The following is a 115,343-nucleotide window of genomic DNA, read 5'->3' as shown; positions in this document are numbered from 1 at the left end:
AATCATTGTCAAGTTCAAACAATTAAAAACGGACTTACATCAAAAAAACCGCTACAATGTAACGATTTTTTTTATCTCCAAAATTTTATGCGCTAATTTTAAAAATGGAGGAGGTAGAGGGATTCGAACCCCCGCGGGCTGTTACACCCCTGTCGGTTTTCAAGACCGATCCCTTCAGCCAGACTTGGGTATACCTCCGTGGCGACAAGATATAATATACCATGTTCTGAACATACTTGTCAATTCCTAATTACTATTTTTATTTACTAACATAGATCATATTTCTCAAAGATTGGCACAGCTTTATGCAAAGTTGTGCCAAAACCATGCTATACCTCTTTTACAACCGTACCTGCATACTTGTCATGCGGAAGTACAGATCCCGCTTCTCCTTCAAAGGAATGTCGGTTAATAATGTATTGTAAGTTACTTAACGTATCACGATAAGCCATTCGTTTAAAAAGTTTTGTCGGCGTCAACTCAAAATCTGTTTTGCTTCGTAATTCTAGTCCCATTAATTTATAACCCACCGTTTGTCTACACTGCTTTAGTTGTATGTACTCGAGCGACCACATGACAACGGTTGGGGTTACTACAGTATGAATAAACTCATTCTTTACTTTTTTCCGTAAAACGTATTCAACCCCAACAGTTACTGCGGTAGAAATTGCTACATCAATAAAAAGAGCCTTCATCCTTTGTTTGGTTAACGGCTTCATTTCATCCCCTCCTATGTTCGTCTAGCTGTTATACGGACCTCGGGCATGAAAGTTTCCTGAAAATGTGAAAAAAATTAATATCCTGCTTTAAATCGAATATTTAGCAGGGATAGAAGGCGCTGTAAAACTCTCACCTCAAGAAATTGGTAGGTGTCTAAGTGAAAATAACAGCTACTACATCCCCATTTCTTCTAGAAACTTTTAGATAATATCTTACATACTAAGAAAGTGGGGGATAAAAAAACCACCCACTAATTACCGCAACATCAACCAAAATTATTGCTCCGTTTTATGAAGAAATTCCTTCCTTACTCTGTCAAAAGCTGTTTCATCCGTTAACAATTTTAGCGCTGTAAATGCCGCTGCTTTCGCTCCAACAATTAATGCTTCATCTGCTTGCTTTGATTTGGCAGCTTCTCGAAACGAAACAGTATGACCAATTAAACTACTAGAGCCAATTTTAATATGCGGATGAATTGTTGGAACTACTTGGCTTATATTCCCTGCATCTGTCGAACCTAAAGCTTGCGAAGGACGTTCAAGTACTGTCTCTCCTAAATGCTCTATTTCCGTTTTAAAAATGTCGTCAAGACTCTCATTGATAATAAAATTATCTACCCCATTTTGAAATGAAGATACTTTTACTTTTGCTCCTGTTGTTAAAGCAGCTCCCTCTGCAATTGCTTTTACTCGGTCTGTAACTTGATTCAAACCTTTCCTTGTTGCCGCACGAATGAAAAATCGAGCTTTCGCATAACCAGGTACAACGTTAGGAGCGTCACCACCATCTGTAATAATGCCATGTATCCGTACATCGTTTGAAACATGTTGACGTAAAGCATTGATGCCATTAAACAATTGAATAACCCCATCTAACGCATTAATTCCTTGATCTGGATGCGCAGATGCATGAGCAGTTTTACCGAAAAATTCAAAGTCGAGCGGATCTACTGCCAATGTAGGAGCTGTCAGGCGTGTATCTGCACCGGGGTGAAGCATAAGGGCTGCATCAACGCTTTCTGTAATTTTAGCTTTAACAAAGCTCCCTTTTGCACTGCCATTCGGTCCACCTTCTTCAGCAGGCGTCCCAAAGACTACTACTTCACCACCTACTTCATCGATTACTTGACTTAAAGCAATAGCAGCACTAACACTTAACGTACCAATGATATTATGACCACATGCATGACCGATCTCTGGTAAAGCATCATATTCCGCTAAAAAGGCAATTCTCCTTCCGTCCAAAGCACTTTTCTTTCTAGCGATAAACGCAGTAGCATGCCCTGCCACATCCAATTGAACATCAAAGCCATATTCCACTAAAATATCAGTTAATATTTTAGCAGCATATGTTTCCTGATTCCCGATTTCAGGATGAGCATGGATATCATGACTAATTCGAATATATCTTTCCTTATTAGCTGCTATATTTTTTGCTATTTCCTGTTTCCAAATCGTTGTCGTTTCTGTAGTAAACGTCATTATGATCACCTCATTTTAAATTTAGTAGCCAATTTCACTTAATGGCACAAAAGTTGGAATAGAATTTCCATCACGTTCTCTTTCAATAAATTTAGCTACATCTTCGGTTTGATAAATCTCTGCCAGCTTCGTCAATACGTGGTCATCCTTATTCTTTTCCTGAACAGCAATAATGTTAATATAGGCTGTCGCTGTTTCATCCTCATGATATATAGCATCTTCCAATGGACTTAATCCTGCGTCTACGGCTATTCCATTGTTTATAATTGAACCATCCACATCAGGAAGGACTCTTGGCGTTTGCCCAGCAACAAGTAATTCAAATTGCAAATTTTTTGGGTTGTCAATGATTTTATCTAAAGCACCATTGCCATCGAAGTCTTCCGCTAATTTAATCAAACCTGCATTCTGTAATAATGATAACCCTCTTCCCATATTGGTAGCTTCTTTTGCTAAAGCAATCGTCCCTCCTTTAGGTATATGCTCCGGTGTACCATGTTTCTCCGAATATAACCCCATTGGAGCAATGACCGTCGTGGCAATTGGTGTTAAATCTAAATCATGTTCTTTTATAAACGCATCAAAATAAGAAACCGTTTGGAATGCATTTGCATCAATCTCTCCTTCTGCCAAAGCCAAATTAGGTTGCACATAATCGGAGAAACGAACAATTTCTACGTTTATCCCTTCCTCCTTAGCTTTTTCCGCTACATAATCCCAAATCGTCGTATCAGAACCGCTAATACCAACTTTTACTGTAGAAGTAGCTTCACTGCTAGAACAAGCGCTAATACTAATCAGTGTAATCAATAAAGAAAATAAAATGGCTAATCTTTTCATAAAAACTCTCCTCGTATATATTTTTAAGTGTTTTTTACTCATCCACCTGTTTTCATGCTTACTACGTATTCCTCTGAGCATATCCTACCACGTTCCCAGTCAATCCTTATTATCTTCGTCGCACTCGTCTGGCTAAGTAATTTCCGAGGGACTGTAATCCTTGTACCATAATAATAAGGATCCCTACAGTAAGGAGCATCACAACCGTATCAAAACGCTGGTAGCCATATGTTATAGCTAAATCACCAAGGCCACCACCACCAACTGCCCCAGCCATTGCAGAAGCTCCTACTAAACCAATCGTTGCAATCGTAATGCCTAATAATAAAGAACTTAATGCTTCTGGTAAAAGAAAACGAGTCATAATCTGCCATGGCGTTGCTCCCATTGCTTGTGCTGCTTCTATAACCCCTTGATCAACTTCTAGTAACGAGTTTTCGATTAATCTAGCAATATAAGGACCAGCAAATAATATCATTGGTACAATGGCAGCGGCAGTTCCAATCGAAGTACCAACAATCAGTCTTGTGAATGGGATAACGGCTACCATTAAAATAATGAAGGGGATAGAACGAAATATATTTATTCCTGCGTTTAATATAGTGAAAATAATTTGATTTTCCAAAAGGTGCCCCTTTCTCGTTACAACTAGTAACACACCTAATACCAATCCGATAAAAAAGGAGAAAATCAATGATACGCCAACCATGACGACCGTTTCCCATATAGCTTGTAAGAGTTGTTCCTGATTAACTAACATCTGCTAACACTTCCTTTACAGTAACCTTTTGTTGATGAATATGTAGCAAAGCACGTTTCATCTCCTTCTCCGCACCTGAAAATTGAACGATTAAATTGCCAAAAGGAATCCCCTGTAATTCTGTAATGCTGCCATACAGTATATTGACATCTACGGTATACGTTTTAGCAACTTGTGATAATAAAGGCTCGCCTGCACTATTACCGACAAACACAATGCGATATATATGCCGGTCTTCTCGCTGTTCACGAAGTAAAGCATAAATCGACTCTGGTATATGGTCATTCATCACAGAACGTACAAACTTAGCAGCAATCGCTGTTTTTGGTTTTGAAAATACTTGAAATACACTGCCCGACTCCACTATTTTTCCTTGATCTAAAACAGCAACCTGATCACAAATCTCTCGAATAGCACTCATCTCATGCGTAATCATTAAAATCGTCACTCCATATGCTTGATTTACCTGTTTTAACAGTTGAAGAATAGCTTTTGTTGTTTCTGGATCAAGTGCAGATGTTGCCTCATCACATAAAAGCACTTTCGGATTCGTCACTAAAGCACGGGCTATCCCTACGCGTTGCTTTTGCCCTCCAGATAGCTGATCGGGGTAACTGTTTGCTTTATCTTCTAAACCGACAAAAGCGAGTAACTCTAATACTCTTTTTCTCACTTCCTCTTTAGGGCGTTTTGCCACTAGTAGGGGCATCGCTACATTCGTAAACACTGTTTTTGAATGTAAAAGATTAAAATGTTGAAAAATCATACCGATATTTCGTTTTGCTTCACGTACTTCTTTTGCAGTTAATTGTAAGAGATTTTTCCCATCCACGATTACTCTTCCAGATGACGGGCGTTCTAAAGCATTTACACAGCGAATGAGCGAGCTTTTTCCTGCACCACTAAATCCAATCACGCCATATATTTCTCCTTTTTTCACCTGTAAATCCACGTTTTGTAATGCTTTTACAGAATGACCTTTTCCTTCATAAATTTTCGTTACCTGATCAAATATAATCATCGAACCAATCCCCCATTCTTTTTCACTTAAAATCGCTTTGTATGGCAATTGTTCCATGTGAAACAATTGCCATAAATCTAGCTTTGCCACAATTAATAAAGATGTTCTAATCATTTTGTATTGAAACTTGGTTTGTCGCCTAATTTCATGGCGAAAGGCGTAGTTTTTCTTATACTTTAAAACTCTTCATTTTTAGTATAAAAAATACCCCTTCCATTAAGAAGAGGTATTATTCATACATTTCCTCTTCTTATCTTACAAACTACTTGTTTGCTGGATTTGGCACAGTACTCATATGAGTCCGCTGCCGAGGCTTCTAAGGGCCAGTCCCTCCACCTCTCTTGATAAGAAGTATGTTATTTTTTTGCGGTAACACCATCGTTTTGCTTAAATTGTAAACTGAAAATTCTATCCTTTCCTATTGTGTAAAAAAAGAAATCCCTCCTTATACGAAATAAGAAGGGAATTCCAATCTATTGGTTTCCGCTTCTTATTTTTCAAGCATGTTTGCTTGTTGGATTTAGCACAGTACTACTTACGAGTCCGCTGCCGAGGCTTCTAAGGGCCAATTCCCTCCACCTCTCTGAATAAGAAGAATTATTATATTTATTTTTAAACAAGATATTGTGTTAAATCATACTATGGTTTCCTTTACATGTCAAACAGTTTTTTTAGAAAAGATTGGCTATCGCCATGCCTTTATTGCAATAAAACTCGTCGACATGAACCATTCCTCCAGTCATCGTCAATAAACTAAGAATACGACTTTGCTCTTCTTTTTACCATTTGGCTCACACGTAAATGGTTGCATTCACTTATTTGATGACCTCTTTTCCTCCCATATATGGACGCAATGCTTTTGGAATTATTACCGTCCCATCCTCTTGCTGATAATTTTCCAATATAGCTGCAACAGTTCGACCAATAGCCAATCCAGAACCGTTTAATGTATGCACAAATTCTGGTTTTGCTTTTGCTTCTCTACGAAAACGGATATTAGCCCGTCTAGCCTGGAAGTCTTCAAAATTAGAGCAAGAAGAAATTTCCCGATACGTATGCTGACTAGGAATCCATACTTCTATATCGTACTTCTTAGCAGCTGTAAAGCCTAAGTCTCCGGTACACATACTCATCACACGATAAGGAAGCTCTAGTAACTGTAATATTTTCTCTGCATGGTTTGTTAACACTTCCAATGTCTCATAGGACTCTTCCGGTTTAACAAAATGGACAAGCTCGACTTTATTAAATTGATGCTGACGAATTAGACCTCTTGTATCTCTGCCAGCAGACCCTGCTTCAGAACGAAAACAGCTACTAAATGCAGCGAACTTTTTCGGTAAATCATCTATCTTTAAAATATCATCACGATAATAATTTGTTACTGGCACTTCTGCAGTCGGAGCTAAATAATAATCCCATTCTTCTAGTTTAAAGGCGTCTTCAGCAAATTTAGGTAATTGCCCAGTCCCAGTCATACTAGTTCGATTCACAATTTGCGGTGGCAACATTTCTTCATAGCCATGTTCATCCACATGGAAATCTAACATTAGGTTCCATAATGCACGCTCTAATCTTGCACCAAGTCCTTTATAAAAAACAAACCTGCTCCCAGTCACTTTGCCAGCTCGTTCAAAGTCAACGATGTCTAAGTCTGATGCTACATCCCAGTGAGGCTTTGGCTCATAGGAAAATGGCGTCTTCTCTCCCCAACTCCGCACCTCGACATTATCGTCTTCATCTTCACCAATTGGTACACTTTCATGAGGAATATTAGGAATAGACAACATGATTTGTTCTAAATGTTCATTAATTTGCTTTAATTCGCTATCCAACTCAGCAATTTGGTCGCCTACTTCTCGCATTTCTTTAATCGCAAGCTCAGCATCTTGCTTTTCTCGTTTTAGTACAGAGATTTGTTTCGATACTTCATTTCGCTTCGCTTTTAACTGCTCTGTCTCGGAAATTAGTTGACGACGCTTTTCATCTAACTCGCCAAAATGATCTAATTCTGACAAATCCTCACCACGATGCGCTAATTTTTGTTTTACTTCTTGGAAATGGTGACGTAGAAATTTCATATCTAACATTTGAGTTCCTCCTTATATGATTAATATTAAAATGGATCCCTTATTTAAGTAGAAATTAGCTTGTCGCTAATTTCTTAGGCAAAAGAGTGCTAAATCGTTTTATACTATAACTCTTTCTTCTATAGGTTTAAAACACGTTTTAACAATGCAAGCCATTTTTAACCTATAACTTTTAGAAAAACTTGGCTTGTCGCCAAGTCCTTATGGCGAAAGGCGTAGTTTATCTTATACTATAAACCTTTAAACTTTTATACTTTCCTATAGTGTATATACAAAAAACTCCCGTCCCTATGAATAGGGACGGGAGTTTTACCCGCGTTGCCACCCTGATTGAAGAACGCATCAAAGCACTCTTCCAGCTTAAACGTGATAACGGCACGTGTCCGGGTTTATTTACTCTATCATTCGATAAACCAGCTCAAGGATGGATTCATAGTCGTTTTACATCGATTTGCACCAGCCATCGACTCTCTACTGAAAAACAAACTACTACTATTTCCTATCATAACTGTTATTGTCCTATTTATTATCTACTATGATAACCGATTTTTCATATATAATCAACTACAACCAACATAATAATTTATGATTTAGTGGTAGCTGTCAAATCAATAAAGTAAGAAATGAATCTATGGTCATCCGTCAATTCAGGATGAAAGGCTGTAGCCATAAAAGGACCTTGACGAACAGCAACAATATGCTCATCATACGTAGCTAGAACTTCAACATTCTTTCCGACTTCCACTACGTATGGGGCGCGGATAAACACTGCACGAAAATCTTCTGCGATTCCAGCTACATCTAATTCTGCCTCAAAACTGGCCACTTGACGACCAAATGCATTTCTAGCAACAGTCATATCAATCAGACCTAAATGTCCTTCTGCTTGTCCTACAATTGATTTTGCCATGATAATTAAGCCAGCACAAGTACCAAAAATAGGTTTACCTTTGTCGGCAAAATCTTGAATTGCTGTGAATATTCCATAACTATCCATTAATCGTCTAATAGTCGTACTTTCACCACCAGGCAAAATTAACCCATCGATTTCTTCTAGCTGTTCTTTTCTTTTTATTTCTACAGCGTTAGCCCCACATGCATGAATGGAGCGGATGTGTTCGCGTACCGCCCCCTGCAGTGCGAGGACTCCAATTGTTGTCATAAGACATGCCTTCTTTCTTACTCGCTACGATCCTGCATTCGGTCATGAGCTTCAATTGTAGCCATATCTAGCCCTTTCATCGCATCGCCAAGATCTTTAGAAAGTTCTGCAATCAGTTTATAGTCTTGATAATGTGTCGTTGCTTCCACGATAGCTTTGGCGAATTTAGCTGGATTTGCTGATTTAAATATACCAGAACCAACAAATACACCATCAGCTCCTAATTCCATCATTAGTGCTGCATCACTTGGCGTAGCAATACCACCTGCTGCAAAATTAACTACAGGCAAGCGACCTTCTTCACGAATTTGCAATAATAATTCAAATGGCGCACCAATTTCCTTCGCATAAGTCATAACTTCATCACGGGACATAGAAGACACCATACGAATTTCCGATTGTACTTGGCGCATATGACGCACAGCTTCAACGATATTCCCTGTACCAGGCTCTCCTTTTGTTCGTAACATCGAAGCGCCTTCGCCTATACGACGAGCTGCTTCCCCAAGATTACGGCAACCACAAACAAACGGTACCGTATAATCAGATTTATTAATATGATAAATATCATCAGCAGGAGTTAAGACTTCACTTTCGTCAATATAGTCTACACCCATCGCTTCTAAAACACGTGCTTCTGTAATATGTCCAATTCGAGCTTTTGCCATTACTGGAATGGATACAGCTCCAAGTACTTCTTCCGTAATTGTCGGATCTGCCATCCGAGCTACGCCACCAGCGGCTCGAATATCTGAAGGAACACGTTCAAGTGCCATAACAGCTACTGCACCTGCTTCTTCAGCGATTTTAGCTTGTTCTGCATTGACAACATCCATAATGACGCCGCCTTTTTGCATTTCTGCCATACCTCGTTTTACACGTTCTGTACCTATATTTGACAAAGCAACCGCCCCCTAATCACATTCTTATTTCGTATTCTTTATAAAAGTATACTATACACAATGCTGACTACTATGCTTAGAACAAGCCTTTAATCCAGTCTACCACTGTATGAAATAAATCAACAAAGAAATCACCTATTGCTCCTATTGTTAACATAAACCAATTTGATTTCTCCACACTAGTGTCCGTTACAACATCAACTGTACTATTACTGTCCTTCGTTATATACCCATAATCATTATCAGCTTTATAAGTAATTTGAGCTGTCCCTATTTTTTCACCTTTTTTAATAGGTGCTGTTAGTTGTCCATCTTTGTTTAATTTTTCCTTATCCAATGTATATGTTATTTCATATAAATCTTTTTCATCGGGTTTAATTGGCAAAGATACAGATTCAGCAAGTGATATGCTTACATCATCTTTCTTTCCTTTATTAACCGGAATGCTGGATTTATCTTCCAATTGATATCCAGCAGGGAAAATTTCTGTATTCTCAAATTTTTGGAAGCCGTAATCTAGCAATTTAGCAGTTTGCTCAAAACGCTTTGCTTCGCTTTTCGTTTTCATGACAACAGAAATTAAACGGCGATCTCCCTTTTTGGCAGTTCCAGTAAAGGTATAGCCTGCTAAATCAGTGAAACCAGTTTTTAAACCGTCAACACCTTCATAATAAAATTCTTCAAAATTCGTTTTATCATGCTGAAGCATCCAATTTAAATTACGAAGCTCCTTGCCATCAAACTTCACGGTCGGCTTACTTGATATTTCTAAAGCCTTTGGAAAATCATGAACAAGATGGTAAGCTAATAAAGCTGCAGACTTCGCAGAGAGATAGTTCACTCCATTGGGATCTGTTCCTTTTGGATGGTTGTCCCCTAATGATTCATTTTCAATTCCAGTTGAATTGACAAATTCAAAATCTGGCAGACCCATCTCTTCGCCTTTTTTATTCATTAATTTGACGAATTCTCCTTCTGAACCGGCAATAAGTTCAGCAAGGGCAATGGTAGCTGCATTATCCGAATTAATCGCCATTGCATGATAAAGATCTTTTACCTTATAATCCTTCGCTTGCTTTAATCCGATTCCGGAGAAAGTTGAATCTGCGGAAATACTGTATGGATAGTCGCTAATCTGTGTTGTTGTGTCCCAGCTGATTTGACCTTTTTCAACAGCTTCCCATACTAAGTACTCTGTCATCATTTTGGTCATACTAGCTGGAGGAAACAATTTATCCGCATTTTTAGCAAATAAAATTTTCCCTGTATTTGCATCTACCAAGATAGCAGATTCTGCTTCAAGATCTACTTCTGAAGCTTGCGCAGATAATGGCTGTATTGCGATAGAAAATGCCATTATAACGGCTGCCAGAAAAATAAAGAAACTTTTTCTCATAACATGTTTCACTTTCTTGTACCCCCAACTGTAGTTTAACCTTTCCCTTCCTATGTATGTCCAAAAAGATTGCTAGTCGTTTAATTTATTTTATCGGTCGTTTTCTCTTTTTTTAAACATACATAGAAAAATAACGTACATCTTTTTCGTGCACTTAGTTATTTTACCATATAAAGAGATAAAAAAATAGATGGGGATGTATCCCACATCTACTTTTTGTACTATAGGAAATGATTGAATACAAGCGAGACTTAACGATAGCCAAATTTTGCTAATCTATTACTTCTTAGACGATATAATTTGGAGCCTCTTTCGTAATTTGTACATCATGTGGATGACTTTCCCTTAAGCCAGCATTCGTAATTCGAATAAATTTTCCGTCCTGGCGCAATGCTTCAATGGATGCCGTACCGCAATATCCCATACCAGCACGCAGCCCTCCTACTAATTGATGAATCGTATCTGCTAAAGGACCTTTATATGCTACACGGCCTTCAATTCCTTCTGGCACAAGTTTCTTCGCCTCAGATTCCTCTTGGAAGTAACGATCTTTAGAGCCTGCTTTCATCGCCCCAACTGAACCCATGCCTCGATACACTTTATACTGCCTACCTTGGTAGATTTCTGTTTCTCCCGGGCTTTCCGTAACACCCGCAAACATACTTCCGAGCATAACAGCATGCGCGCCTGCTGCTAGTGCTTTGACAATATCCCCAGAGAATTTAATACCACCATCTGCAATAACAGGTACGCCATATGGTGCAGCAGCTTTTGCACAATCATATACAGCTGTAATTTGTGGAACGCCAACCCCTGCAACTACTCTAGTCGTACAAATCGATCCTGGCCCAATTCCAACCTTAACAATGGAAGCACCGGCTTCTATTAATGCTTTTGTTGCTTCCGCCGTCGCAACGTTTCCAGCTACAATATCTAAATCAGGATAAATTTTTCGTACTGCTTTTACTTGGTCAATGACGCCATTCGAATGGCCATGAGCAGTATCAATGACAATAACATCTACACCGGCTTCTACAAGCTTTTCAATTCGTTTCATCGCATCACCAGTCACACCTACAGCTGCTCCGACGAGTAACCTTCCTTGAGTATCTTTGGCTGCTTTAGGAAATTCAATCACTTTTTCAATATCTTTAATGGTAATAAGCCCTTTTAAAGTTTGTTTATCATCTACTAGTGGAAGCTTTTCAATTTTATATTGCTGCAATATTTTCTCTGCTTCTTCTAGTGTTGTACCAACAGGGGCAGTTACGAGCTGTTCCTTCGTCATTACATCAGAAATAGCTATGGAATAGTCTTGAATAAAGCGCAAATCACGATTGGTTAAAATACCGACTAGCTTTTGTTCCTCAACATTATTTACAATAGGTACGCCAGAAATGCGAAATTTCCCCATAAGATGCTCTGCATCATATACTTGATGCTCTGGTGTCAAAAAGAATGGATTGGTTATTACGCCACTTTCTGAACGTTTTACACGATCTACCTGCTCTGCCTGTTCTTCGATAGACATATTTTTATGAATAATTCCAATACCGCCTTGACGAGCCATCGCAATGGCTAAACTTGCTTCTGTTACCGTGTCCATCCCTGCACTCATCAACGGTGTATTTAATGTAATTTTATCCGTTAACGTTGTACTTACATCTACATCCTTCGGTAACACCTCGGACTTCGCTGGCACTAGCAAAACATCATCAAAAGTTAAACCTTCTTTTACAAACTTATCTTCACGCATTCATTATCCTCCTTTTTTAATTTAGCAATAGGAAGCAATTCCTGTTGTAATCATTTTGTGGCTATATGCAAACTTACATGTATGGTTAATCCGTACTGAGATAAACTAAAATAAGATCTATTTTTATATACAATACGCCAATGAAATAGCTTTTTCAACCCGATTTTAAAGGAAATAAAAAGTAAATGGATTCAAAATTTTTGCATAGTTAGAAGGTGTGTATATGCTTCGTGAAGATATTTTTTTAACTTATTTACAATCGCAGCAAACGGCTCAATCCTACTTACACCATTGCTATGTAAAAAATAATGTAGTCGATGCAGAAGTAAATAGTTATCATAATTGCAACGCTTTTCTCTATTATATGGATCATGGAAAGCGTTTCTTTGAACAAGGGAGAAAGACAGAACTATTTATGCAGCCGATCCTTTATTTTTACGGCATGGTTCACCTTATTAAAGCTTGTTTATTAACAAAGCGTCCTCATTATCCAGAATCAACAAATTTATTAGCACATGGTGTAACTGCAAGAAAAAAGAAAAAGAAAAATTATCATTTTTTAAACGATGAAGTAAAGATACAGCATAATGGACTTTTTCCATACTTTTCAGAGCATTTATTTGCGCTAGAAACCCCGTTTGAAAAACGGAGTATGCAAAAATTACTCGCGCTCATTCCCGAAATGCAACCTGTTTTCCAGTTAGATCAGAATCCGCATTTGGCAGCTGTAGGAAGAATATCATCACCACTGTTAGAATTTCCAGTTCATTTGTTAGATAGCTATCACTTAACTGAAGCGGCTTTTATAAAGCGAATTCAAGCATACGTTCCTCCTATTAAATATACAGATACGGATAAGCAGAAGATTCGAATGGAGGTAGAGGAACCTATTTTAGAGCCTTGTGGACCATTTTTTATGCAACAACATTCAAAGGAATTATATTTCCCGGTCTATCGGGAAGATTTTTTCCCCATCCATGAGGTAATGGTTCACTACTTAGTCCTTTACAATTTAAGTATGCTCGGTCGCTATGAAACGGAATGGTGGGGCGACCTTTTTGTCCATAAAGCTGATGTTGATTTCCCTTATATATCACATTTTTTAGAATTGGCAGCTTGGAAAACACCAGCTTTACTTATGAATGAATTATACAAGCAACGCAAAATTTAGAAACAAAATGTGTAATTACGGATAAAACCCATAAAATCTGGGAGACTTCTTTGAAAAACGTGTAGAAAGGAGGCTCCTTATCTTTCTACTATAGGAAAGTTTCTATTAAAACTATACTGCTTTTTGTCCTCCCATTACAATAATACTTCAATAAATAAGTCTGGATAATTTTCTAAAGCAATAATTTGATTATCTTTTAACCGTACCATAGGACGAGTTGGTTTCTTTTCATCCGTAAATACAATTTCCGCTGTTTTTTGGTTGGATAGCTTCACCTTCGTACCGATCGAAAACTGTGTCATCATTTGTATAAATAACTGAATCATTTCTGGATCTAACTTTGTAAACTTTTCGGCCTGCAATACTTCGATAACTTTGAAAGGAGACTGCTTTTGTTTATAGTAACGTTCACACGTCATTGCATGGTAGGTATCACAAATAGCTATGATTCGAGCATACCGATTAATTTTCCTTTCTGTTAACCCGAAAGGATACCCGCTACCATCAAGTCGTTCATGATGCTGTGAAATGGCTTGTTTTATGTCTGACTTTAGAATAGGCACGTTTTTAATAAATTGATAGGAATATATTGGATGGTTTTTAATTTCATTCATTTCGGCTTCCGTTAGCATAGTCTCTTTTTCAATAATGGTAGGATTTATCCTTGCCATTCCACAATCACTCAGCAATCCTCCTAACCCTAATTGCAACCATTCTCCTTTAGAAAATTCAGATTTATAACCAATGTACGCTGCTAATATCGCCATGGCTATATGATGATGATAGATATAATCTTCTTTTTTAGCATAATGATGCAATTTAAATACATACTTACTTATCTCTTCCATGTTATCTAATAATGGTATGATTAAAGCACGAACTTCTGTAATATCAATGCGCGCACTGCTCTGCCATTTAGCAAATAGTTTTTTGTATTGTTGAACTGTACGCTGATATTGCTTAGAAAAAGATGTGGTAGGATGTGTAGCCACTTTTATCGTTTCGGTTTGTATTTCTTTCTGTTTGTCACCTTCAGCCTGTTTTTCGGAAACATCTACTTTTTCAATGAGAAACTTATGTAAAACAGTAATATGTTCCTCTGTAAGTACTGTATGCTTAGGAATAATAGCACGATGTGATTTTCCTTTCACATCGCGAAGCAACACACAACCTGGTGAAAGTGCATTAGTTTCAACCCACAAGTAAATTCCCCCTGTACCTTTGTGTAATCGATTTCAAAAATTTAAAACTGCTATCCAATGGTTAGAGGCTGGAGGGCGGACTCCCTCCGTTACCATCTAATCCATTCATGTCTACTAGTAGATTAGCTTCATTGAGATTTATTCATCGCTCGATTCCGCTTCGTCTTGTTCTTGCTCTTGCTCTTGCTCTGTATTTTCTTCTTCATCTGGTTCAATTCGAGCAACTGTTGCTACTTCTTCATCTTCATGCAAACGAATTAAACGAACTCCCATTGTATTTCTTCCTGTGACCGAAATACTTTCAACTGGAATACGAATAAGCACACCAGCTACGGTAATCAACATCAAATCTTCTTCTCCAGAAACCGCCTTAACTGCAACAACGTGACCAGTTTTTTCTGTTAGATTACAAGTGAAAATACCTTTCCCACCACGGTTCGTCGTGCGGTATTCCGACTCTGGCGTTTGTTTTCCAAAACCTTTATTCGTTACGTGGAGAATATTCGCATCTTCTTGTAGGATCTCCATTGATACAACTTCATCATCTTCTCGCAAAGAAATACCTTTTACACCTGCCGCACTTCTTCCCATTGGACGAACTTGGTCTTCAGGAAAACGAATGAGATATCCATTTTTCGTCGCGATCATGATATCTTTCATTCCATCTGTCAGACGTACAGATATAAGTTCATCGTCTTCTCTAAGACCTACTGCAATTAAACCACCTTTTCGGATATTAGCAAATTGCGCTAGCGAAGTTCGCTTAGATATACCATGCTTCGTCGTAAAGAATAAAAATTGATTTTCCATATAGTCATTAACAGTTATTACTGCATTGACCCACTCGCCTTTTTCTACTTGTAACAAATTAATAATTGGTATTCCTTTTGCCGTTCGACTAAATTCAGGGATCTCATACCCTTTCGCTTTGTATACTTTTCCTTTATTCGTAAAGAATAAAATCGTATCATGTGTTGAAGTAGAGACAAGATGCTCAACAAAATCATCCTCGTTTGTTCCCATACCTTGTATACCACGGCCACCGCGATTTTGCGTGCGGTAAGTGGAAGAAGGAAGACGTTTAATATAACCTTGGTGCGTTAACGTAATCACAATATTTTCTTCAGGAATTAAATCTTCATCCTCAAAGAAATCACTACCACCAATTACGATTTCTGTACGCCGATCATCATTAAAACGTTCTTTGATTTCAGCAAGCTCCTCACGAATAATTTCTAAAACCTTTTCTTCATCTGCAAGAATGGCTTTCAATTCTTCAATGAGCTGCTTTAATTCTTTATATTCATCTTCAATTTTTTCGCGTTCTAAGCCTGTTAAGCGTTGCAGACGCATATCTAGAATGGCTTGTGCTTGCTTTTCTGATAAATCAAAACGTTCCATTAAACCGTTACGGGCAATATCTGTCGTTTTGGAGTTACGAATGAGTGTAATCACTTCATCTAAATGGTCAAGTGCAATGCGCAATCCTTCTAAAATATGTGCCCTTGCTTCTGCTTTGCGTAATTCAAATGCTGTTCGTCGTTTTATAATTACTTTTTGATGCTCTAAATAATGCTCCAAACATTGTTTAATCGTTAACACTTTTGGACGTCCATCAACAAGTGCTAACATGTTAATGCCAAATGTCGTTTGCAATGCGGTATGCTTGTACAAATTATTTAAAACAACATTCGCATTAGCATCACGTCTAAGTTCTATAACGACTCTTAACCCATCACGATCAGATTCATCACGCAAATCCGTTATACCATCAATGCGCTTGTCTCGAACAAGCTCCGCAATTTTTTCAATCAATTTTGCTTTGTTTACTTGGTAAGGTAATTCAGTAGCGATAATTCTCGGCTTCCCGTTCGCTGTCTCTTCAATTGTTACTTTTGCGCGAACGGTAATGGAACCTTTTCCTGTTTCATATGCTTTTCGAATCCCACTACGACCAAGAATTTGCCCAGCAGTTGGAAAATCAGGCCCATGAATATACTCTCCCATTAACTCATCAATCGTAATATCTGGTTGCTTGCTCAATGCGAGTACCGCATCGATCGTTTCTCCTAAATTATGTGGTGGAATGTTTGTCGCCATACCTACCGCAATACCAGATGCACCATTCACTAACAAATTCGGAAAACGTGCTGGAAAAACGACAGGTTCTCTTTCCGATCCATCATAGTTATCGACATAATCAATGGTATCTTTATTAATATCTCTTAGTAATTCCATGGAAATTTTCGACATTCTTGCTTCGGTGTAACGCATAGCTGCTGCTGAATCGCCATCAACCGAACCAAAGTTTCCATGCCCATCAACAAGCATATTACGATAGCTAAAATCTTGTGCCATACGCACCATGGCTTCGTATACAGCTGAGTCACCATGTGGGTGATACTTACCAATTACTTCTCCGACAATACGTGCTGATTTTTTATACGCTTTATCTGCATGCATACCTAAATCATTCATTGCATATAATATTCTACGATGTACAGGTTTTAATCCGTCACGAACATCAGGCAATGCACGAGAAACAATTACACTCATAGCATAATCTAGGAATGATGTACGCATCTCTTTCCCGAGATTGATTTCCTGTACTTTTGGACGTTGTTGATCCGCCATTATCCGACTACCTCCATTTACTCATCTAACCAAGCAATAATTAAATGTATTATGTCTTTATCCGATTCATTTCGTAATTGTGTTAGAAAAACTTAGCTAATCGCCAAGTATTTCTCGTTTTCCATTGCCAGTTTATATATCAAGATTTTTTACATATTGTGCATTTTCTTGGATAAAGTTACGTCTTGGTTCTACTTTATCACCCATGAGTACATCAAAAATTTGATCCGCATCGATTGCATCAGATAATTCTACTTGTAGTAATGTACGCGTATCAGGACTCATCGTCGTCTCCCAAAGCTGCGTCGCATTCATTTCTCCTAGACCTTTATATCTCTGTAATCCAGGCTTAGGCGCTTTTGGCAATTCTGCTAAGATTTGCTCCATTTCTTTATCATTGTATGCATAGTGAACAGCTTTTCCTTGCTGAACTTTATAAAGCGGCGGCTGAGCAATATATATATATCCATGCTCGATTAACGGCCGCATATATCGATAAAAGAAAGTAAGTAAGAGCGTACGAATATGAGCTCCATCTACATCCGCGTCTGTCATTAGAACTATTTTATGATAACGAGCTTTGGAAATATCGAAATCTTCGCCAATGCCCGTTCCTAATGCTGTAATAATGGAACGTACTTCATTGTTCGACAAGATTTTATCTAAACGTGCTTTCTCCACGTTTAAAATCTTTCCTCTTAAAGGTAAAATAGCTTGAAAATGCCGATCTCGACCTTGCTTTGCGGAACCTCCAGCTGAGTCTCCCTCCACGATGTACAATTCACTAATGGACGCATCCTTAGAAGCACAGTCTGCTAATTTCCCAGGTAAATTAGATACTTCTAAAGCGCCTTTTCTACGTGTTAATTCTCGTGCTTTTTTAGCTGCGTCACGTGCTCTAGAAGCCATTAATCCTTTTTCTACAATAATTTTAGCTACAGTAGGGTTTTCAAATAAAAACTTAGAAAATAGTTCACTAAAAACAGAATCTGTCACTGTTCGAACTTCACTATTTCCTAATTTCGTTTTCGTTTGTCCCTCAAATTGTGGATTTGGATGTTTAACAGAAACAATTGCTGTCAAACCTTCACGGACATCTTCCCCAGATAGATTTGGATCGTTTTCTTTAAATAGATTATTCTTTCTGGCATAGTCATTAATAACGCGGGTTAGCCCCGTCTTAAAGCCAGCTTCATGTGTACCACCTTCGTACGTATGAATATTATTCGCAAAGGAATATAAATTACTTGCAAACCCATCATTATATTGAAGTGCTATTTCTACAGCAATTCCTTGGTCTTCTCCTTCTGCGTAGAAAGGCTCATGCAAGACTTCTTTTGTTTGATTAATAAACTCTACATAAGAACAAATACCACCTTCATAACAGTAGCTAACAGGCTCCTTATCCGTACGTTTATCTTCAATGGTTATTGTCAAACCTTTATTTAGAAATGCCAATTCACGAAGACGCTGTACTAATGTATCAAAATTATATTCTGTCGTTTCATCGAAAATAGTGGGATCTGGCGTAAAATGAACAATGGTACCAGTAATATCTGTTTCGCCAATAACCTTTATTTCCCCTTGAGGGACACCTTTTTCAAACCGTAAGAAATGAATGTTATTGTCTCGGTGAACATAAACTTCTAAACTTGAAGAAAGGGCGTTTACGACGGAAGCACCAACACCATGGAGGCCTCCAGAAACCTTATAACCGCCACCGCCAAATTTACCGCCGGCGTGTAGTACGGTCATAATAACTTCTAACGCTGGTCTACCTGTTTTTTTCTGAATATCAACAGGTATTCCACGCCCATTATCTTTAACCGTAATGCTATTATCTTTTTCAATAAATACTTCAATGTGATCACAATAACCGGCTAAAGCTTCATCAATACTGTTGTCTACAATTTCCCATACGAGATGATGTAATCCCTTTTCACTTGTTGATCCAATGTACATTCCAGGTCGTTTTCGTACAGCTTCTAAACCTTCCAAAACTTGAATCTGGTCTGCATCATACGCCTGTTCCTTCATGACTTTATCTTCCATTGACATGTTCTCACTTCCATTTCTATACTTCTTCCGATTCCAATTCTTTTATATCATCTGAAAAATCATCAAGCTTACTAATCGTTGAAATCATACTTGCTCTTTTTTTCAGTGTAGATACAGATAAGGAGCTATAATAAATGCAATCTTTTGTTATCATGACGGATTTCGCTTCTTCCTGTGTACCTTCTAATTTTTTTTCTGTAGAAGCTGCTGCCATAAATTCTTCCATTATCGTTGATGATGAAATTAGATGGTAATCAATAATTGCAATAACATCATTGGAACGTATCACATGGTCATTTCCAATATGGATAAACATGACGATTCCCCCGTATTTAAGATTCTACTTTCCCATCCCTCACCCGAAAAATGGCTGCTTGGTTTAATGTTTCATGCTGAATACCATCTACACTTGTGGTGGAGACAAAGGTTTGTACCTTTCCTTGAATAGTTTCTAATAAATGGGACTGTCGGTAATCATCTAGTTCGCTTAAGACATCATCTAGCAGTAAGATCGGATATTCCCCGACTTCGTTATAAATTAATTCAATTTCGGCTAATTTAACCGCTAAAGCTGTCGTACGTTGTTGACCTTGTGAACCGTAAATTTGGACATTTTTATCATTCACATAAAATAATAAATCATCTCGATGGGGACCAATTAACGTTGTTCCTCGATCGATCTCTTTATCTTCAATTTCGCTAAATTTACGATTATATATATCTGCTATTTTTCCCTTATTCGCTTCTTCTGATACGTCTATTGTCGGATCGTAAGCAATATGCAACGTTTCTAACTGACGGCTTATACCATAATGAATTGGACTAGCCCATTTTCTTAGCAAAGTCAAAAAAACAAACCGCCTTTCTAATAAAGTTGCGGCATGTTCAATAAGCTGATCGGTTAAAACGTACAACATCGTTCGATCTTGGGTAGATTGTCGTTGTAATTGCTTTAATACGTGATTCCGCTGTTTAAGAATCTTTTGAAACTGGCCTAGATGATAAATATAGCGCGGTTGGATTTGACCTAGTTCCATGTCCATAAACCGTCTGCGAATTTGAGGTGCACCTTTGACAAGCGTTAAATCCTCTGGAGCAAACATTACGACATTAAAGGCTCCAATGTAGTCACTTAATTTCTTTTGCTCCATGCGATTTAATTTTGCCTTTTTCCCTTTTGCGGAAATGACAATTTCAAGCGGAAAAGACTGATTTCGTTTGGTCACTCTACCTTCTATTTTAGCATACTCTTCTTCCCATTTAACTAGTTCCTTTTCCCTGGGAGTACGATGGGATTTCGTAAACGCTAATAGGTAAATAGCCTCCATTAAGTTTGTCTTCCCTTGTGCATTTTCGCCTATAATCACATTAATTGCATGGTCAAAAGTCATATCTAGGCTTTCATAATTGCGATAATTTTTTAATTGGAGTTGTTGTATATGCATGTTTCATCCTCTTTATTCAGGAAATAGTTCGCTAGGTTTTACAGCCTCTTAGCTTGTAAAATAATGCAGGTTCATTATGGTGGAAGCTAAAACATTATTGTTGATGGCAACTATCTATAAACGGTTTGAAAATATCTATTCTCGGTCCACTTGGAAACATCCAACTTCATCTATTTCTACCTTATCACCAGCATATAACTTTCTCCCACGACGATGTTCACGCTCGCCATTTACAAGTACACCTACATCTTGTAAATATGTTTTGACCATACCGCCAGAGTCTAAGATATTTATTAATTTTATAAATTGCCCCAATTGGATATATTCCGTTTGAATCATTATTTTCTCACACATTGTTTATCACTCATTTTCTTTTCTTAATAATGTTTTTTGTAATTTCTATTGCACGTTAACAGTCTTTTCAATATATAACGATGTAAAAGAATGACGCTCAATCTCTCATATTCCTATTTTACTAAAGATTTGCCTTTAAGGAAAGGTATCCTACTTCTTTTCTAAAATAAAGTCTCTGTAAGGCTTTAAATCTGTTTGTAAAAGCTGTTTGTAGCTTTATTCAGGTGTGAAATAACTTGTAAACCTTTTTTAACTATAGGAAAGCATAAAATTTGTTGCTTTCGCATACGGATTCAACGAAATAGACACGTACTGCTTCAGCGCCCAGCAACTAGGAGACTTCACTCCATTGCCCTACGATAAGTCACCATCGGTTCGTGCCTCACCATGATTCTTAAAACTTTAGTTCATTCGTTCCAGTCGCTACGTTGCTAACCGGGCGCCTGAACCTTTGTTCAATATCCTCTAATGCAAAGAAGCCAAACAATCTGTTTATAATTGTTCGGCTTCTTATTTCATCTGATTATCTATTGTTTAGTATGTGCGTACGGGTAAAATCAATTGGAGAATCGAATCATCTTCAACTGGTTGAATAATAAATGGGCGCATAGCACCTGTAAAAGCAATTTTTACTTCTTCATAATCAATTACTTTTAACGCATCAATCATATATTTTGAACTAAACGATATTTTTAAATCTTCACCTTCTATAGAGGAAATGGAAACTTCTTCCGTAACATTTCCTATTTCTGGATGGTTACTAGCAATTTCCACCATGTTATTGTTTTTCGTTGTTAAACGAACGACATTGTTTCGCTCTTCTTTAGCTAATAAAGATGCTCGATCGATCGTATGTAATAAATCTTTTGTACTTACATATAAGATCGTTTTACTCGCATCAGGAATTAAACGTGATGTTTCAGGGTAACTGCCATCAAGTAGTCTAGACAAAAATTGCAAATGCTTCGTACGGAATAAAATCTGGTTATTCGTTACACTGATTTGAATTTTTTCTTCGCTATCATCCATAATTTTATTTAATTCATTCAAACTTTTTCCTGGCACAACCACATTTGAAAATTCATTCGTCGTTTCTGTTACGGGAACGGTTCGTGAAGCTAAGCGATGACTATCTGTCGCTGAGAAAGTGAGTGTTTGATCAGCTAATCTCATATTCACTCCAGTTAAAATAGGTCTTGTTTCCATGGTTGATACAGCAAAAACAGTTTGTTTAATTAAGCTTTTTAAAAGGTCTATTGGGAGTTCAAAACTGTCATCTGTTTGTAATTTAGGTAGTTGTGGATATTCTGCTGCATCTTGTCCATTTAGATTAAATTCTGCTTTACCTGAGCGAATCGTTACTTTTAAACTTTCATCCACTTCTATTTCCACAATTTGTTCTGGAAGTTTGCGAACAATATCAGGAAAATATTTGGATTGAAGCACAATACTACCTTCTTCGATATGATCTACGTGAATAATTCCCTCTTCTTCAGCTGGAATATAAGATTCGATAGATATATCAGAGTCGCTTCCTGTTAATGTTATCCCATCTTTTCTTGCTTCCAACTTTATTCCCGATAAAATAGCGACAACTGGACGAGATGAAATAGCCTTCATGACGTTTTGTACGGCCGTCATTAGTTGATCTCGCTGTATAACAAATTTCATATATTTTTCCTCCTAATGGAAGTTTCCTATATATTTATGTTTACATTTTTGTACGTTTATTTCCTGCATACATATATATATTTATTAATAAAAAATAATAGTAATAATAATAAGGCCTGTTAGTATGTGGAAAACTAGGAAACATTCAACTCGTACAAGTTATTCACATGTGGATAACTTGTATATAAGTAAGTACCCCTTATGCACATTGTTAACAAGCCAAAATAAAGTAGCAATCCATTCTAGTGTTGAAAAAGGTGTTTAAGAAGATTGCTTACTCTAAAGTTTTTTCTCAAGATAAGAAAGTATAAAATTTGATGCTATGGCGTAACCAAATAACTGAATGGGCTCCGACCGGCTCCAACGCCCAGCAACTAGGCGATTTCACTCCATTGCTCTAAGCTAAGTCATCATCGGTTCGTTCTAAATAGGAAGGTCGACTAAAGACGGGCTTGCCGGAGGGCTACGATTTCCACCATAAGGCTTGGCAATAAGCTAAGTCATCTGTAAGCATCAACACATGTTAAGAGAAATAGATTTGCATCTATCATGGACATTTAGTAGCTACTTTACATTGATTTTATTTGTTCTTTAAGCTCTTCTAATTCTTTAGCTAGCTGTGTATCTTTATCGATCAGTTTGGATATTTTTTCATGCGCATGAATGACGGTTGTATGGTCTCTTCCTCCAAATTCCTCTCCAATTTTAGGCAGAGAAGAGTCGGTCATTTCTCTTGATAAATACATAGCTATTTGACGAGGAAAAGCGATGGATTTTGTACGTTTTTTAGCTAAAAAATCTTCCAACCGAACATTGTATCTCTCGCCAACTATTTCTTGAATACTAGCAATGGTGACTACTTTTGGTTTATTACTAGGAATAATATCCTTTAAAGCATCTGCTGCAAGGGAAGCATCGATGTCTTGATTAACCAGCGATGAGTAGGCAACGATACGAATGAGTGCCCCTTCTAATTCACGGATATTTGTATCAATTTGGTTTGCAATATAGAGCATTACTTCATTGGGGATATCAAGACCTTCTGCTTTAGCTTTTTTAGTTAGAATAGCAATTCGAGTCTCCAAATCAGGTGGAGTAATATCCGTAATCAATCCCCATTCAAACCTTGATCGAAGTCGATCCTCCAGTGTAGGAATTTCTTTTGGAGGTCTGTCACTAGAGATAATAATTTGTTTGTTGTCATCATGCAGTGCATTAAATGTATGGAAAAATTCTTCCTGTGTTGATTCCTTCCCAGCAATAAATTGTATATCATCAATTAATAAAATATCTACATTGCGATACTTATTGCGAAAATTGACGGTCTTATTATCCATAATGGCGTTAATAAATTCATTGGTAAATTTTTCTGAAGACAAATAAACGACTTTAGCTTCCGGATTATGATCTTGCACGTAATGACCGATGGCATGCATCAAATGGGTTTTCCCTAAGCCAACTCCACCGTAGATGAATAAGGGGTTATATGCTTTTGCTGGCGCTTCGGCTACAGCTAAAGAAGCAGCATGTGCAAAACGATTACCAGCTCCGATAACAAATGTATCAAATGTGTATTTTGCATTTAACAAAGATTTAGAGTGATCATTAAGTTCGTTAGCTTTCCCTTGATTTGATGTAGGAGCAGATTCTGCATCTTTCGTCGTACTAGGAATAATAAACTTAGCTTCTATTTCAGCTCCAGTTATTTCTGTTAAGATTTCCGAAATAAGCCTCGTATATTGATTTTCTAACCAATCCCTAGCAAATTCATTGGGTGCAGAGACGATGAGCGTATTATTGTCCAAAGATTCTGCTTTGGTATTTTTTAACCACGTATCGAAGCTTGGCTTACTAATTTTTTCTTCTATCTTTTCAAGTGCTGCAGTCCATACTTCTTGTATATTTTCCAATCAGGAGTTCACTCCTTTCTAATAGTAGATAAATGATTCATTGATTAATCCGTATATAGCTGTTAACCAATCGAGTTGACGACAGAGAATGAAATATTTGTCATCTTGCTATGTTAGTAGCATATACATGACAGAAAAAGCCTCTCTCAATCTTATAGTCCATGTTCCATGAACAATTTTATAGATGGAAAGGCATATGGTAATCTCCATATCGTAATTTCTTGTCTGTGGATAAATATAAATGATCAATAAAAGGGAAAGATAGACTTATAAACGATATCCACATTGTTGTTGATAACCTTAAAAACAAGTATGTTTATAAGTATCCACACCTTATCCACAATCTGTGCATAAGTGTATTTGCTTTTTTTTATTTTCACAGGTTAAACACAAATATAATATCAGAAAAAAGCAAGAAGTGCAATGGTCTTTCGACGGTTATCCACAAAGTCTATAGCTTGTAGACAAAATTTATCCACACCACTATATTTTGTGAATGATTTGTCGATAATTGTTGTGGATAGGAAAAAGGGGATATATATTTGTCAACAGAGGCTGTGGATATGTGAAAAAAATCTGGGAAGGACATGAAGACTAATTTTTAGCAAAAAAGAGAAGCACTCTATCATAAAATGGACGCCTAGACGGACAAATACATTTGAAAGAGGTATTTCTCATAAAAGCTAGCGTACTGTTTTTCCGTATCGGTTATTTCTACATTTAACTTGTTTGTTTATAAAACTCAGTAAAGTGTACATAAATAGAGTGCTGGAATTTTAGCGGTTATAATTATGGCGAGAATAACTTGGCACATACGTGGATATGTAAGGAAGTTTATTAAATGAAAGTGGAATTGAAGGCTTTATCTATAAAGGTTTTGTAAGAAGACAAGTTTTTCTAATAAGAACAAGTTGACAGATACCCTTATTTTTACGTATAATTACAAAGACTGTCTGATGACGGATTAAGAAATGGTATAATTCATCCCTTAGGGAGGTGCAAGATAAATGAAAAGAACGTTTCAACCTAATAATCGTAAACGTAAAAAAGTACACGGCTTCCGTACACGGATGAGCACGAAAAATGGTCGTAAAGTAATTGCTCGTCGTCGTCGTAAGGGTAGAAAAGTCTTGTCAGCATAGACCACTGAACCATCAGTGGTCTTTTTTTCACTAGTAGGAAAGTATTTTATCGTATCAGAAAAACGATAGCGTTTTCTGCCACGGGCTGGTGACTAGCTAAGTTCTTTTAAACAAAATCGTAACATTGGTGAAGATTTTCTTTACATAAAATGAATGAATCTTCCATCCGCGTAGCAGTTTTTAATGTAGTAAAGGTGATCAATTTGAAGAAAGAATATCGAATTAAGAAAAATAGTGATTTTCAATATGCCTTTAAAGCAGGGAAATCCTTTGCAAACCGTCAGCTCGTTATTTATTATGTGAAGAAAGAGGGACAATCGCATTTCCGAATGGGTCTATCAGTTGGTAAAAAAATTGGGAATGCAGTAACAAGAAATCGTATTAAGCGATATTTGCGACAGGCTTTTTTTGAGCTAAAGGACGACATTGCTTATCCATATGATATTGTTATCATTGCGAGACAGCCAGCTAAGCAAATGACCTTTTCGGAGATCAAAAAAAGTTTAACCCATTTGTTATATAAAGAACATTTGTTAAAAAATCACTAAATTTAATATAGAATCTTCCCCTTATTTAAGTTAAAATAACGATAGGTGACAGAAAACTTGTCTTTTAGGAATGTATAAAAATTTTTTGGTTTATCGTATAAGAAAAATGACAGCTTTCGCTATAAAGAATTGGCGATAAGTCTAGTTTTTTAATATAGAGTTAGGAGGAAATGTGTTGCGTAAAAAGTTTTGGTTGCTAGTGGCACTTATTGGTTTACTGGCAATTTTATCTGGTTGTACAGAAGTAAACGAGCCGATTACGAGTGAAAGTGAAGGAATTTGGAACCAGTACTTCGTATATCCAATTTCATGGCTTATCACTTATTTTGCAGAATTATTTAATGAAAATTATGGACTGGCAATCGTTCTCGTAACAATTATTGTTCGTTTATTACTGTTGCCACTAAATGTGAAACAATTGAAAAGCTCGAAGGCGATGCAAGATATTCAGCCAAAGATGAAAGAGCTGCAGCAAAAATATAGTTCTAAAGATGCGAATACGCAGCAAAAGTTGCAACAGGAGACCATGGCTTTATTCCAAAAGCATGGTGTAAATCCACTTGCTGGTTGCTTACCGATTTTCGTTCAAATGCCAATTTTAATTGGGATGTATCATGCGATTATGCGAACAGAAACGATTAAAACACATAGCTTTTTATGGTTCCAATTAGGGGAACCAGATCCATTTTTTATTTTACCATTAATTGCTGGTGGGGCGACATTCCTACAGCAAAAGTTGATGATGGCAGGAAGTCCTGCTGCGCAAAATCCGCAAATGATGGTTATGCTTTATGTTATGCCTATCATGATCGGTGTCTTTGCAATTTTCTTCCCGTCTGCTTTAGCGTTATACTGGGTAGTAGGGAATATCTTTATGGTTGCTCAAACGTTATTTATTCGTAAGCCAATGATGGCTGCAAATAATGGAGGAGACAAAAAGTGAGAGAAATAACTGCTAGTGGACAAACAGTTGAAGAAGCGGTCCAGGCAGCTTTAGAGCAGTTAAAAACAACCAGGGACCACGTTGAAGTTGATGTCATTGATGAAGGTAAAAAGGGATTGTTCGGCGTATTTGGTACGAAACGTGCTTACGTTAAAGTCAAAATCGTTGAAAATCCAATTGAAAAAACGGAAAAATATTTGCAGCAAATATTAGAACAAATGAATGTTTCTGCAACGGTGCAGACGACTGTCACAGACCATCATGTTACGTATGAAGTAACAGGCGATGATATTGCTTTATTGATTGGAAAAAGAGGTCAGACGTTAAATGCGCTACAATATTTGTTGCATCTGGCAATGAATAAAAATGCTTCTGAATTTTACACAGTCACATTGGATGCAGAAGGATACCGAGAACGTCGCAAAGAAACATTAGAAGCGTTGGCGAACAGAATGGCAGATAAAGCAGTTCGCTTAAATAAAAAGGTAGCTTTAGAGCCAATGCCTGCTTTTGAAAGAAAAATTATTCATAACGTACTACAGGAAAATAAAGCTATTACTACTTATTCTGATGGTAATGAACCACATCGGCATATTGTTATTCAACCGTAAAGTAACGCTATACATCCTATCTAGCTGAAAAACTAGATAGGATTTTTTATTGGTCTAGAAAATGATAAAATTTTTAAGATATGGATAAACTTACTAAGTTATTTAGCCACATCCGGCGCAAGCGCCCAGCAACTAGGCGACTTCACTCCATTGACCTAAAATAAGTCATCATCGGTTCGTTCTAAATAGGAAGCCCGACTAAAGACGGGGTAGCTGGAGGGCGCCGGCATACTCCTGTTGCAGGAGCATGATTCCTAAAACTTTCGTTGATTCGCTCCACTCGCTACGTTGCTAACCCGGGCGCCCCGAGCCTTTGTTCTTTACACGTACCCAATGCTTGTCAAGATTGTGAAAAAAAGAAAGTTGAGTTTTAATTAGATATCCACATGTGGATAATCTTATGGGAAAAAGAAACGAAAAAAGGTTGTGGATAACTGTGTTTTGTGCTATTCTGTTAAGTTAGTGACGATAAAAAAATGCACTTCATATAGATATTCCATGTATAGGTTGGAGGTGATTAGCAATGGAAACAGATACAATTACGGCTATTTCAACACCAATTGGTGAAGGAGCAATTGCAATTGTTCGTTTAAGCGGTCCTAAGGCTATTTCCATCACAGCTAATGTTTTTAAAGGAAAAAATTTAGGTGATGTGGCTTCACATACAATACATTACGGGAAAATAATCGATCCTGAGACAAAAGAGGTTGCTGAGGAAGTTATGGTTTCCGTTATGCGAGCACCAAAAACGTTTACCCGCGAAGATGTTGTAGAAATTAATTGTCACGGGGGTATGGTTGCGGTTAACCGTGTTTTGGAAATTATTTTAAGCCAAGGAGCTAGACTAGCTGAGCCTGGTGAATTTACGAAACGTGCTTTTTTACATGGGAGAATTGATTTATCGCAAGCAGAAGCAGTGATGGATCTTATCCGAGCGAAAACAGACAAAGCCATGTCCGTTGCATTAAAGCAGATGGACGGTCGCTTATCTGCGCTTATTCGTCGTTTACGTCAAGATTTGTTGGAAACAGTGGCACATGTAGAGGTTAACATTGATTATCCAGAATACGATGACGTCGAAGAAATGTCCCATGATATGATGCGCACGAAATCAAAAGAAGTGTATAAAGAAGTCGTTGAGCTTCTACAAGTGGCGAAACAAGGGAAGATTTTACGAGAAGGTTTAGCAACAGCGATTATAGGACGGCCAAATGTTGGCAAGTCGTCCCTAATGAATACACTTGTTCAAGAGAATAAAGCAATTGTTACAGAAGTTCCAGGAACGACTCGCGATATTATTGAAGAATATGTTAGTGTAAGAGGGGTTCCTTTACGGTTAGTAGATACCGCTGGGATTCGTGAAACAGAAGACATTGTGGAAAAAATTGGCGTAGAACGATCTCGTCAAGTTCTAAAAGAATCGGATTTAATTTTATTTGTACTAAACTATAATGATGTGCTATCAGAAGAAGATGAAAAGTTATTTAAAGCAATAGAAGGCTTAGATTACATCGTTATTATTAATAAAACGGATTTAGAGCAAAAATTAGATTTAGACCGTGTTTATGAATTGGCTGCAGAAAAACCAATTGTTATTACTTCCTTGGTGAAAGAAGAAGGGGTAAATGAATTAGAAGAAGCCATTGCAAAAACTTTTTTCGCTGGTGATATAGATACGGGCGACCTCACATATGTTTCGAACGTCCGTCATATTCAACTGTTGAAACAAGCCAAACAAGCTTTAGAAGATGCGATGGAAGGCCTAGAACTTGGACTACCGTTAGATGTCGTACAAATAGATGTAACAAGAACGTGGGAATTACTAGGTGAAATCATCGGGGATACTGCAAGTGACAGCCTTATTGATCAGCTTTTCTCACAATTTTGTCTCGGAAAATAAAGTTACTTTAATTTAGAAAGGATGAGACCAATGACTTATGATGCAGGACATTATGATGTAGTCGTGGTCGGTGCAGGTCACGCAGGTGTAGAGGCTGGGCTTGCGGCTGCTAAAATGGGAGCAAAAACATTAATGCTCACACTTAATTTAGATATGATCGCATTTATGCCATGTAATCCATCTATTGGAGGACCAGCAAAAGGGATTGTTGTAAGGGAAATTGACGCACTAGGTGGTGTCATGGGTAAAGTGATTGATAAAACGCATATTCAAATGCGTTTGTTAAATACAGGAAAAGGGCCTGCCGTTCAAGCGCTTCGGGCGCAAGCGGATAAACCGATGTATATTAAGGAAATGAAAAATATTGTAGAAAATGAGAAAAACCTTACATTGCGCCAAGGAATGGTAGATCGTTTAGTAGTTGAAGATGGTGTCTGTAAGGGAGTTGTTACCGAAACCAATGCTTTCTATCGTGCAGAAACCGTCATTATTACGACAGGAACGTTTATGCGAGGGAAAGTGCTTATGGGAGATTTGGAATATGAAAGTGGTCCAAATAATCAACGACCAACGATTAAATTGTCCGAAAACCTAGAAGAACTAGGTCTTGAAATTACGCGTTTTAAAACAGGTACACCTCCACGTGTAAATAGCCATACGATTGATTATTCAAAAACAGAAATCCAGCCGGGAGATGAGACACCCCGCAGTTTTTCATATGAAACAACAGAATATATTACAGATCAAATTCCATGCTGGTTAACGTATACGAATGAATTCACGCATGAAATTATCAATGAGAACCTCTCCCTTTCTGCTATGTATTCTGGAATGAAACGGGGAACAGGTCCGAGATATTGTCCGTCTATTGAGGATAAAATTGTCCGCTTTAACGACAAGCCTCGCCATCAAATTTTCTTAGAGCCAGAAGGAAGAGATACAGAAGAAGTGTATGTACAAGGGCTATCGACTTCTTTACCTGAATCTGTACAGCATGGCATGGTAAGAAGTGTAGAAGGGTTAGAGCATGCTGAAATTATGCGAGCGGGCTATGCGATTGAATATGATGCAATTGTACCAACACAGCTATGGCCGACACTGGAAACAAAGAAAATCCCCGGTTTATTTACGGCGGGGCAAATTAATGGTACTTCTGGTTATGAAGAGGCAGCAGCTCAAGGGATTATGGCTGGTATTAATGCCGCTGCAAAAGTATTGGGGAAAGATCCAGTCATTTTAGATCGATCACAAGCTTATATTGGTGTGCTTATAGATGATTTAGTGACAAAAGGAACAAATGAACCGTATCGACTATTAACATCTCGTGCAGAGTATCGCTTACTATTAAGACATGACAATGCTGACTTTCGTATGACAGAGCTAGGCTATGAGCTAGGCTTAATTACGGAAGAGCGTTATGCTGCATTTAAGGAAAAATATCGTCTCGTAGAAGAAGAAAAGAAACGATTGCAAAAATTAATCATTAAGCCTACAGAGGAAGTAAATGCATTTTTAGAAACAGCTGGGGCATCAAAGATGAAAGAAGCTGTAAAAGCATATGATCTTTTAAAGCGACCAGAGCTGTCGTATGACTTATTAGCACCAATTATTCATGCTGATCCGTCACTTCCACATGATGTTACGGAACAAGTCGGTATTCAAATTAAATATGAGGGATATATTAAAAAGGCGAATGATCAAGTGGCACGCATGCTGAAAATGGAAGAAAAGAAAATACCAGAAGATATTGATTATGATGCAATTAGTGGTATAGCTACAGAAGCGAAAGAGAAGCTAAAAAAAGTCCGTCCACTCTCTGTCGGGCAAGCATCGCGTATTTCTGGAGTAAACCCAGCTGATATATCTATTTTAGTTGTTTATATGGAGCAAGGAAATATAGCGCGTCTGGCTAATTAATGATAGTAAGCAGATTTAGCTTATAAGTAGCTAAGTCTGCTTTTATCTACATAAGGAGTAGAAGCATGAACCGAGAACAATTCTTTCAAGTATTAGAGGAAAAAGGAATAAAGTTAACCACATATCAAAAGGAACAATTTTCCATTTATTTTTCAACATTAATTGAATGGAACGAAAAAATCAACTTAACTGGTTTAACGGAGGAAGCCGATGTTTATTTAAAACATTTTTATGATTCCATCAGTGCAGCATTTTATTTTGATTTCAAACAAGTACAATCAATTTGTGATGTTGGTGCAGGGGCAGGTTTTCCTAGTATTCCGTTAAAAATTTGCTTTCCACATTTACAAATTACTATTGTTGATTCATTGAAGAAGCGAATTGGATTTTTAAATGAATTATCCACTGCTTTGTCGTTAGAAAAAGTCGCCTTTTATCATGACCGAGCGGAAAACATGGGTAAAAATGCATCTTTTCGGGAAACTTTTGACGTAGTAACTGCAAGGGCGGTTGCTCGTATGTCTGTATTAAGTGAACTTTGTTTACCTCTAGCAAAAAAACAAGGAACTTTTTTGGCAATGAAAGGTGCAAAAGCAGGGGAGGAGATAGAATTAGCTAAGCCTGCGATTGAGGTTTTGGGTGGGGAATTAAAACAAATGTACACGTTTACGTTGCCTGAGGAAGATAGTGAACGCTCTATTATTGAAATATATAAAGCAAGGAAAACACCTAAAAAATATCCACGAAAAGCTGGACTTCCAAATAAAGAGCCAATTGAATGAGTGTGATTCACGCTTCTAATGGTTAGGATCTATCCTGGATAGAAGGTGCTGTAAGGCTCCCGCTGTATGAATTGAAGGAAAGTCAAAATGGGGGATAGCAGCATCTTCATTGCTCTAGCAATGAAGGGATGAAAAAATCCGGCTGATGAATGAGTATTTTTCCTAATATATATATGGTAAAATAAAGCCATATACGTGTTTGTGACCAAGTAATAATTTCGTATAGCGCTAGCAGTTTGCTGCTGCGTTTTTTCTTATACGGCTACTTTTATATATAGAGCCGAAGCGCTATTTTAAATTATAATTCTGCTTCGTAAATGATCGAATGATAAGAGAAGGTTATATAGATTAAATATTCAATTTATTCGTTCAGTAAGATATATATTTTTTCGCTTACTTTATCTATCTTCTATTTAAACAAGAAAAGGAGATAGAGAGAAACAAGTTTCGCTTTATAAGCGCTTTTCCTGTGCTATAATATTTATAGTTATTCCATATAGAATGTTCCACGTGAAACATTTTATATTTTATACATAGATCATATTATAATAGTAAAATAGAGGTGGTGTGGAATTATGGTGAAGCCCTTTAACCGTTTTTTTGGAATCGGTGATAAACCTGAACAGGGAAATGCTTCCGATTCAGGTATAGATATTCACTCCAATGAAGTGATACAGATCCCTGTTAAAAATATAAAACCTAATCGTTATCAGCCTAGGTCTATTTTTAGTGAAGAAAAGATAAAAGAACTTGCTCAAACGATACAAACACATGGTATGATCCAACCAATTATCGTTAGGCATTTGGATGAAAATGACCAGGCAGAACAACACTATGAAATTATTGCTGGAGAAAGAAGATGGCGAGCGGTGGAGTCCTTAGGATGGGAACATATTTCTGCTATTGTCAAAGAAATGACGGACACAGAGACTGCTTCCGTTGCCCTTATAGAGAATTTACAACGTGAGGAACTAACTGTAATCGAAGAGGCAACAGCGTATGCGCAACTATTAGAAATTCATGATTTAACCCAAGAAGCGCTTGCTCAACGATTAGGAAAAAACCAATCAACTATTGCAAATAAGTTACGATTACTTAAATTGCCGCAAGCAGTTCAAGAAGCATTGCTAGGAAAATATATCACAGAGAGGCATGCTAGAGCCCTCATTAAATTAAGTGATGAAGAGGAACAAATTAAATTATTACAAAAAATCATTGAAAATCATTTAAATGTAAAGCAAACAGAAGATAAAATAGCAAAAATAAATGAGCGGAAAGAAAAACCCGCAAAAAGGAATACAGCTAAACGAAAAGGTTTTAATAAGGATATTCGTATTGCAATGAATACGATACGTCAATCCCTTAACATGGTTTCTGATACAGGTGTTGAAGTTGAGTCTGATGAACAAGATTTAGAAGATTATTACCAAATCACGATTAAAATTCCAAAGAAGAAATAATTCATTTATATATTTAAGTTTAATGATAACCATATCGTTTCAGAAAAGGATCATACTTATACTATAGGAAAATATAAAATCCTTTGATTTATAATACAAGAAAACTGGCTCCTCCATAGAAATTTGATGGTAAGCCAGTTTTTCTACAGGTAACCCATCTCTACAAAGGTGGGTGTTTTTCACTATTTACGTTTATTGTAAAAGAAAAATGACGGTGTTTTTATGGCAAACCATGTATTTCTTAAGAATTATGTATCTACTAAAATTACGAATCGCTAACAAAATTAAAATTAGTCAGCTATTTAGAAGAAAAAATGATAAAATAGATAGTATATCGTTTTAGGTAGGTGTCAACATGGGAAAAATAATGTCCATCGCTAACCAGAAAGGTGGCGTAGGAAAAACAACATCATCTGTTAATTTAAGTGCTTGTTTAGCACATTTAGGAAATAAGGTTCTTCTTGTAGATGTAGACCCGCAAGGTAACGCTACAAGTGGAACAGGTGTAAATAAAGCAGATGTAAAACATTGTATTTATAATGTCCTTGTAGAAGATTTACCTGCGGAAGAAGTATGTATTTCTACAACGATTGACAATTTAGATATTATACCTGCTACTATCCAATTAGCTGGGGCAGAGATAGAGTTGGTGCCAACAATATCTAGAGAAATACGGCTTAAAAAATCATTAGAGAATCTGAAGCTAGACTATGATTACATTATCATTGATTGCCCTCCATCACTTGGGTTATTGACTTTAAATGCACTAACTGCTTCTGACTCTGTCATTATTCCAGTACAATGTGAGTATTATGCATTGGAAGGGCTAAGTCAGTTGCTAAACACCATTAGACTAGTACAAAAGCATCTTAATAAAACACTTATGATTGAAGGAGTGTTATTAACGATGCTTGATGCTAGAACCAATTTAGGTTTACAAGTTATTGAAGAAGTGAAAAAATATTTTCAAGACAAAGTCTATCAAACGATAATTCCAAGAAATGTAAGATTAGGAGAAGCTCCAAGTCATGGTTTGCCAATTATTACTTATGATGCAAAGTCAAAAGGTGCAGAAGTATATCTTGAGTTAGCGAAGGAAGTGATGGCCAATGGCGAAAGGGTTAGGTAAAGGAATTAATGCTTTCTTTCCAGAGGTTGAGGAAAAACAAGATGATGTTATTGAGGAAATTGCTATTTCTGAGTGCCGTCCAAATCCATATCAGCCTCGAAAAACTTTTCACGCAGACGCTATTGAAGAGTTAAAAGAATCTATTCTTGAGTACGGTATTATTCAGCCTTTGATTGTTCGAGCGAGCATTAAAGGCTATGAAATTGTCGTAGGAGAAAGAAGATATCGTGCAGCTAAAGAGGCAGGACTAGATAAGATACCAGTCATTATTAAAGACTTAACCGATGATAAAATGATGGAACTGGCTTTATTGGAAAACTTGCAGCGAGAGGATTTAACTCCTATCGAAGAGGCCCATGCGTATGCTAACTTAATGAACGAATTAAACATTACACAGGAAGAATTATCGAAACGGTTAGGAAAAAGTAGATCACACATCGCTAATATGGTACGATTGCTTTCTTTGCCTGAGTCCGTTATTGCCTACATAAATAATGGAGAGCTTTCCATGGGGCATGGGCGTGCTATACTGGGTCTGAAGGATAAAACAAAAGTTCAAGCCTTAGTACAAAAAATACGAAAAGAAAAATTAAATGTAAGACAGGTAGAAAAATTGATCGTTCAATTGAACGAAAAGCCTGTAAAACAAAAAGAAAAACCAAAGAAAGATGTATTTATTCAAGAAAGAGAAACGTTTCTTAGAGAAAGGTTTGGAACTGCTGTAACCATTCAACGTGGCAAACGGAAAGGTAAAATTGAGATAGAATTTTATAACGATAACGATTTACAGCGTATTATTGATACGCTTGAAAATGAATGAGTTTCTGTTTTTAGAGTTGTTTCTAACTAGGATAATATTAGAAATAAGTAGAGACTGACAATATTGTCAGTCTTTCGTTTTACATTATACGAAAGTATAAAATTTCAGGGGTTATAATATTAGAAAAACGATGCCATTCGCCATAAGACTTGGCGGCAAGCCAAATTTTTCTAAAATGTAATCACTTTGCTGAAAGGCACTAGATAAGAGAAGACAGTTTTATCGTAAATCATTATACATGAGCTATAATTAAATTTTCCTACAATCGCGTTTTCATATAAATGTAAGTTACATACAAATGTTTCACGTGAAACAGTGATATATTTAAATAGGGGAGGCGGACAAAATAGCATTATATGGTACAATTATAAATGGAGTTTTAATTATTATTGGCAGCTTACTAGGTTTAGTATTCACTAAAATCCCAGATCGGTATAAAGAGACTGTCATGCAAGGAATCGGTTTAGCTGTCATATTAATTGGTTTGCAAATGGCTTTTGTCACGGAACAAATTATTGTGGTTTTACTAAGCTTACTGATGGGAGCTGTTCTAGGAGAATGGCTTCGCTTAGAAGACCGTTTAAATCAATTAGGAAAATGGGTTGGCAATCAATTAGGTTCTAAAGAAGATGATACACGAGTTTCGCAAGGTTTTGTTACAGCCTCTTTAATATTTGTCATTGGTGCAATGGCCATTATTGGAGCGTTAGATAGTGGATTGCGAGGAGATCATGAAGTTTTAATAACAAAAGGTATATTAGATGGCTTTGTCTCCTTAGTATTGACGACAACGTTAGGATTTGGGGTTATATTATCAGTTATTCCTGTACTATTATATCAAGGTTCTATTGCTCTATTAGCGACACAAATCGAGGGAATCATTCCTAAAGCATATTTGGATGGTTTCATCACGGAAGTAACAGCAGTAGGTGGCTTATTAATTGTAGCAATTGGACTAAATCTATTAAATATTACATCTATAAGAATAGGAAATCTATTACCAGCTGTTATAATGGTAGGCTTCGTTTACTCTGTATATCTACTATTTTTGTAACTATACATGTAGGGTAACATAGTTAGATTCCTATAGCTGAAAAAGTCTTGTTTTCTAAATACTATAAACTAAAAAATCTTATACATTCCTATAGTGAACAAAAGGATTAGGTGTGCATAGCCTATCCCTTTTGTTCCATCTATAGTCCATATGTATGGGAGACGGGTACCATCGATTAAGAGAAAAATTGCCCAATCAATGAATTTCTGACTCCTGCATCAGCGCTTGTCATGGCTTCATAAAGAAAACGATTCTTATATGGTCGTTGAAACCACAGCTGGCATTCTTTTTCTATATGTTAAACGTTGATCTACATAATCTAAAAGGTCGGCAATTAATTTGGCCATTGCCATAACAATTTGCAATCTCGTATTTTGTAAAACAGCGTACTCCATAAATCCACTCACATTAACAACACCAGTAAGATGAACATCTCCTATAGCAGGAAGTGGCTTATTTAATGCTGCGCCAGGTTTAATAGGTCCTTTTCCTGCAATAATTTTTCCTACAGAATGTTGCTTTCCTAAACAAGCATCAATGGCTATTATAAAAGGATGTCGGTATGATGTCTCAATTTGATGTAGATAATCTTGTAAATTGACAGCATGAACGGGGTTATCCAACGTGCCATAGATAGAAATATGCCTCGGTTTCTTCTCAGAAAACAAACTCCCAACAAGTGGTCCTAAAGCATCTCCTGTAGAACGGTCTGTCCCAATAGATACAACTACATATTCCCGTGGTGACGGAGGGAGAAGTGCTAAAAAACGGTTTAGCATATTCAAATGGAATTCCGGATCTGTATAGTGCATACGGAATTGATCTTGATTATCCAATAATTTGTTTTTAAAAATCATAGCTTATCCTCCAAAGACATATTGGTATAGTATACGGATATTTTCCTGAATCTATACGTAGATGATTAAAATAAATGGAGGAAAAGAGATGATACGAGCAGGGATGCAATGGATGTTTTTAATTATTGGCACAACGATTGGAGCAGGGTATGCTTCAGGAAGAGAATTATGGCAATTTTTTGGGCATGAAAGTGGACTAGCTATTGTGTTATTTGCCTGTTTTTTTACTATTTGCTGTATAGGCATTATGAATGTAAGCTACACACGAAAGTCTACCCACTACTTACCAGTTCTGCGAGATATTGTAGGTGTGAAATTAACCAAAGTGTATGACGTGATGATTTTTATTTATTTGTTTACAACTACTGTTATTATGATTGCTGGTAGTGGTGCAACATCGCAAGCGTTTAATTACCCTTACTGGTGGGGAATAAGTATAATAATTGTTGCGCTTATACTACTATTTTTAAAAGGAGTGAACGGCCTCCTATCTATAAACCAATTTATATTACCAATATTATTAACAGGGCTTGTGTTTGTTCTATTATGGTTTACAGTCGATCAAAAATTGGATCTTTTTTCACATTGGCATGAACAACGAAATTGGATGGCCGCATTCCCTTTTACGGCATTAAATATTCTTCCGCTAATTGCTGTCTTGGGAGCCATCGGACATAAAGTACAATCAAAACAAGAAATATGGATTGCTTCTATTGGCAGTGGGCTTACACTTGGAGTTATTTCGTTTATTTACAATAATAGTTTAATTCAAATTGCTGATGAAGTACTAGTATATGAGATTCCATTATTTGCTATTATGAAGAACTATCCATTACAAATGCTCGTTTTTATGAGTATATTATTATGGTTTGCTATTTTTACCACAGCTGCTTCAGGAATACTTGGCATTGTGAGCCGTATACAAGACTATGTCAAGCAGCCATTATGGTTGATTGTTTGCTTGACCTTGGTTACAATGATTCCATTAACAGCTCTCGGTTTTTCAACTTTAATTCAATACTTATACCCCATTTACGGTATATTAAATTTATACGTATTAACGCGATTATTATTTCTCCCTTTTTGGGATAAAATGGAAAAACCAAAAATATAGATTTTGATAAGGCATGGGAGGCTTAGGATGAATTTAACGCAAAGTACAGTAGAAGAAAATGTAGAAAAAGAAGTAGATAATTTTCATAAACTGATGAATGATGCATGGGATTATTTAACAGGTGCTGATTTATGGTTTTCAGTTGGAAAAGGTATGCTGCAAATTATACTTATTCTCGTATTATCTCTAATGGTCATTCGTATTTCTCGGAAAGTAGTGGACCGGTTATTTAAGAATCGGGATAAAGGCCCCCTTCGCATTACGGAACGTCGGGAAAACACATTAAAAAAATTAATTAAAAATGTAATTGCATATGTGGTTTATTTTATCGCACTTCTTATGATTTTAGATGGTGTGTTTGGTCTGCAAATAGGGGCATTAATTGCTGGTGCAGGTGTCGCTGGTTTAGCAATTGGTTTTGGTGCGCAAAATTTAGTCAGAGACATTATCTCAGGATTTTTCATTATTTTTGAAGACCAATTTTCTGTAGGCGATTATGTTGGTGTCGCAGGTATTGAAGGAACGGTGGAAGAAATCGGTTTAAGAACAACGAAAGTATTAAGCTGGACAGGTGAAATGCATATTTTACCAAATGGTAATGTCACCCAAGTTATCAATTATTCCGTTCATAATGGGTTAGCAATCGTAGATATTAATGTACCTTATGAGAGTAGTGTCGATGACGCAGAGCGCTTAATAAATGAAGTTGCTGTTACACTACCAGATAAATATGATTTTGTTGTAGGAACCCCAGAAATTATTGGTGTGCAAAATTTAGAAGCGTCTCATTTTGTAATTCGTGTCATTGCAGAAACATTACCTGGTTTTCAATGGGCTGCAGAAAGAAATATTCGCCGTGATATGCAACATTACCTTTATCGATCAGGAATTGAAATACCATCTCCAAGAATCGTGATGTATTCTCGGGACCAGAAGCAAGAATTATTGGATTATAGCCAAAGGAAACAGTTTCATGATAGCTCGAGTAATCGAACAGGATATCCGGATCTTGAATCGCATGGCGAACAGTCCCCACAAAGGGAAGGCGATGAATAAGCAAAATAATTATAAATAGAAAAACCGATGGGGAGGCACAGATTTTCTATTAAGGAAGGAGCCAATAAGAAATATTGATCTGTTACTGTCGTGTATTCTTATTATCTTTATAAACACTAATTTACCGCTTTATAAGAGTTAAAATTTTGAATCGCTAATCCTAGCGTAGCATTTGCTTATTATACATGTTAAGGTTTAGATAGTTCATCTTACAATGATAAATAATGAAGGAGAACAGGGTAATGGAAGGAAAAGAATTTGCACTACATGATGTCGTACAAATGAAAAAGCCACATCCATGTGGCGACAACCGTTGGCGAATTATACGGATGGGAATGGATATTCGTATTAAATGTTTGGGCTGTGATCATAGTGTCATGATCCCGCGTAAACAATTTGAGAAAAAAATGAAAAAAATACTGATAAAAGCAGAAGAATAAGTACGGATATAAAAGGAAAAAGAAATTTTTTCATGTGTAAAGAAATAGCGATGACCGTGTTAAAATGGTATAATTATGATTAAAGATAAAGAGAAAATGAAATTTAATAGGGTAAAGTGTAAAAGTAGGCAGCTATTTCTGTCTACTTTTACTTTTAGTTAGCTTGTCATTTGATTGGCTTGTATCTATAATGAGAAGGACAAATGCGTCATATGAATGGAATCCTTAAGGAGTGAAATAGGCATGTCTTTAACAGCAGGAATTGTCGGTCTTCCAAACGTCGGTAAGTCCACGTTATTTAATGCAATTACCCAAGCTGGAGCAGAAGCAGCAAACTATCCGTTTGCGACCATAGATCCAAACGTAGGAATTGTAGAAGTACCAGACAAACGCTTAAATAAATTAACAGAATTAGTAAAACCAAAAAAGACAGTACCAACAACATTTGAGTTTACAGATATTGCAGGTATTGTAAAAGGCGCAAGTAAAGGGGAGGGATTAGGTAACCAGTTTTTATCTCATATTCGTCAAGTAGATGCTATTTGCCAAGTCGTCCGTTGCTTTGATGATGAGAATATTACGCATGTATCTGGAAAAGTCGATCCAGTTGAAGATATGGATATTATTAATTTGGAATTAATTCTTGCAGATTTGGAAACGGTGAACAAACGATTCCAACGTGTGGAGAAATTAGCTAGGCAAAAGGAAAAATCTGCTGTTGCAGAATTTGACGTATTAAGTAAATTGAAGACAGGATTAGAAGAAGAACAACCAGTTAGAGCAATGGAGTTTAATGAAGAACAATGGAAAATTGTTAAAGGACTACATTTGCTTACAAGTAAGCCAACGCTTTATGTAGCTAATGTAAGTGAAGAAGAAGTAGCAGATACAGATGCCAATGAGCATGTTCAAAAAGTAAAAGCATATGCAGAAAAAGAAAATGCAGAAGTGATTGTCGTTTGTGCAAAAATAGAAGAAGAGATTTCCGAATTAGATGAAGAAGAAAAAGCCATGTTCTTGGACGATTTAGGTATTACAGAATCGGGTCTGGACAAGCTGATTAAAGCTTCTTATCATTTATTAGGATTGGCGACATATTTTACAGCGGGAGAACAAGAAGTTCGTGCTTGGACGTTCCGTAAAGGGATGAAAGCACCACAAGCTGCTGGAATCATTCATACTGATTTTGAACGTGGTTTTATCCGTGCTGAAACGGTGTCCTACGATGATTTAGTAGCAGCTGGATCTATGACAAAAGCGCGGGAAAATGGAAAGGTACGGTTAGAAGGGAAAGATTACATCGTTCAAGATGGCGATGTTATACACTTCCGATTTAATGTGTAAACGTAAAACAGGATCTCTCGAAAAACTTGTCATTTGTAAGATGATTTGGTATAATACACTATCGTGAGTAATTAAATTTTATGAATTACTCCTTGCTCTCATGACGACATTATTTACCGTCGAATATTGGGAGCCGCTAAGTCCAAAAGGAGGTGCTACGGATGAGAAAATACGAAATCATGTACATCATCCGCCCAGACATGGAAGAAGAAGCGCAGACAGCTTTAATAGAGCGTTTCAATGGTATTCTTACTGATAATGGTGCGGAGATTGAAAAAGTTGATGAAAAAGGCAAAAAACGCCTTGCTTATGAAATCAATGACTATCGTGATGGGTATTATGTAATCATTAACTTCAGCAGTGATGATCAAGCTATTAACGAGTTTGACCGTCTAGCAAAGTTTTCTGATGATATTATTCGTCATATTGTCGTTCGAGAAGATGATCAATAATAAGGAGTGGTTCGGATGTTAAATCGTGTCGTACTTGTCGGCAGGTTAACGAAGGATCCTGATTTACGTTACACCCCAAGTGGCGTAGCAGTTGCCAATTTCACACTTGCGGTAAACCGTCCATTTTCCAATCAACAGGGGAACCGTGAAGCAGATTTTATTAACTGTGTCGTTTGGCGTAGAGCAGCGGAAAACCTGGCGAATTATATGAATAAAGGTAGCATGGTTGGTGTGGATGGACGAGTGCAAACACGCCGATTTGAAGGCCAAGATGGAAAAACAGTATTTGTTACTGAAATAGTGGCAGAAAGTGTTCAATTTTTGGAAACAAAAGGTTCTTCTCAGGGCGGGGGACAAGGTGCATCAGGATTTCAACCAAACAGAAACCAAGGTCAATTCGAACCGCAATCCAACCCATATGAACAAAGTCAAAGTCAAAATCAAAATAACAAGGAAAATCCATTTCAAAATAATGGAGAACCTATTGAAATATCAGATGATGATTTACCATTTTAATTAAAAGGAGGTCATATTGATGGCAGCTCGTCGCGGTCGTGCAAAACGTCGTAAAGTGTGTTATTTTACAGCGAACGGAATTACACACATTGACTATAAAGATGTTGACTTGCTAAGACGTTTTATTTCTGAACGTGGAAAAATTCTTCCTCGTCGTGTAACTGGAACTTCTGCAAAATATCAACGTAAACTAACGAAAGCAATCAAACGTGCTCGTACAATGGCTTTATTGCCATATGTGGCTGAGTAATCATAAAAAAACCATCTTTTGCTACTTGCAGAAGATGGTTTTTTTAACAGATAAGAAAGTATAAAATTATTATTGATTATAGTATAAGAAAAACGAAGGCTATCGCTAGGAGACTTGGCGGCAAGCCTTCGTTTTTCTAAACATTATAGAATGTTTTTAAACCGTAAATTATCGCTCTATTTATTTGGTGATAACTGAATTTTTTCTAGGCTTTAATAGTGAGTAGCGTATGCAAGAAAACAATACAGACCACAGTTTTATTTGACTTACATAAAAAAATGGAAGTAAATGAAGTCTTGTTCGTGTATGAGTTTGAACTATTCTCCAAACCCATATGCTGCAAAAGTTTCTGTTGCCTTTTTTGAACTTATAAAATCGGTTAACACCTTCGCATCATGATGATTTGTACTATAGGAAGTAATTCCCGTTTCATAAACGATGGGTGGATGGAGGTGCTCGTCAATTTCATAGATCACGTTTATGTCCTCGTTTTGCAACGCGTTGGAAGCATATACAACGCCAAGTGTTTGCGCATCCTCTTTCACCTTTTCCATAATGTCTGCTACATCTTTAACATAGACAGTTTTATTTTTAATGGTGTCCCATATATTTACTTCATTTGATTGGAAAGCTTTTTGTGCATAATCACCAGCTGTTACATTCACGGTATCACCTAGAACGAGTTCTTTAAAAGGAGCCCGTTTTAAATCACTTAAATCTTCTATTGATAGCTCTTTATCTGTATGTGATATTAATACGAGTTGATTGTGAGCAAATCTTTTTTGCGAACCATTTAGAATTAATCCTTCTTTTTTTAACGTATCCGTCCACTCTTTATTTGCAGATAAGAGCAGGTCGATGGGAGCCCCTTGTTGAATATTACCAGCTAATTGGCCAGAACTTGCAAAATTAACTTCTACTGCTATTGTCGGATGTTCTTTTTCAAATTTCGTGATTAGTTCTGGAAGTACATCTTTCAAACTGGAATCAGCAGCTACAAGTATTTTATTTTGTTCAGCAGGTTGCTCGAATAGTTGTTCTTCCTCAAACAGAGAGCACCCTGTTAGAAAAACGATGCTGATGCAAAGGATAAAAATATGCTTCATGTAAGTCCTCCTAGTGCTCATAATATTCTATCACTGTTCTAATAATCAAATGAACGGAGCTTTAAATAGTTTTTTTCATTTTTTCTACTTTTTCCGCCGTTTTGGATATACGGTAATAATCAAAACGAGAAATAGTAATGAATAAGCACAGAATAGGAATAAGAAACTATCTTGCAGAGGAAAAAAGATTCCTACAATTGTGTAGAACAAAAAAGGGATGCTTGTGGTAAAAACAGACATTTTCCATAGTATAGAAAACTTTAATTTTCGATCCATAAATTTGGCTATAAGTGTTCCAATACCCGCTATAATAGATAAAAGAATAAATATTATGATTGATAAAGGCAAATAATGAAAAATAAAAAAGTAAATGATTTTGAAAAAACCATTTAACTGTGCTGCTACTCCATCCCCTGTTGTTAAAGTATATTGGAGAAATGAAGGAATAGATACAAGTAAGATAAGAATTAACATATAAATAACTGCAATATCCATCCCAATACGATTAAGCTGGAATATTGCGTTCTTTTTGGGGAGTTTGATACTATGTATGAACGCATGGAAGAATATCATTATTGTCACCCTTGTCTTTATTTCACTCTAAGAAAGTATAAAATGTACTATAGTATAAGAAAAACTGCAACATTCTTTTAAAACTTAGTGTTACGTTTTTCTAACTACTTCTATTATAGTAGAAATAAAGAATAAATTCCTTGTAAACGAATTGAAAAACAATTGTTGAACCGAATTTAATGGATGATTGGCAACAATATCGATATCATTTCCAACTTCGACAAAAGAAAACGACAGTTTCTGCGATCAAGACTTGGTGATAGCCAAGTTTTTCTAATAAGATAAGAAAGTATAAAATTAGTCGCTTTGGGATATGAATTCAACGAAATAACCCCGTCTGGCTCCAGCGCCCAGTAACTAGGCGACTTCACTCCATTGCCCTAAGCTAAGTCATCATCGGTTCGTGCTAAATAGCAAGGCTGACTAAAACGGATTTGCCTTAGTGCGTCGGAATAACCCTGTTTTAGTTAAAACTTTCGTTAATTCGTTCCACTCGGCTACGTTGCTAAACGGGCGCCCTGAGCCAATGTTCTACTATAGGAAAGTATACAAGTTTAAAGGTTTATAGTATAAGAAAAACGATGCCATTCGCCATAAGACTTGGCGACATGCCAAATTTTTCTAATCGAATTGCGTTTTTACTAAAATACTATATTAAAATAATATTACCCGGGAAATAATATTTCTATGCTTTTCGACAACTATTAGAGTAAAAAACATGTTATCATATTAGAATGGAATAGTAACAACTTAAGGTAGTGAGGTGCAAAATGAATCAAACTAAAAAACAAGTAGACGGTGCATTGTTTACTGGTCTATTCATTATCATATTGTTAGCTGGTTTATTTATTCCAGTAATAACACCAATTGCTATCTTTGTATTGCCAATTCCTTTTGTAATGTATACAGCAAGACATAGCTGGAAACCGGCTTTAGTAATGGCTGTTGCAACGATTATTTTATCTATATTGCTAGGAACAGTTCTTGCATTACCGCTTGCTGTACCTACAATTATTGGTGGTATAATGATTGGTGAGGCAATTCATAAAAAAATAACCGCTTATGAAACGTTAGCAAGAGGAACATTTGGATATATTGTTGGAATGCTACTTATATTTTTATTTGTACAGCTTGTTTTGCAAGTAAATATGGTTGCAGAGTTCCAATCCCTAATGGACGAATCATTAGCAAGATCAACAAGTATGATGGAGCAGTTTGGTAACCAAGAGCAAACTGATGTCGTTAAGGAAACAATGGAGCAAGTAACGGAAGGGTTAATGAACCTTCTTCCATTCTATTTTCTGTTCATAGCAATTATTCAAGCACTAATTAGTCAATGGCTCGCTTATAAGCTGATGAATCGGATTGAAAAACGACAATTACGTTTTCCGCCATTCCGTTCATTACGTTTTCCTTCAAGCGTCCTGTTTATTTATCTTTTTGTTCTACTTGCAGCTTTTATGGTAGCGGATGCTGATAGTGGCACAATGTCGATGGCTATACAAAATTTATTAGTAATTGCACAACTTATTTTAACGATTCAAGGATTTTCGTTTTTATTTTTCTTTGCACATGATAAAAAAATGTCCAAGGCATTTCCAATTATTAGTATCATTTTAGTATTGCTCATGCCAACGTTTATGTTTATTATTCGATTTTTAGGCATCCTAGATATCGGAATGAACTTAAGAGAGCGGATGGGGAAGAAATAAGGCGATAGAAGAATGGTACACTATAGGGAAGTATAAAGTTTAAAGGTTTATAGTATAAAAAAACTATGCCATTCGCCATAAGACTTGGCGACAAGCCAAGTTTTTCTAAAAAGATAAGAAGGTATAAAATAGTGGCTTGTGCATAACAACATAATTGAATAAGCCACGTCTGGCCCCAGCGCCCAGCAACTAGGTGACATCACGAAATCGCCTTATGATAGGTCATCATCGGTCGTTCCAAATAGGAAGGCCGACTAAAGATGGGCTTGCCGGAGGGCGCCGGCATACTCCTGTTGCAGGAGTATGATTCCTAAAACTTTCGTTGATTTGTTCCACTCGCTACGTTGCTAACGGGGCGCCCCGAGCCTTTGTTCATACAATGGTGCCAGAGAAGGTTACCGATTAAGGAATAAAATAAGTGTTGCATAGTAGGAGCTGAATGTGATGCCCGATAAGCAAAAAAAGCCGACACTGAGAAACCATGTATGGTTTATTTACGCAATTTCCATCATTTTATTAGGATTTATTTGGTATTTTCAATGGGTGCTGGGAATGATTATGACAGTATTGTTAGTCGTTTCATTCTATTACAGTATGCGTTCGGAGCAAGCTCTGCAAGATGAAGCTGAAAAATATATAACGACATTGTCGTACCGTGTAAAAAAGGTCGGAGAAGAAGCGTTATTAGAAATGCCGTTTGGAATTATCTTATATAATGATGATTTTAAAATAGAATGGGCAAATCCATATATGAATCGTTTTGATGATGGAAGTTTGGTCGGCGATTCACTTCATAAATTATCAGAGGATTTAATACCGATGATTAAAGAAAATAAAGAGAAGATCTGGTTTGAGTTGCAAGATTATGTGTTCGAAACGGTTGTAAAGAAAGAAGAACGACTCCTTTATTTATTTGATCGTACAGAACAATCGGAATTACAAATACAGTATCGAAATGAGCAGACGGTTCTTGGTTTTATTTTTCTAGACAACTATGAAGAAATTACGCAGAACATGGACGATACAAATAAAAGTCGATTAAACTCACAAGTGACATCGGTATTAAATAAATGGTCCAAACATCACGGTCTATATTTAAAACGAACTTCTCAGGAACGTTTTTTAGCCGTTGGAACAAAAGAAATCCTCACAAATCTAGAAAATTCGAAATTTGAAATCTTAGATGAAGTACGTGCATTAAGCGGAGAGCGCAATACCCCGGTTACATTAAGTATTGGTATCGGCATGGGGGATGTTGACTTGCCTACACTTGGGGAATTAGCCCAATCGAGCTTAGACCTTGCATTAGGTCGAGGTGGCGATCAAGTAGCGATTAAGGACGAGACGGGAAAAGTTCGTTTTTACGGTGGGAAAACAAACCCAATGGAAAAGCGAACGCGCGTAAGAGCAAGGGTAATCTCCCATGCGTTAAAAGAGTTAATTCGAGCTAGTGATAATGTGATCATTATGGGGCATAAATCACCTGACATGGATTCAATCGGTGCTGCTATCGGCATCTTAAATATTGCGCTTGCCAATGACGTAGAAGGATATGTCGTGTTTGATCCAAATGATATTGATACAGGTGTTTATCGGTTAGTAGATAAAATTAAGGAAGATGAGGTGCTTTGGCAATACTTTGTAGATCCTGATGAAGCAAATTCACTTATCAACAACCGTAGTCTAGTCGTTGTCGTAGATACACATCGACCAGCAATGGTAGCAAGTGAAGCACTCTTACAAAAGTCCGATTACAAAGTAGTCATTGATCATCATCGTCGAGGGGAAGATTTTATTGACAACCCAACTTTAGTATATATGGAACCATATGCATCTTCTACGGCAGAATTGGTAACAGAACTCTTAGAGTACCAACCGAAAAAATTAAAATTACGTATGTTGGAGGCAACTGCTTTATTAGCAGGGATTATTGTCGATACGAAAAGTTTCACTTTACGAACAGGGTCAAGAACATTTGATGCTGCTTCATACTTACGATCCAAAGGCGCCGACACAGTACTTGTTCAGGAACTGTTAAAAGAGGACATCGATGTATATGTCGAGCGAAGTAAACTAATTGAACGAGCACAAATATACCGTAATAAAATTGCTATCGCAAAAGCGAAAGAAGGACAAATTCATGGTCCTGTATTAATCGCTCAAACGGCCGATATTTTATTAACGATGAGCGGGATAGCTGCTTCTTTTGTTATTTCGGAACGCAAGGACGGAAAGGTTGGCATTAGCGCTCGATCGTTGGGGGCTATTAATGTGCAAGTGATTATGGAAAAAATGAATGGTGGTGGACATTTAACAAATGCCGCCACGCAGATTGAAGATACGACAATTGATGAAGCCGAACAGTTGTTAAAAGATATCTTAGATGAATATTATGAGGGGAGCGAATCAGAATGAAAGTAATATTTCTTAAAGACGTAAAAGGTAAAGGAAAACAAGGTGAAGTAAAAAATGTCTCTGATGGTTATGCACGTAACTATCTATTAAAAAATAACTTAGCCCAAGAAGCAACACCAGGTAATTTAAAAGCATTAGAAGCGAAGAAGAAAAAACAAGACCAGTTAGAACAAAAAGAAAAAGATGAAGCTATTCAATTGAAAAATAAACTTGCAGACATAACTGTAGAATTAACGGCTAAATCAGGGGACAGTGGACGTTTGTTTGGTTCCATTACGAGCAAACAAATCTCTGAAGCGTTAGAAAAGAATTATGGCTATAAAATTGATAAGCGAAAAATAGAGTTAGATGCACCGATTCGATCTTTAGGGTATACAAATGTACCTGTAAAATTGCATCCTGAAGTAGACGGTTCCATTAAAGTGCGTGTAAGTGAAAAGTAAATGAGGCGGTTTAGCAATATTTTTATAAATTAGCAGCAACTTTAAAGATGAATAGTGACTATAATGAGCTCCGGAAAATACGTAGAATCTTTTATGCTTGAAAGCATGTTGCAACTTCTCTGTTCAGTTAGAAAAATTTGGCTTACCTTCACGTCTGTAAGGCGTCATTAATTCTAAAAAAGAGGGTTGTCCGTTTGCTGAAAAAGTGAAGTATATTTCCGGAGCAAATTATGGGGCTTAGAAGTAGCAATATTTCTTGCAATATGAAATCATAAATTTTTTTCATCCCATAGTTCCAATTTCTTCATCTATAGTATCTGTTTTAAAAGGGGGACTACACATGAATACCCAAATAGATCGCACCCCACCGCATAATATGGAAGCTGAACAGTCGATTATTGGAGCAATATTTATCGATCCAGAAGCATTTATTACGGCTTCTGAGATATTAGTTGCAGAAGATTTTTATAAAGCAGCACATCAACGTATTTTTTCCAGTATGATGGCTTTATCCGATCGGGGGGAACCTATTGATGTCGTAACTGTAACTGCTTATTTACACAATGCGAACCAGTTAAATGAAGTAGGTGGCGTGCAATATTTATCACAAGTAGCAGATAGTGTACCTACATCTGCCAATATAGGCTATTATTGTCGGATTGTTGAAGAAAAAGCGTTATTACGAAGATTGATTCGATCAGCCACAGATATAGTAACATCAAGCTTTGAGAGGCAAGATGAAGTAGAGGATGTTTTAAATGAAGCCGAGAAAACCATTCTTGATGTATCTGGGAAAAAGAACTCTGGAGCGTTTAAAAATATTAAAGATGTGCTAATCGACGTCTACGATAATATTGAGCAACTGCATCATCAAAATGGTGATGTAACAGGAATTCCTACTGGTTTCCGTGATTTAGATCGAATCACTTCTGGCTTTCAACGGAATGATCTAATTATTATTGCTGCACGTCCTTCCGTAGGTAAAACAGCTTTTGCATTGAACGTAGCGCAAAATGTGGCTGTAAATACGGATGAGAATGTAGCTATTTTCAGTTTAGAAATGGGAGCAGACCAGTTAGTACAGCGTATGCTCTGTGCAGAAGGAAATATAGATGCTCAGCGTTTACGTAATGGACAATTGCAAGCTGAGGACTGGAGTAAATTAACGATGGCAATGGGTAGTTTATCCAATGCAGGTATTTATATTGATGATACGCCAGGCATACGGGTTGCAGACATAAGATCCAAATGTCGAAGATTAAAGCAAGAACATGGTTTAGGAATGATTTTAATCGATTATCTGCAACTTATCCAAGGAAGTGCCAATTCGAAAGAAAATAGGCAACAAGAGGTATCGGAAATATCCCGTTCTTTAAAAGGTTTAGCGCGAGAATTGAATGTACCATTGATTTCCCTTTCTCAGCTATCTCGTGGCGTAGAATCGAGACAAGACAAACGCCCTATGATGTCTGATTTGCGGGAATCGGGGAGTATTGAACAAGATGCGGATATTGTAGGGTTTTTATATCGAGATGATTATTATGATTCGGAATCGGAAAAACAAAACATTATTGAAATTATCATTTCGAAGCAACGTAATGGTCCGGTAGGGACGGTCGATTTAGCGTTTGTAAAAGAATATAATAAATTCGTTGACTTGGATCATCGTTATTCGGATAGCGATATTCCTCCAGCATAAGTCAAACAGCCTTTAGCGTATGAAGGCTGTTTTTTTTATGGTCTATTAAATTACAAAATTTAGCATATATGGATAAACAACTAAGTTATTTAGCTACGTCCGGCTTTATCGTCCTGCAACTAGGCGTCTTTACGAATTGCCTTAAGCTAAGTCATCATCGATTCATAGCCAAGAGTAAGGTCGACTAAAAACGGGCTTGCCACCCGCCGTCGGCATACCTCCTGTTTTAGTGGCATAATTCCTAAAGCTTTCGTTGATTTGTTCCACTCGCTACGTTGCTAAACGGGCGGCTCGAGCCTTTGTTCTACTATAGGAAAGTATTTCTGCAACGAACAAGGTATAAAATGTTACCTTACGGAGCAATTTTTAAATAGCCATATGTAATAGTAACATCGTAGTTTAAGCGAACAAATAACAAAAAAACAAAATCAACGTTCGCATTTAGCGTTGACTAAGTAAAAAATAATTGATAAAATAAGCAAGTAATTATGAAAAAGCAAATGAATAGAGCTTATAACTTAAGTGGAGGTGCATTATGTCCTCAGTAGTCGTAGTTGGAACGCAGTGGGGCGATGAAGGAAAAGGAAAAATTACCGATTTCTTATCGCAAAATGCTGAAGTTGTTGCACGTTATCAAGGTGGTAACAATGCGGGACACACAATAAAATTTGACAACATTACGTATAAATTACATTTAATTCCATCAGGCATATTTTTTAATGAGAAAACGTGTGTATTAGGAAATGGAATGGTAATTGACCCAAAAGCTTTCGTGGAGGAAATAGCTTATTTACATGAGCGTCATATTTCGACTGATAATCTGCGTATTAGCAATCGTGCACATGTCATTCTTCCCTATCATTTAAAGCTGGATATTTTACAAGAAGAAGAAAAAGGCGCTAACAAGATTGGCACAACTAAAAAGGGAATTGGGCCAGCTTATATGGACAAAGCCGCTCGTTGCGGTATTCGGATTGCCGATTTGATGAATAAAGATATATTTCGTAAAAAGTTAGAACAAAATTTACTAGAAAAAAATCGTTTATTTGAAAAACTTTATGGCGTAGAGCCGATGAAGCTGGAAGACATTGTTGATGTTTATTATGATTATGGTCAGCAAATGGCTCCATATGTGTGCGATACATCTGTCGTATTGAATGATGCATTGGATCAAGGTCGTCGTGTGTTATTTGAAGGGGCGCAAGGGGTTATGCTCGATATCGACCAAGGTACCTATCCATTTGTGACCTCTTCCAATCCGACTGCTGGTGGTGTTACTATTGGATCAGGAGTTGGGCCAACCAAAATTGACCATGTTGTCGGTGTTTCTAAAGCATATACAACTCGTGTTGGTGATGGACCTTTTCCTACAGAACTACATGATGAGATAGGTGAGCAAATTCGAGAAGTAGGCCGAGAATATGGCACCACAACAGGTCGTCCTCGCCGTGTCGGCTGGTTTGATAGTGTTGTTGTTCGTCATGCTCGTCGAGTGAGTGGGATTACCGATTTATCTTTGAATTCGATTGATGTATTAACAGGCATTAAAACGTTGAAAATTTGTGTGGCATACCGATATCAAGGTGAAATTATACATGAGTTCCCTGCAACACTAGCAGAACTTGCTGCGTGTGAACCCGTGTATGAGGAAATGCCAGGATGGACAGAAGATATTACAGGGGTAACAAGTTTGGGCGATTTGCCTGCAAATGCAAGGCACTACTTAGAGCGTGTGTCTCAACTAACAGGTATTCCACTTTCTATATTCTCTGTAGGACCAGATCGCTCGCAAACAAATGTAGTTCGAAGTGTTTACAGCTAAGCAATTTGTAATCTGTAGTGTATGGGAATTGCTTTTAGAGGATCTGATATCTAGTTACTACAGCGGCTAAACTTTTTCATAGAAACTGTGCGGTTTAAGATTTAATTGTCCCATGTCACAACACATGGTAGAGAAGAAAAAGGACTGGTAAAAGAGGAAGTCTCTTGAATCAGTCCTTTTTCTAGTATAGAATTGAAGTGTTAGGCAGCACATCACTTTAAATACGAATTAATCATACCTCCTATCACTGCAGTAATGATTCTCCACGAAATACGAAAAGTTCCATTTCATTTATTTATAGAAAAGGCATTTGATCCACAGATAAGATAATGCCTTCCACTGTAAGCACGGTGGAAGACATGATTTTACACATATATAGATCGATTTGATGGGATAAAAATGCTTGATGTAGTAATAGGGATGTTATTTTTACTAAGCGGTTTTTATTCATTTTCTTAGGAAACTAGACCAAAAATATAGTTTTAACTATAGGAAAGTATAGATTATTTAAACGTTATCCCTTCGAATGAAAAAACACAAGCTGTTGATAAATAGCCAATGAAGTTTTGAAAGTTTCACTGCATACAAAAGTACGATAAAATAAATATTAGAGTAGAAGGATGTGGCGAAAATGAGTCAAAAAATATTAGTTGTTGATGATGAACAGCCAATTGCAGATATATTGAAGTTTAATTTAGAAAAAGAAGGCTATGAAGTCGTTGTAGCGTATGATGGGGATGAAGCGATTAAGTTAGCAACAGAGGAAACCCCGGATTTAGTTCTATTGGATATTATGTTACCGAATAAAGATGGGAATGAAGTCTGTCGGGAAATACGAAAAACACAAACAATGCCAATTATTATGTTGACGGCAAAAGATTCGGAAATTGACAAAGTACTCGGATTGGAATTGGGAGCAGATGATTACGTGACGAAACCGTTCAGCAATCGGGAATTAATTGCTCGTGTAAAGGCGAACTTACGTAGGCAACAAGTGGTGCCTGAGGATACAACAAAAGCCTCTAAAGATATTCAAATTGGTTCGCTCGTTATTCACCCTGATGCTTATGTTGTCTCACGAGATGGCGAGCAAATTGAATTAACACATCGTGAATTTGAATTATTGCACTACCTCGCTCGACACATGGGACAAGTAATGACACGAGAACATTTATTAGAAACCGTATGGGGTTATGATTATTTTGGTGATGTTCGTACGGTAGATGTGACCGTGCGTAGGTTGCGAGAGAAAATTGAAGAGACTCCTAGTAACCCTATGTGGATCGTGACACGTAGAGGAGTAGGCTATTATTTACGAAATCCTGATCAGGAGTAGGTTTATTACATGAAAAAAGTAGGTTTTTTTCGTTCTATTCAATTAAAGTTTATCATTATATATATTCTTTTATTGCTGGTAGCTATTCAAGTTATCGGCTCCTTTTTTACTACCGAATTAGAAAATAATTTAGTAACTACCTTTGAAGATTCCATTGCTTCAAGAGTAGAGCTGTTAAGTTACAACTTGGAGCAGGCATTTAACCGTGAACGTGATGAGGAAAACCCAGATCAACCCTCATTAAAAGAAGAAGTTCAAAGTATTGTTTCCGAAGTAGACACGCAAGATATTTCAAGTCTACAAGTTGTTGATAATCAGAGCCGAGTCATGGCAACAAATGATTACAATTCGCGTGATGAAATTAATAAAAAAACGACGAGAGGGATTATTCAGCGTACACTAACGACGAATTCAACAGAACATAGTAATAATGTAAGAGATAATGACCGTTTTTATGTACTAGCTCATCCTATTGTAGATGAAAAAAATAGAGATATTGTCTTAGGTGTTATTTATTTAGAGGCGTCTTTAGAACCCGTGTACGATCAATTAATGAGTATTAATGAAATATTCTTTCAAGGTTCTGTCTTAGCTATTACTGTATCTGCCTTTATCGGTATTTTAGTTGCACGAACGATTACGAAACCGATTATTGAAATGCGTCGTCAGGCTCAAAAAATGGCCAGGGGTGATTTCACCCAAAAAGTAAATGTATACGGTTGGGATGAAATTGGTCATTTGGCTGAAACATTTAACGATTTAAATAATCAGCTAAAGCATTCCTATGCAACGATTGAAGAAGAACGACGAAAGCTAAGCTCCGTTTTATCGAATATGTCGGATGGTGTTATCGCTACAGATAATTCGGGAGCAATAACTTTAATGAATGAGCCTGCTGGAAGATTAATTGGCCATAATCCAGATGATGTGATGGGGTCCTACTTACTCGATATATTACATCTGGAAGATAAAATGGTGGATATTACCGAATTGCACAATAGTGGCTCGATGATTATTGATTTTGGAGAAAATGATGAGGATTTTATTATTCGGTCTAATTTTTCTACGGTTCTAGATGAAGAAGGGGAAATTACTGGATTTATTACGGTGATTAGTGATGTAACAGAGCAGGAAAAAGTAGAAGCAGAACGAAGAGAGTTTGTATCCAACGTTTCCCATGAACTTAGAACACCGCTTACTACGATGAGAAGCTATGTAGAAGCTTTAAATGATGGCGCATGGGAAGATAAAGAAATTGCCCCTAAGTTTCTCGGTGTCGTGCATAATGAGACAGAGCGGATGATTCGTATGGTCAATGATTTACTGCAACTCTCGAAAATGGATGCAAAAGAATATCCATTGCATAAGGAACGCGTTGAATTTGTAAGTTATTATCATCAAATTATTGACCGTTTTGAGATGCAAACGCCAAAAGGCATTCATTTACAACGGGAGTTACCTAACGGTAGCTACTATGTTTGGATGGATAAGGATAAGATGACACAGGTGCTTGATAACATTATTACAAATGCTATTAAATATTCCCCTGAAGGTGGCACGATTAAGCTAAAAACGGAGTATAAACGACATCAATTGTTAATTAGTATCCAAGACGAAGGTATGGGGATTGCATATGATAAATTAGAAAAGATCTTTGAACGCTTTTATCGTGCTGATAAAGCACGAACAAGAAAGCTTGGTGGCACAGGTCTTGGTTTAGCCATTGCTAAGGAACTTGTAGAGGCTCATCATGGTCAAATTTGGGCGACAAGCAAAGAAGGTAAAGGAACAACCGTTTACTTTACGCTTCCGCTTATGAATCAGAAGCGGAGAGGTGCATAATGAAACTAGAGACGTTTAAATCCATTTTATTAGTATTGTTAATTGGACTTAGTTTATTATTAACGTTTGGATTATGGAATTATCAATCTGAATTTGAAGAACTGGATGATAAGGAAAACGTAAGTGACACTAGTGTTGGTGGTAACAAAATGGAAGCGGAGAGTAATGTCATCCTACCTAGTTCCATTATTTTTCATGCAGGGCAGCAGCATTTAGGATATAAAGATCCACAAAAGCAGCAACAGCTATTTGAAGACATGCAAACATGGGTGTATACAAACTTTACTATTAAAGATGCGAATTGGGACGCAGATGACTTTGATATAGAAATCAGATTTCCAGATGCGTTGCCAATTCAGGTTGTAACGAGTCTATTTCAGTTTACAAACACAGATAAAGTGGACGCAAATTGGTCCTTTGATCATATATATTTACGCCTGAAAGAAGATACATCAACAATAACCGTGCTGTTTCCTTCCGTTGATGGTAGAAGACAAGCGACTGCTTCGGTAAGTAATTCCGCCAATTATAATCAGTTTAAGCAATTATTTGCTTCTCGAGAAGACTTAACCGAGTTTTTACTATTTAACGAAGGGGAAAGAGACATTTTCATTCCTAGCAAAACAAAAGATTTAAAAAAGCGTTCGCTTATTGTAAATAAGATACCGTCAGACCGATTTGTGAGAGCTTTATTTCCAAATACGACTAGAGTGAATCGATCTGATGAAGGGGAAAGAGGCATTGGAGAGTTCTATTTTGCTGATAGTGAGCGCGAGATGCGAATACAATATCATGAGACAAAATTAGAGTACTATTATCCATATGCTACGGATAATGATGCAGGTCAAAATGATCCAGTAGAATTAATCGATCGGAGTATTTCAACGATAGATTCACACGATGGTTGGTTTGGCAATTATCAATTGTATGATTTAGATACTTCATCGAATCGAGTGATTTACCGAATGAGTTATAATGGTTATCCTGTTTATAATGAATACGGCTTATCCTTGATGGAAGTCCAGTACCAAGGGCTTGATATTTATCGCTATAATCGTTCATTATTAAAGCTTAGCAATGAAGTGCGTACAGAAGATATCGATGTCCCTTCTGGAGCAGATGTAATCCGTTATGTAAACGATGAGTTAACCGACGAGGTTGATCAAATCCAAGATATTCAATTAATGTATGATTTTCAGTATCAAACGGATAACTCGGTTATTTTAAATCCGGTTTGGTTTATGCAAATCAATGGAACATGGAAAAAACTGTTTCCAGACTTAGAAACTCCCACTTCACAACAGGGAGGAGTTTAAGATATGCAGTGGAGTCAGATTAAAACCTTATTTATATTATGTTTTTTAATCCTTAATATTTATTTGTTTGTAGAGTTTATGGATAAACAAAGTAGTATCGATTCATATGATCGCACAAATCCAAATGAACCAACCTTGGAAGAAGAGTTGAAGCAGGAAGATATTAAGATTCGTGATTATCATATAGGTGTAAAGAAAGATACGTATATGAATATTGCCCCAAAAACCTATACAGAAACAGATTACAGGAAAATAAAAGCATTGAAAAACCAAGAAACGGAATTGATTAATGGGTCTTTACTTGTCTCTAAATTTGATGAGCCAATCCCATTACCAAAGCAACCAAATAATGCCAATGTTAGTCAATTGCTAAAGAAGTATATTGCTTCTTCAGATGAGTACAAGTATTATGGTTGGGATAAAGATGCTAATGTATTGTTATTGTTTCAGAAAGAAAAGGATCGAACGATTTATTATAATCGCTACGGTTTAATACTCGTTTTTCTGAATAAAGATAATGAAATGATTTATTATACGCAAACAATGTTAGGAGATGCGCAAAAGCAAGGAGAGCCAAGTACGCTGTATGAGCCAATGAGTGCGATCGGTACTTTATTCGACCAAAATGAATTATATTCGAAAGACACAATTACAAATGTAGAGTACGGGTATTATACTCGGATTGCTTCTGAGACAGGAGCGTCTCAGGTTTTTGCACCAACGTATAAAATAACGGTAAATGAAGAACGGAATTACTTTGTAGGTGCGGTAGAACCATATGTAAGCATGGGCGATAATACAAAGTTCATTTCAGATACGTTACAGAATTATGAAAGTGTAATGCAACAAATGAGTAATGAAATAGAGTGGAAGAAGGAATTTCTAATTATGGTAAATCAAATTATTGTGGAAGATAGTATAGAGAATAATCGGAGTGACTTTGAATGACTTTACGTTTTAGCGTACTAGCTTCAGGTAGTACTGGAAATGCTTTTTACATTGAAACGGAACAAGAGAAATTACTCGTTGATGCCGGGTTAAGTGGAAAGCAGATGGATCGTTTATTTGCAGAAATAGATGCGGATCCCCGAAAGTTATCGGGAATATTAGTAACGCATGAGCATAGTGATCATATAAAAGGATTAGGCATTATTGCTCGCAAGTACCAGTTGCCTATCTATGCGAATGAAAAGACTTGGAAAGCGATGGAAAAATCGATTGGAAACATATCGGTGGATCAAAAATTTTATTTTCATCGGGATGAAGTAAAAACGTTTGGTGATATGGATGTTGCTTCATTTGGTGTATCCCATGACGCAGCAGAACCTATGTTTTATACATTTCATCATGAAGATAAGAAGGTAGCATTAGTAACGGATTTAGGGTATGTTTCCGACCGCATTAAGAAAACCGTGGAAGGTGCAGATGCGTATATATTTGAAGCAAACCATGATGTAGGCATGCTTCGGATGGGGAAGTATCCTTGGAATGTTAAACGGAGAATATTGGGCGATTCTGGACATATTTCCAATGAAGATTGTGGTCTAGCTCTAGCAGATATTATTGATAATAATACGAAACGCATTTACTTAGCACATTTAAGCTTAGATAATAATATGCGCGATTTAGCTAGAATGTCTGTAGATCAAGTTCTACAAGAGAGAGGGATCGCGATAGATTTGCTAGATACTTACCATGATAAGTCTACACCTCTTTTTGCAGTATGACGAAGTATAAATTTTTAGAATTTATCTATGACGATAAAGATTTGATATGATAAGCTGGAGATTTTTAAATATTAGCTAGTAAATGTGGTTATTTTCATACTTTTTCGGGGAATAATAAGAGCAATTATTTATCATTCAGGAAGGAGTAAACCTCTTTCCCAAAAAGGGGTAGGTATATGGGGTATTATGATGAGCATTATCCACCGAAACGAAGAAAGAAAAAGAGCGGCTGGCTTGTGCCATTGCTGCTTGGTGCAATCCTTGGTGTTTTGCTTGTAACAGTCGCACTTCCTGTACTTGTAGATACAGGTATCTTAAATAATGCCGAGCAACAAAAGAATGAGCGTAGTGGTCCAAAAGAAGTGGTGAATGTAGATGTGTCATCACAAATTACGGAAGTCATCAACCAGGTAGCACCAGCAGTTGTTGGGGTTATTAATATTCAAAGTCAAATGGACTTTTGGCAACAACAGGAGGAAAATAGTCAAGCTGGTGAAGGTTCTGGTGTCATTTATAAAAAGGCAGATGGAAATGCATTTGTAGTCACGAATCATCATGTTGTAGAGGGGGCGGATACAGTTGAGGTTGTCCTATCTGATGATACACATGTAGAAGCAGATTTAGTGGGAACAGATCTTTTTTCCGATTTAGCCGTTTTAAAAATGGGTGGAGACCAAGTAGAACAAGTTATCAAAATGGGCTCTTCGGCAAATGTAAAAAGGGGTGAACCTGCTATTGCAATTGGCAATCCACTTGGGCTTATGTTTTCAGGGTCGGTTACCCAAGGAGTTATTAGCGGCACTGAACGAACCATTCCACTAGATTTTAACCAGGATGGACGAGCGGACTGGCAAGCAGAAGTAATTCAAACCGATGCAGCCATTAACCCAGGTAATAGTGGTGGTGCGCTTATTAATATTCGTGGGCAACTCATCGGGATAAACTCGATGAAAATTAACCAAACAGCAGTAGAAGGGTTAGGCTTTGCCATACCAATTGATTACGCACTGCCAATTATAGAAGAACTGGAAACAGAAGGAAAGGTTACGAGACCTTATTTAGGCGTAGAAATTTACTCCTTAGAGGAAGTACCACAAACAGAATGGGATAGTACTTTAGGTCTCCCAGATAATATTAAGGGTGGCGTATATGTATGGAGTGTAGAGCCGCTATCACCTGCTGATCGGGCCGGGCTAAAACGGTTAGATGTAATTACAGAACTAGATGGCAAGAAAGTAATGAATATGATTGATCTTCGAAAGATTCTTTATCAAGAAAAAGAAGTAGGAGACGAAATAGCTGTCACTTATTATCGTGATGGCAAAAAACGCGAGACAACGATTCAACTAGGAAAGCAAAATTAACCAAAAGCAAGGTTTGCCCACAATGTGGATAACCTTGCTTTTGGTGTTTTATGAGTGCAAAACAGTTATCTACAAAGTGGATAACTGAAAAAAGGAAAAAGGAGCACCTAGCATGAGGTGCTCCTTTTTACACGATAAGAAAAGATAAAAGGGAGAGTCTTCCTTTTTATATCCAAGAAGCATCTTTGATATATCATAGCTTTTCCAATATAGTGATCCGTAAAAAGGCAGATGAACAGGGATGACGATGTTTAGCAGCTGTGGATCAACTAACTAAGTTATTTAGCCACGTCCGGCTCCAGAGCTCAGCAACTAGGCGACTTTACTCCATTGCCCTAAGCTAAGTCATCATCGGTTCGTTCCAAATAGGAAGGCCGACTAAAGACGGGCTTGCCGGAGGGCGCCGGCATACTCCTGTTGCAGGAGTATGATTCATAAAACTTTTGTTGATTCGTTCCAGTTGTTACGTTGCTAACCGGGCGCCCCGAGCCTTTGTTCCTTCCCAGGTTCAGGGTTTTTTCAAATCCTTTATGATTCAACTAAAGACCAAGGAACAGAACTTATCCACAGATATGTCCTTATTATGCACAATTTGTGAATAACTTTTAAGATAAAAATCAATATATAGTATGTGAAAAAAACAACAAAACAAAATAGCTGCGAACATTTGTGCATATGTGGATAATTTTGTGGATGAACACAGCTTTTCAACAGCGTATGCCGCATTTATACACTAGTTATCAACAGTTGAGAAGAAAGAGCACTACATTTTTTCTTAAAAGATAAGAAAGCATAAATTTGTTGCTTTGGCATACGGATTCAACGAAATAGTCACGTCCGAATCCAGCGCCCAGCAACTAGGCGACTTCACTCCATTGCCCTAAGCTAAGTCATCATCGGTTCGTAGAAATAGGAAGGCTGACTAAAGAAGGGCTTGCCGGGGGCGCCGGCATACTCCTGATGCAGGAGCATGATTCGTAAAACTTTCGTTGATTCGTTCCAGTTGCTACATTATTATACGGGCGCCCTAGCCTTTGTTCTTCCAAATAACCAGTAATAAAACGAATATAACAATATCTAATCTTGCTTCGAATAGAAAGGGGAGCACCCCTTGATGGAGTAAAGTGGGTAGTTTGGTTAAATATAAAGCGACAAGCATAATTAAAATTAGCGGTGGTACGGCTAAATGGAGATAGAACCTTTTAGCAATCAACATTCCGCATGCAACTTCTACAATGGCAACGATAAACAAGGCTAACTCCGGAAAAGGAAGCCCTAATTCAGCAAAACGTACTTTAAAATCGCTAGCGACGAGTTTCATGATCCCAGATGTTAAAAAAACAAACGCTAGGCAATAGCATACCCACGTAAATAGCGGTTGGCTTAACTGTTTTTCCATCGATATTCCCCCCTTCTTATTAAAGGTAGAGACGCTTATATGTAGATCAATTCATTATATGCAAGAAGAAGGACAAACTTGCTAAGCATTATGCTTCAACGTATAATTCCTTTATACTTATTAGAAAAGCACAAACTGATAGTATAAGAGAAACGATTGCTTACGTCAGCAGACTTTTCAATAAGCACCGTTTTTCTACTATAAAGAAAGGGATGGGCAAAAAGGATATGTTACGACGATTTTTCTCCTATTACAAGCCCCATAAACGTTTATTTGCAGTAGATTTCACCTCTGCAGTTATTGGAGCGTGATGGTATTTTTGCACACTTACATCGGGTACAAATGCGTTAATAAATTGCTTTCTGGATAAGAGCATTGCTACTCCCTGTTCTTCTTTAGACGATAGACTGTAAGGGGTTATATTGTATAAGCAAAATTTGGCTTTGGTCGTAAAAATTAGAGTTTTCTAAAAAGATACATGCACACGTTATAATTGCTGTTCAACATATGTTTGCTTGTTTCAATTGTTAATAATTAATGACAATTTCTATTTTTATGCCATATACAGTTTAATTCTAGTAGGCTAGAGGTATAGGCATTATGTAAGAATAAAAGTAGAGAGGGGATTTACGATGGAGCAAATGGACCAAGCGACACAGGCATACAGTTTGCCAAGAATTGGTGAAAAAGCACCTGACTTTACTGCAAAAACGACCCATGGTGACATTTCTTTAACAGATTATAAGGGAAGATGGGTCGTATTGTTTTCGCATCCAGCTGATTTCACACCCGTATGTACCTCTGAGTTTGTAGCTTTTCAAGAAGTCTATGACCAACTACGTGAGATGAATACAGAATTAATCGGCTTAAGTATTGATAGTGTGAGTTCGCACATTGCTTGGGCGAGAAATATTGAAGAAAACTTTAATACAACCATTGAATTTCCGATTATTGCTGATTTGAATCAAAAAGTTGCTACGAAATATGGCATGATTATGCCCGAATCCGATGGCACAGAAACGTCACGAGCGGTATTTGTCATTGATGATAATCAAACGATTCGTGCCTTAATTTATTATCCATTATCAACAGGGCGAAACATGGAAGAAATTGTCCGACTTGTGAAAGCATTGCGGACAACGGATGAGCATGGAGTTTCCACTCCTGCAAATTGGCAACCTGGCGATAAAGGAATTGTTAAACCACCGCAAACAAAAGAAGAAGCTAATGAGCGCATGAATAATCAGGAGTATGATTGCGTAGATTGGTACTATTGTAAGAAAGAAATTAATTAGGCAGTGGATAGCTCCCTAGCTGCAAAGCTAGGGACACTTTTCAGGAATATATATTTGAATATTCGAAATATATTTAATTAGAAAGGGGTTTATGTATGTATCTACACCATTTTTATGAAACTTCTTTAGCTCAAGCCTCTTACATGGTAGCTTGCCAAGCTACTGGTGAAGCAGCTGTTATTGATCCGGCTAGAAATATAGAGGGGTATTTAAAAACAGCTAGAGAGCAAGGTTTTCAAATTGTTGCAGCAGTGGAAACACATATTCATGCTGATTTTGTATCGGGAGTTACAGAACTTGCACGAAGAACGGGGGCAACCATTTACCATTCTATAGAAGGTGTAGATAATGGGGGCTATGAATGGAGTAGCGACTTACCTGTAAAAGGTTTACGTGATCAAGATACCATCCAATTAGGGAAAGTACAGCTGCGAGCAGTCCACACTCCTGGACATACGCCAGAGCATATGGCTTATGAATTAATCGATGGGGCTGTTGCTGATCGACCAATGGGTATATTTACAGGTGATTTTGTATTTGTTGGTGATGTTGGCCGTCCTGACCTGTTAGAGAAGGCAGTAGGCGTAGTAGGATCTGCCGAAGAGGGAGCAAGACAGATGTTTAGCTCTATTCACCGGTTTAAAAAGTATGCGGATTATGTACAAATATGGCCTGGGCACGGATCAGGAAGTGCTTGTGGCAAGGCTCTTGGGGCAGTGCCGACAAGCACAGTGGGCTATGAACGATTGTTTAATCCAGCTTTTCAACCAACCGAAGAAACAGCTTTTATCAACTTGTTATTGGATGGACAGCCAGAACCGCCTGCTTACTTCGCAAAGATGAAGGAAGTAAACAAAACAGGTATGACACCACTTCAAAAAGTACCATCACCGGTAGAAATGCAACTTACTGGTGACGAAATAGCCGAATTAGCACAAGATAACCAGACGATGGTAATTGATACACGAAGGATCCAAACATTTGCTACTGGAAGTATCCCAGGAACAATTAATCTGCCGTATCCTGATATGTTTACCGAATGGCTCGGTCGTTTAGCCGATTATGAAAAAACGATCTATCTTATTGCGGAGCCACATCAATTTGCCCCTTTACGTAAAATAATGCTTGGTATGGGGATGGATAACTTAAAAGGATTTTTTGCTACGTCTGTCATAGATAGTGCATCTAAGAAACTAACCTATGATACGCAATCCCCATCTGTAGTTGACAAGAAAAGAGAGCATGATGATGTTCAAGTGTTGGATGTCAGGTATATAGATGAATGGGATGAAGCACATATTCCAAACGCCAAGCATATTCCGCTTCCAAAATTAGCAGAACGTGCGGATGAATTAAATCCGAAGAAGCCTGTTGCTGTCCATTGTCGCTCAGGAAAGCGTTCAGCGATTGCGTCAAGCATGTTAATAAATCAAGGATTTGACGTTATTAACGTGGAAGGCGGATTTATAAACTGGGAGCAACAAAATCTGGAGACAACGAAAGATAAAATAAAAGAGGGTTAAGCACCCTCTTTTGACTAGTCTAGGAAATTATAAAATTTTGCAGCTGTGAATAAACTTACTAAGTTATTTAGCCACGTCTGGCGCAAGCGCCCAGCAACTAGGCGACTTCACGAATCGCCCTACGATAAGTCATCATTGGTTCGTGCAACACCGCCTCAACATGATTCCTAAAACTTTCGTTGATTTGTTCCACTCGCTACGTTGCTAACCGGGCGCTTGCGCCTTTGTTCTATAGAAAAACATAAAAATTCTAGGTTTTGTCATTTATTCCTTATGTTCATCGTATCGCTTCTTTTTTAAATAATAACCGTAAGAAAATACAGCAAGAAAACAAATAAACCCAACACTGCCTACAATCAACCCACCGCTAATACTGCCACCAGGTAGAAACTTTCCGGCTAATCCAAATAATAACCCAATACAAACAGCGAGCAACACAATGCGGTAATAAGGCCCTGGTCTTCTCATGATATTCTCGTACGTATCAATGGAAATGCTTAGGTTAAGAAGGCTTAGCACAACCATTGAAATGCAAAATACAAACCAAACGGGGCTTGATAATGCCGCGTCAATTCCTTTTGTAACTCCATCATAAATAATAATCGCTAATATACCTACTGTTTGTATAAAAAATACCATTGAAATATGCTTCAAGTTTCTGAGTTTCAACCGTTCATCTTGCATTTTTTTAATCACTCTTCTCCCTCTCTTGGAATCCAGAATATTTCGTCTAATGAGCGACCTGTCGCATAGCAGATTTCTAAGCATAAATTTAAAGTCGGATTGTACTTTCCTTTTTCAATTAAGCTAATCGTTTGGCGTGTCACCCCCGTTTTTTCAGCTAATTGCTGTTGGGTTAGTTCTGCTTGCAAGCGAGCAAATTTTACTTTATTTTTCACGTGTTTAATGCCCCCTTGCCCTTATTGTAACATATACATTACATTATTCAATATATATATTACATAGCGCAAAAAAGAGTATAGCTTGACAAAGTAAGTGAGCAACTTGTAAAATGACTGATAATCAGTCATTAATTAGGTGTATGGAGGTGAGGGGATGGATAATAAAAAACAGAAGATTGTTCAGTCTGCCATTCATGTTTTTCAAGAGAAGGGCATTGAAAAAACAAAGATATCCGATATTGTGAAAGGTGCAGGTGTGGCTCAAGGAACCTTTTATTTATATTTCCCATCCAAATTAGCAGTCATGCCTTCCATCGCTGAAGTGATGGTGCAAAAGATTGTAGAGGCGATGAAGGAAGAGGTAAACGTTGAGCAAGCATTTATTACACAATTGGAACAGGTCGTTCATGTTGCTTTTAAGATAACGAACGATTATCGGGAAATTTATGCGCTTATGTTTGCTGGTTTGGCTTCCAGTCAATATTTAAGTGAGTGGGAGAAAATTTATGAACCATATTATGCTTGGATGCAGGAGTTTTTAAATCAACCTAAAGCTACCGCTATGTTGCGTGAATCCATCGATGTAGAGGCAACAGCAAAATTATTAATTGGATTAATTGAAGCAGCAGCTGAACAATCTTACTTGTTTGATAAACATGATGAAGAAAAAGCAAATCAGAAAAAGAAAGAAGTATTGGACTTTGCTAAACATGCATTATGTAAATAGGTTGGCAAAATAGGTATAGAAAGCACTTTCTGTACTTTAGAATGACGTATAAGCAAAACGAGGCTTATCGCCATATGGAATTGGTAGTAAACCCCAGTTTTGAATATACAGCTTGGTGTTAGCCAAGTTTTTCTTGCACTATAATGACTGATAGTCAGTCACGAGGGAGAAGGAGTATGGAAATGAATAAATCATGGATCTATGTTGTATTGACAAGTGTATTTGAATTAATTTGGATTTATGGCTTTAACACGGCATCTACGTGGTGGCATTGGGTATTAATTATAGGTGCTATATTACTAGACTTACATTTCTTATCCAAAGCGTGTGAAGGGATTCCAACTGGAACGGTATACGCTATTTTTGCGGCAGCTGGAACAGTAGGAACGGCGTTAATGGATGTTTATATATTTGGAGGAAGCTTAAATATGGGGAAAATTTTCTTTATGTTCTTGTTAGTTTTAGGTGTCATTGGTTTGAAATTATTTGATGCACCAGAGCAAACAACGAAGCAGGAGGTGCGTTCATAATGGGTTGGCTTCTAGTAGCATGTGCTTCTGTGTTTGAAATCATCGGCGTTTTAGGCTTGCGGTTATATAGTCAAAACAAGACCGTCGCAAATGGGCTGTTGTATCTTGGAGGATTAGGCGCATCGTTTGCTTTTCTCTATGCCTCTTTCTCTCATTTGCTTGTCAGTGTTGCTTATTCCGTATTTATGGGAGTTGGGACAGCTGGAGCTGTATTGATGAATATGATTTTCTTTGGGGAATCAACAAACAAGCTACGTGTGTTTAGCTTAGGCTTAATCATCATTGGCGTGGTTGGGTTAAAAGCAATATCGTAAAGTGAAATATCACCATGCGATATACGCTTTTTCTACGAACCTTCCAAATTATAGTCACACTTAATTTATTCTAGAATATAAAAATAATATCAAATTATTCATATGTTAAAAAAATCGTTGACTTTTATTGGAAAAAGATATAATATATCAAGCAATATATGCAAAGATTATTTTCAGCATTAATTGGTAATTATGCATTATCTTAGAAACAGATTTTTAGAATGCTTTGTCTAACTAGTCATCTGATAGGTAAGAGGAGCATAAGATAAAAATGGAACATTGCTCTTCTTACCATTTGAAAAAAGAGCGTAATTCTTTTTCATTTCAGTGCAACATGAAGGTGATTTAACCTTCAGTATCGTTAAGAATACATGTAGGAGGGATAGTTTTTGACACGACAAATACTTTCGTATCAAAATTTTACTGTCGACCCTTTTCAAGATTTCAGCCCTACTGATGATACAAAGGGTGCTTTCACGATTTTACGTTGGGCGTATGATCTGTATGGAGATTCCATTGTATATGCATGCAGCTTTGGTGCAGAAAGTATGGTACTCATTGATTTACTATCTAAGGTGAAGTCAAATGCGAAGATTGTCTTTCTAGATACAGGGTTACATTTTCAAGAAACGTACGATCTTATTGATGAAGTAAAGAACAGATACCCTGATTTGCGAATGCATCTAAAGCAACCTGATTTGACCGTTGACGAACAGGCCGCAAAGTATGGCTCAGCGTTATGGAAGCGGAAGCCAGATCAATGTTGTTTTATTCGTAAGATTAAACCGCTTGAAGAGGTGCTTGACAATGTGCCTGCTTGGATTTCTGGACTTCGCAGAGAGCAGTCATTAAGTCGGAGTAAAACAGATTTTGTGAATAAAGATGAAAGATTTAAAAGTATTAAAGTATGTCCATTGATACATTGGACTTGGGATGATGTCTGGAATTACATTCTACAACGAGAATTGCCGTATAATGAACTGCATGATAATAATTTTCCGAGTATTGGGTGTATCCCTTGTACATCACAAGTAACAGAATCCGATGATTTACGTGCAGGAAGATGGACGGGGCAAACGAAAACAGAATGTGGTCTGCATACAAATAATGACGACAGGAATTTGAGATGATTTGATAAAACATCTTTTTTATTTCACTTAATTCCTAGTATTTTAATTGGTATACTTTGTATTTGGATGACATATAAAGTGAACCTTTAATTAGTGGGGGGTTTTCTTTTATCCCGCACAGATTGTTTAGATAAGCAAATCAGGGATTTAGGTGCTATTGTCTTATGCAGCTTACGTCTTCCAGTTCTTGAAGTGAGAGTCTTATAGCTCCTTATATTCTAGATAAAATGAGTAGTAGTGAGGTGAGCATGTTGTCGTTGAATGTGATAAATAGTCCATTTAATCAAGAACAAGTTGAGCAATTAAGTCGTTTATTACCAACATTAACGGATAGCCAAAAGGTTTGGCTAAGCGGCTACCTTTCAGGAGTGATGTCTAAAGAAGTACAGCATACTAGTAGTTCACCCCCGCAAGTAGATAGTAAGCCAATGCCTGCTAGTACATTCACAAGAAAAGTAACGGTACTATACGGTTCAGAAACAGGAACAGCTCGCTTATTAAGTGAAATGATGGCTGAAAAGCTAGATGCAGCTAATTTTATGGTGACCTTGTTAGCTCTTGATGACTTCAAAACAAGTAAATTAAAAAAGACGGGTGATTTATTAATTATAACGGCAACCCATGGGGAAGGTGATCCGCCAAATAATGCGATATCTTTTTATGAATTTCTTCATAGTAGAAAGGCACCTAAATTGGATCAATTGCGTTTTTCGGTGCTGTCACTTGGTGATACGTCGTATGAATTCTTCTGTCAGACTGGAAAGGATTTGGATAAACGTCTAGAGGAATTAGGTGGTGAGAGATTATATGAGCGAGTAGATTGTGATTTAGACTTTGATGAACAAGCAAACTTGTGGATGGATGGTGTTCTAGATGTTTTAACGCATTCATCGGATGCTGTTGACCATCACGCGCGTTTAGATCAGAAACAGGACGGCATGGTCGCTGCCGAGCAAGCTGTTTTTTCAAGAACAAATCCATTTATGGCAGAGGTTATAGAGAATATAACGTTAAGTGGACGTGGCTCTCAAAAACAAACGCACCATCTAGAACTATCTCTTGAAGGCTCAGATTTCACCTTTAAACCAGGAGATAGTATAGGAATTTATCCAAAAAATGACCCGAAATTAGTAGAGCAACTCTTAACGGAGCTCACATGGGACGCGGACCAAAGCCTAGCTGTGAATAAGCAAGGAGAAATAAGATCATTACGTGAAGCATTGCTATCTCATTTTGAAATAACCGTTTTAACAATACCAATGTTAGAAAAGGCAGAGAGACTGTTTGCAAACAGCGCTTTAAGCGATTTTATAAAAGCAGGCAATAAAGAAACATTACTTGCTTATATAAAGGGAAGAGATGTTCTAGATTTAGTGACTGATTTTCCACCGGAGAAGCTGGAGCCAGAGGAGTTTGTGAGCATGTTGCGGAAGCTTCCAGCCCGGCTTTATTCTATCGCCAGTAGTTACAAAGCAAATCCAGATGAAGTTCATTTAACGATTGGAAAGGTCCATTATGTTACCCATGGACGTGAGCGGTTTGGAGTTTGTTCGGGGCAAGTTTCCACAAGATTGGAAATAGGCGATAAGTTGCCCATATATATACAAAAAAATCCTAATTTTCAATTTCCTAATGATCCGCAAACGCCAGTCATTATGATTGGGCCTGGTACGGGAGTAGCGCCCTTTCGTTCTTATTTGGAAGAGCTGGAGGAAACGAAAGAGAAGCAAAGAACATGGCTTTTCTTTGGTGAACAGCATTTTTTATATGATTTTCTCTATCAAGTAGATTGGCAAAAGTGGCTAAAAACAGGCGTACTTTCGAGGATGGATGTCGCATTCTCAAGAGATACCGACCAAAAAGTATATGTCCAACACAAGATGCTTGAAAAAAGCAACGAATTTTATAATTGGTTAAAAGCTGGTGCAGCTGTTTATGTATGTGGCGATGAGAAGCATATGGCGAAGGATGTGCATCAAACGCTGGTGACTATATTAAAGCAAGAGGGTGACATGAGCGAAGAAAAAGCCGAATCCTATTTGCAGCAAATGCGTCTAGAAAAACGTTATCAGCGAGATGTGTATTAATTGATTCGTTGCGCTTCAGAGTGATGTGCTGGTTAAAAAAGGTATGAGTGAATGGAGGGAGTTCAACGCAATGTCAAAAGAAAAAGATGATCTGCATGAGAGATCTTTAGATGATATGGAGCGAATAAAGCAGCGCAGTAATTTTCTACGGGGAACGATAACGGAAGGACTTGTAGATCCAATCACGGGGGCAATTTCGGATGATGATAATAAATTATTGAAGTTTCACGGCAGTTACCAGCAAGATGACCGTGATTTACGAGATGAACGAAGACGCCAAAAATTAGAGCCTGCCTATCAATTTATGATTCGGGTACGTGTGCCGGGAGGGATTGCTACACCGGAACAATGGCTGGTGATGGATGAACTTGCTGATAAATATGCAAACGGGTCCATTCGTTTAACGACAAGGCAAGCATTTCAATTGCATGGCATTTTGAAATGGGATTTAAAAAACACAATAAAAGAGATTAATCAGACACTTATGGATACATTAGCTGCTTGTGGCGATGTCAATCGAAATGTGATGTGCAGTACCAATTCGTATCCATCAGCAATCCATCAGGAAGTGCAGAAATGGGCGCAAGCAATCAGTGACCATCTCTCACCAAGAACGGGAGCATATCATGAGATTTGGCTAGATAAAGAAAAAGTGGTTGACTCACGAGACGAAATGGAAATAGAACCCATTTATGGATCAACTTATTTACCGAGGAAATTCAAAATTGGCATTGCAATCCCCCCATCAAATGATATTGATGTATTCTCGCAAGATCTTGGCTTTATTGCCATTCAAGAAGCCAATAAGCTCATTGGTTTTAATGTTTCCGTTGGTGGTGGTATGGGCATGACACACGGAAATACCAATACGTATCCCCAATTAGGGCGGGTGATAGGCTTCTGTTCTCCTGATCAAGTGATTGCTGTAGCAGAACAAATTGTTACGATTCAGCGGGATTATGGAAACCGCTCTGACCGAAAGAATGCTAGATTTAAATACACCATTGATGCAAGGGGAATAGATTGGCTACAACAGACGCTACACGAACGCTTAGGTTGGGAATTGGAAGAGCCAAAAGATTATCAGTTTAAAAGTAATGGCGATAGCTATGGGTGGAAGGAAGCAAATGATATGTGGCATTTTACATTATTCATTGAAAATGGGCGTGTCAAAGATACAAGGGATTATCAACTCCGAACAGGGCTAAGAGAAATTGCTAAGATTCATACGGGAGACTTCCGATTGACCCCTAATCAAAATTTAATTATTGCCAATGTTACGAAACAGAAGAAGGATCAGATGGAGCAACTTATTCAAACGTATCAACTAACAAATGGCGGTCAACTTAGTGGTTTGCGGCGTAATTCGATGGCTTGTGTAGCTTTACCGACATGTGCTTTGGCAATGGCAGAGTCAGAAAGATATCTACCTTCCTTCATTGACAAAATAGAAGCAATTCTTCAAGAAGCAGGTCTCCATCAAGAAGAAATTGTGATCCGTATGTCAGGCTGCCCAAACGGTTGTTCACGGCCAGTTTTAGCTGAGATAGCGTTTATAGGTAAGGGACCTGGCAAGTACAATCTATATCTGGGCGGAAGTTTTACTGGGGAACGATTAAGCAAGCTCTACAGGGAAAATATAGGAGAAAAAGAGATGTTAGATACACTTAAACCAATTATAACGCAGTATGCAAAAGAAAGGTTAGACGGGGAGCATTTTGGCGACTTTGTTATTCGAACAAATTATGTAGAAGCCGTATATTCTGGATTGGATTTTCATAAATAATGGGGGTTGTAGGTGATGGTGAAAGAGGTGGAGGGAGTTATCGGAAAGGTATATTTGGTAGGGGCAGGGCCAGGGGATCCTGATTTAATTACGATCAAGGGTGTCAAAATCATCAGTCAATCAGATGTTATTTTATATGATCGTTTGGTAAATGAACAATTATTAGCTTACGCACCAGAACAGACAATACGTATTTATTGTGGGAAACGTCCAGATCATCATGCATTAAAACAGGAACAAATTAACCAACTACTTTGTTATTATGCAAGTCAAGGAAAGGTAGTTACGAGATTAAAAGGTGGAGATCCTTTTATATTTGGCAGAGGAGGAGAGGAAGTTCTAGCGTTAAGAAAATATCGAATTTCGTTTGAAATTGTACCAGGAATCACGTCTGGATCAGCTGCGCCAGCTTATGCGGGAATTCCTTTAACCCACCGTCAAATTAGTTCCTCTGTGGCTTTTGTATCGGGTGTAACTAGGGCAGAAGAGGATAGTGAAGCATATTGGGAACATCTTGCAAAGGGCCCAGATACTTTATGTATTTATATGGGGGTAAAAAACCTCTCCGACATTTGTAAGTATTTAATTCGCTATGGTAGAGATGCGATGACACCAATTGCCGCTATTTATTATGGAACAACACAAGTACAACAAACGGTCACGGGTACGTTAGAAACAATTGCATTGAAAGCAAAGCAGATTAAAAACCCTGCGATGCTTATTATTGGCGAGGTTGTTCGGTTGCGTGAGCACATACAGTGGTTTGAAGAAATGGCAAGTGAAGAAAGCGAGCCGCTCGGTGCTGTAATCAGTTCGTGAAAAAAGGGGGGATATCTTATGCAAGGCGTACTTTATGTAAGTCATGGAAGTCGTTATGCTGATGCTTTGGAAGAGGCAGTGACATTTCTAGAAGTAGTAAAAGAACAAATAAATGTCCCTTTACAAGAAGTCTGTTTTCTCGAATTGGCTTCTCCTAATATGAAGCAAGGAATAGCTAATTTGGTAGCTCAAGGGGCGACCAGCATCGCTATTATACCTGTTCTATTATTACAGGCAGGTCATTATTATCAGGATATTCCACAGGCGGTTGCACAACAAAGGGGATTATATCCAGCTATTGCATTTTCTTACGGTCAGCCTCTCGGTGTACAGGATCGAATTATCCACATATTAGCTGAGCGCATGGAGCAAGCAATTGCAGAACAGAGACCAGATATGAAGGTACTGCTAGTAGGCAGAGGTAGTAGCAATCCACAAACGGTCATAGATATCGAAACGATTGCACGAAAACTGAAAAGAATAACAAAACTAAACCACGTCGAAGCCTGTTATTTAGCGGCATGTGAACCGTCTTTTGATAAAAAACTGCACGCTGTTGTTACAGAGAAAAATTCGCAAATCGTCATTATCCCATATATCTGGTTTACCGGATTTCTAATGCGACATATTCATCAAAAGGTTGCAGATATGGAGCTTAATGACAATGAAATCGTTGTTTGTCAGCAGCTAGGCCAGCATCCTGTGATGCAAGAAGCATTGAAGGATCGTGTTATAGAGGCAATATCGTAAAACGAACAGCACAAAAAGGATGTGATACAAATCGCGCGTATTCCTTTAATGATGGATTTAAAAGAGAAGCAAGTCGTCATTGTTGGTGGAGGCACCATAGCGGCAAGACGAATAAATACAATTAAGGAAAGTAATGCTCCAATTACAGTTATTAGTCCTACGATTCATCAAGCAATTCGAGCGGATTGGGAAGCAGGCCTTCTTATATGGCGACAAAAGACATTCGAGGCTACGGATATTTCGCAGGCTATGCTCGTTATTGCAGCTACAAATGATCCATCTGTGAACCAACTCGTATGTGAGTCGGCACCGACGGGTTGTCTCGTAAATAATGCTTCGGATGCAGTAGGAAGCCCTGTTCATTTCCCTGCTCATTTCAGGCAAGGCAGATTATCTATTAGCATTTCAACGAATGAAGCGAGTCCAATGCTAGCAGCCAAAATGAAACAAGAGCTTGAATCTATCTATAACAAAGACTATAAAGACTATGTAGAATTTTTATACCAAAGTAGACAGCTACTGAAACAATCCACATTGGAGAAGCAACAACAGAAAAAACAATTACAAAAGCTTGTTTCTGATGAATTTCTTTGTAAAGATAAACAGCTTCAAGCACTCCAGTCGCTGAAGCAGATCGTAGAGGGAGTGGATGCTAGTGAAAGGGTTATGTAATAAAAAAATAGGTATAGCTGCTACACGAAGAGCAGAACAGATAGCTACATTAGTACAAAAAAATAACGCTATCCCTGCGATTTTTTCTATCCAAGGCGAGCAAGTATTGGATGAGGCTATATGTGTGGAAAATATTTCAGCTTTGTTGTCAGAGTCGTTTGATCTGATTATTTTGACAACTGGGATAGGCGTAGAAAGCTTAGAAAGGGTTGCCCAAAATCAAAATTGCGATGCCGATTTTATTCAGAAGTTAGGGCGCACAACACTAGCCGTTCGCGGTAGTAAAACACTTTATTGGTTAAAAAAGCATGCGATTTCCCCAACGTTTATATCACAAGATGGTACCATGGAAGACTTAATATCGACACTTGCTCATGCTGACGAGCAGGGGAAACGTATATATATCCAAGCATATAATCCAGACGATGCGTGGTTACAAGCCGCATTAGAGCATTTAGGCTACAGCGTTTATTTGGCAAAACCTTATTATTATCGGCAACCAGAAGCAGAGATCTTAACTGCTTTACAAGCTGCAATTATAGATCAATCACTTGATGCAGTCATTTTTACGAGTAAAAAACAGGTGCAGAATCTGTTCCAATCTCTTTCTAATGAAGAACAAAAGCAGGTGGTAGCTGCATTTCATAAGTCTGTCTTAGCTGCCGCAGTTGGGAAGGTAACCGCACAGGAATTAAAAAATTATCATATTCAAAACGTTTTTTATCCAACAAAACCAAAAATGGGTCGAATGGTCATAGAAATGAACCGTTATTACGAACAGCACGTTGTTTCGTAAATAGAGTTTTTTTCATAGGGTTTTCTGTCTTTCCCATTAAACAAGGGGTTGAGCGAAGTATTTGGGTGATTGGGCTTTTAGGTATTGGTTCTTTGTTGTCATGAAAGGTCTAGATCGCTTACAGATCTTAATCTAATAAATAGGAATAGGAGGGAGTTTTATTGCGATCAACAACAGAAAATGGAAGTAACATGCCACATGGGGGAAAATTAATTCAAAGGCAAGTGAATTGTGAAGAACGGGATATGTTTTTACAAATTATAGGGAACTTAAAAACAATCACATTAAATCGTTGGCATGTATCTGATTTGGAATTAATAGCAAATGGAGGATTTAGTCCTTTGACTGGTTTCATGGGCAAGTCTGATTATACGAGGGTGGTAGAAGAAATGCGTCTGGAGGATGGAATGATTTGGAGCATCCCTATCACGCTAGATGTAGAACAAACGCAAGCAGAAACATTAGAGATAGGTGAGCAAATTGCTCTTGTAGGGGAAGACAATGAGGTTTATGGTGTCTTAGATCTTACTGAAAAATTTCACTACGAAAAGGAAAAGGAAGCAAAATTAGTGTATGGAACCACCGATTCTAAACATCCAGGCGTAAGAAAAGTTTATGAAAAAGGGGAAGTATATGTAGCTGGACCTATTCGGCTCCTGCAAAAGAAATCAAATAATCCATTTGCTAATTATCAGCTCGATCCTGTGGAAACAAGGCAATTATTTAAAGATTTAGGCTGGAAAACGATTGTTGGCTTCCAAACGAGAAATCCAGTCCATCGTGCCCATGAATATATTCAAAAATGCGCATTAGAATCGGTTGACGGTCTATTACTTAATCCCTTAGTAGGAGAAACAAAATCGGATGATATTTCACCTGCGATTCGAATGAAAAGCTATGAGGTGATTTTAGATAAATATTTTCCCCCAGATCGAACAAGACTAGTTATCTATCCCGCAGCGATGCGTTATGCTGGTCCAAGGGAAGCAATATTACATGCGATTGTCCGAAAAAATTATGGTTGCACACATTTTATCGTTGGGCGAGACCATGCAGGTGTTGGCGATTTTTATGGCACTTATGAAGCACAGGAGTTGATTCGTCAATACGAAGCAGAGCTGGGAATACAAATACTCGCTTTTGAACATGCCTTTTACTGCACGACATGCGAAAATATGGCAACAGAAAAAACATGTCCGCATGATAAAACTTACCACGTGCATTTAAGTGGAACGAAAGTACGTGAAAAGCTACGTAATGGTGAGCATTTGCCAAAGGAGTTCTCGCGACCAGAAGTAGCAAAAGTTTTAATAGAAGGCTTAAGACAACGTTAAATAAAGGAAAGATTACGTATGTCGTATGAAATGATCGTTGTTGCTGTTGTAGTATGTGGCATGATTGGTACGCTTATTATGGATATTGCTCGTCCAGTCATTATTGTGTTTACTGCGTTAACCATCTTGTTAGTAACAGGTATTTTGAAGCCAGAAGATGCATTGGCTGGTTTTTCAAATGAAGGAATGCTTACCATTGCTCTTTTATTTGTAATAGCGGGTGCGATGCAGAAAAGCGGCATGATTGAGGTTATCATGAAAGGTTGGCTCAATAAAAGTAACCGTTTCATAGGTGCTATGATTCGTGTGCTTATACCGACATCTGCCCTTTCTGCCTTTTTTAATAACACACCGATTGTTGTTACCTTCACTCCGATGCTTAAAAATTGGTGTGAGGAGCATCAAATTGCACCATCTAAATTCTTAATTCCCCTTTCCTATGCAACTATTTTAGGCGGAACAATTACATTGATGGGAACATCGACGAATCTCGTTGTGCATGGCATGCTAATAGATTACGGCTATGACGGTTTTTCTCTCTTTCAGTTAGCAGTTATTGGTATTCCCATTACCGTTGTCGGGCTTATTTATTTGATTGTCATAGGAAGACATTTGTTGCCTGATCAGAAAGGGTTTCAACAGCAGGTAAGAATAGGTGCTAAGGAGTATATGGCAGAATTAATTGTAGACCATTCATTTCCTGGGATAAATCAGACGGTCAAAGAGGCTCGATTAAAAGAGTTAACGGGGATTTATTTATTAGGGATTGTCCGTAATAAAGAACGCGTATTCCCAGTTCGCTCGACAACCAGAATTCAAGCAGGAGATCGTCTTATTTTTACCGGTTTGATTACGGCATTAACCGGGGTGCAAGTAACGAAAGGGCTAACATTAAGCATGGGAAAGCCTATAGATGTTGCTGAATTAAAAAAGGCTAACTCAACCATTGTAGAAGCTGTAGTGTCGCACCAATCTTCTTTAGTTTATCAATCCATTAAGCAAGTGAAGTTTCGCTCTTTATATGATGCTGGAGTTATCGCAGTTCATCGAAATAATGAACAGCTCCAATCCAAGATAGGCGATATCTTGTTAAAGCCAGGGGACCATTTATTATTGCTGGCGGGAGCTGATTTCATTGACAAGTATCAGCAGTCGGAAGATTTTTATGTCATGATGCCATTTCATCGGATGCATATGGTTCATCGACCTTCCTTTAAAGGCTGGCTAACCATCCTTATATTTTTAATCATGATTATACTCATCACCATCGGCGTGCTAAGTATGTTTAAAGCAATGGCCATCGTCGTTGCTGTTATGCTAGCAATGAAGGTAGTTACGATGGAAGAAATAAAAAAATATATTCATTTTGATGTCCTGGTGCTTATTGCCTGTTCCTTTGGTATTGGGATAGCGACGATGAAGTCAGGTCTTGCCCCATGGATTGCTGATGGGATAGTAACTGTAGGAAAGCCGCTAGGTTTATTTACCTTACTGTTCCTTATTTATATCGTAACGAATATATTTACAGAAATCATTACGAACAGCGCGGCGGCTATTTTGATGATTCCAATTGCCTTTGAGATGGCGGAAACACTGGGTTTAGATCCAATGGGTTTTGCGGTAACGGTGACGATTGCCGCATCTGCTAGTTTTATTACCCCAATTGGTTATCAAACAAATCTCATTGTATATGGTCCTGGTAGTTACACATTTAAAGACTATGTGAAAATAGGGACACCACTAAGTATCCTCGTTATGTTCATTACGGTAATTATTGTATATTTTTGGTGGTTTTAGGAGGGAGAAAATGAGTAAATCAAAGCATATTTCTTGGCATGGTTCTCTAGTAACAAAGGAAATGAGACAAAAGCGAAACAAGCATAAAAGTGCTGTACTTTGGTTTACAGGGTTATCTGGATCTGGAAAATCAACGATCACCGTAGAGTTAGAAAGAAAACTTTATCAACTAGGTATTCACACGTATCGGTTAGATGGCGATAATATTCGCCATGGGTTAAATAAGAATCTTGGGTTTACTGCAGAGGGACGATCAGAAAATATACGAAGAATTGGCGAAGTATCAAAACTGTTTATTGATGCAGGGGTGCTTGCATTAACTGCTTTTATTTCTCCGTATCGAGATGATCGAAATTTGGTAAGAGCGCTGTTACCAAGTAATGAATTTATTGAAATATACGTGAAATGCCGTTTAGAAGTATGTGAAGAACGCGATCCAAAGGGGTTGTATAAAAAAGCACGAGCTGGTGAAATTGCAGGCTTTACTGGTATTGATGCACCTTACGAGGCGCCGATTTCTCCTGAGTTAACCATTGATACAGAGAAATTATCTGTGGAAGAAGCAGCGCAACGGGTTATTCACTACTTGTTGGAAAAGGAATATTTAACAGTATAAGTCTCTTGTGAAAATAATGACCGTGTGATGAGAAGAGGCGAGTACGACGTATACACGAAAACTACTTGAAAAAGCGTTGGAGAGTGATTCTCGGTCTGGCTCCAACGCTTCATGTATAGGGCTTCCTATTCGTAAAACATGGCATTTCAGCGGAGTTCGATACTTGGAGGGTAATTGTACTTTTGGTCTTACAGTGAATTTATTATACCCAAAAGAATAGTTATTGGTTACTAAAACGAACAGACTTCCAGTTTGTTGCCGAAAGGATCGTAGAAAACAAAAGAGCTCATACTATCATATGTTTCGATTGCTTCTACCGTAACGCCCTTATTTCGCAAATGGCTGTGCGCTGTTTCTATATCTTCTGAGAAAAAATTAAAATGCGGTGGACGATTGCTTTCATAGGTTGTATCTGTTTTCCATAAAGTAAGCGGTGTCTCTCCTAGCTTTAGGACGATACGATTGTTTGTAACGTCTTCGAATAGAACTGGTAGCTCCAGTACTTTGGTATACCAACCTTTAGCTGTTTCTAAATGAGGAACGAGCACAAAAACTGTGTCGATTCGCTGAAATAGCATAAAAAACCCCCTGACGAAATACTTTTTTTCACACGATAGGAAAGTATTGGATTTTTACCGTTTATCCTATAAGGAAAAGCAATGGCTTGTCGCCAAATAGATTGCGATAGGCCCAAGCTTGTCTCATGCTCAGTAAAAATAGCACTATTGCAAATGACCAACTTGGTTATAATCTTTTATATGCCAAGTTTGTTCTTTCAAATGGATATTGCTTATACAACCATTCATCAGCGATGTTTTCCCTGAGCCAATTTCCCCATTAGAAACTTCAGCTAAAATAGCGTTGATAACAGCACCATGAGCAACTAATAACACACGCTGCTGCGGATATTGTTCGTTTACCTTCTCAACTCCAGTCATTACGCGTTGATTAAAATCTACCCGTTCTTCCTGGTTAGGGAAATGCCCACTTGGATATCTATGTTTTCTTTCTTCCATCGTTAGTCCTTCTGCATCACCGAAAGAGCGTTCCTTAAAATCATCCATTTTTATGATTGGCAAATGTAAATGCTGATTTATAATGTCAGCAGTCTCTTTTGCGCGAAGTAAAGGACTACAGATTAGAATATCATAATTATGAGCGTGTAAATATTTTCCACATGCCTGTGCTTGGTCTCGCCCAGTGTCATTTAGTGGAATATCTGTTTTTCCTTGCAGCTTGCCTTGTTTATTCCAATTCGTTTGTCCGTGACGAATAAAACAAATCGTTGTAATGGTTCTTCTCTCCCTTATCTATAGCACTCACGCTTATTATAGCAAATAAAGCTTGATACGAACAAAAGCATATGTGATTGGTAGGCGTCCAGTTTTTCTCTACATAGTTATAACCTTTAAATTTCCAGCACTCTATTTATGTACACTTTACTGGGTTTTATAAACAAACAAGTTAAGATAGTGACCGCTGGGAAAAACACTACACTAACTGGTTATTTATAATGGAGCTCCTTTCTCTTTATTGACTAGAAATTAGCTCTAATACCTTCCGCGAGAGATATTTTCCACATACAAAGCAAAAGTACAAGTTTTGCTGTAAAAAAGATTTCGCAATAAGCCAATGGTTTCTAAAGGCTATCATACAAAAAGAAACATCCCTTCATGGAGTATTTGCTTCTAAGGTTGAATAATTTCGTATATTTCCTTTGTTGCATGCTAAAAATGGTATAAATGATGTTTGGGTGATGATTTCACGTGGAATGGAACACTATCTGTGATGGTAAAAAGATTTGAAGGAGGTAGACAGAATATGAAACCAGAAAACATGCAAAAAGGTAGCACACCACGTCAACATCAAAATCGGCAGCCAGGGTTGGAATCAGAGATGCATCCATTACCGCATCAGCCGCTAGAGTATAAAGGTTCCGAGAAATTAGCAGGCAAAGTCGCGTTAATAACTGGAGGAGATAGTGGCATTGGGCGTGCAGTTGCCATTCTATATGCAAAAGAAGGTGCTCATGTAGCTATCTCTTATCTGGATGAACACGAGGATGCAGAAAAAACAAAAGAACTCGTTGAAGCTGAGGGAGGTAAGTGTATATTACTTCCTGGTGATATTAAGAGCGCTGTCCATTGCCAGAATCTTGTGGAAAATACAGTAGGAGCGTTTGGGAAAATTAATATTTTAGTTAACAATGCTGCGATTCAATTTATACACGAGGACGTATTAGATATATCCGATGAACAAATGGAGGATGTATTTCGAGTTAACTTCTTCTCTCAATTTTATTTAACGAAAGCAGCAGTTCGCCATATGCGTGCTGGAGACTCTATTATTAATACGTCGTCCATAAATGCTTATAGAGGAAATCCAATTTTAATGGATTATTCGGCAACGAAGGGAGCTATTACTGCATTCACACGTAGTATTGCACAAAGCTTAGCTAAAAAAGGAATTCGTGCTAATTCCGTTGCCCCTGGTCCAGTTTGGACACCACTTATACCATCCTCTTTTGATGAAGATGGTGTAGAAAATTTTGGTCAAGATACTCTAATGAATCGACCTGGCCAGCCATCCGAACATGCATGGCCATATGTGATGTTAGCTTCAGGTGAGGCATCCTATATGACAGGACAAGCTATTCATATTAATGGTGGAACGTGGACGTCCTCTTAATGAGGCTAGTATATGGACAAAATAAAAACAGTCCATTAAAAACAAATAATAAATGGTTCTTTGGTATACGTTTAGTGAAGTTAAGATTGCGGGGGTAGCACGAGTTGCAGATGTCATAAAAAAATGTTTTCCGGAAGTAGAAGTTGTATTAGCGGAAAGTGAACGATGTTGAGGTAGCGATAAAAGCCGAGCAATTATTATTTGATTGTTCGGCTTTTTGCATAAGGGCCTGATACGTCACGCTAGAAGGTCACCTATCTTTCATTACAAAAAAAAGTATCAAAGTGAAGTTTTAATTTAAGAAAAGCCATCTTTGGGTATGATAGAAGTCAAGTTTTCTAACAAGCACACGTGTTACGTCATTTTTGAATAGATGTCATCGTTTTTATCTAAAATAAGTGTTTATTTTAAAAATTAAGAAATCATAAAATTTGTTACTTTGGCATATGGATTCAACGAAATAGCCCCGTTCGGCGCAAGCGCCCAGCAACTAGGCGACTTCACTCCATTGCTCTAAGCTAAGTCATCATCGGTTCGTTCTAAATAGGAAGGCCGATTAAAGACGGGCTTGCCGGAGGGCGCTGGCATACCTGTTGCAGGAGCATGATTCCTAAAGCTTTTTTTATCATTCCGCCCTATTTTGTAAAATATCCTCTTTGTTCGTTCTTCAAAAGAATCTTTCTCCATATGAAACGGATAGGGCTTGTATGAAGTTCTACCATCCATTAAGAATCGCTTACCGCATGTTTTTATACATAATTCAAAAGAGATATATCCACTAAGAGAATTGCCCATATGTTCTATATTAAGAACGAAGCTGATTTGATTCTATATTTCAAGTGTATTTAAACGAAAGCGCTATAATTTTTTATATTCGTCTTTCACTTGTTGTTAACGGCTTATTTTGTATAGTTTTTGTATAGTTTGATTTAGTATAATTTAGCGGAAAAGTTATAGACATAGAGAGAATAACTTGTGTGACACAGACTATATGTGTGACATGTAAAAGGCATAAATCATATGGGGGTACGGGTGAAATGAAGATTTGTGTCTAATTTGGTAATACGGAAGCAAATGAAAAGATACAAAACCTCATGAACTAGTATTACTTCAGTAAATGCACAGAACAAGGAAGAAAAATAAGGAGGGATTGAGAACAAAAAACAGATCTCGCGTTCTATATTTGTGTATCAGTTTTACAAAGGTTCTTTCAACAAACAAGAAAGCAATCATCGATGAAATATAGACGCCGTAAAAAAGTAGTCTCGTCTGAACCTATTTAATGTAAAGAGTAGGTTCTATTTAAGTATGACAAGGATTTTCATACCTATATGGGTATATAGGTGTGGGAGTGAGTTTAGTGAAAGTAAGATGTTAAAGGAATGATCGCTCGTTTTAACACTTGTGGAAAACGACGAACGAAAATACGGAGAGGGGTAGCATTTTGAAGAAACAGTTAAGTGTGCTTTTTATTGTATTTCTTTTATTACAAACAATTTCCAGTAGCCTAGCCTTTCCCATGCGAATTAACGCGCAAGGCATAAGCAATGACGGACTAATTAATAATATGGAATTAATCGATACATCAGGGGAAATTGTTCCATTAGATGATATACAACAAGCAACACATGTAAAGGTAGATTGGTCCGCTCACGGTATAGCTGCCGAAACAAATAAGGATTATACCGAGCAACTCCCTACTGCTATAAAAATTGATGAAAAGCAGGAAGAGAAGCTATTGGTAGCAGAAACGGAAGTGGGTAGTTATGTTGTAGATAAAGATAATACGTTAACGATTCGGTTTAATAGGGAAATTCATCAACTCCCTGAAGCGAGCGGAACGTTTGCTGTTAAAATAGCGAAGACGGCAGAAGATACAGAAGCTGATGAACAACAGCAGGCAGGCGATTCGGCAGTGAATCAAGATGAAACGGGTTCTGACGAAGAACAAACAGAGGAAAATGCTGCAGATGCCAAGGAAAAAGAAAACAGTGATGAAAAGGCAAATTCGAAAGCAGAAGCAGAGGAGCCTGTTAAAGAAGAACAGCAGAAAACAGCAGAACAAGCTTCAGAAAAAGTTGCTCCGTTAAAGGCGATTGAAGAAAATATATTAACTCGCTATGAGGTAACCTATGAAACTGCTAATACAGGTGAGCCCATAGAAAAACCAGGTCTAGGTTCCATCATTGCTATAAAATATTGGTGGGAATTACCGAATCGACATGAATATAAAGCGGGCGATACGTACAGTTTTCAAGTACCACCAGAGTTAGACATTTATAGTGAGATTAAGCGCGCAGAAATGAAATTCGATGGACAAATAATTGGCTATCTATCTGTCACAAAAGGTGGAACAGCGACGATAGAGTTTACCAAGTTCATTGAAGAATATTCCCAAATTAGTGGAAACTTTGAGATTTGGACAGAGTTAAGCGAAGAAACTGTTATGAACAAAGACAAAGAATTAGTGATTACACCAATTGAAGGCAAAGAATCCATGACCATTCCAATCGATTTTAACCCGGGCGGTTCAGCTGTGGAGAAAAAAGGGATTCCGAATCGTTCCTATAATGCGGAAGAAATTGAATGGACGGTTGATTTCAACAAAACGCTAGAGACGATTCAAAATGCGAAGTTAATCGATCCAATTCAAGATGGGCAAGCGCTTAAAGAAGGATCGATCAAACTATATCATTTAGAGACGAAGCTTAATGGCGAAGTGACTCAAGGCGAAGAAGTGAATCCTAACTCTTATACAATAGGAAAAACAGCTGGTGGGAAAGACTTTGCGATTACATTTAAGGATGATATTCGTTCCGCTTATCGCCTCGTATATGTAACAGACATTACAAATGAAGATGATGATACCTTCAAAAACAAAGCCACGTTAACAGGGAAAAGTTTTGATGATGTAAGTGCGGATGCAACTGTAAAGGTTGGCAGAGGTAAAGCTTTAGAAAAAAAAGCTGCGGATTATGATCGTGATAACCAAGAAATCACTTGGGAAATTCGCTATAATTATAATCAGAAAAACATTGCTCAAAAAGCTGCACTGTTAAAAGACTTTTTTAATGGCAGTCAAGAGTTGGTGGAAGACTCGTTTGAAGTGAGAGAAATCACGCTGAACGAGAATGGAAAAGAAGTAGGTAAAGGGAAATTTGTTACTAACTATACAGTAACCCCGAGGCAACAAGATGGAAAAAATGGTTTCCATTTACAGTTTAACGAAGATATTTCTTCTGCCTATAAAATTGTTTACAAAACGAAAGCTTCTGAGCGCGTGTTTGATGGCGAGGAAATAATTAATACGGTAAATAGTGGAGAGCATACGGATGAAGGTAAGCAACAAATTGGTCAGATGATCTTATTCAAAAACCATAGTAATCCAAATTATAAGGATAAAACGGTGGAGTGGCAAATTTCCTTTAATCATGATAGGCAAAAGATGAGCAACGTTGTTCTAGAAGATGTTTTTACCAATAAAGGTCTAACTTTATTAAAGGATGAAGAATCTGGTAACTTTTTCAGGATTCAAAAAGAAGGCGGGGCATTAGAAGAAGGAACAGATTATATTATTTCTAAAAATGAAGCGGATCAATTTGTAATTCAATTTAAGAATACAATAACGGAACCACATTGGATCAACTATACGACAACATTTGATTATGACCAACTTGCAAATAAGAGTGAGGACTTTATTAACCAAGCTCATCTGTCTTGGGATGATGCGAATGGAGAATCTAAAGATAAAAGTGCTAAGAATAAATTTACACCGGATGAGTACACAAAGCAGAACGGCTTTAAAAATGGTTCCTATAATGCAGTAACAAAGGAAATCACTTGGAACATAGGTGTCAATTATAATTTAAAAACGCTAGATAATGCGGTTGTTAAAGACTTTATTCAAGGTAATCAGCAACTATTGCAAGACTCCATAACCGTACATTTAATGGAGCTTACTGGTGGGAAAAATGGAACCAAGAAAAAAGAAGCCGTACCAGGTGAGGATTACTCCATAGAATTTATGGAAAATGAACAAGGTGAGCCAGGATTTCAGATTAATTTTGTAAAAGAGATCAACCAACCGTATTTGATAGAGTACAAAACAAGTCTAAATGATTTAGATTTAGTTGCAAAAAACTACCATAATACAGCGAACCTTTACAATGGAAATCAACAAGAAACGGAACTAGATGCTTCTGTATCCATTCCGTATGGTGGAAAGTATACGGAAAAATCAGGAAATCAGAACGGAAAAATGATTGATTGGAAGATTAATATAAACTTTGGCCAGTCTCAAGTAAGCAATGCTACCATTGATGACAAACCAAGTAATAATCAAGCGTTACTGGAAGATTCTTTCCGTCTATACGCCACATCTGTAGATGAAGCAGGTAAAGTTACCAAGGGAGAGTTATTAGAGCTTAACAAGGATTACACCTTGGATTTAGAACAAAATCCTGAAACGTTTACATTAAAGTTTACAGAAGAAATTAATGAGCCGTATATATTAGAATATCAATCCATGATTTTAGAGAAACCAGGAAAGACGGTAAGTAACAATATATCTTTTAATGGAGAAAACATTGATGAGGTTATCAATGAGTCTCAAGATACAGTAAAAGTGGAGCGAACGAATGGTATGGGCGAAGGTACTGGAGAAATCGGCAGACTAACTGTTCATAAAACCAATCGCGATACTGGCGACTCACTCCCTGGAGCGACGTTTACGCTGAAAGATCAAGAAAGTGGCATTACGGTTGGTACGAAAACGACCGATGAAGATGGTAAAGTTGTTTTTGATCGATTGCTTTATGGAACGTACACATTGATTGAAGAAAGGGCCCCAGATGGTTATCTCATTGAGCAGAAGCAACGGGAGATTATAATTGATGAATCCTATGTAGAGGATAGTGAAGTAGAAGTAGGAAATCAACTCATAGTAACGAATGCTAAAATCATTCGCGATGTACAGTTAAACAAAATTGATAAAGAAACAGGAGCGAGTTTATCAGGAGCAACGTTTGCTCTACAGCAAAAAGTAGGTGACGCTTATAAAGTCATTGATCGTCTAACAACAAATCCAGCGGGAATAATTTACAAAGGTGATTTAGAACCTGGTGAATATCAATTTGTCGAAACGAAAGCACCGAATGGGTATGAGCTAAATACGGAACCAATTCCCTTTACTATTGGTGAAAAACAAACGGAAATTATTACGTTAACAGCGAAGAATAAAAAACTTGCTTCTGTGGAATTAACGAAGCTTGCAAAAGAAAATGGAAACCGGTTAGAAGGTGCTGCGTTTAAATTAGAGCGCGAAGATGGTTCTGTTGTCGAGCCGTTGTTACGAACAGACGAAGACGGGAGAATTTTTGTTACAAATTTACAACCAGGTACGTACCAATTTGTGGAAACCAAAGCGCCAACATATTATCAGCTTAACGAAGAACCAATACCGTTTACTATAAAAGCTGGTGATTCGAGTACAGTAACCGTAACGGCGAATAATGAGCTTATTCGTGGTAAAGCGGAGCTGACAAAGGTTGATAAGGATGACGAAGCAACGAAACTCGATGGTGCTGTATTTGAACTACAAAATGAAGCAGGCAAGACGTTACAAGAAGATCTGACAACAGATAAAGCAGGAAAAATTGTTGTAGAGAATTTGAAGCCAGGCAAGTATCAGTTTGTGGAAACAAAAGCGCCAGAGCATTACGAGCTAGATGCGACGCCAATTCCGTTTACCATTGAAAAAAGTAAAACGGAAGCCGATGTCAGGGTAGTTGCGGTAAAAGCAGAGAATGAGCTTATCCGAGGATCTGTTGAACTTGTCAAAGTAGATGAAGATGATGAGGATAAAACCTTGGCAGGAGCGGTATTCGAATTACAAAATGAAGCCGGTGAGACACTTCAAGAAGATCTGACAACAGATAAAGCAGGAAATATTGTTGTAGAGAATTTGAAGCCAGGCAAGTATCAGTTTGTGGAAACCAAGGCGCCAGCTTATTACGAGTTAGATGCTGACCCAATTGCATTTGAGATTGAAAAGAGTCAGAAAGAACAACTACGCATTACCGCAAAGAATAAGCTAATTTCTGGTAAGGTTGAGCTTACGAAGGCGGATCAAGATAACAATTATGCACCGTTAGCAGGAGCGGTATTCGAGCTACAAAATGAAGCCGGCGAAATGCTACAAGAAGATCTGACAACAGATAAAGCAGGAAAAATTGTTGTAGAGAATTTGAAGCCAGGTAACTATCAATTTGTAGAAACAAAGGCGCCAGAGCATTATGAGCTAGATGCGACACCAATTCCGTTTGCCATTGAAAAAAGTAAAACGGAAGCCGATGTCAAAGTAGCTGCGGTAAAAGCAACAAATGAGCTTATCCGAGGAGCTGTTGAACTTGTCAAAGTAGATGAAGATGATGAGGATAAAACCTTGGCAGGAGTGGTATTCGAGCTACAAAATGAAGCCGGCGAGATGCTACAAGAAGATCTGACAACAGATAAAGCAGGAAAAATCGTTGTAGAGAATTTGAAGCCAGGTAACTATCAGTTTGTGGAAACCAAAGCGCCAGCTTATTACGAGTTAGATGCGACGCCAATTCCGTTTACCATTACATTTAGCCAGGCAAATTCTGTACAACTGAAAGTAGAAAATACATTCATTTCAGAAGAACCAGTAACGGATCCAGGAAATAATGATAATGAGCCAACACAGAAAAATCCTGATAGTAGTAAGGGTGATCCGAGTAAAGCAGGAGAGGAAATAGGAGGAACACTTCCTCAAACTGGAGAAGAATGGCTACGTTACATGATGATTTTAGGGGTTTCGCTATTTATTGTTGGTGGGTTCCTAATGATTTCAAGACGTCGAAAGGCATAAATAATAGATACTCCCGATGATGTATTAGAATAAGAATGAACGTCATTCTATGTATCTACTGAATTAGAAAATCCGAACTTATTCAAATTCTTCCTATAGAACTTGAAAGTAAGTTCGGATTTTTTGTACCAATTTGCCGTATAAATACAAGCTAGAATAAAATGTTATTTATGGTGGTAAAAACTTAGTGTTAGCCGGATTGGATATGCTGAGGTTACTTGCAAGTGCATCTCATTGTAGAAGGTGATCAGCAAATTGTTTCGCATATTCTTTTTAATACCCTACCTCAACAGCAGCATTTACCATATACATTAAGTCATTTTCGTCATTTTTATCTTTCAAAATAACCCCACTTGAGGTGGCCATACCGCCATCGGTTACATCCACCGTAACGGATCCATAAGGAATGACAGCTTTTACTTTTTCTGTATCAAGCAAGTTACGATCCAATGGAACAGCTAATCTTACATTTACTTTCATATTTTCAAGTTTTTGTTCAGGAAGGCTGTGTTCAATGCCAGGCATAGAATTGTACCAAATAGCATTTTCTACGGCTCTTACAGCAGCTTTCGTAATATTTTGCCCATGCACATCAATCCCCGTGCCAGTTTGAATAAATAGAATTTGATCCATGATAAAACCCCTTTTTGATTAAATTATTTCCGTATCATGTAATATTCTTTTATTCAACCGTTCCCAGTGTAAATGCGTCTTAAACATTACCCTCATACTAATTGTCTTTGATGCATATCTTTATATGATGGTACACAACATAATAGCACTTTTTAAAGTATAGCCTTAACTCGATTTTGCAAAGCCGACTAAGCATGACACATCGATGACTCAATTTGGTTTGATTAAAATGTATTAAAAAGGTTTAAATAACATATGCTGTATGTCCAAGCTTTTACCTCAAATCTTTACTAGTAATATGTAATCGGCTAGTTGTAAATACGAAATGAATCGGATTAGCTCTGTGCACAAGAATAAAATTAAAACGGTGTCGTCTTATCGCCTAAAGTGATATTTTTCTAAAAAGGAGATGGTCTTTTATGGAATGGAAATTTTGCAAAAAAAGCACGCTACTGATCCTAGCTATTATCGTACTAGCTATTATTCCAATTGCTATTCAAGAAGATTTTACTTTTGTAAAAGTTTCTAACGCAACAGAGAATGCAGAAGTACAAGCAAACTCCTTGGAAGAGAAACTCTCCAAATTATTAACAAATGAACAATTAGATGGTACAACAACATCTGTAAGCGTCATGCATGCTAATACAGGAGATATTCTATTTTCCGAAAATAGCGACAGACGTTTGCACCCTGCATCAAACATGAAACTAATAACATCGGTTGCCGCATTAGAAATATTGGGAGAAAATTACCAATTCACCACACAAGTGCGAACGAACGGGAAAGTGAAAGGAAAAGTATTGCACGGTGATTTATTTTTACAAGGAAAAGGTGATCCCACGTTATTAAAAAGTGATTTGAAGCAGATGGCGGTAGATATGAAGGAACAAGGAATACGTAAAGTGAAAGGAAATATTATTGCAGATGATACTTGGTTTGATGATGAACGGCTTTCCCAAGATTTAAATTGGTCTGATGAGTCATTTTATACAGGTGCGCAAGTGTCTGCTTTAACGCTTTCTCCGAATAAAGATTATGATGCAGGCACAGTAATTGTCCATGTTTTACCACAGGCCACCGAAAGTGGAAAAGCAGTCATCGAAGTAACGCCTAAAACAGATTACATTAAAATTGTAAATCGCACACAGATTGTAGATGCAGATAAGCCGAAAGATATTGCTATAGAGAGAGAACACGGGACGAACAGAATCATTGTAGAAGGAACTATGCCAAAAAAATCTACACAAGTGAGGTCATGGGTTGCCGTTTGGGAGCCGACAATGTATGCGCTAGACGTATTCCAGAAAACACTACAAGAGGAAGGTATTGACTTTATTGGTAAAACAGAGGCGCTCATGAAAGCAGCTCCAGATAGCAGCACTATATTAACAGAGAAAAAGTCAATGCCTCTTAAAGATTTGCTCATCCCTTTTATGAAACTGAGCAATAATGGGCATGGCGAAGTGTTAACCAAAGAAATGGGAAGAGTTGTTCATGGAGATGGAAGTTGGGAAAAAGGACTTGCAGCAATGGAACAAGTAATGGAGCAATTTGGTGCAAACACCGACACGATGCTACTGCGCGATGGATCTGGTATGTCGCACAAAAATATGATTCCTGCTAGCGAACTTTTGCAAGTATTGTACCATGTACAAGAGAAGGAATGGTTTCCACTGTTTAAAAAATCCTTGCCAGTAGCTGGCGTGGAAGATAGACTAGTCGGTGGAACATTACGGCATCGAATGCAGGAAGCACCCGCAAAAGGAAATGTCATCGCAAAAACAGGCTCTCTTAAAGGAATGTCAACACTATCTGGATACGTCACTACAAAGGATCAACAACCACTCATTTTTTCAATCATGATTAATAACTATATTGGATCAAGCGAGGAAATAACGGCAATTGAAGATCAAATCGCCTCCACTTTAGCAGCTCATGAGTTAGAGTAAAAGGTATAAATTATAAAAGTCGCCCGCCATTGCGAGCAACTCGCTCGTCCCGGGTAGAAATCCGCTCATGTACGTGAAAACCGCGCTCGTCCCGGCGAGAAATATGCTCATGTACGCGAAAACCTCGCTCGTCTCGGGTAGAAATCCGCTCATGTACGCGAAAAAAGCGCTCGTCCCGGGTAGAAATCCGCTCATGCACGCGAAACCCGCGCTCGTCCCGGCGAGAAATCCGCTCATGTACGCGAAACCCGCGCTCGTCCCGGCGAGAAATCCGCTCATGTACGCGAAACCCGCGCTCGTCCCGGAGAGAAACTCGCTCATGTACGCGAAAAAAGCGCTCGTCCCGGAGAGAAACTCGCTCATGTACGTGTAAAAAGCGCTCGACTCGGCGAGAAATCCGCTCATGTGCGCGAAACCCGCGCTCGTCTCGGAGAGAAATCCGCTCATGTACGCGAAACCCGCGCTCGTCCCGGCGAGAAACTCGCTCATGTACGTGTAAAAGTCACCCGTCACGGACTGAAACGTCCTTATCCTAGCCCGAAAATTATCCTGCTTATTGTACATCTATCCCAAACCATAGCTTCATGCTAAAATAAAAGCAACATTTATATTTGAGGTGATAGGTGTGCCAAAACTAACGTCAGATACAGCATTTTTAAAAACCGTTCACTTAAAAGAAGATCGAATACCTGCAAATGCTGATGAGTTTCCATTTCATTTGCCAGTGATAAAGGATTTTCCTGGGATTTATTTTCATCCAAATGTGACATATATTATTGGTGAAAATGGATTGGGAAAATCCACTTTATTGGAAGCAATTGCGATTGCGTTAGGGTTTAACCCTGAAGGCGGATCGAAGAATTTCAATTTTTCTAGCTATGATTCTCATTCGTCATTGGATCAATATATTCGGATTGCGCGGGGAGTGTATCAGCCGCAAGATTACTTTTTCTTTCGGGCAGAGTCATTTTATAATGTAGCTACTAACATAGAAGAATTAGATGAATTTGCATCAGGAGGACCGAGGATTATTGATTCCTTTGGTGGAACGTCTTTGCATGAGCAATCTCATGGGGAGGCTTTTTTTGCGACGTTTATGCACCGTTTTCAAGGGAATGGGTTGTATATTTTAGATGAGCCTGAATCGGCGTTGTCGCCGTTACGGCAGTTGTCGATGTTACGACGAATTCATGATCTTGTGGCGGAAGGCTCGCAATTTGTTATTTCTACGCATTCACCGATATTGATGGCTTATCCGAGTGCGAGTATTTTGGAGCTAACGGAAGATGGTATGCAGGAAACAGAGTTGGAGCAAACGAGTCATTACAAGGTGATGGCACAGTTTTTTGAAAATAAACAGCGCATGCTCCACCACTTGTTTGATTAATGTAAAGGGTAAAAGGAGATGCTAAGGGGGAGCTGATAAATCAATCGCCCCCCTTAGCTTTTCGCTTGATGCTCATAGGTAATATATAATTCAAGCGCCATGGTTATTGCATATAACAAAATTCCGATAGCGAAATAAAAGCTCTTAAAATTGAAAAATAATCCACCAACGAGAAAAAAGATCATTCCAATGAAAAATACGACAAATTGGAGTGAAAGTTGCTTGAGACTTAAGTCGTTTTCTGCTTGGCAGTATGGACATGTTACTGTTCTAGTTGCAAGTCCACGATACCATAATCTTTTGTATGGTGTACTTTTATTGCAATTCCAGCAAATGCATTTCTTCCTTCTAAGCATGATATCCCCTCGTTTTCGTTTCTACCTTATTTCGAATTTGAAGTACTAATAAGACTACCACTTCAATGATTGTTGTGTGCTGTATATTAGAACTAATTTCTTTGTTTGTGAGCGTTTTTATTACTTTGTAGTACCAACACTGGGCGGCATTTCCCTCTCGAACTAAATAACCGCAACCAGACGTTTATTACTACATAATAATATAGCATAAGAGCAGAGGGCGAGGCTAAATATACTATTTAATAGTGAAATAACTAAACTTACTGAGTTTGCTACTTAAAGAATCCATGAAGCGTTAAAACGTATAGAACGTTTCATGAATAGGAATGAAACGAGGAAAAGTGAACCAAAAAACACTAAGAATTATAACGTGTAAAAAAGCTTCAAAACGTTTTTGATTGCATACAAAATGCATGTTGTATATAATAAATATATATAACATATAATAATAAAAGACGCTAGTGTTAGTGTTACTAACACTAACGTCTAGAAGGTAGCTATACCGCAAGACAGCGGTGGCGCAATAAAGTAAAAAAGTAATCTACTTCCTACTTGGGCGAGCAGGGTGGATTACTTTTTTGTGTTGGAGTTGATTATCGCTACAATTAAAGTACCGAATGCACAAATTACGAGCAAATGGTCTGTAGTAATAACCATGTGATCACCCCCTTTCCCAAAGAAATAACTTCGGAAGGTGAGTGCCACATACCACCCTGCATATACAACTACCTAAATTTAATTATATCACACTATTCAAAAAATCCTAATGTGGAAACGAACCAGGGTAACGCGTTTCGCTGAAATAAACGCAACATTACGGAGAATAGCTTAGTAAGTAAGAAAAACGTTGCATTTGGTGTATGCCATCAAATCTCAAGTATGCTCTAATGCAAAGAATTTCCACGAGAGGTTTCAACCTTATTCAACCATTTAATGAACTGTATCTTTAACATTTGAAGTGCTTGTGAAGGTTTATGTTGTCATCATATAGATGAAAACAAGTGGTTAAAGATATCAGATAAAGCCGATTTTGCTAGCTAAGTCCCTCAATCTATAAAATCAACCTCACTTTATGATTGTTGAAACACAATAGTTTCTCGCACAAACACCCAATCTTTTTCATATCTTATCGTAGAGAAAAAAATTGAAATGAGGGAAGTAGAAATGATTTATGAATGGAATGATCCTGCTCAAACAAGTAATCATCAAGAGCTTGAATTCACATATCCAACAACATATGAAGTTGCTCCTGCATATTACGAAGAACAAGACTGGATGCGTCGTCCAATTGGTTTTGGAAGACCGTTCTTTGGACCTAGACCATTTTTTGGGCCTAGGCCATTCTTTGGACCAGGCTTCGGATTTGGCGGCCCTGGATTCTTTCCTGGATTTGGTTTTGGAGTAGCTCCCTTTGTTGGAGGATTAGCGGGTGGTTTATTAGCTGGATCGTTAGTAAATGCTTTCGCCCCTCCATATTATCAAGGCTATGGAGCTTATCCTCCTTATTATGGCTATTAGCTTCTGCAAATGTAATCCCCTCCCATTTATAATAAAAACGCAAGCCCACAGACTACATGCTAAAGGGCTTGCGCATTTATTTCATAAGCGATAAAGCTTAATGCTAGCAGAGATACAGTTTTAATGGCGTTTCAATTTTCCTCAACAGAAGCTAAAATTGATGCTTAGCAAATCAACTATTTCCATTCGTATGGTGTTTCCTGATAGACATAATAATTTAACCAGTTAGAGAATAGCAGGTGTGCATGGGAGCGCCAACGATGGAGTGGCGTCTTTTTAGGGTTATTATCAGGAAAATAATTTTTCGGTATTGCTGGGTTAAGCCCCTTTTTTCTATCTCGATCGTACTCTTCTGCAAGGGTATCAAACTCATATTCAAAATGCCCTGTAAGCATAATGTGCTTCTCGTCTTTGGAAATCATAATAAACGGATCGTCGTCCGTCGTTGCAGCGAGTACCATTAAACGACTATCAGCTTGAACGTCTGCTAGTGATGTTCCCGTATAACGGGAATGTGGCGCTAGAAATTCATCATCGAACCCACGAATAAGCTCGACGGTAGAATGTGAAATCGTATGAGAAAACACTCCTGTGCATTTGGCTGGGAGCGCATATTTTCCTATTCCATAGTGGTAATATAGTGCTGCCTGAGCTGCCCAGCAAATATGTAATACAGAAGTTACATGGGTTTTCGACCATTCCATAATCATTTTCAACTCTTCCCAATAATTCACCTCTTCAAAAGCGAGCATTTCCACAGGTGCACCGGTAATAATCATTCCGTCAAACCGTTTATGCTTAATGGAATGAAACGTTTGATAAAATTGGTTCAGATGTGATTTACTGACGGTTTTTGAATCGTGTGTTGCTGTATGCAGAAATGTCACTAGCACTTGCAAGGGAGAATTCCCTAATAGCCGGAGAAGCTGTGTTTCCGTGCGCTCTTTTTCCGGCATTAAATTAACGATCACAATATTTAACGGTCGAATATCTTGTGTCGTTGCTCGTACCGTATCCATAATGAAAATATTTTCTTTTTCCAAAGTAGCGTGTGCTGGCAATTGCTTAGGAATTGTAATCGGCAACTAGGAACCCTCCTTTTTCGTATTTTCCCTATTATATAGGTAATTGACAGAAAGTTCTATCGATCTGCTTTGAAAAAGAAGATGGTCTAAAATATATCTCGTATCTAAGATTTTGTAACCCTTGGCGTTACGACGAGCTGGAAAACGTACTAGGCACAGTCCTGATTACAAATTTAGGAGGTTTTAGGTCGTTCCTCCGTACTGTCAGAGCGATAAAAATTGGTTTCGGGTAATTTTCAAGGGCTACTCTATTCCGTGGAGAAAGGATTCTCACTGATAGATGTTCCGCTCTATGTTTTACCAACAAGCTATTTATCTACTTGCTTTTATTTTGATAAAACGATACGTCATATAAATAAGGTATAGCGGGATAACTATATAAAGAAGAGAAGTAAATACTCTCCAAGATCTAGCATGATTCATAAATAACATCATTCCTATAAGAATAGTGACAATGGTTTCGTTTCTTGGCAAGCGTACTTTTTTTAGGCTCGGTATTTGTATGGTACTAACCATTAAAAAACAAAGCAAAATAAAAATAACCATAGTAAATGTACTCGGAATGTCTTCTCTAAATAAAATGAGGGTAGCTAGAATTCCCCCCGCTATAGTAATGGGTATTCCAGTAAAATGATATAATGATTCTTCTTTTGCCGTAATATTATATCTAGCTAATCGATAAGCCCCAAACAAAGGAAATAGTCCTGATATTGCTAGACCAATCCACCCAAGATCAAACAACATTGTATAGTACATTAAAAAGCTTGGTGCGACACCAAAAGTAATGATGTCAGCTAAAGAATCTAACTCCTTTCCCAAAGGGCTTTCAACATGTAATAATCTGGCTATTCTTCCATCTATACTATCAAGTAACATTCCGATAAGAATAAAAATAGCTGCGTTTTTATAGTGATTAGATGCCGTATAACCGATGGATAAGTAGCCACAGTATAAGTTTCCCAATGTAAAAAGGTTAGGTATTTGTTTTTTAAAATTCATTATTTCCTCCTGATTTTATTACTTGTAATGTTACATTTATCTACATATAAGTTTAGATGACTTTATAAAATGTGAATGTAGTAATATCACATTATGTGAATTAATGAACTTCCTCGAGAGATGTTAAATCTTTTCTGCTATCGAGATAAAATTTTTAGGTTTACTCCGATATAAGGTGCTGTATGAATTGTTTCAAGAATTTGAGATGCAAGCTGAACAAGTCTTGCTTAATTAAAAAAGCACTTTACATATTATTAATCTATTTCACCATTCTTACTTATTTTACTGCTAAAATAGACTAAATGGTAAACAGCAATTGTTGGAAAACGTATAAATCTTTATTTTATACAAGAATAATTATAAAATTAATAGCAAGGAAGCAACGATATAATAGTTCGTTTATAGAGTGAGCGAAAGCAAACCCTCGATTATAGTTTCATTCTGTAAGTTCATATATAGGAGTGATAATTTGTTAAAAGCTTGGTTGAAATTATTTGTTGAATTAACCGGAAATAATTATGTATCTCAATTGCTCGTTCGTTTTACAAGTTCTACTTGGAGTCGCATGCTTGTCCCAATCTTTGCGAAAGTATACCGTATTAACCAAGAAGAAATGGAAAAATCGTTGTCAGAATATCAAAGCTTACACCAACTCTTTACTAGAAAATTAAAATTCGGTTGCAGGTCTATAGAATCACAGCCTAATTGTTTGGTTAGCCCAGTAGATGGCGTGATAAGCGATTTTGGATTTGTTCAGGATGTTGAAAAATACCCAATAAAAAACAAACAAATTAGGTTAGAAGAGATGCTAGGTAGTAAAGAAAAGGCGAATGTATATCGAAATGGAAAATATATTATTTTGTACTTATCACCGCGTCATTATCATAGAATACATAGTCCTGTAGATGGGATAATCAAAGAAAGTTGGGTGCTTGGCGAAAAATCTTATCCTGTTAATTCTCTTGGTTTAAAATATGGGAATAGCCCTCTATCAACTAATTATCGTAGAATAACAGAAATCCAAAGTGAATTAGGAAATATTGCTGTTGTGAAAGTAGGCGCCTTAAATGTCAATAGTGTCCATCTTACTGCTCGTTCGGATAAATTAGGGCGTGGTGAAGAACTGGCTTATTTTTCATTTGGTTCTACAGTTGTATTATTTATCGAAAGAGCAACTTTTCAATTTTCACCAGATATAGCAGGAAACAATGATATTTTGTTTGGAAAGAGCGTCGGTGTTTTTTCCAATGCTTGATTTTAATTTCGTTTAATTTTTCTCAGAATGATAATTAAGACGCCAGTAAGAATGATTAACCACATTATTTTTGATGCTTGCGAGAAAAAGGTTGTAATATATTCCCATTGATCACCTAAAATATTCCCCAAAATAATAAATGTGGATGCCCAAAAAATAGCGCCTATATAAGCGAAAATAGCAAAACGAAAATAATGATATTTGCTAAATCCTGCTACATAAGCAGTGACATGTCTAATTCCGGGGATGAAATAACCAAAAATGAGAAATGTCGCCCCATACTTATTAAAATGGTTCCGAACCCAGTCTATCTGTTTTTCTTTTATGCGTAATTTAGGACCAAAACGTTTTATAAATGGGACACCTAACCACTGCCCCAATAAATAGCTTATTGAGATCCCGCTTATTGAACCCAAGATGGCAATGAATATAGCTAGATTGAGTGACATATTTCCTAAAGATACGTGATAGCCAACATATGTAAGTAATACTTCATCTGGAAAAGGCATCCCTACAATCCCTAATATAAGAACAATAAACATTCCGATGTATCCATAATGAACTATAAAGCTTTCTAAATCTGTCATGTTGTTCCATTCCTTCAAGATACCGAGTAGTATCAATTCCTTTAAATGTAAGAATAGTATACCATTATTAATGGGGAACTGCTATAGAACTTCGTTGTAGAAAATTATGTTAACAAAGCTGTATGCTGTATGAAGGGTTCTAGAGAATTATTGCTTTTTGAATTAAAAGAAAGTATTTTGGAAGAAAACCGCAACGAATAATTTGTTCTTGCGCTATAGGAGAAATATAGAGGGAATATATAATTTTGCAATTTAGAAATATAAAAACGAAGGCTTCATACCATTCTTGATGGGGGTAGCCTTCGTTTTTATAAGGTAAAGTTTCATTTAGTATATAATCTTATCACCATTAAAGATGGAGTTTTTCACAACTACATAATCGACGGTACGGATGGCTTCTAGCTTTTTACCACCTGCATAGGAAATGGAGGATTGTAAGTCTTGCTCCATCTCTTGCAGTGTATCTTTTAAGGAACCTTTATGCTCTACAAGCATTTTCTTTCCTTCGACGTTCTTCTTCTCGCCTTTTTGGAACTCGGAAGCAGAACCGAAATATTCTTTTAAAACCTTGCCATCTTTTTCAATGGTTTCCCCTGGAGACTCTTCATGACCAGCAAAAAGCGAACCAATCATCACCATCGTTGCACCAAAGCGGATCGATTTAGCAATATCTCCATGCGTACGAATACCACCGTCAGCAATAATCGGCTTGCTTGCAGCTCTTGAACACCAGCGAAGCGCTGCTAATTGCCAGCCACCAGTGCCAAAGCCTGTTTTAATTTTCGTAATACATACTTTCCCTGGTCCAATTCCAACCTTCGTAGCATCCGCGCCCGCATTTTCCAATTCACGAACAGCTTCTGGAGTACCAACGTTTCCAGCAATCAAGAAGCTCTCAGGTACATGTTTTTTAATATGTTGAATCATTTTTATCACAGACTCCGAATGTCCATGTGCAATATCGATTGTAATATAATCTGGGATCAGTTTATCTGCTGCTAGCTGCTCTACAAAATTATATTCTTCGTCCTTCACACCAACGCTAATGGAAGCAATGAGTCCACGTTTATGCATATCTTTAATAAAATCGGTACGTTTTTCTGGCTCAAAGCGGTGCATAATATAAAAATAGCCATTTTCAGCTAACATCAACGCAATTTTTTCATCAATAATTGTCTGCATATTTGCAGGTACAACAGGTAATTTAAATGTATGCTTGCCTAATGTGACGCTCGTATCACATTCTGAACGGCTGCGTACAATACATTTTGCGGGAATTAATTGAATATCTTCGTAATCAAACACATTATCCATACCTAACACCTCTAAAATCCGAATAAAAATTATTCGTTTATATTTAACGTTCGTCTATTAGTAATGTACATGATTTTGAATGAGAAGTCAAAATTTTATATCCGCGACAGGGAAGCATGACAAATTAGAGTTTATAGTTTATGCAAGACGATCACGTTTTAACGTCATAAAGATTTGCAGCAAGCTAAATTTTTCTGAGAGGGGTTTTTATACGTTTGGGAAAAGGGATATAAAGATGTTAGAAAAAACGTGCGGCAGCAATCTTTTTTGTTCTATATATATTTTAAGCCTTACTTTATAGGGTAAGAAAAACGATAAATGTGCATAAAGACTAGGTGACAAGCAGCTTATCTAAGAGGGATATCTAGTAATATGATAATGGAAGGGGAAAATTTAAGTTGTGGAGGGAGTTTTATAAAGGTTGTTCATTTAAGGTTGCTTATTTCATTTATGATAATACTAAAAAAATATTTTTTATCTTCGTAGCAAATGTGTATTGTTTTAAATAAAAAAGAGTAGATCACAAAAATTGACAGTTAATAATGCGTAATTCTACTACACCATGTACATTTTCCTGTTAAAAGAAAATTTGTTGATTAGTAACCCTAATTTAGGTGTAATTTTTTAGATTAATCATATTTTTTCTCAAACACTAAATATTTAGACTTGTGGTATAATATTACATAATATAACGTATTAAAGGGGGGACTAGGATTTGATAGATATAGGCTATATTATAAAATTACATAGAACCAAGCAAAATATGACACAAGAAGCATTATCAGAAGGTATTGTTTCTTTGTCCTATTTATCAAAAATAGAAAATCAGAAAGCAAAAGCCAATTCAGAGATTATTCAAGCATTATGTAATCGTCTAGGAATTGAGCTTACAAATATACCTGATTCAAATTTTGAAGACAAATGTAAGAAATGGTACGACATGTTATATGACCGTTTTGATAAACAGGAAATTATAACAAGATATGAAGAATTGCAAAACGTAATGGATAAAAGTATTAACAATCAAACAATTATGTTTGAGATTCATAAAGTTCGTTACTATATTATCTTACGTGATTTCCAAAAAGCCTTACATAAAATTAATGAACTCCACGAGATGGCAGACTCTTTTAATTCTCTACATAAATATTTTTGGAATAAATTTCAAGGGAATTATTACTCCTTGAAAGAAGAACATCAACAATCTTTACAATGCTATAAAAAAGCCGAGAAAGTGCATCGATCAGCTGAAATTGAAGAAGAAGAGATTGCTGATTTGTATTATGCCATTTCCATTCAACATAGTCATTTACTAAATGGATTAGAGACTATAAATTATGCAGAAAAAGCAATGGCTGAGTTTCAGCGAAAGTATAACTTTACACGTTGCGCTCAATGTCATATCTTGCTGGGAATTTCGTATCAACGAATAAGAATGAATGATGTTGCGTTAGAAAATTATAATCAGGCAATGTATCTAGGTAAGTTAAACAACGAAGAACAAGTTATTCAGTTAGCCTATCTTAATTTAGGGCTGTTTTATTTTACAACAGGGAATTCAAAAAAATCCATTGAAAATTATGAGCTTGGCTTAAAAACTACAGACTTAGATTATGAACTTAGATTAGATGCTATTACGCACTTAATACATAGTTTTTACAAAAGCGATAATTGGCAGAAAACTAAAGTATATTTGCGCTTGGGTGAGGAAGCTCTTAACTTCACCCAAGACAAAGGATATCATAAATTTTATAGCTATGTAATTAAAACTTATACACATTTATTAAATGGCGATTTAAAGAATTTTAAAATCGTATTAGCAGATGAATTTATTCCATATCTAAAACAAAAAAAAGCATATAACTATTTAGTTTTTTATTCAAGATTGTTGGCTACCCATCTAGAAAAAATGGGTAAGTATAAGGAGGCGATGAAATATTATAAAGTAGCCAACGAGAGTTATGACAAAATAATCAAACTATAGAAGGGGGAATAGTAGATGAAGAAATTTGTAGTATCTTTTATATTTGGGGCACTTCTGATAGGTGGATTTTTGTTTACAAATGGTGCGCAAAATGAGGACAAATTAACCATGAACGCGAATATTCCTAAACCAACAACGACCTATGAAACAAGCTAAACAAAAAACCTATCTCATTTACTAATACTACTTAAACTACTCTAACCTCTAAGAAACTTTCCCATATCATTTTTACATACCTATAGGGGATAGCATAGGAAAAATACAACGCTCAGCGAAACAAGCCATAGGATAGGAGATATTACGTATCCAATATATCGCTGTAGCGATAAAAGATCGCTGATGTTATATGCTGGAAGTGTTTTAAAATCATAGAAAAAGGGCTGTTGCACGGTCAGAAATGCATGGTGCAACAGTCCTTTAATGTATTGTTATTTCCCTAAAAATCCGTCTTCAGAACGAATGGTTTGCCCTGTTATCCAATAGGAATCTTCACTTGCTAGAAGGTGATCAGTTTAGCGGCATCTTCTGGACGGCCCAGCCGACCAGCTGGGAATAAAGGTAATACACTTTTTTATTTCCTTATTTATCCAAACTGTATCCGTTGGTCCTGGATCAATAGAATTAACCGTTATGCCAATGGAAGCTAGAGCAACGGATAATGGCTCTGTAGCAGCAATAGTCATCCCTTTTGTAGCAATATAAGCTATATTATTTGGATCTGGCCCTCTAGAGACGAGATTGATAATCCGGCCTTCTTTCTCGTTGGGAAATTGCTGTTCATATCTTTTAGCAAATTCAACCGCTAATAAAAGGGTTCCGCGATTATTCACTTGATAATGGTTATCTAGATTTTCTGAAGTTAACGTATGGAAATTCGTTGGAGCTTCGTAGGTTGCGTTATTGACTAAAATGGAAGCAGTACCTAATTTATTCTGGGCTGTATTTAGCAAGTTGTTTGGGGACTCTTCTAGGCTTAAGTCTAACGCCATGTGATCAGCGCACTCCAAAGCTATTTATTTTTTCACAAAGCTTACTAGGGAAATCTTTTTCCAATCTTCCTTCCGCTTCATCAAATGGAGACCAGTACGTGAAAGAGATGTCAGCTCCTGCTTTTGCAAGAGACAAACATGTTGCAGCTCCAATACCTTTCGAATTACGAACTCCAGTTACAATAGCAATTTTGCCAGTTAATATTTTCATCCTTCTCCTCCAAATGATAGGTATGTACATAGGAGGTGCTTTTAGGAAACATGTTGTACGACTTAGCATGTAAAATTTTAGGTGGATTATGGAAGGTAGTTGCCATCTAGATGTGAAATTTTTCACTCCATTTAAAAGTTTTTCTAGAAATTGCTACGTTATGGTTGATTGTATCATGTAAGACACAGTATTATGTGTGGAATAAAATCTAGGGGGAGGAAATAGAACCTCACTCTCGTATGTCATAAAGAGATTTTCAAGCCAAACCTTTGTGGCGCTTAACCATATGAGCAAATAAAAGTCCCGTAAACAGATTGATGTAAGCATACCCACAACCTACCGAAGGAAAAGATGTGATATTCCTGTAGGAACAACTCGCAAGCTTTGATTTAGTACATCAGCAAGCTGTTCCACATTACTTCAAATCATTTATTTGGTTAACTGTAGCCTGTGTCAAACGCTGCTTAGCCGTTGTACGTTTAGATGAGACAGGAATATGTTCGTTTGCCTTTGCTAAACCGTATAAGGGCATATTCGCATAAATTGCTTCATAATTACCTTTTGGTACGATGTACGTCTCATGATAGATACCAACCGCATTTGTATGGCTTGCTTTTTGGTTAAACCGTTTCCATGCAGCTAGATGTTGTTTCCCCTTTGCATAGGCAAGCAAATCTTCGGTAGACCGCCAATATTGCACCATCAACGTCGTGCGCAGGCCAAAATAACTTTCCATAGATAAAAAGCCTAACGTATCTTTATATGTGTAAAGTTCTTTAATCATCCGCGGCATTGCTAAAAAGACGGGAAGCCATTTATGTACAGCTAATCTACGGTTAACCCGCATCCCTATTAAAAACACAACAATATCTTCTTCATTTTCTGTGGTATAACGACCAGAGTAGACCTGTTTTATCATGATATCCTCTCTCCCCTCTACAGTATATGGAGGCGTTATGATATTGCCTATTGCTTCTAACTTTTCTATAGGTTAAATGAAGCCTCTTTACTCGCACCCCGCCCCCAGTGATCACGCTTTTCTCGAAGCAATCGCATCTTGCTTTTCAAGTCATCTTTGTACAGAATAAGAAATTAAGCTTTTCGAAAGAGCCCAGAAAAGAAGTTATAACTAAAGCCAGTTTACTTTATTTTTTCTATGGTAGCTTCACACCATTCTATAGCAGCCTTGGTTGTCCGCTTTCCATAGTCTAGTGTATACAGCCAATAAGTAGCATCAGGGTTTTGAGAATAATTAGTGCCTATCATTTCTTCAATCGCTTCGTAGGTGTCTATTTTTTTCTGTAATTCTTCTTTATAATGACGTATCAACGATTGCGTCTCGTCTGCAGGCTGATGTCTACTAAAAAACAATTTCAAAAGCACTTCGTTACGCTCATTAGCAATATGCTGCAATGGCTCTTTTAACCAGCTCTTTAACACCTCTTCCCCCTTGGTAGTAAGGAAATATTCCTTTCGATCTGGTTTCCCATCCTGTGACATGACCTTAACGGTTGCTAAGCCATCGGTAACTAATGTTTTTAAATTCGGGTAAATTTGCCCATAACTAATTTTCCAAAAATGATTTAAGCTCTGATCCATCCGTTGTTTAATTTCATAACCCGTGCGACAATTTAAAGTCAAAATTCCAAGTAGCGCATAGGTACTATTGTTATACGTTTTCAAAGGAATCTTCCTATCTATTTGATATATATCATTTAGATATATAATACACGAATTACTTAAAAATGGAAAGTGTTTTCAGAAAAAACAATTTGTTTGAATGCATCTTTGTTATAATGGAAGAAAAGTGTGGAACGGAGGGGTAGCATGCGTTTATTTTCTACAAGATTGCTTGAATCGTTTCGTGCGCTGTTCATCTTTGTAGTACTTTATTTCGTATTTGGAGCGATAAGCAATTACTTTTTAGAAATATTCACGAACAGACCGATCGCTCAGTTGACGGAAGTATATCCATATTTGATGTACTTTTTAGCGCTACAAGCCATAGGCATTGCCATCCTTATTTTTGTCCTGTACCGAAATAAGTTCCAATTTACTGGATGGTTCAAAGGAAAGCGAGTAAAGTCGCTGTCTCAAACAACAACCCGAGTGCTTGTAGTCATTAGCGTAATTGCTATTATAGCTCTGTATATTGCAGTGGGTTTTAGTTTGTAGGGGTGAAGAGAAGAAATTTTAGTAAAAAGCACGGTCAGTTATGGTAAACTAAAGAAAAAATCTATGAGGACGTTACGCATTATGAAAATTACCATTGTATCAGTAGGGAAATTAAAAGAAAAATATTTAAAGCAAGGCATACAAGAATATTTAAAACGTTTAAGCACGTACGCAAAAGTAGATATCGTGGAAGTAGCTGATGAAAAAGCCCCGGAAAACTTAAGTGAAGCGCAAATGTTACATGTGAAACAAAAAGAAGGGGAGCGCATTTTAAGCCATATTCATCCAGACACATTTGTTGTCACGTTAGAAATTAACGGCAACATGCTTACTTCAGAACAATTTGCCAGCAAATTGGATGAACTCGCCACCTATGGAAGAAGCAAAATAGCATTTGTCATTGGCGGATCACTTGGAATCAGTGCAGAGGTACAACATAGAAGTAATTTTGATCTATCCTTTTCGAAAATGACCTTCCCACATCAGGTGATGCGGTTGATTCTGTTGGAGCAGGTGTATAGGGCATTTCGGATTAATCGGGGGGAACCGTATCACAAATAGTGGTAAAACAAAGGGTGGAAATTGTTATAAAAAAAGAATGGATAGAAAAAATCTAGTAATTTGTTATGGCAAAAGAGCGCACTCCTTTTTATGGAATGTGTTCTTTGCAATTCTAAAAACTTAATAAGTACTTTCTTCGAGTCTTTTAAGTGCCTTCTCATATGCGGCGTTTCTTTCTTTTTCCTCCCAATCTAGCCTTTGTAAAATTCGCTGCCAATATATATTTCCCTCTTCAGCATACGATTTTGCAGTTTCTCTCCATAAATATGCTTCGGCCTCTTCAAGAACAATAAAATGGCGAGAATGGATTTTAAAGTGTGGCATTCCGTCATCTTTAATTAAATTATAAATAGTAGCCGGACTCGTTCGAAAATGATTTGCTGCTTCTTTTATAGTTAGAACAGTTCTGCCATAATAACTTTCTTTGTCTTTTTTTGTGAAGTTTTTTATTTCATTTGAAAAAATAGTTAATTCTTCTCTTATTATTTTCCTAATTATTTCATCGATCATTGTAGACTCCCCTTTTTTTTGTGGAAGTTATCAATTTCAGACTGAACGGAATTCACATCCCAATTATTATCTGGATCAGTCCAACCAAACTTTTTATAAATATCAATTGTTTCTTTTATTTCGTTTTTATCTAGAATAATGCGAGATTTAACTTTTCGGTGAGGCATTGCTCTTGAAAATGTCAACTGACGTATTACGGAAGAGCCAATGCCGGTTAATGAGGATACTTCTTTGATAGTTAAATATTTTTTGGTGGAATAGTCTTTAGCCTGATACAGATTATTTAATGTATCAGATATCTCATTTTTAATGATTGTCTCCAACAGATACTCAAATGAATTACTACTTAGCAGGCTGTCCATTAACTCCCCTCCATTACTTACGTTGCCATATTAAATTACCAATTTTAAGGCTGTCTTTATTATTGTCATCTAAGATTACCTCAAAATTGTGCTTCTTATAAAAGTGAACCAATCTTTCTATATGATCAATATCAACATTGGATATCCAGCCAGAAATACTGTTTATTTTTCTGTTCTTTGCAATGTCAATAAGAGTACTTAATAGTATGCTTCCGAAACCGTAATTAGAAAGGTACTCTTCGATATCAATATCTGCTAAAGATATTTCAGTAAGGTCATCATTGAAAAAGGCTTTTAAAACGGGATCAGGATAAAGAATTCCTTTCATAGTAATGACTCGTATGCCAAGAATGATTGTTTTTTCTTTATCTTTCGGAGTATCGTCGTAAAAGTGTCTATACAAAATTAGTTTGAATTCCCCGTTTTGAGTGCTTGATATTATTTCAAAGCCTCTATTAGTTATTAAATTAGTATGATATTTTACCTCGTATCCAATATCGTAATTACGTTCGTATTGTTTGTCCTCTATTATACAATTTATGGTACAATATAACTACAGGATTTTACATTTTTTCGAAGGAGTTTATAAATACTTAATCAGCCTATAACAAATAAAATATTTCTATTAAACATGCATTTTATTTTAGAAAGTTATTTGATTACCAGATTTTGTCGTATAATAATAGATAATAAACTATTTTGGGGGTTAAAAAATGGCAGAAATTCAAAAACAATTCGAAGAGTTCCATGATGCAATTAAACTAAAACGTCTTAAGGAAAGTAAAGGGTTACGGGAAAAGAGAGATATTATTACAGATAAAATAAAGAATGGTGTTAAGACCAAGTTTGAAGAAAAGAAGAAAGATGTTCCTAGTCTAGAGTTCATTGACCAAGGTAGTTATGCTGTAGATTTAGGGATTGTACCGGAAGATAAAGATTATGATATCGATGAGGGTGTAATCTTTGACCTTTATAAAGAAGATTATACAGACAGTGTCGAACTTAAAACGATGATTAGAGATATACTTGAAAACCACACTAATACTCCACCTAAGATAAAAAACCCCTGTGTAACCATAACCTATTCATTAGAAGATGAACCAGTATATCATGTCGATTTACCAGTGTATTTAAAATCAAAGTATAATAATAATTTGTATCTTGCTTGGGGCAAGGAATTTGCTAACAAAGACAGTAAATATTGGGATCTTGCTGATCCAGAAGGTCTAAATGATCATATCAAAAATTCATTTACAGAAGATGCAAAAAAACAATTTAAGAGAGTTGTAAGATACATGAAGAAGTGGAAGGATGTTTGCTTCAACTCTTCAGGTAATTCACGTCCTCCAAGTATAGGAATAACTATTGCAGCAGTCGAGTTATTTTCTCATAAGCAATCATATAACTCTTTATCAGGAAAACTTAAAGATGATGATCTGGGTGCTCTAAAAGATTTTGTAAGCAAATTAAAGAGTAAATTTATATTAAAGTGGGATTACGATTTGGAGAAAAGTTTTTATACTATTGAATACAAATTACCTGTACAACCATATAGTAATGTCTTCTCTAAGATGTCAAATAATCAAATGGATTCTTTTTACCAGAAGTTATGTGAATTAGAAGATGCATTGATTGAAGCAGAAGGTAAGAGTGATCCACACGAAGCATGTAATATTCTTAGCCCAAAGTATTTTGGTGATAAATTTCCAATACCTGAATCAAAAGAGGCAAGATATGAACAAGTTGCTTTATCTAGTGCGCCTTCTTCCAATTCTGCTAAAGGATATTAATTCATGAATATTAATTTTCAAGAGTTACTGCAAAACAAAGAGTACTTGGACAAAGTTATTTCGGTTGAACCATATCATTATAAACTCTTATTTGAATTGAGAAATGGGTATCGAATACCTTTAACGATAACATTTAGTCCTTTGTTTCCAATGCAATTACCAATAGTTCATATTAATGAAAAGTACCATCATATTCCGGACATACCACACGTTATGAGGAGTGGACTAGTGTGTTTTTTAGAAAAAGAGGGTGTGATTTGGAGCGATATTCCAGAAAGAACACTTGACTTTGTTTTTGACAGAGTTGAAAGGGTATTAATTTCAAATTCTCCGCAAATAGAATACCATAGAGAATTTAGTTATTATTTTGGAACCTTAGAAAATACAAACCATGTTTTTTCAGTATATACTCCAGAAGATGAACCAACTGAAATTTCTGTTTTGGCAATGGGAGGTAAACCATTTGCTTTTTTAACAAATGATATGAAGTCTAGGTCTTTATTAGGTAAGTTATTAAATACGAACATTAAATCTCGTAATCTGGAAAAAGCATATTATATTCCATTAGATAATACTTACAAGGGGAAGGTTCCTCAATTTGATCGATTTTGGAGTAATGAAGAAATAACAAGTTTAATCAGAAATCATATTTCCGAAGATACACTGTTGAAGATTACAAAGTTTTCAATGAATAAGAAAAGATACTTTTATATGCTAAGAATTCCATTATTGACAGGTGACCAAGCAATTATCGGATTATGGTACGAAAAGGTAAATCATTCTCTCTCAAAAAAAATAATTCCGCTTATAGATGACAGCGTTGTTGATGATTTTATAGTGACACCTTTGTTTATATTTAGAAATGATGACACCACATTAATAGAAAGAGGCGGTGGGATAAAGAAACCTCTTAACACTTTATTAGTAGGCTGCGGGTCTGTTGGAAGTGATTTATTATTTATGTTAGCACGTTCTGGAATGAAGAATTTTACTTTGATAGACGATGATAGAATGAAAATTGAAAATTCATATCGACATTTTCTGGGGATGAATAAATCTATTGAAAGTAAACCAAAAGTTGAATTGCTAAAAGAAGAATTTGAAAATAGGTACCCTAATGTACACATAAAAACAATTGAGAATGAAGTATTAGATACAATTGAAAATGGAGAAATAGAACTAAACGATTTTGATTTGATATTAGTAGCAATTGGCGATCCCAATATAGAAAGAAGACTAAATAAACTTATTTTAGAATCATCAACTCCTGCAATTTTTACATGGGTTGAAGCATATGGAATAGGTGGACATGCACTTGTAGTTAATAACGGAGGAAACGGCTGTTATGAATGCTTGATAGATAGTGAATTAAGGTTGTATTCATCTCTTGCTGGTAAGAGTGAGGTGCCATTTATCAAAAATATGAATGGTTGTGCAGGTGCCTTTACACCTTATGGAAGTATTGATTCTATGGAAACAGCATTGCTTGCTTCAAGGTTAGTTTTTAGATTTCTAGAGGATGATATTAAAGGAAATCCACTCGTGTCATGGAAGGGGTCCTCAAAAACATTTGAAGAGAGCGGTTTTAAAACTTCTGATAGGTATAATCAGCCAAAGGATATTTTAGGTCAGGATGACTATGAATATATTGATAGAAGTTGCAATGCCTGTTCTAATCTAAAGGACGTGGCTTATTATGATCAGTATTAAATGGGAAAAGGTTGTAATCCAAATTGAAGAGCAAGTTATTAAAGTAATTCAAAATATGCGACAAGATAGTCCTGCTGATAAAGAGTCAGGAGGAATGTTAATAGGTTCAGTATTAACTGATAGTAGAGATACTGTCCTTAGGGACTACACCTTTCCACAAAAAGAGGACTTCCAATCAAGGTATAGGTTTATCCGAAGGGAAGATAGTCATAACGCTTTATTACAAAAGAAGTGGAAAGAAAGCAATAGAACTGTAATGTATCTGGGGGAATGGCATACTCATCCTGAAATGGACCCTCACTATTCACAGCAGGATCATAAAAACTGGAAAAAGTTATTAAGGGAGTCTAAAACATTTTCTGATTATTTAGTGTTTATTATTGGTGGTATAAACATTTATGGGGTTTGGGTTGGCAACCGTGAAAATGAAAAAATAGAATTAGTATTTAAAGGAGCATATAATAAATGAAAGTAATCAATTCGATTAAAGAAATATTTAAACTTATACAAAATGACCCTATCACTTCAATAATAATGCTACTTATATTAATTTTTTCTAGTATTATTCTGTATAAAAAGTGGGGCTGGCTACAAATCGCATATAACTGGGTAATTAATTATGTTCTATGCTTTATGAAAAGAGACTTTATTATGTTGGCTACATTTACAAAGAAAGAGGCCAACTTTACTAGTATAAAGAGAGAATATCAAGAACAGGGATGTTTATACATAACACATAACTTTCTAAAAAAGTTTAAAGTAGATGGAAGCATTAATTATTCAGAACTCCAGAAAGTACTAAAAAAGAAAAAATCCAAAATGAAAACAGCAATAAAACGTAGTAAAAATTCTAACTCATTAATATACCTAGGATTTCCTCATGTACCACTTGCTTTTTTAGACGGATATCACTTTAAGAGTACGGATGAAGCAATTCTCTATGAATATCAAGGAGAGGACTCTGAGTGCCTTGGGAAGGGATTTTACGAATTAAAAAGAAAGTATAACACTGACCTGAAAATAGTTAGTAATTATAATTCGGAAATTAAGTATAACAATGAGGTTGCACTTAAAATAGAACAGTCATTTCCAATAGGGGATGACGAGATAAAAAAGGTATCGGGTTCCTCTCAAGTTGTATCATTAGGTGTGGAAAGTCCTAACCGTTGGAATATAACTAATTACGCACAGATTGAATTATATCAAAAAAGGTTTTTAGAATTACTGTCAAAATTAAAGGAAAACGGTGTTAATAAAATACATTTATTTGCTACTACACCTGTTTCATTAAGTTTTAGTTTAGGTAGAATAGTTGAGCATTATCACCCTGAAATAATAGTTTATAACTTCAATAACAATGCTTATGATTGGGCAATTAATTTAAGAACAGAAGAGATTATAACTTTTAATTAGAATATATTGAGTATAAGGAGAATAATAGGATTCCATTCCTATCGTTCTTCTTTTTTTACATAAATTGTACACCGAATCGTTGTCGAGACATATTTAAAATCAAGTTTAATTAGTATTTCTTATCATAGGGTTATCACCTAAAAAACAGTGGTAATTTGGTCTTCAAATCAACATTAGGAAGGGGGAGATACTTAGACATTACGTATTTTTGTTACTATATTTTCACCTAGAAATCAAGGTTTTAACAATTAAAATAAAATAATAGAAGCCATTGGGATAGCCTTCCAGTGGCTTCTAAATATTCTTTCGAAAAAATTGGCTCTCTCTTCCGCACTTACTGGCTCTATTCTTCGCAAACGGTGGCTTAAAACTCCGCATAGCTGGCTCAATCTGTCCGCAATACTCAGTCTTCGATCACGTGCACTTTTGTATTGGTTTTTAGACGTGTGGCAAACTTGATTCCTTCTTCCGAATAAGCGTCAAACTTTTTAAAGTTGAAGTAACCACGGTCAAATACGTTAAGAACATCTTCATCTGGCATAATTAATGCATTAAGTTTCGTTTCATCTGCAGGTCGAGCTGGGGTTGGGATGATTTTATTCGGGTATACGTCCTCTTCGCACAACAGAACAGAAGTATGGATTTTAATTCCCGATTTTGTTTCCCGAAAAACAGCCCATTCATACCCGCTCAGGCACATGGAAATGGTAGATGAATCAATGAGATTCAGCTTGTCCAATACCTTTTCCGCTTTTACAGGCCCAAGTATAAGATGAATTTTTTGAATCAAATGGCGTAAAATAACGTCGAGTGTCTCGTGTGGTATTTCTCGATTTTTACGCGAAAGTTGCGACTTACTAATGCTATCTATACCTATTAGTCTCTGAACGCATTTCTTCCTTGAAAGTGCATTACTAATTTCTTTTAGGCTACTTCATTTTTTAGTTGCGCGTAGATGAATAAGTTAATAAAAGTAATCGTATCTAGCTTTTTAACGTACTTATCTAACTCCGTGATAGCGGTCATTGTTTGAATAATTTTTGAATCTAATGGATGAATGTATTCCTTGAATACAGTTTTTATGGTATGATTGTCCATGAAATGCTCCTTATAATTTGGGATTTGGACAGGACTACCATTCTCTTATTATAAGGTTTTTTTATGTGTTTTTGTAGTGATAATTCCCATTATTCACAGTATTGACACGAGTTGTTTTTTCTTGACTTTTTTATAAAAAGTTTATGCAACGCTAGTGTTATAATTTATATTCTCAATCATAGAAACGAATACATAGGAAGTAATAAACTATCATAGTGTTACAAATTAAATTACTTAATAATCATTCATATTTTATAGTTGACATACATATAATAGTTAAGTAAACTTAACTTAATTCAAAATTATATAATGAATGTAGGTAATAAATCTATGGATGACTATTTAAAAATTATGGACGAAATCAATCAGAAATTTGAAGAATTTCGATTAATAATTCTACAAGAAACTGAAAAGGTTAAGGAGTTAGAAAATTTTAAGTTAACTCCGCAACAAGAAATAACAATGTTCTATATCATTCGAAATGAGCCTATAATTGCAAAAGATATTGCAATTCATTTTGATATTTCAAAAAGTGCAGTTAGCCAAGTACTTTCAAAACTTGAAGAAATGAAAATGATTCAACGTCAGATGAATTCACAAAAACGTAGAGAAACCCTGATTTATCTTGGAGATAGAGGAAAAGATTTTCATATCCTTCTAGAAAAAATCGATGAATTATTGGTAGGAAAATATTACTCGAAAGTAAGCTTAACAGAATTGAAAAATATTCTTGATACATTAAATAAGATTATAGAAACTAATAAAAACAAAGGGAGAGAGATAAAGTAATGACAAATAACCTAAAACAACTAACCGATCGTATTTACTATTTACCTCATGACCCTAAAACAGATCGACCAATATTATCTGCTATATGTGGAACTCAGCAGACTTTAATTGTAGATACTGGAAACTCTGATGAACATGCTAAATTATTTCTTAATGAGATAGAACAACAGCAGGTAAATAATTTTCATTCTGTTATGTTAACACATTGGCATTGGGATCATAGCTTTGGAGCAAATAAAATGAATATGTTAACTATCGCACATGAAAAAACAAAAAAGCATCTTGAAAAAATTATGGATTATGAATGGTCAGATGACGCTTTAAATAATCGTGTAGAAAAAGGCTTAGAGAGTCAGTTTTGTTCAGAAATGATAAAAAAAGAATTTGATGATAACCGAAATATCAATATTACCTTACCTAATATTACTTTTAAAGAAAAGTTTGAGGTGCATTTAGGTGATACCCGGTGTATAGTTAAACATGTAGGTGGCGATCACTCTGATGATTCTTCAATTATTTTTGTTGAGGAAGAAAAGGTTCTTTTCTTAGGGGATTGTTTATATCCGAGTGTATATACGAAACAACCACAATATAAGGTTGATAATGTTAGAAATGTGATAGAAAAAATTGAAATGTTTGATGCAGAAATTTATGTACTTTCACATCAAACTCCATTAACTAAAGATGAATTTATGGGGTATATAAATCTTTTAAAGTTAATTTGTGATTTAACAGAAAAATATCAAAGAAACCGCCTGAATTTGGTCAATGAGCTATCTGCTCAATTGAATCGTAAATTAAGTCAGTTAGAAGAGGAAATTGTTTATTGTTTCATTAATGGTATATAAGTTGTATAAAACAGTGAATTTTTCCAATATAAAAAACTAGAGTTAAAAAATCAATGAAATAATATTTAATCATTTTAAAGTCTGAGAAGGATGTTCTCAGACTTTATTAATAAACTTAACTTTTGCACTTTAAAAAGTAACTCACTATCCATAGGAACAGGGTTGGTCATTTCTTCCATACACCTGTTGACAAAGATAGAAGGTAAAGTGTCCGCTAGCAGGATATTTTATACAGTTGAAATAACTGAACAAAAAGGTAGATTAGACAGAACAAATTTTTTGTGGTGCATGGTAAACATGTTCATCCTGTAACAGTAAGGGTTATCTGTTTACTCTTAGGTGCAAAAGTTGAGTTAATTAAGATGTAGTTAATGTATTAAATTTTTATATTTAAAATATGTAATTTTAAAATCTCTTACAGAGTTTTGAGTACATAATGCTAAAGCGTAACACTCGTTAAATTTTGGTTGATAAAAATAATATTTTGATTTGTGTTCTCCTTTTAAAAAATACATGTCTTTATTGTTTAGGATTGAAAAGGAATCTAATGGTATAGAAAGGCCTTTCCCAACTGCTTTTACATAGGATTCCTTAAGAGTCCAATATTCATAAAATGTGAAAAGTTTAGTTCTATTAGGCATACTTTTAATAAATTCATATTCTTCTTTGGAAAAAAATAGTTTCGCAATTTTCAAATCAATAGGTTTAATTTTTTCTATATCTATTCCAATTGGTAAGATATCTGTTGCACATACCACCCATTCCCCAGAATGAGAAATATTAAAGTGAACTGTATTTTGTCCATATAAAAATGGTTTACCATAATCATTATAACAGAATGAAATATTATTAATATTTATCCCCTTCTCATATAGTACTTGTTGAATTAATAAAATTCCAAAAAGGCTGCGAATAGATTCTGTTCTGTCTAAATTGTTTACTAGTTCTTCTTTTCTTTCATTAGTTATGCCTTTTAAATAATTGGCAAATTCATAATCAGACAATTCCTCTGGTATCTTTACAGCATATACATTCATTTACGACTTACTCCTTTCGAAATAAAAAATGGGGAAATAGGAAAAACCATACCAAGAGAGTGTAAAATATTTTGTGTAAATAGAAATACCAATTAAACATGTTCATAGAAAAAGGAAGACCCTTTGTGTAGAATAAAGTTAGCACACAAAATTCACAGAAAAGAGGTCTTCCCTATGAACCATCTTACTACAGATTTAATTGAAGCACTAGCAAAAAAACAAGATATTGAAGAAGTTTTTCGTCGTCATTTAGAAGAAGCTATTAACCAACTACTAAAACATGAATTAACTGTATTCCTGGATTACGAACCGTATGAACGCAAAGGAGTTCATTCTGGTAACTCTCGTAATAGATTTTATGACCGTACTTTTAAGACGGAGTACGGTGAGCTACAACTTCGTATACCAAGGGATAGGAACGGCGAATTTCAACAACAAACAGTGGCTCCATATAAGCGTTCCAACG

Annotated in this window: 105 protein-coding genes, 1 tRNA gene, 2 riboswitches and 1 other annotated feature; of the genes, 62 read left to right on the top strand and 44 right to left on the bottom strand. The window is 36.9% G+C overall.

Features of this window, described 5'->3' with window-relative positions; translation table 11 throughout:
- Positions 1 to 105: 105 nt before the first annotated feature.
- The 11 genes from BUB45_RS13700 to guaB form a co-directional block, all read right to left on the bottom strand.
- A tRNA-Ser gene (locus tag BUB45_RS13700) sits at positions 106 to 198 on the bottom strand.
- Positions 199 to 329: 131 nt separating this feature from the next.
- Positions 330 to 719, bottom strand: a complete 390-nt coding sequence (locus BUB45_RS13695; protein ID WP_073010614.1) for an RDD family protein — start codon at positions 717 to 719, stop codon at positions 330 to 332.
- A 276-nt stretch (positions 720 to 995) separates the two neighbouring features.
- Positions 996 to 2,201 (bottom strand): M20 family metallopeptidase, encoded by a 1,206-nt coding sequence (locus tag BUB45_RS13690; RefSeq protein ID WP_073010611.1) that lies wholly within the window; start codon positions 2,199 to 2,201, stop codon positions 996 to 998.
- Between the two features lie 21 nt (positions 2,202 to 2,222).
- Complete coding sequence (locus tag BUB45_RS13685) at positions 2,223 to 3,041, bottom strand: MetQ/NlpA family ABC transporter substrate-binding protein (RefSeq protein WP_073010609.1); 819 nt, start codon at positions 3,039 to 3,041, stop codon at positions 2,223 to 2,225.
- A 109-nt stretch (positions 3,042 to 3,150) separates the two neighbouring features.
- Positions 3,151 to 3,801, bottom strand: coding sequence for a methionine ABC transporter permease (locus BUB45_RS13680; RefSeq protein WP_073010606.1), 651 nt, complete (start codon positions 3,799 to 3,801; stop codon positions 3,151 to 3,153).
- Positions 3,791 to 4,822 carry a methionine ABC transporter ATP-binding protein gene (locus BUB45_RS13675; protein ID WP_073010728.1) on the bottom strand — a complete coding sequence of 344 codons (1,032 nt, stop codon included), beginning with the start codon at positions 4,820 to 4,822 and terminating at the stop codon, positions 3,791 to 3,793. The genes BUB45_RS13680 and BUB45_RS13675 overlap by 11 nt, the downstream gene beginning before the upstream one ends.
- A gap of 247 nt (positions 4,823 to 5,069) precedes the next feature.
- A riboswitch (SAM riboswitch) is annotated at positions 5,070 to 5,173 on the bottom strand.
- Positions 5,174 to 5,309: 136 nt separating this feature from the next.
- A riboswitch (SAM riboswitch) is annotated at positions 5,310 to 5,416 on the bottom strand.
- A 221-nt stretch (positions 5,417 to 5,637) separates the two neighbouring features.
- On the bottom strand, positions 5,638 to 6,912 hold the full coding sequence (gene serS, locus BUB45_RS13670; protein WP_073010603.1) for a serine--tRNA ligase: 1,275 nt from the start codon (positions 6,910 to 6,912) through the stop codon (positions 5,638 to 5,640).
- Positions 6,913 to 7,205: 293 nt separating this feature from the next.
- Positions 7,206 to 7,427, bottom strand: a binding site (T-box leader).
- Between the two features lie 68 nt (positions 7,428 to 7,495).
- Complete coding sequence (gene pdxT, locus BUB45_RS13665; RefSeq protein ID WP_073010599.1) at positions 7,496 to 8,074, bottom strand: pyridoxal 5'-phosphate synthase glutaminase subunit PdxT; 579 nt, start codon at positions 8,072 to 8,074, stop codon at positions 7,496 to 7,498.
- A 17-nt stretch (positions 8,075 to 8,091) separates the two neighbouring features.
- A complete protein-coding gene (pdxS, locus tag BUB45_RS13660; protein WP_073010596.1) occupies positions 8,092 to 8,976 on the bottom strand; it encodes a pyridoxal 5'-phosphate synthase lyase subunit PdxS in 885 nt (294 codons plus the stop codon).
- Between the two features lie 76 nt (positions 8,977 to 9,052).
- The gene (locus BUB45_RS13655; RefSeq protein ID WP_244527735.1) at positions 9,053 to 10,333 is read right to left on the bottom strand and encodes a serine hydrolase; all 1,281 of its coding nucleotides are present in this window, start codon (positions 10,331 to 10,333) and stop codon (positions 9,053 to 9,055) included.
- A 325-nt stretch (positions 10,334 to 10,658) separates the two neighbouring features.
- Positions 10,659 to 12,128 (bottom strand): IMP dehydrogenase, encoded by a 1,470-nt coding sequence (guaB, locus tag BUB45_RS13650; protein WP_073010590.1) that lies wholly within the window; start codon positions 12,126 to 12,128, stop codon positions 10,659 to 10,661.
- Between the two features lie 223 nt (positions 12,129 to 12,351).
- Between guaB and BUB45_RS13645 the strand changes: the two genes are divergently transcribed.
- Positions 12,352 to 13,299, top strand: a complete 948-nt coding sequence (locus BUB45_RS13645) for a YaaC family protein (protein ID WP_073010587.1) — start codon at positions 12,352 to 12,354, stop codon at positions 13,297 to 13,299.
- A 134-nt stretch (positions 13,300 to 13,433) separates the two neighbouring features.
- Here BUB45_RS13645 and BUB45_RS13640 read toward each other — a convergent pair whose 3' ends face one another.
- From BUB45_RS13640 to dnaA, 8 genes are all read right to left on the bottom strand, one after another.
- Positions 13,434 to 14,501, bottom strand: coding sequence for an HD-GYP domain-containing protein (locus BUB45_RS13640; protein WP_073010584.1), 1,068 nt, complete (start codon positions 14,499 to 14,501; stop codon positions 13,434 to 13,436).
- Between the two features lie 138 nt (positions 14,502 to 14,639).
- A complete protein-coding gene (gene gyrA, locus BUB45_RS13635; RefSeq protein WP_073010582.1) occupies positions 14,640 to 17,135 on the bottom strand; it encodes a DNA gyrase subunit A in 2,496 nt (831 codons plus the stop codon).
- Between the two features lie 132 nt (positions 17,136 to 17,267).
- Complete coding sequence (gyrB, locus tag BUB45_RS13630) at positions 17,268 to 19,193, bottom strand: DNA topoisomerase (ATP-hydrolyzing) subunit B (protein WP_073010579.1); 1,926 nt, start codon at positions 19,191 to 19,193, stop codon at positions 17,268 to 17,270.
- Positions 19,194 to 19,209: 16 nt separating this feature from the next.
- Complete coding sequence (gene remB, locus BUB45_RS13625) at positions 19,210 to 19,509, bottom strand: extracellular matrix regulator RemB (protein ID WP_073010576.1); 300 nt, start codon at positions 19,507 to 19,509, stop codon at positions 19,210 to 19,212.
- A gap of 16 nt (positions 19,510 to 19,525) precedes the next feature.
- Positions 19,526 to 20,638 carry a DNA replication/repair protein RecF gene (gene recF, locus BUB45_RS13620; protein WP_073010573.1) on the bottom strand — a complete coding sequence of 371 codons (1,113 nt, stop codon included), beginning with the start codon at positions 20,636 to 20,638 and terminating at the stop codon, positions 19,526 to 19,528.
- A gap of 135 nt (positions 20,639 to 20,773) precedes the next feature.
- Positions 20,774 to 20,992 (bottom strand): S4 domain-containing protein YaaA, encoded by a 219-nt coding sequence (gene yaaA / locus BUB45_RS13615; RefSeq protein ID WP_073010570.1) that lies wholly within the window; start codon positions 20,990 to 20,992, stop codon positions 20,774 to 20,776.
- A gap of 534 nt (positions 20,993 to 21,526) precedes the next feature.
- Complete coding sequence (gene dnaN, locus BUB45_RS13610) at positions 21,527 to 22,663, bottom strand: DNA polymerase III subunit beta (protein WP_073010568.1); 1,137 nt, start codon at positions 22,661 to 22,663, stop codon at positions 21,527 to 21,529.
- Positions 22,664 to 23,232: 569 nt separating this feature from the next.
- Positions 23,233 to 24,573, bottom strand: coding sequence for a chromosomal replication initiator protein DnaA (dnaA, locus tag BUB45_RS13605; protein ID WP_073010565.1), 1,341 nt, complete (start codon positions 24,571 to 24,573; stop codon positions 23,233 to 23,235).
- A gap of 1,007 nt (positions 24,574 to 25,580) precedes the next feature.
- Here dnaA and rpmH point away from each other — a divergent pair.
- The 11 genes from rpmH to BUB45_RS13550 all read left to right on the top strand — a co-directional run bounded on the left by rpmH (position 25,581) and on the right by BUB45_RS13550 (position 36,879).
- Entirely contained in the window at positions 25,581 to 25,715 is a 135-nt protein-coding gene (rpmH, locus tag BUB45_RS13600; protein WP_050350585.1) for a 50S ribosomal protein L34, read from the top strand.
- A gap of 203 nt (positions 25,716 to 25,918) precedes the next feature.
- Positions 25,919 to 26,263 carry a ribonuclease P protein component gene (rnpA, locus tag BUB45_RS13595; protein ID WP_073010562.1) on the top strand — a complete coding sequence of 115 codons (345 nt, stop codon included), beginning with the start codon at positions 25,919 to 25,921 and terminating at the stop codon, positions 26,261 to 26,263.
- A gap of 175 nt (positions 26,264 to 26,438) precedes the next feature.
- Positions 26,439 to 27,206, top strand: a complete 768-nt coding sequence (gene spoIIIJ, locus BUB45_RS13590; protein WP_073010559.1) for a YidC family membrane integrase SpoIIIJ — start codon at positions 26,439 to 26,441, stop codon at positions 27,204 to 27,206.
- Positions 27,203 to 27,817, top strand: a complete 615-nt coding sequence (gene jag, locus BUB45_RS13585; RefSeq protein WP_073010556.1) for an RNA-binding cell elongation regulator Jag/EloR — start codon at positions 27,203 to 27,205, stop codon at positions 27,815 to 27,817. The genes spoIIIJ and jag overlap by 4 nt, the downstream gene beginning before the upstream one ends.
- A gap of 523 nt (positions 27,818 to 28,340) precedes the next feature.
- Positions 28,341 to 29,717, top strand: coding sequence for a tRNA uridine-5-carboxymethylaminomethyl(34) synthesis GTPase MnmE (gene mnmE, locus BUB45_RS13580; protein WP_073010553.1), 1,377 nt, complete (start codon positions 28,341 to 28,343; stop codon positions 29,715 to 29,717).
- A 30-nt stretch (positions 29,718 to 29,747) separates the two neighbouring features.
- Complete coding sequence (mnmG, locus tag BUB45_RS13575; protein WP_073010551.1) at positions 29,748 to 31,634, top strand: tRNA uridine-5-carboxymethylaminomethyl(34) synthesis enzyme MnmG; 1,887 nt, start codon at positions 29,748 to 29,750, stop codon at positions 31,632 to 31,634.
- Between the two features lie 65 nt (positions 31,635 to 31,699).
- Positions 31,700 to 32,416, top strand: a complete 717-nt coding sequence (rsmG, locus tag BUB45_RS13570) for a 16S rRNA (guanine(527)-N(7))-methyltransferase RsmG (RefSeq protein WP_073010548.1) — start codon at positions 31,700 to 31,702, stop codon at positions 32,414 to 32,416.
- A 575-nt stretch (positions 32,417 to 32,991) separates the two neighbouring features.
- Positions 32,992 to 33,876, top strand: coding sequence for a nucleoid occlusion protein (gene noc / locus BUB45_RS13565; protein ID WP_073010546.1), 885 nt, complete (start codon positions 32,992 to 32,994; stop codon positions 33,874 to 33,876).
- Between the two features lie 355 nt (positions 33,877 to 34,231).
- On the top strand, positions 34,232 to 35,005 hold the full coding sequence (locus BUB45_RS13560; protein ID WP_073010544.1) for a ParA family protein: 774 nt from the start codon (positions 34,232 to 34,234) through the stop codon (positions 35,003 to 35,005).
- Positions 34,986 to 35,825 carry a ParB/RepB/Spo0J family partition protein gene (locus BUB45_RS13555; RefSeq protein WP_073010541.1) on the top strand — a complete coding sequence of 280 codons (840 nt, stop codon included), beginning with the start codon at positions 34,986 to 34,988 and terminating at the stop codon, positions 35,823 to 35,825. The genes BUB45_RS13560 and BUB45_RS13555 overlap by 20 nt, the downstream gene beginning before the upstream one ends.
- A 346-nt stretch (positions 35,826 to 36,171) precedes the next feature.
- Positions 36,172 to 36,879, top strand: coding sequence for a DUF554 domain-containing protein (locus BUB45_RS13550; RefSeq protein ID WP_073010538.1), 708 nt, complete (start codon positions 36,172 to 36,174; stop codon positions 36,877 to 36,879).
- Between the two features lie 254 nt (positions 36,880 to 37,133).
- On the opposite strand, the gene yyaC is transcribed toward BUB45_RS13550, so the two are convergent.
- Positions 37,134 to 37,736: a spore protease YyaC gene (gene yyaC, locus BUB45_RS13545; RefSeq protein ID WP_073010535.1), complete on the bottom strand. Its 603-nt coding sequence runs from the start codon at positions 37,734 to 37,736 to the stop codon at positions 37,134 to 37,136.
- Positions 37,737 to 37,824: 88 nt separating this feature from the next.
- Between yyaC and BUB45_RS13540 the strand changes: the two genes are divergently transcribed.
- The 7 genes from BUB45_RS13540 to rpsR all read left to right on the top strand — a co-directional run bounded on the left by BUB45_RS13540 (position 37,825) and on the right by rpsR (position 42,908).
- Positions 37,825 to 38,850: a YkvI family membrane protein gene (locus tag BUB45_RS13540; RefSeq protein ID WP_073010532.1), complete on the top strand. Its 1,026-nt coding sequence runs from the start codon at positions 37,825 to 37,827 to the stop codon at positions 38,848 to 38,850.
- 27 nt (positions 38,851 to 38,877) lie between these two features.
- Complete coding sequence (locus tag BUB45_RS13535) at positions 38,878 to 39,906, top strand: mechanosensitive ion channel family protein (RefSeq protein WP_084723682.1); 1,029 nt, start codon at positions 38,878 to 38,880, stop codon at positions 39,904 to 39,906.
- A gap of 242 nt (positions 39,907 to 40,148) precedes the next feature.
- Entirely contained in the window at positions 40,149 to 40,346 is a 198-nt protein-coding gene (locus BUB45_RS13530; protein ID WP_073010529.1) for a DUF951 domain-containing protein, read from the top strand.
- A 243-nt stretch (positions 40,347 to 40,589) separates the two neighbouring features.
- Positions 40,590 to 41,690 carry a redox-regulated ATPase YchF gene (gene ychF, locus BUB45_RS13525; RefSeq protein ID WP_073010526.1) on the top strand — a complete coding sequence of 367 codons (1,101 nt, stop codon included), beginning with the start codon at positions 40,590 to 40,592 and terminating at the stop codon, positions 41,688 to 41,690.
- A gap of 161 nt (positions 41,691 to 41,851) precedes the next feature.
- The gene (gene rpsF, locus BUB45_RS13520; RefSeq protein ID WP_073010523.1) at positions 41,852 to 42,142 is read left to right on the top strand and encodes a 30S ribosomal protein S6; all 291 of its coding nucleotides are present in this window, start codon (positions 41,852 to 41,854) and stop codon (positions 42,140 to 42,142) included.
- 15 nt (positions 42,143 to 42,157) lie between these two features.
- Complete coding sequence (gene ssb, locus BUB45_RS13515) at positions 42,158 to 42,658, top strand: single-stranded DNA-binding protein (RefSeq protein ID WP_073010520.1); 501 nt, start codon at positions 42,158 to 42,160, stop codon at positions 42,656 to 42,658.
- A gap of 19 nt (positions 42,659 to 42,677) precedes the next feature.
- A complete protein-coding gene (rpsR, locus tag BUB45_RS13510) occupies positions 42,678 to 42,908 on the top strand; it encodes a 30S ribosomal protein S18 (protein ID WP_050350602.1) in 231 nt (76 codons plus the stop codon).
- A 317-nt stretch (positions 42,909 to 43,225) separates the two neighbouring features.
- Here rpsR and modA read toward each other — a convergent pair whose 3' ends face one another.
- On the bottom strand, positions 43,226 to 44,014 hold the full coding sequence (gene modA / locus BUB45_RS13505; protein WP_073010517.1) for a molybdate ABC transporter substrate-binding protein: 789 nt from the start codon (positions 44,012 to 44,014) through the stop codon (positions 43,226 to 43,228).
- A gap of 84 nt (positions 44,015 to 44,098) precedes the next feature.
- Positions 44,099 to 44,488, bottom strand: coding sequence for a DUF1189 family protein (locus BUB45_RS13500; protein WP_240458840.1), 390 nt, complete (start codon positions 44,486 to 44,488; stop codon positions 44,099 to 44,101).
- An 869-nt stretch (positions 44,489 to 45,357) separates the two neighbouring features.
- Between BUB45_RS13500 and BUB45_RS13495 the strand changes: the two genes are divergently transcribed.
- From BUB45_RS13495 to BUB45_RS13445, 11 genes are all read left to right on the top strand, one after another.
- The gene (locus BUB45_RS13495) at positions 45,358 to 46,299 is read left to right on the top strand and encodes a YybS family protein (RefSeq protein WP_073010512.1); all 942 of its coding nucleotides are present in this window, start codon (positions 45,358 to 45,360) and stop codon (positions 46,297 to 46,299) included.
- 444 nt (positions 46,300 to 46,743) lie between these two features.
- A complete protein-coding gene (locus BUB45_RS13490; RefSeq protein WP_073010509.1) occupies positions 46,744 to 48,714 on the top strand; it encodes a DHH family phosphoesterase in 1,971 nt (656 codons plus the stop codon).
- On the top strand, positions 48,711 to 49,157 hold the full coding sequence (gene rplI, locus BUB45_RS13485; RefSeq protein ID WP_073010506.1) for a 50S ribosomal protein L9: 447 nt from the start codon (positions 48,711 to 48,713) through the stop codon (positions 49,155 to 49,157). Before BUB45_RS13490 ends, rplI begins: the two co-directional genes overlap by 4 nt.
- 340 nt (positions 49,158 to 49,497) lie before the next feature.
- Positions 49,498 to 50,856, top strand: a complete 1,359-nt coding sequence (dnaB, locus tag BUB45_RS13480; protein ID WP_073010503.1) for a replicative DNA helicase — start codon at positions 49,498 to 49,500, stop codon at positions 50,854 to 50,856.
- A gap of 535 nt (positions 50,857 to 51,391) precedes the next feature.
- The gene (locus BUB45_RS13475) at positions 51,392 to 52,678 is read left to right on the top strand and encodes an adenylosuccinate synthase (RefSeq protein ID WP_073010500.1); all 1,287 of its coding nucleotides are present in this window, start codon (positions 51,392 to 51,394) and stop codon (positions 52,676 to 52,678) included.
- A 631-nt stretch (positions 52,679 to 53,309) separates the two neighbouring features.
- Positions 53,310 to 54,014 carry a response regulator YycF gene (yycF, locus tag BUB45_RS13470; RefSeq protein WP_073010498.1) on the top strand — a complete coding sequence of 235 codons (705 nt, stop codon included), beginning with the start codon at positions 53,310 to 53,312 and terminating at the stop codon, positions 54,012 to 54,014.
- A 9-nt stretch (positions 54,015 to 54,023) separates the two neighbouring features.
- Positions 54,024 to 55,856 (top strand): cell wall metabolism sensor histidine kinase WalK, encoded by a 1,833-nt coding sequence (gene walK, locus BUB45_RS13465; RefSeq protein ID WP_073010495.1) that lies wholly within the window; start codon positions 54,024 to 54,026, stop codon positions 55,854 to 55,856.
- Positions 55,856 to 57,172, top strand: coding sequence for a YycH family regulatory protein (locus BUB45_RS13460; RefSeq protein WP_073010493.1), 1,317 nt, complete (start codon positions 55,856 to 55,858; stop codon positions 57,170 to 57,172). Before walK ends, BUB45_RS13460 begins: the two co-directional genes overlap by 1 nt.
- 3 nt (positions 57,173 to 57,175) lie before the next feature.
- Positions 57,176 to 58,120, top strand: a complete 945-nt coding sequence (locus BUB45_RS13455; RefSeq protein ID WP_073010490.1) for a two-component system regulatory protein YycI — start codon at positions 57,176 to 57,178, stop codon at positions 58,118 to 58,120.
- Complete coding sequence (locus tag BUB45_RS13450; RefSeq protein ID WP_073010487.1) at positions 58,117 to 58,899, top strand: MBL fold metallo-hydrolase; 783 nt, start codon at positions 58,117 to 58,119, stop codon at positions 58,897 to 58,899. The genes BUB45_RS13455 and BUB45_RS13450 overlap by 4 nt, the downstream gene beginning before the upstream one ends.
- A gap of 176 nt (positions 58,900 to 59,075) precedes the next feature.
- Positions 59,076 to 60,263: a S1C family serine protease gene (locus BUB45_RS13445; protein ID WP_073010484.1), complete on the top strand. Its 1,188-nt coding sequence runs from the start codon at positions 59,076 to 59,078 to the stop codon at positions 60,261 to 60,263.
- 1,027 nt (positions 60,264 to 61,290) lie between these two features.
- On the opposite strand, the gene BUB45_RS13440 is transcribed toward BUB45_RS13445, so the two are convergent.
- Positions 61,291 to 61,662, bottom strand: a complete 372-nt coding sequence (locus BUB45_RS13440) for a DoxX family protein (protein WP_073010481.1) — start codon at positions 61,660 to 61,662, stop codon at positions 61,291 to 61,293.
- 250 nt (positions 61,663 to 61,912) lie between these two features.
- The gene (locus BUB45_RS20650; protein ID WP_280157498.1) at positions 61,913 to 62,038 is read right to left on the bottom strand and encodes a hypothetical protein; all 126 of its coding nucleotides are present in this window, start codon (positions 62,036 to 62,038) and stop codon (positions 61,913 to 61,915) included.
- 256 nt (positions 62,039 to 62,294) lie between these two features.
- Here BUB45_RS20650 and BUB45_RS13435 point away from each other — a divergent pair, with 256 nt between their 5' ends.
- Both BUB45_RS13435 and BUB45_RS13430 read left to right on the top strand, forming a co-directional pair.
- Positions 62,295 to 62,957 carry a peroxiredoxin gene (locus tag BUB45_RS13435; RefSeq protein WP_073010478.1) on the top strand — a complete coding sequence of 221 codons (663 nt, stop codon included), beginning with the start codon at positions 62,295 to 62,297 and terminating at the stop codon, positions 62,955 to 62,957.
- A 95-nt stretch (positions 62,958 to 63,052) separates the two neighbouring features.
- Positions 63,053 to 64,480: an MBL fold metallo-hydrolase gene (locus tag BUB45_RS13430; RefSeq protein ID WP_073010475.1), complete on the top strand. Its 1,428-nt coding sequence runs from the start codon at positions 63,053 to 63,055 to the stop codon at positions 64,478 to 64,480.
- A 264-nt stretch (positions 64,481 to 64,744) separates the two neighbouring features.
- Here BUB45_RS13430 and BUB45_RS13425 read toward each other — a convergent pair whose 3' ends face one another.
- On the bottom strand, positions 64,745 to 65,176 hold the full coding sequence (locus BUB45_RS13425; protein ID WP_084723678.1) for a hypothetical protein: 432 nt from the start codon (positions 65,174 to 65,176) through the stop codon (positions 64,745 to 64,747).
- On the bottom strand, positions 65,173 to 65,379 hold the full coding sequence (locus BUB45_RS13420; protein WP_073010472.1) for a helix-turn-helix transcriptional regulator: 207 nt from the start codon (positions 65,377 to 65,379) through the stop codon (positions 65,173 to 65,175). The genes BUB45_RS13425 and BUB45_RS13420 overlap by 4 nt, the downstream gene beginning before the upstream one ends.
- Positions 65,380 to 65,536: 157 nt before the next feature.
- On the opposite strand from BUB45_RS13420, the gene BUB45_RS13415 reads away from it, so the two are divergent.
- The 13 genes from BUB45_RS13415 (at position 65,537) to cysC (ending at position 78,740) form a co-directional block, all read left to right on the top strand.
- Positions 65,537 to 66,109, top strand: a complete 573-nt coding sequence (locus tag BUB45_RS13415; RefSeq protein ID WP_073010469.1) for a TetR family transcriptional regulator — start codon at positions 65,537 to 65,539, stop codon at positions 66,107 to 66,109.
- Between the two features lie 182 nt (positions 66,110 to 66,291).
- Complete coding sequence (locus tag BUB45_RS13410) at positions 66,292 to 66,639, top strand: DMT family transporter (protein ID WP_073010723.1); 348 nt, start codon at positions 66,292 to 66,294, stop codon at positions 66,637 to 66,639.
- Positions 66,639 to 66,953, top strand: coding sequence for a DMT family transporter (locus BUB45_RS13405; RefSeq protein ID WP_073010466.1), 315 nt, complete (start codon positions 66,639 to 66,641; stop codon positions 66,951 to 66,953). The genes BUB45_RS13410 and BUB45_RS13405 overlap by 1 nt, the downstream gene beginning before the upstream one ends.
- A gap of 389 nt (positions 66,954 to 67,342) precedes the next feature.
- Positions 67,343 to 68,083 (top strand): phosphoadenylyl-sulfate reductase, encoded by a 741-nt coding sequence (locus BUB45_RS13400; protein WP_073010463.1) that lies wholly within the window; start codon positions 67,343 to 67,345, stop codon positions 68,081 to 68,083.
- A gap of 251 nt (positions 68,084 to 68,334) precedes the next feature.
- Positions 68,335 to 70,170, top strand: coding sequence for an assimilatory sulfite reductase (NADPH) flavoprotein subunit (locus BUB45_RS13395; protein WP_073010460.1), 1,836 nt, complete (start codon positions 68,335 to 68,337; stop codon positions 70,168 to 70,170).
- Between the two features lie 70 nt (positions 70,171 to 70,240).
- Positions 70,241 to 71,956 (top strand): assimilatory sulfite reductase (NADPH) hemoprotein subunit, encoded by a 1,716-nt coding sequence (gene cysI, locus BUB45_RS13390; RefSeq protein WP_073010457.1) that lies wholly within the window; start codon positions 70,241 to 70,243, stop codon positions 71,954 to 71,956.
- 39 nt (positions 71,957 to 71,995) lie between these two features.
- Complete coding sequence (gene cobA / locus BUB45_RS13385; protein WP_073010721.1) at positions 71,996 to 72,775, top strand: uroporphyrinogen-III C-methyltransferase; 780 nt, start codon at positions 71,996 to 71,998, stop codon at positions 72,773 to 72,775.
- A gap of 18 nt (positions 72,776 to 72,793) precedes the next feature.
- Positions 72,794 to 73,525 (top strand): sirohydrochlorin chelatase, encoded by a 732-nt coding sequence (locus tag BUB45_RS13380; protein ID WP_073010454.1) that lies wholly within the window; start codon positions 72,794 to 72,796, stop codon positions 73,523 to 73,525.
- Between the two features lie 48 nt (positions 73,526 to 73,573).
- Positions 73,574 to 74,197, top strand: coding sequence for an NAD(P)-binding protein (locus BUB45_RS13375; protein WP_073010452.1), 624 nt, complete (start codon positions 73,574 to 73,576; stop codon positions 74,195 to 74,197).
- Complete coding sequence (locus BUB45_RS13370) at positions 74,181 to 74,993, top strand: uroporphyrinogen-III synthase (protein WP_084723676.1); 813 nt, start codon at positions 74,181 to 74,183, stop codon at positions 74,991 to 74,993. Before BUB45_RS13375 ends, BUB45_RS13370 begins: the two co-directional genes overlap by 17 nt.
- Positions 74,994 to 75,184: 191 nt before the next feature.
- Positions 75,185 to 76,327 (top strand): sulfate adenylyltransferase, encoded by a 1,143-nt coding sequence (gene sat / locus BUB45_RS13365; RefSeq protein WP_073010718.1) that lies wholly within the window; start codon positions 75,185 to 75,187, stop codon positions 76,325 to 76,327.
- A gap of 18 nt (positions 76,328 to 76,345) precedes the next feature.
- Complete coding sequence (locus tag BUB45_RS13360) at positions 76,346 to 78,124, top strand: SLC13 family permease (RefSeq protein ID WP_073010446.1); 1,779 nt, start codon at positions 76,346 to 76,348, stop codon at positions 78,122 to 78,124.
- A gap of 10 nt (positions 78,125 to 78,134) precedes the next feature.
- A complete protein-coding gene (gene cysC, locus BUB45_RS13355; protein ID WP_073010423.1) occupies positions 78,135 to 78,740 on the top strand; it encodes an adenylyl-sulfate kinase in 606 nt (201 codons plus the stop codon).
- A 230-nt stretch (positions 78,741 to 78,970) separates the two neighbouring features.
- Here cysC and BUB45_RS13350 read toward each other — a convergent pair whose 3' ends face one another.
- Entirely contained in the window at positions 78,971 to 79,318 is a 348-nt protein-coding gene (locus tag BUB45_RS13350; RefSeq protein WP_073010420.1) for a VOC family protein, read from the bottom strand.
- 144 nt (positions 79,319 to 79,462) lie between these two features.
- Positions 79,463 to 80,032: a histidine phosphatase family protein gene (locus BUB45_RS13345; protein ID WP_073010417.1), complete on the bottom strand. Its 570-nt coding sequence runs from the start codon at positions 80,030 to 80,032 to the stop codon at positions 79,463 to 79,465.
- A gap of 529 nt (positions 80,033 to 80,561) precedes the next feature.
- Between BUB45_RS13345 and BUB45_RS13340 the strand changes: the two genes are divergently transcribed.
- Entirely contained in the window at positions 80,562 to 81,428 is an 867-nt protein-coding gene (locus BUB45_RS13340) for an SDR family oxidoreductase (RefSeq protein ID WP_073010414.1), read from the top strand.
- Positions 81,429 to 82,872: 1,444 nt separating this feature from the next.
- Positions 82,873 to 88,317 carry a SpaA isopeptide-forming pilin-related protein gene (locus tag BUB45_RS13335; protein ID WP_073010411.1) on the top strand — a complete coding sequence of 1,815 codons (5,445 nt, stop codon included), beginning with the start codon at positions 82,873 to 82,875 and terminating at the stop codon, positions 88,315 to 88,317.
- A 273-nt stretch (positions 88,318 to 88,590) separates the two neighbouring features.
- Here the strand turns inward: BUB45_RS13335 and BUB45_RS13330 are convergent, their stop codons facing one another.
- Positions 88,591 to 88,950, bottom strand: a complete 360-nt coding sequence (locus BUB45_RS13330; protein ID WP_073010408.1) for a Lin0512 family protein — start codon at positions 88,948 to 88,950, stop codon at positions 88,591 to 88,593.
- A gap of 419 nt (positions 88,951 to 89,369) precedes the next feature.
- Between BUB45_RS13330 and dacB the strand changes: the two genes are divergently transcribed.
- A complete protein-coding gene (gene dacB, locus BUB45_RS13325) occupies positions 89,370 to 90,899 on the top strand; it encodes a D-alanyl-D-alanine carboxypeptidase/D-alanyl-D-alanine endopeptidase (RefSeq protein ID WP_073010406.1) in 1,530 nt (509 codons plus the stop codon).
- On the opposite strand, the gene BUB45_RS19935 is transcribed toward dacB, so the two are convergent.
- Positions 90,891 to 91,463, bottom strand: coding sequence for a hypothetical protein (locus BUB45_RS19935; protein WP_212590774.1), 573 nt, complete (start codon positions 91,461 to 91,463; stop codon positions 90,891 to 90,893). The genes dacB and BUB45_RS19935 overlap by 9 nt on opposite strands.
- 61 nt (positions 91,464 to 91,524) lie before the next feature.
- On the opposite strand from BUB45_RS19935, the gene BUB45_RS13315 reads away from it, so the two are divergent.
- Both BUB45_RS13315 and BUB45_RS13305 read left to right on the top strand, forming a co-directional pair.
- A complete protein-coding gene (locus tag BUB45_RS13315; protein WP_073010400.1) occupies positions 91,525 to 92,286 on the top strand; it encodes an AAA family ATPase in 762 nt (253 codons plus the stop codon).
- A gap of 1,505 nt (positions 92,287 to 93,791) precedes the next feature.
- Positions 93,792 to 94,160 (top strand): hypothetical protein, encoded by a 369-nt coding sequence (locus BUB45_RS13305; RefSeq protein ID WP_244527734.1) that lies wholly within the window; start codon positions 93,792 to 93,794, stop codon positions 94,158 to 94,160.
- A 176-nt stretch (positions 94,161 to 94,336) separates the two neighbouring features.
- On the opposite strand, the gene metA is transcribed toward BUB45_RS13305, so the two are convergent.
- Complete coding sequence (gene metA, locus BUB45_RS13300) at positions 94,337 to 95,245, bottom strand: homoserine O-acetyltransferase MetA (protein ID WP_073010394.1); 909 nt, start codon at positions 95,243 to 95,245, stop codon at positions 94,337 to 94,339.
- Between the two features lie 312 nt (positions 95,246 to 95,557).
- Positions 95,558 to 96,244: a CDP-diacylglycerol--serine O-phosphatidyltransferase gene (gene pssA, locus BUB45_RS13295; protein ID WP_073010391.1), complete on the bottom strand. Its 687-nt coding sequence runs from the start codon at positions 96,242 to 96,244 to the stop codon at positions 95,558 to 95,560.
- A 469-nt stretch (positions 96,245 to 96,713) separates the two neighbouring features.
- Here pssA and BUB45_RS13290 point away from each other — a divergent pair, with 469 nt between their 5' ends.
- Positions 96,714 to 97,499 (top strand): phosphatidylserine decarboxylase, encoded by a 786-nt coding sequence (locus tag BUB45_RS13290; protein ID WP_073010388.1) that lies wholly within the window; start codon positions 96,714 to 96,716, stop codon positions 97,497 to 97,499.
- A gap of 2 nt (positions 97,500 to 97,501) precedes the next feature.
- Here BUB45_RS13290 and BUB45_RS13285 read toward each other — a convergent pair whose 3' ends face one another.
- Both BUB45_RS13285 and guaC read right to left on the bottom strand, forming a co-directional pair.
- On the bottom strand, positions 97,502 to 98,086 hold the full coding sequence (locus BUB45_RS13285) for a DedA family protein (protein ID WP_073010385.1): 585 nt from the start codon (positions 98,084 to 98,086) through the stop codon (positions 97,502 to 97,504).
- 327 nt (positions 98,087 to 98,413) lie between these two features.
- On the bottom strand, positions 98,414 to 99,400 hold the full coding sequence (guaC, locus tag BUB45_RS13280; protein WP_073010382.1) for a GMP reductase: 987 nt from the start codon (positions 99,398 to 99,400) through the stop codon (positions 98,414 to 98,416).
- A 715-nt stretch (positions 99,401 to 100,115) separates the two neighbouring features.
- Between guaC and BUB45_RS13275 the strand changes: the two genes are divergently transcribed.
- Together BUB45_RS13275 and BUB45_RS19930 are read left to right on the top strand one after the other, a co-directional pair.
- Positions 100,116 to 101,384, top strand: a complete 1,269-nt coding sequence (locus BUB45_RS13275) for a helix-turn-helix domain-containing protein (RefSeq protein WP_073010379.1) — start codon at positions 100,116 to 100,118, stop codon at positions 101,382 to 101,384.
- A gap of 15 nt (positions 101,385 to 101,399) precedes the next feature.
- Entirely contained in the window at positions 101,400 to 101,540 is a 141-nt protein-coding gene (locus tag BUB45_RS19930; RefSeq protein ID WP_164085399.1) for a hypothetical protein, read from the top strand.
- A gap of 356 nt (positions 101,541 to 101,896) precedes the next feature.
- Here the strand turns inward: BUB45_RS19930 and BUB45_RS20720 are convergent, their stop codons facing one another.
- From BUB45_RS20720 to BUB45_RS13260, 4 genes are all read right to left on the bottom strand, one after another.
- Complete coding sequence (locus BUB45_RS20720; RefSeq protein ID WP_342068358.1) at positions 101,897 to 102,373, bottom strand: SDR family NAD(P)-dependent oxidoreductase; 477 nt, start codon at positions 102,371 to 102,373, stop codon at positions 101,897 to 101,899.
- A 4-nt stretch (positions 102,374 to 102,377) separates the two neighbouring features.
- The gene (locus BUB45_RS20715; RefSeq protein WP_342068357.1) at positions 102,378 to 102,584 is read right to left on the bottom strand and encodes a Rossmann-fold NAD(P)-binding domain-containing protein; all 207 of its coding nucleotides are present in this window, start codon (positions 102,582 to 102,584) and stop codon (positions 102,378 to 102,380) included.
- Between the two features lie 415 nt (positions 102,585 to 102,999).
- On the bottom strand, positions 103,000 to 103,503 hold the full coding sequence (locus tag BUB45_RS13265; protein ID WP_073010376.1) for a DUF4188 domain-containing protein: 504 nt from the start codon (positions 103,501 to 103,503) through the stop codon (positions 103,000 to 103,002).
- A gap of 221 nt (positions 103,504 to 103,724) precedes the next feature.
- Positions 103,725 to 104,267, bottom strand: coding sequence for a PadR family transcriptional regulator (locus tag BUB45_RS13260; RefSeq protein ID WP_073010373.1), 543 nt, complete (start codon positions 104,265 to 104,267; stop codon positions 103,725 to 103,727).
- Between the two features lie 144 nt (positions 104,268 to 104,411).
- Between BUB45_RS13260 and BUB45_RS13255 the strand changes: the two genes are divergently transcribed.
- On the top strand, positions 104,412 to 104,759 hold the full coding sequence (locus tag BUB45_RS13255; RefSeq protein ID WP_073010369.1) for a hypothetical protein: 348 nt from the start codon (positions 104,412 to 104,414) through the stop codon (positions 104,757 to 104,759).
- An 81-nt stretch (positions 104,760 to 104,840) separates the two neighbouring features.
- The gene (rlmH, locus tag BUB45_RS13250; RefSeq protein ID WP_073010366.1) at positions 104,841 to 105,320 is read left to right on the top strand and encodes a 23S rRNA (pseudouridine(1915)-N(3))-methyltransferase RlmH; all 480 of its coding nucleotides are present in this window, start codon (positions 104,841 to 104,843) and stop codon (positions 105,318 to 105,320) included.
- A 120-nt stretch (positions 105,321 to 105,440) separates the two neighbouring features.
- Here the strand turns inward: rlmH and BUB45_RS13245 are convergent, their stop codons facing one another.
- The 3 genes from BUB45_RS13245 to BUB45_RS13235 are packed head-to-tail and all read right to left on the bottom strand — an operon-like array spanning position 105,441 to position 106,520.
- Positions 105,441 to 105,830 carry a helix-turn-helix domain-containing protein gene (locus tag BUB45_RS13245; protein WP_073010363.1) on the bottom strand — a complete coding sequence of 130 codons (390 nt, stop codon included), beginning with the start codon at positions 105,828 to 105,830 and terminating at the stop codon, positions 105,441 to 105,443.
- A complete protein-coding gene (locus tag BUB45_RS13240; protein ID WP_073010360.1) occupies positions 105,827 to 106,192 on the bottom strand; it encodes a MerR family transcriptional regulator in 366 nt (121 codons plus the stop codon). Before BUB45_RS13240 ends, BUB45_RS13245 begins: the two co-directional genes overlap by 4 nt.
- A 13-nt stretch (positions 106,193 to 106,205) precedes the next feature.
- Positions 106,206 to 106,520 carry a GNAT family N-acetyltransferase gene (locus BUB45_RS13235; RefSeq protein WP_139300164.1) on the bottom strand — a complete coding sequence of 105 codons (315 nt, stop codon included), beginning with the start codon at positions 106,518 to 106,520 and terminating at the stop codon, positions 106,206 to 106,208.
- A gap of 385 nt (positions 106,521 to 106,905) precedes the next feature.
- On the opposite strand from BUB45_RS13235, the gene BUB45_RS13230 reads away from it, so the two are divergent.
- From BUB45_RS13230 to BUB45_RS13215, 4 genes are read left to right on the top strand one after another with little or no spacing between them, the layout of a single operon-like run.
- Positions 106,906 to 107,982 carry a cyclic GMP-AMP synthase DncV-like nucleotidyltransferase gene (locus BUB45_RS13230; RefSeq protein WP_073010354.1) on the top strand — a complete coding sequence of 359 codons (1,077 nt, stop codon included), beginning with the start codon at positions 106,906 to 106,908 and terminating at the stop codon, positions 107,980 to 107,982.
- Positions 107,983 to 107,985: 3 nt separating this feature from the next.
- Positions 107,986 to 109,692: a ThiF family adenylyltransferase gene (locus BUB45_RS13225; RefSeq protein ID WP_073010351.1), complete on the top strand. Its 1,707-nt coding sequence runs from the start codon at positions 107,986 to 107,988 to the stop codon at positions 109,690 to 109,692.
- On the top strand, positions 109,679 to 110,161 hold the full coding sequence (locus BUB45_RS13220) for a Mov34/MPN/PAD-1 family protein (RefSeq protein WP_084723674.1): 483 nt from the start codon (positions 109,679 to 109,681) through the stop codon (positions 110,159 to 110,161). The genes BUB45_RS13225 and BUB45_RS13220 overlap by 14 nt, the downstream gene beginning before the upstream one ends.
- A complete protein-coding gene (locus tag BUB45_RS13215; RefSeq protein ID WP_073010347.1) occupies positions 110,158 to 111,105 on the top strand; it encodes an SAVED domain-containing protein in 948 nt (315 codons plus the stop codon). Before BUB45_RS13220 ends, BUB45_RS13215 begins: the two co-directional genes overlap by 4 nt.
- Before the next feature lie 403 nt (positions 111,106 to 111,508).
- Here the strand turns inward: BUB45_RS13215 and BUB45_RS20465 are convergent, their stop codons facing one another.
- Both BUB45_RS20465 and BUB45_RS20460 read right to left on the bottom strand, forming a co-directional pair.
- Positions 111,509 to 111,895 (bottom strand): transposase, encoded by a 387-nt coding sequence (locus BUB45_RS20465; RefSeq protein ID WP_073010344.1) that lies wholly within the window; start codon positions 111,893 to 111,895, stop codon positions 111,509 to 111,511.
- Positions 111,896 to 112,029: 134 nt separating this feature from the next.
- Positions 112,030 to 112,203, bottom strand: a complete 174-nt coding sequence (locus BUB45_RS20460) for a DUF4372 domain-containing protein (RefSeq protein ID WP_139300162.1) — start codon at positions 112,201 to 112,203, stop codon at positions 112,030 to 112,032.
- A gap of 309 nt (positions 112,204 to 112,512) precedes the next feature.
- On the opposite strand from BUB45_RS20460, the gene BUB45_RS13200 reads away from it, so the two are divergent.
- Positions 112,513 to 112,992, top strand: coding sequence for a MarR family winged helix-turn-helix transcriptional regulator (locus tag BUB45_RS13200; RefSeq protein WP_244527733.1), 480 nt, complete (start codon positions 112,513 to 112,515; stop codon positions 112,990 to 112,992).
- Positions 112,992 to 113,840 (top strand): MBL fold metallo-hydrolase, encoded by an 849-nt coding sequence (locus BUB45_RS13195; RefSeq protein ID WP_073010338.1) that lies wholly within the window; start codon positions 112,992 to 112,994, stop codon positions 113,838 to 113,840. The genes BUB45_RS13200 and BUB45_RS13195 overlap by 1 nt, the downstream gene beginning before the upstream one ends.
- Positions 113,841 to 114,208: 368 nt before the next feature.
- On the opposite strand, the gene BUB45_RS13190 is transcribed toward BUB45_RS13195, so the two are convergent.
- Positions 114,209 to 114,877, bottom strand: a complete 669-nt coding sequence (locus BUB45_RS13190; protein WP_073010335.1) for a 4'-phosphopantetheinyl transferase family protein — start codon at positions 114,875 to 114,877, stop codon at positions 114,209 to 114,211.
- 174 nt (positions 114,878 to 115,051) lie between these two features.
- Between BUB45_RS13190 and BUB45_RS13185 the strand changes: the two genes are divergently transcribed.
- Positions 115,052 to 115,343: transposase (locus BUB45_RS13185; RefSeq protein ID WP_170861761.1), on the top strand; the 292-nt coding region annotated here is incomplete at its 3' end.

Origin of the sequence: Virgibacillus chiguensis (assembly GCF_900129865.1) — a bacterium.
In the GTDB taxonomy this organism is placed as follows: Bacteria; Bacillota; Bacilli; order Bacillales; family Amphibacillaceae; genus Virgibacillus; species Virgibacillus chiguensis.
Note: the sequence above shows the minus strand (reverse complement) of the source record. Positions and strands in the feature narration are given on the sequence as shown.

Bases quoted from the DNA above. Each gene is read 5' to 3' on its own strand.
- BUB45_RS13220 (WP_084723674.1), top strand. From the start codon at position 109,679: ATGATCAGTATTAAATGGGAAAAGGTTGTAATCCAAATTGAAGAGCAA.
- BUB45_RS13415 (WP_073010469.1), top strand. From the start codon at position 65,537: ATGGATAATAAAAAACAGAAGATTGTTCAGTCTGCCATTCATGTTTTT.
- rplI (WP_073010506.1), top strand. From the start codon at position 48,711: ATGAAAGTAATATTTCTTAAAGACGTAAAAGGTAAAGGAAAACAAGGT.
- BUB45_RS20715 (WP_342068357.1), bottom strand. From the start codon at position 102,584: ATGAAAATATTAACTGGCAAAATTGCTATTGTAACTGGAGTTCGTAAT.
- BUB45_RS13540 (WP_073010532.1), top strand. From the start codon at position 37,825: ATGATACGAGCAGGGATGCAATGGATGTTTTTAATTATTGGCACAACG.
- gyrA (WP_073010582.1), bottom strand. From the start codon at position 17,135: ATGGCGGATCAACAACGTCCAAAAGTACAGGAAATCAATCTCGGGAAA.
- BUB45_RS13380 (WP_073010454.1), top strand. From the start codon at position 72,794: ATGCAAGGCGTACTTTATGTAAGTCATGGAAGTCGTTATGCTGATGCT.
- rpsF (WP_073010523.1), top strand. From the start codon at position 41,852: ATGAGAAAATACGAAATCATGTACATCATCCGCCCAGACATGGAAGAA.
- serS (WP_073010603.1), bottom strand. From the start codon at position 6,912: ATGTTAGATATGAAATTTCTACGTCACCATTTCCAAGAAGTAAAACAA.
- BUB45_RS13330 (WP_073010408.1), bottom strand. From the start codon at position 88,950: ATGGATCAAATTCTATTTATTCAAACTGGCACGGGGATTGATGTGCAT.
- dnaB (WP_073010503.1), top strand. From the start codon at position 49,498: ATGAATACCCAAATAGATCGCACCCCACCGCATAATATGGAAGCTGAA.
- BUB45_RS13430 (WP_073010475.1), top strand. From the start codon at position 63,053: ATGTATCTACACCATTTTTATGAAACTTCTTTAGCTCAAGCCTCTTAC.
- BUB45_RS13445 (WP_073010484.1), top strand. From the start codon at position 59,076: ATGGGGTATTATGATGAGCATTATCCACCGAAACGAAGAAAGAAAAAG.
- BUB45_RS13360 (WP_073010446.1), top strand. From the start codon at position 76,346: ATGTCGTATGAAATGATCGTTGTTGCTGTTGTAGTATGTGGCATGATT.
- rlmH (WP_073010366.1), top strand. From the start codon at position 104,841: ATGAAAATTACCATTGTATCAGTAGGGAAATTAAAAGAAAAATATTTA.
- rsmG (WP_073010548.1), top strand. From the start codon at position 31,700: ATGAACCGAGAACAATTCTTTCAAGTATTAGAGGAAAAAGGAATAAAG.
- BUB45_RS13255 (WP_073010369.1), top strand. From the start codon at position 104,412: ATGCGTTTATTTTCTACAAGATTGCTTGAATCGTTTCGTGCGCTGTTC.
- BUB45_RS13560 (WP_073010544.1), top strand. From the start codon at position 34,232: ATGGGAAAAATAATGTCCATCGCTAACCAGAAAGGTGGCGTAGGAAAA.
- pdxT (WP_073010599.1), bottom strand. From the start codon at position 8,074: ATGACAACAATTGGAGTCCTCGCACTGCAGGGGGCGGTACGCGAACAC.
- BUB45_RS20460 (WP_139300162.1), bottom strand. From the start codon at position 112,203: ATGGACAATCATACCATAAAAACTGTATTCAAGGAATACATTCATCCA.
- BUB45_RS13675 (WP_073010728.1), bottom strand. From the start codon at position 4,822: ATGATTATATTTGATCAGGTAACGAAAATTTATGAAGGAAAAGGTCAT.
- BUB45_RS13245 (WP_073010363.1), bottom strand. From the start codon at position 105,830: ATGATCGATGAAATAATTAGGAAAATAATAAGAGAAGAATTAACTATT.
- BUB45_RS13530 (WP_073010529.1), top strand. From the start codon at position 40,149: ATGGAAGGAAAAGAATTTGCACTACATGATGTCGTACAAATGAAAAAG.
- BUB45_RS13475 (WP_073010500.1), top strand. From the start codon at position 51,392: ATGTCCTCAGTAGTCGTAGTTGGAACGCAGTGGGGCGATGAAGGAAAA.
- yaaA (WP_073010570.1), bottom strand. From the start codon at position 20,992: ATGTGTGAGAAAATAATGATTCAAACGGAATATATCCAATTGGGGCAA.
- BUB45_RS13410 (WP_073010723.1), top strand. From the start codon at position 66,292: ATGAATAAATCATGGATCTATGTTGTATTGACAAGTGTATTTGAATTA.
- BUB45_RS13195 (WP_073010338.1), top strand. From the start codon at position 112,992: ATGACAAATAACCTAAAACAACTAACCGATCGTATTTACTATTTACCT.
- BUB45_RS13500 (WP_240458840.1), bottom strand. From the start codon at position 44,488: ATGTTAATTCTTATCTTACTTGTATCTATTCCTTCATTTCTCCAATAT.
- mnmG (WP_073010551.1), top strand. From the start codon at position 29,748: ATGACTTATGATGCAGGACATTATGATGTAGTCGTGGTCGGTGCAGGT.
- mnmE (WP_073010553.1), top strand. From the start codon at position 28,341: ATGGAAACAGATACAATTACGGCTATTTCAACACCAATTGGTGAAGGA.
- BUB45_RS19930 (WP_164085399.1), top strand. From the start codon at position 101,400: ATGAAGAAATTTGTAGTATCTTTTATATTTGGGGCACTTCTGATAGGT.
- BUB45_RS13455 (WP_073010490.1), top strand. From the start codon at position 57,176: ATGCAGTGGAGTCAGATTAAAACCTTATTTATATTATGTTTTTTAATC.
- remB (WP_073010576.1), bottom strand. From the start codon at position 19,509: ATGTTTATCCATATTGGAAATGACCATGTGATACGTTCCAATGATGTT.
- BUB45_RS13460 (WP_073010493.1), top strand. From the start codon at position 55,856: ATGAAACTAGAGACGTTTAAATCCATTTTATTAGTATTGTTAATTGGA.
- dacB (WP_073010406.1), top strand. From the start codon at position 89,370: ATGGAATGGAAATTTTGCAAAAAAAGCACGCTACTGATCCTAGCTATT.
- BUB45_RS13235 (WP_139300164.1), bottom strand. From the start codon at position 106,520: ATGAAAGGAATTCTTTATCCTGATCCCGTTTTAAAAGCCTTTTTCAAT.
- cysC (WP_073010423.1), top strand. From the start codon at position 78,135: ATGAGTAAATCAAAGCATATTTCTTGGCATGGTTCTCTAGTAACAAAG.
- noc (WP_073010546.1), top strand. From the start codon at position 32,992: ATGGTGAAGCCCTTTAACCGTTTTTTTGGAATCGGTGATAAACCTGAA.
- walK (WP_073010495.1), top strand. From the start codon at position 54,024: ATGAAAAAAGTAGGTTTTTTTCGTTCTATTCAATTAAAGTTTATCATT.
- BUB45_RS13645 (WP_073010587.1), top strand. From the start codon at position 12,352: ATGCTTCGTGAAGATATTTTTTTAACTTATTTACAATCGCAGCAAACG.
- ssb (WP_073010520.1), top strand. From the start codon at position 42,158: ATGTTAAATCGTGTCGTACTTGTCGGCAGGTTAACGAAGGATCCTGAT.
- BUB45_RS19935 (WP_212590774.1), bottom strand. From the start codon at position 91,463: ATGTACAATAAGCAGGATAATTTTCGGGCTAGGATAAGGACGTTTCAG.
- guaC (WP_073010382.1), bottom strand. From the start codon at position 99,400: ATGGATAATGTGTTTGATTACGAAGATATTCAATTAATTCCCGCAAAA.
- BUB45_RS13535 (WP_084723682.1), top strand. From the start codon at position 38,878: ATGAATTTAACGCAAAGTACAGTAGAAGAAAATGTAGAAAAAGAAGTA.
- BUB45_RS13200 (WP_244527733.1), top strand. From the start codon at position 112,513: ATGAATGTAGGTAATAAATCTATGGATGACTATTTAAAAATTATGGAC.
- yyaC (WP_073010535.1), bottom strand. From the start codon at position 37,736: ATGATTTTTAAAAACAAATTATTGGATAATCAAGATCAATTCCGTATG.
- BUB45_RS20720 (WP_342068358.1), bottom strand. From the start codon at position 102,373: ATGGCGTTAGACTTAAGCCTAGAAGAGTCCCCAAACAACTTGCTAAAT.
- rpmH (WP_050350585.1), top strand. From the start codon at position 25,581: ATGAAAAGAACGTTTCAACCTAATAATCGTAAACGTAAAAAAGTACAC.
- pssA (WP_073010391.1), bottom strand. From the start codon at position 96,244: ATGAATTTTAAAAAACAAATACCTAACCTTTTTACATTGGGAAACTTA.
- BUB45_RS13495 (WP_073010512.1), top strand. From the start codon at position 45,358: ATGAATCAAACTAAAAAACAAGTAGACGGTGCATTGTTTACTGGTCTA.
- ychF (WP_073010526.1), top strand. From the start codon at position 40,590: ATGTCTTTAACAGCAGGAATTGTCGGTCTTCCAAACGTCGGTAAGTCC.
- BUB45_RS13285 (WP_073010385.1), bottom strand. From the start codon at position 98,086: ATGACAGATTTAGAAAGCTTTATAGTTCATTATGGATACATCGGAATG.
- guaB (WP_073010590.1), bottom strand. From the start codon at position 12,128: ATGCGTGAAGATAAGTTTGTAAAAGAAGGTTTAACTTTTGATGATGTT.
- BUB45_RS13690 (WP_073010611.1), bottom strand. From the start codon at position 2,201: ATGACGTTTACTACAGAAACGACAACGATTTGGAAACAGGAAATAGCA.
- recF (WP_073010573.1), bottom strand. From the start codon at position 20,638: ATGCATATACAACAACTCCAATTAAAAAATTATCGCAATTATGAAAGC.
- BUB45_RS13350 (WP_073010420.1), bottom strand. From the start codon at position 79,318: ATGCTATTTCAGCGAATCGACACAGTTTTTGTGCTCGTTCCTCATTTA.
- BUB45_RS13240 (WP_073010360.1), bottom strand. From the start codon at position 106,192: ATGGACAGCCTGCTAAGTAGTAATTCATTTGAGTATCTGTTGGAGACA.
- cysI (WP_073010457.1), top strand. From the start codon at position 70,241: ATGTCAAAAGAAAAAGATGATCTGCATGAGAGATCTTTAGATGATATG.
- BUB45_RS13405 (WP_073010466.1), top strand. From the start codon at position 66,639: ATGGGTTGGCTTCTAGTAGCATGTGCTTCTGTGTTTGAAATCATCGGC.
- yycF (WP_073010498.1), top strand. From the start codon at position 53,310: ATGAGTCAAAAAATATTAGTTGTTGATGATGAACAGCCAATTGCAGAT.
- BUB45_RS13555 (WP_073010541.1), top strand. From the start codon at position 34,986: ATGGCGAAAGGGTTAGGTAAAGGAATTAATGCTTTCTTTCCAGAGGTT.
- BUB45_RS13695 (WP_073010614.1), bottom strand. From the start codon at position 719: ATGAAGCCGTTAACCAAACAAAGGATGAAGGCTCTTTTTATTGATGTA.
- BUB45_RS13680 (WP_073010606.1), bottom strand. From the start codon at position 3,801: ATGTTAGTTAATCAGGAACAACTCTTACAAGCTATATGGGAAACGGTC.
- BUB45_RS13435 (WP_073010478.1), top strand. From the start codon at position 62,295: ATGGAGCAAATGGACCAAGCGACACAGGCATACAGTTTGCCAAGAATT.
- BUB45_RS13305 (WP_244527734.1), top strand. From the start codon at position 93,792: ATGAGGGAAGTAGAAATGATTTATGAATGGAATGATCCTGCTCAAACA.
- BUB45_RS20650 (WP_280157498.1), bottom strand. From the start codon at position 62,038: ATGCTCTTATCCAGAAAGCAATTTATTAACGCATTTGTACCCGATGTA.
- BUB45_RS13190 (WP_073010335.1), bottom strand. From the start codon at position 114,877: ATGAATGTATATGCTGTAAAGATACCAGAGGAATTGTCTGATTATGAA.
- BUB45_RS13375 (WP_073010452.1), top strand. From the start codon at position 73,574: ATGATGGATTTAAAAGAGAAGCAAGTCGTCATTGTTGGTGGAGGCACC.
- BUB45_RS13225 (WP_073010351.1), top strand. From the start codon at position 107,986: ATGAATATTAATTTTCAAGAGTTACTGCAAAACAAAGAGTACTTGGAC.
- rpsR (WP_050350602.1), top strand. From the start codon at position 42,678: ATGGCAGCTCGTCGCGGTCGTGCAAAACGTCGTAAAGTGTGTTATTTT.
- BUB45_RS13215 (WP_073010347.1), top strand. From the start codon at position 110,158: ATGAAAGTAATCAATTCGATTAAAGAAATATTTAAACTTATACAAAAT.
- BUB45_RS13265 (WP_073010376.1), bottom strand. From the start codon at position 103,503: ATGATAAAACAGGTCTACTCTGGTCGTTATACCACAGAAAATGAAGAA.
- BUB45_RS13685 (WP_073010609.1), bottom strand. From the start codon at position 3,041: ATGAAAAGATTAGCCATTTTATTTTCTTTATTGATTACACTGATTAGT.
- sat (WP_073010718.1), top strand. From the start codon at position 75,185: ATGCCACATGGGGGAAAATTAATTCAAAGGCAAGTGAATTGTGAAGAA.
- BUB45_RS13450 (WP_073010487.1), top strand. From the start codon at position 58,117: ATGACTTTACGTTTTAGCGTACTAGCTTCAGGTAGTACTGGAAATGCT.
- dnaN (WP_073010568.1), bottom strand. From the start codon at position 22,663: ATGAAATTTGTTATACAGCGAGATCAACTAATGACGGCCGTACAAAAC.
- BUB45_RS13340 (WP_073010414.1), top strand. From the start codon at position 80,562: ATGAAACCAGAAAACATGCAAAAAGGTAGCACACCACGTCAACATCAA.
- BUB45_RS13490 (WP_073010509.1), top strand. From the start codon at position 46,744: ATGCCCGATAAGCAAAAAAAGCCGACACTGAGAAACCATGTATGGTTT.
- BUB45_RS13655 (WP_244527735.1), bottom strand. From the start codon at position 10,333: ATGGCATTTTCTATCGCAATACAGCCATTATCTGCGCAAGCTTCAGAA.
- BUB45_RS13230 (WP_073010354.1), top strand. From the start codon at position 106,906: ATGGCAGAAATTCAAAAACAATTCGAAGAGTTCCATGATGCAATTAAA.
- modA (WP_073010517.1), bottom strand. From the start codon at position 44,014: ATGAAGCATATTTTTATCCTTTGCATCAGCATCGTTTTTCTAACAGGG.
- BUB45_RS13440 (WP_073010481.1), bottom strand. From the start codon at position 61,662: ATGGAAAAACAGTTAAGCCAACCGCTATTTACGTGGGTATGCTATTGC.
- gyrB (WP_073010579.1), bottom strand. From the start codon at position 19,193: ATGTCAATGGAAGATAAAGTCATGAAGGAACAGGCGTATGATGCAGAC.